Source organism: Streptomyces sp. NPDC002324 (assembly GCF_053593335.1).
The window spans coordinates 1-88,419 of the sequence record NZ_JBSFCF010000038.1 but is presented as its reverse complement, the minus strand read 5'-3'; the positions used below and the strand labels follow the sequence as shown (position 1 = coordinate 88,419).

Here is an 88,419-nt window from a genome sequence, read left to right as displayed (position 1 = left end):
GCGTCCACAACGCGAAGAATGGGAATGACTTCCTCGTCCATGGCGCCATCGTCGCAGACCGCCCAGGGCGAACGTTGCCTGATGCGGCACTAGCACCAGTTTCGGGCAGGGGACCTGCACGCAACGGGGTGCGTGCGCTGGTGACCGGAATCGGGTTCAGGATGCCGAGCCCCCGGGCATCCCTGCTCGCCAGCACCACCACTGACGGAACCTCACAGGAATCCGTCCGACACCGTTCAGCGAGCGATCACGCCATAAGAAACGACCTCTAAGACCGTGTCCAACATGGTCAGTTTGAGAAACCGCTTGTAGCAGCAGAGAGCGGATGCCAGTCCGAGAAAGGCCAGGTAGTTGCCTGGCTTTCGCTCGTAGCCGTGGTTGAGACGGCGGTAGCCCGTCAGCCAGGACATGGTGCGCTCGATGACCCACCTGCGACGGCCGAGCCGCTCGCTGGAGTCGATGCCCTTGCGGGCGATACGGACGCCAATGCCTTTGCCCCACAGCCATCGCCGCAGGTAGGGGATGTCGTACGCCTTGTCTGCATGAAGACGCACGGGCTTGGAGTCGGCCGCGTGGGATTCGTGTCCCATGTGGAAATGGGACAGCATCGGCTTCAGCGCGAGACTGTCGTGGGTGTTGGCCGCGGAGAGCCCGACCCGTAAGGGCAGTCCGTTCGCGTCGGACAGGACATGCATCTTGGAACCTGGCCTACCTCGGTCCACGGGCTCGGACCTGCAAGTTCGCCCCCTTTTTTTAGCCCTCACCTGGGCGGAATCGAGGACCGCACGTGACAGGTCGACCATGTCCTGCTCGTCCAGGAGTTGGAGAACCTTCTGATGCAGTCGGACCCAAACTCCAGCACGCGACCAGATGGCGAAGCGGCGGTGCGCGGTCGACTTCGACGCTCCGAAGCACGGCGGCAACGCCCGCAAGGCGCAGCCGCTGACCAGCACGCAGATGATCGCGGCAAACACGGCCCATCATCAATGCTCCCGACCCCGCCACCCTGCGGACGAACTCGCGCCGCCGACAGCAACGGCCTTGCCAACTCCCACAAGCCGTCCGGAACGATCTATCCCCACCGTCCACTCCCCATGCCCAGCACAACTGCCAACTGACCATGTAGGACACGGTCTAAGGTCTTTCTCCGTTTTCCGTCGAAGCGGCACCCGGTCAGTGGCCTGACACGATCCGGTGTGTGACCCCCTGTTCACGTAACCATCGCCGCAGATGGGCATAGTCGTAGCCTTTGTCGGCATAAAGCTTGGCGGGCTTGTGCCGTCGTCGTCCGGGGCGCGAGCGAGGCCCCTTCTTCAAGGCCCACATGTGGCCCTTGCGGCAGCGCTGCACCGACCGTCGCAGGGATCACGGGGCTGCCGTCAGCCCGCTACGACACCACGTTTTTTGAAGGTCGGTAATTGCCCCTTCATTTTTGTCCTGTTTCAACTACCGGCGGAAGCCAGGGGGGTTGTGGCGCCCGACTCGCAAGGTCAGCCAGGTCGTGTCCATACTTGAAAAAAGGCTGAAGCTGACTACCCACGGGATGGGCGTCAGCCCCCCTGGGTGATGGCGTCGCAATAGGGGAATAGGCCCGCTCTCATGACCGGAACTGGCCGGTAAATGGTGACTGGTCAGCGGCCGCGCTCAGCAAGCGCCCTGCAGACCGTTGACGTCCTCAGGTGCGTTCCTTGTGGGCTCCAGTCCGAGAACGCAACAATTACACGCACCGCTCTACGCCGTGGTTGTACCACGTGCTGTCAGAGCGCCGCGAGCAAGGAGAATCATGACCACTCAAGAGCAACAGCGGGTCAAGGCGTACGATGCGAAGCAGCCGCTGGACCTGTGCAACTATGAGTTCGTGCCGGCGGACGGTGCAACAGGTCCGATCACCACGGAACTGAACCTCGACCTTGAGGTAGCCAAACTCTTCGGCATCAGTGGCACGAAGCCCGAAGCCGTCGTAAGGGCGGTCTCAAAGACCTGGGCGTTCACGGGCAAGATTTCCACAGCCGCCGGCGAGCCCGTCGCCACACTCGAGAACCTGACGATCGCGGCTACCAAGGTGGACGATCCGCTCACGGGCAGACCGTTCATCCACATCGCCCTCGACTACTTTGCCACGTCCCACGGCTGGCGTACCGGGCGGGGAGTCTCCGGGGAGCCCTACGGCATGTCAAACAAGATCTATTTCAAGAACAGTGCGGGTGGGGTCGTCTGGGCGACGGATCTCCCTGTCTTCGTTCTCGGATGCGGCTGGCACAGGGAGCATCAAACCTATTTCGGGATCGACCGTTATAACGTCGGTTGGTTCGACGTCTGCCAGGGCGTGCAGCACGAGGTGCGAGGCGTCATTTTCCGATGCTGAACTGAATGATGCTGCGCGTCCTCTGGAGGGAGAGGGCTTCATCTTGCACAAGTCCTGTCTGTCCACGGGGAAAGAAGCCTTCACCCATTGCACCGTGACGACTTTCATGACCCGTCACGGTGCGATGGGCGCATCCATGGCCCTTACCGTCACCACCGGCATCTCTTTCCGTCAAGTGCAGGGCGGATCTGACCGCCGTAGAGCGGCATGACGGCGATTCGGCTCAGACAAGGGCCGGAACACGCCAGCCGAGCCGTGGTGTGCAGCCTTCGTTCATGTCGTTGCCTTGATGTACAGGAACTCCGGACCGTAGTTCTTTCCGCTGCCGTCGGGCAGCGGGATTCGCATCAGCTCCTGTGCCGGCTCCCGCAATTGGCGCATCTGCCCGACGGATTTCTTCAACAGCTGGGTTGCCACACTCTGCTGCTCTGCCTTCCACGCCTGCTCGAGGAACTCGAGCAGCGAGCTGTAGTGCTGGTTGCAGGTGTCAAGGCGCTTCCTCACCTCGCTGGGGACCGGCACACCGCCCTGCGCCCAGCCGCCCTTGGGTACCGTCCCCATGGGGAGGAGGGACTGTGGCATGGGAATCTCGGGACCCCGGAAGTCGTACGCCTTCGGGTCTTCCGACACGGCGATCAACTTGCGACCGTGGAAGATCTCCCGGAAGGAATAGAAGTGAGCCAGTTCCCCGGGCGGCCCGGGGAACGGGTTCTCCGGGGAAGCAGCCGTACCTTCACCCTGCCCCTTGATGATCTTGATAGCGGACTCGACGTCGCCAAACGTCTTCAGCGCGACGACATCGTTTCCTTTCCCGAACGACGACATGATCCTGATGACCTGTCGGGTACCCGAGATCAGGTGCTGGTGGTTCCGGAAGGCCTCCAGGACGGCCGTGTAGAAGGCTCCGATGGACGTATGGATTTCCCTGTTATCGACGACCGGGTCGTCAGGCCTCTCGATCTGGGAGTACATGTCGAGCGACTGCTTGGTCAAGCCGGTGAGGGATACCGTCAAGTCGGGCCGCACGCCGCCGGGCAGCGCACCCGGATACTTCGGCACCAGGTTCTCGTCAGCGATACGCGGTACGCCCCCAATGGTGGTGAGCATGTTGCACGCCAAGCCCATGTGGGACATCTCATCGAAGACGATTGCTTCGATCGTGGCGGCAACATCGGCGGCGCTATCTGTATCCTCGATGGACCAGAGACCGCACAAATAGGGCGGAAGTGTGGCCAGTTCCAGCATGATGGCCTGCTGTAGCGCGTCTTTCAGCCATTGTTCATCGTGGCCCTCTGCAGGCACCTCCATTAGTTCGACGATCTTGTTGCTTTCATAGTCGAGAGCTGAGGCCACGGCTATTCCTTTCGGCGTGTGAGGGTTCTGGGCCAGCTTGAAGTGAAGCGCTTTTCCAACGTCAGTGCGCACAAGCGCGCTCCCAGAGTCACCCATTCGGTTTAGACCGTGTCCTACGTGGTGAGGCTGTCGCGTTGGTCCGGGTCATGGGGCGGGGTACGTGGAGTTGGATTGTTCCGGGGGGAGAGAGATCGCGAAGCCGCTGATCCCTCCGTCGAGGGTGCGGCCGCAGGGCGGTGGAACACGGGACACGCCTGATGAGACGCTGTTCGCGGCGATCATCTACGTGCTGGTCAGCGGTTGCGTCTGGCGCCAACTGCCGCCCTGTTTCGGGATATCGAAGTCGACGGCTCACCGTAGGTTTCTGATCTGGTCGAGAGCCGGTGTCTGGGGCCGCCTGCACGAGGCGGTGCTGCACCGGCTCGACGACGCCGGCCTCATCGACGTCACCCGCGTCGTCCACGTCAGGGCTAAAAAGGGGTGGACACACAGGTCCGAGCCCCGTGGACCGGGGCAAGCCGGGTCCGAAGATGCACGCCCTGTCGGACGCGAACGGACTTGCCCCTCCTCGTCGGCGTCTCGGCCGGCAACACCCACGACAGCGAAGGGCTGAAGCCCATGATCGAGGGTCACCAAACGAGACACGACCCCCACCGCGGCCGCCACTTCAAACCCCAGCGCCTCCACGCGGACCAAGCCTAAGACCGCGCCGACCTGCGGAAATGGTTACGCGCCAAACGCATGGGCGTGAGGATCGCACGCAGAGGAATCGAGTCCAGCGAACGATTGGGCCGCCACCGCTGGGTGATCGACGCACCATGTCGTGGCTGTCCGGCTACCGCCGACTCATCCCACGCTACGAACGCAATCCCCGCAACTACCTGGCCTTTCTCGGCCTCGCCGCCGCCCTCTGCTGCTACAAACGGCCTGTCCGCCTCACCACGTAGGACACGGTCCAATACTCCAGCCGTAGATCGTGATCTTGCGGGTCCGAGCCGGTCTGGGGGCGAGTGCGGCCACCGTTGATCATCAGTGTGTGAAGACGGAAGATCAGTCGGTGGCCGCAGGTCACAGCATAGATCCTGCCCGTTGGCAGAACATGTTCGAGGCCCTGATGGGCCGTATCGCTGGACGGTTCTGGCGGGTGGAACCGCAGCGCCGGGCACGGGAGTTCGTCCTTGGCCTGTTGTCGGACCTACCGCGCAAGAACTGCTGGACGCTCGCCGAGCATGCCGGGGACGCGACACCGGACGGCTTGCAGCATCTGCTGTCCAGGGCGAAGTGGGACGCCGACGCGGTCCGCGGTTGGTGCGACGCTGGTAGCGCTCCACGACGCCGGGGACCTGCTCGCGGAACGTCTGCCGCGGGCAGCCGAGTACCGGGCAGACCAGGCGCCGGATGCGCACCGACGCCACCACCCGCCGTCCGTCCACCGGCACGTCCGCGACCACCCGACTGTGGAAGCCATGCACCCGCCCCGTCGGCTGCCCGCACAGCCGGGTCCGCGCCGACACCCGGATGGCCTCACCCTCGTCCGTAACGCCCTCGACGACGAGGGCCGACAAGCCCGAAAACACCACACCCACAAGCTCATTGACATCGCGCACACCATGGCAACGACGACCGTCACCCTTCGCTACCACCGATTACGTGACAGAGCCGAACGTTTGACAGACCCGCACGGGCGGCCGGGGACGCCGTGGAGTTGGCTGTCATGGTTGCCGATCCTAGGCTCGGCAACCATGACAGTTCTGATCACGGTGTGGGGAGCATCTCCCGGAGTGGGCAAGTCGACGCTGTGCGCCGGGCTGTCTCGGTGGCTGGCTGATACGGAACTGCGGGTGGACCGCTTCCGCGAGGAGGAGATCTTGACCCGACCGCAGTTCGCGCCGGTGGCTGCGGAGTTCAAGGCGACAGGCACGGTCGAGCCGGGGACACTGATCGCGGCGGCGGCGAGGTTCGTCGATGCGGTTGTGGCGAGCGGCGATGACGTGGTGATCGCGGACGCGCTGATGCCGTTCGTGCCGACGCTGCTGGCCATGGGGCACGGCGAAGAGACGATCGACGCCTTCATGACCGACCTCACCGAGGCTCTCGCACGGGTTCGGCCGGTCATGGTCTTTCTCGACGGGAACGCCGAGTTCGCGTTGTCCCGAGCTGCGACGCGGGAAGGCGAGCAGTGGCTGGACTGGTACGTCGGGAAACTCGCCAGCTACGACGTAAGTCCTCCAGTGGCCGACGTCGCTTCGGCGGTGACGTACCTGCGGCATGAGCGTGCAGTGACACTTGGCGCAGTCCGTCGAAAGGACTGGGGTCTCGTTGTGATCGAACGAGCTGACGAGCGGCACCCGGATGAGGTACTGCGGGTCGCGCAACGGGGCCTGAGGCCATGGCTCGGATGGACTGCCCCACACGGATAGGACGGGCTCGACAATGGGACTCGGCCGACCGACGCCACGACCGTAACGATCTACGGCTGGAGTACTGAGCCAGAGCAGATGCAGGCCGGGCTCGCGGAAACAGAAGGCCGGTGCATCACTGGGGCCGGCAGATGGTGTAGCAGTTCTTTCGGGGCCCTGGTGCAAGATGGCACCAGGGCCCCTCCGCGCGTCCACAGAGAGGTGCGATGACAGCAGACGATTCCTTTGGCCGTTTGATGACGACGACTGTCCCGCCTACACCATGGGCCGGGCCGCGGAGATGCTCGGCACCACCCAGAGCTTCCTGCGCGCCGTCGGCGAAGCCCGCCTCATCAGCCCGCTGCGCTCCGCAGGCGGACACCGCCGCTACTCCCGCTACCAGCTGCGCATCGCCGCCCGCGCCTGCGAACTCGTCGACCAGGGCACCCCCATCGAGGCAGCCTGTCGCATCATCATCCTCGAAGACCAACTCGAAGAGGCCCAGCGCATCAACGCCGAACACCGGCGCGCCGCCGAAGCGTCCGAACCACCCGCAGCCTGAGACAGTGGGGGCCTTGCCCCAGATGGCAGAGCTCACGCCGTGCAGCGCATGCGTCAGCTGTCATGGTGCGGTCGTCCGACCTGCGGTATGCGTGCAGGACGTGTGAGGCGGTGCGTTCGAGATCGCGGAGCCACCATTCCGATGATCTATGTTTTGGGGTCAGGGAGATGGTCGGACTCGACGAGCGCTTGACCGATCAGCTCCTCGGCCGCGACCGGCCGCGACGCGTTGGGGCCGGGTCAGCTCACCGACAGCCGAGAGGATCTGTCGGGTCAAGGCGGTTCCGGCCACCCGTCAGGGCCTGCAGCGTCTCGGCCTTGATGTTGGCGGGTAGCAGATGAGAACGGTGCCCCAGGTTCACTGCGCGCCTGCCGGCTCGCCCGCTCGCCTCACCAGTTGCCCGGATGTGCGGCGAGGGCCAGCGCACGGACCACCGGGGTGGACGCCGGGCAGGAAGTCTCCTCCGGAATACGCGCTCTTTTGAGCGCTCAAGCGTACCGCTGTTCCTGCAACGCTGCGCTTCGGGACGGTCAATATCTATATCCGTGACGTGAGGGTTTTGTGCATGGCGCGGAAAGCGTTTTTGCTGCTACCGGCAGGACGGAGCCGCTTACTGCACCCGGCCCGCCATCTCATGCTACTGTCGATCTCAGTTGCAGTTGTGGTTCCCAAAATCTTCGTCGGCATTTTCCGCCGCTGGCGGCTTTTTCGTATGGCCGGTTGTTCCGGACGGGGCATCATCGCGGCGACCCGGTATCCGTGCATCGCGGGTCCCGGCGTACTGCCCACGAGGAGACAAGACATGGCGTCAGGCACTGTGAAGTGGTTCAACGCGGCCAAGGGATTCGGCTTCATCGAGCAGGACGGTGGAGGGCCCGACGTGTTCGCCCACTTCTCGAACATTGCCGCCCAGGGCTTCCGCGAGCTGCTCGAAGGCCAGACGGTCACTTTCGACATCGCGGCGGGCCAGAAGGGCCCGACGGCCGAGAACATCGTGATCGCCTGACGCCGGCGCGCACTTCGTAGCTGGGGCCCGCATCCCTCGGGGTGCGGGCCCCAGCTACGGACATGTGCCGCAGTGGTGCGACCTGCGGGGCGAGAAGCGTCCGCGGTCCCTCGTCCAGGGACGCGCGCCTGGTCCAAGGTGCGACCGGTAAGTATCCGGGATTTCACGTCCGTATGGTGCCAGAAATTCCGTCGATGCAATACGCCCCAGATCCACCGCACTCCTCATTCTTTTTCGCATTCTATTCGGTCCGTGCTTGTGATTCCCCGCGCTGCTTCTGCTGCGGGAATTCCTTGATACGTGCCGTATCAAGGAAGGGTTCTCGATGAACTCCGCACGTACGAATGTCCGCTCTTCCCGCCGCAGCCGTGGCGACGGCACCGCTTTCGGCGCCGGCGCCGGTTCGAGGCGGGGCGGCCGTTTCGGATCGTCCGCCCCGAGCCGTTCAGGGGGTCCGAGCCGTTCGGGCGGCTACGGCCGGCGGCCGGCAGTGGTCCAGGGCGAGTTCGCCCTGCCGGAGACGATCACTCCCGCGCTCCCCGCGGTCGAAACCTTCGCCGACCTCGACATGCCCAAGCAGCTGCTGGCGGCGCTGACCGCGCAAGGCGTGAGGGTCCCGTTCCCGATCCAGGGCGCGACCCTGCCCAACACCCTCGCGGGCCGCGACGTCCTGGGACGCGGGCGCACCGGCTCCGGCAAGACCCTCGCTTTCGGCCTGGCCTTGCTGGCCCGCACGGCCGGACAGCGCGCCGAGCCCCGCCAGCCGCTGGCCCTGGTCCTCGTGCCCACGCGTGAGCTGGCCCAGCAGGTGACCGACGCGCTCACCCCTTACGCCCGCTCGGTGCAGCTGCGTCTCGCCACGGTCGTGGGAGGAATGTCGATCGGCAGGCAGGCGCATGCGCTGCGCGGTGGAGCCGAGGTCGTCGTCGCGACGCCGGGCCGTCTCAAGGACCTCATCGACCGGGGGGAGTGCCGACTGAACCAGGTCGCGATCACCGTCCTGGACGAGGCGGACCAGATGGCCGACATGGGCTTCATGCCCCAGGTCACCGCGCTCCTGGACCAGGTCCGCCCCGAGGGCCAGCGGATGCTGTTCTCCGCCACCCTCGACCGTAACGTCGACCTCCTGGTCCGCCGCTATCTCGTCGACCCGGTCGTCCACTCCGTCGACCCGTCCGCGGGTGCGGTCAGCACGATGGAGCACCACGTGCTGCACGTCCACGGCGCGGACAAGCACTGGACGACGACGCAGATCGCGGCACGCGAAGGCCGGGTGATCATGTTCCTGGACACCAAGCACGCCGTCGACCGGTTGACGCAGGACCTGCTGAACAGCGGGGTGCGGGCTGCCGCCCTGCACGGCGGCAAGTCACAGCCGCAGCGCACCCGCACCCTGACCCAGTTCAAGACCGGGCACGTCACCGTGCTCGTGGCCACGAACGTCGCAGCCCGAGGCATCCACGTCGACAACCTCGACCTCGTCGTCAACGTCGACCCGCCGACCGACCACAAGGACTACCTGCACCGCGGTGGCCGCACCGCGCGCGCCGGCGAGTCCGGCAGCGTCGTCACCCTGGTCACCCCCAACCAGCGCCGCGACATGACCCGCCTCATGATCGCCGCCGGCATCACGCCCCAGACCACTCAGGTCCGCTCCGGCGAGGAGGCACTCGGCCGGATCACCGGCGCCCGGACACCCTCCGGCATCCCGGTGACGATCACCGCGCCGGTCGCCGAGCGGCGTCAGCGCAGCACGTCTTCCTCACGCGGCCGACGCAGCACAGCCTCGGCCGCCCGGCGCAGGACCCGGCAGTCCTCGTTCGACCCGGCGGCGTGACAACTTCGTGTTCAGGTTCAGGAAACCGGCCCAGCTCTGCAGGAGGCACGTTTTGACGATGGTTCAGATGCAGCTTCGTTCGACGGGCGCCCCCGCCCTCGTGCTCAGGACGGTGGCCGACGCCATGGAAACCGCCGGACCGCAGGTCTGCGACGACATGACCGTCGAGGTAGCACTGTCCGTCATGGCGAGCGCCCGCACCGGGCACCTGCTCGTCTGCGACGACGACGGCGTGTGCACCGGACTCGTCACCCGGGCCCAGCTGGCCTCGGTCCGCGACACCTCCGTGTACACGGACCGGGTCCAGCTGCGGGACGTCCTCGTCGACCCGGGGCCGTTCGCCTCCCCCGTGACCACGATGGCCGAAGCCGAGCACGCGATGCGCTACCGCAGCCTCGATGCCCTGCCCGTGGTCGACGAACACGGCAACGCCCTGGGCATCCTCGCCCTGGCCCGCTGACCGCCTCGACCGCGGCAGAACCATCCCCTCGTCCTTCTCCCTGTGAGGCAAAATGCGCTGTGTCATCGCCCGCTTCCCCTTCGACCTCACCAAGAGCGGCGTCCTGGAATCGATGAAGGGCGTCAAGCCCGAAGAAGTCATCGGGGCGTCCGTGACCATCGGTCGTCGCACCTACCCCGTCAAGCAGGTCGGGCAGGTCGTCACCCGCCAGGACCGCCGCGACTTCAGCGCCGACGAGGTCCTGCGGGCCATGTCCCAGCTCGGCTTCACCTGCCGCGACCTCTCACGACCTGCCGCACCCGAGCGCATTCTCAGCCCGTTGCAAAAGGCCTCCGCCATGCTCGGGGCCCCCTCGGCAGTCTGACCGACGGGCAGGCGTGAGCCGCCGTCGCAATCTGAACTGGCGGCCACCCCGCGCAGGTCGAGTTTTTCAAGTTTGTCGAAATCAGTGATCGATTCCGAAGACCGGGAACAGCAGGCGGCCGTCAGCCGCCTGCTGCTGTACTACCTCAACGCGCCCATCGCTGAGGACTGCCGTCTGCTCGGGGCCCTGCCCGCCCCAGGCGCTGTCCGGATCGCGGTCCATGCCCGGAGACGACGAGGACGGCTCGACCTTCCTGTACGAGATCCCCAGCGACACCGTCGCGCCCTACTACATCCCCGGCATCCTTCGCACCGTCCTGGCCGGCACCCAGCTCTACAGCAGCAGCGACATCAGCGAAGCCATGGGGATGACCGTCATCCGCCTCCGTCCCGCGGAACTCACCCCGGACCCAGAACCCGAACACGGCCAGGCACTCACCGTCCTGCGCGCCCTGTCGAACCCCGATGACGAGGAGACCCCCTTCCTGATCGGGTTTCTGCTCCTGGGCCACAGTCTGTTGCGCCTGTACGTGCAGCGTCCTGATCTCCCCGGCATCATCGGTGTTGACACCCGCCTCACGGGTACGCCCACCGCGCTGATCGCCTCTCTGCCGAGCCTCATCAGAGAAAAGCAGCACCAGTGCCCGTCTCTCGACGACCCGCACTGCGATCTCCTCGTGGACCTGACCGACTGGTAACACATCCAAGCGCGCCTGACCGTTGACGTCTCCTGCCAGGACCAGCCGTGCAGCCACGCACAGTCAGACCATGTGGATGGGCTCGGTGGCCGACGGGGTGAGGGTCGGTGACACTCGCTCGACGCTGCGGCAGTAGGGCAGGCCGTCGAGCGGCCTGCCAGCGAGGAAACGGGTGATCAAGTCCGCGGTCTCCGCGGTCCGCTCCAGGATGAGCATGTGGTCGGCGTCGCGGATCTCGGCGTACCAGCTGTCGGCACACGCCGCTGCCATCTGGCGGCACAGCTCCGGAGTGGTGAACGAGTCGTGTTCGCCGGTCACGGTCAGGACCGGGGCACGAGGCGGCTGGCTGGTGTCGAGGGCCTGGTGGGTGAGCAGGCGCAGGGTGTTGGTGTACATCTGGTGCGCCTCCGCCTCGGAGAGGTTGGCGATGCGGCGCAGCAGCAGTGTTCGGACGCGGGTGCCGTTGGGGATGTCCGCGAGGCGCTCTGGAGTCATGAGGAGGTCGACCGTGGCGTGCGCGTACGTCTCCATGTGTCCGGCGGCCAGGTACTTCAGAGTGCGTCGCATCGACGCCTGCGCGTGGTCGGGGATGGCCGTCATCGTGCCGACCAGGACCATGCGCCCGACCCGGTCGGGGTGACGCCGGGCGATCTCGTAGGCGATGGCGCTTCCGTAGGAGCCGGCCAGCACATTGACCAGCCGGGCGCCGCACTCGTCGAGCATGTGACAGACGGCGTCGGCAAGGAAGTCGACGCCATAGGTCTCGGGCAGCGGGTCGGCGGCTCCCCAGCCGGGCGGGTCGACGGTGAACACGTCCATGCTCTTGAGGAACACGTCCTCGCAGCGTCCCCACGATTCCTTGCGCTGGAACGCCCCACCGATGAGCAGCACGGGCGGGAAGCACGGCGCGGAGGCGCGGACCGTACGTGATTCGCAGGAGAAGCCTTGCCAACGATGTGTCCGCACGAGCGCCTCGCCCGGTGGCGAAGCAGTCTCGGCCGGGTGAGGCGTCTTGAGTGGCGTGCCGGGGTGAATCACGCGAGGTGAACGATCTTCCGGGTCTGGAGTCACGACCCCCGCGATCTGCCCCGATTCAGGCCGGCAAGCGGTGGGTCGTGGAACGAACGCACTCGTGGATGAACAGCTCGGCAGGCTACGACGCTGTACCGAAACCACTGCACACTGCACAGCACCAAACGGCCATCCCCCTGGGACAGAACCCGCGTGTCCGCGCGAGGCGCAATCTCCTGCCCTCCGCAGCAGACCCGTGGCGGCGTGGCACCGCCACACCCGCCCCTTTCGCCGCCGCGCCCTCGCGGTGGTGGCGCCGATGACCGCCGCCCACGCGATCCCCCGCTGAGCCCGGGAGCGCCACGAGCCCTGGGCGCCGTACCCCGTCGTCGGTCGGGGACGGAGCTATGCCGCTCTTCCCTGCCGGTACGGTGAGCCGCGCACACCCGGTACGTGCGGCCGGACGCATCAGGACGAGTACAACGGGGGTTTCATGATTCGGTCGCTCCTACGAGGTCGCCGGGCGGCCTCGGGCCTGCCGGTCCCCGACGCGTGCACGCCCGGCCGGCACGCCCTCGCCACCCGACACCTGCTGTTCTACACCCCGATGACCAAGCTCGACGCGTTGGCGGCCATCGCCGCGGGCGCGGACCCCGCTGCCCAGCGCTGGCAGGGCAACCAGATGGACCAGGTCGTACGGGACGCCGACACCAGACGGGCTCTGCTGCGCATGGGCCCCGGAGCCACCCCCCGTTGGTTCATCCGGTCCAACCCCGAGCTGGCCGAGCCCTTCGAACCCAGCCCCGAGATGCCCGAGTTCATGGTCGGTATACGCCGTGACACAGGGCGCTACGCCGCGTACCTCGAACTCCACCACGACAGGGGTGAGATCGGCGGCATTCTCGCCCCCGACGATCGAGGTCAGGGCCTCGGCGCCGAACTGTTCCTGGCGGGCGCGGGGTTCGCCCATGCCCACGCCGGTCTGGCGACGGTACGGGCGGGCGCGGCGACGGCGAACCTCGCGTGCCGTCGCGCGCTGGAACGCGCCGGCTTCGCCCCGGCCCCCGGTCCTGACCGCCACACTCTGCCGGACGGCCGTGAGCTGGACACCGTCTGGTACCGGCACGACGACGCCGCATCCGCGTGCGCGATGCCTTGATGCAGGACTTGAGGCAGGAGTGGAGCGGCAGAGGAGCGAGTCAGCCGGACGGCGACCCCGTGCTCGCGCCCCGGCGATGGCGAACCAGGTCAACACGATGGAGCGATCCCGGATGCCCAGCCGGTTCTGGGGCACGGCGACCGCGGTGGCGCGAGGTGCTCGGCGAGCAGCGCGGGCGTCGGCCTCCCGGCCCCGGATCTCCTTGGTCATCTCCACCCCCCTCACCTCGGCCTTGAGCACCTGGCGGACGCGGGCGGTCACGGTCTGGTCGAGAACCAGACGGTGGTCGGTGTGGCCGGTGACGACCACACCGCACAGACGGCGGTCGAGGGTTCAGGGCGCAGTGAAGGTGCCTTTTGCATCCACCCGCTGCACGCCCGCCGCGTATCTCCCTGACCTCGTGAAGCGGACGCCTGACCTCGTGAAGCGGACGCCTGACACCGTCGTCGTGCACCACGGCATGAGGTGCACGGCATCGGGTGCGCTCAGGGGCCGGCCGGCCTCCCGGCCGCGGTGCGGTCCGGGCTCCTGCCTCCAGCGTGCCTGCCGGTCGTCCTGACGCACCGCATGCGCTCCACCCGGCATCGTCCTGTCCGCCGCGGAATTCATCGGTGGTGGCGATGCCGGGTGGGTCCTCACGTCGCCCGGATCGCGTCCGCAGGGGCAGCGCGCAGGGCCTGGCGGGTGGGGAGTTCGATCGTGAGGAAGGCCGTCGTCACGATCGTCGCCGCGACGGCGGGGAGCAACCAGGCCGGGCCTGCCGGCCAGGGCCGGTCGAGGAAGCCCTGGCCGAGGAGGGCGAGGGGGAGGGCGGAGAGGAGCAGGCCGGAGACGAGTGCCGCCGCGGCGATCACGGCCGCCTCGCGTCGCATCATCGCCCGGATCTGCCGCGGCGTCGTGCCGACCAGCCTCAGGGCGGCGATCTCGGTCCGGCGCTGGGCCGTGGCCGCGACCAGCTTGTTGGCGATGCTGAGGAGGAGGTAGCCGAGGAGTACGACGATCGTCGCGAGGTTGATCCACACCTCGGGCGGGGTGTCCCGCTTGCCGCCGGAGGCCGTTTCGGACGTGTTCTCCAGGGCCAGGCCCGGGCGTGACGCCGTCAGATCGGCCAGTGCGCGTGTCGCCGTCGCCGTGCCGTCGGTGCGGACGAGGAGGCTCTGGGTGAGGCCGGAAGTGGTGTGACCGGCCATGAGGTCCCCGGAGACGATCAGTGAGCCGAAGCCGAGGCCCCGGTCGTACACGGCCGCCACCCGCGCCTCTGTCCGTGTGCCGTCGCCGAGGACCAGCCGGATCCGCCGGCCGAGTCCGGCGTCCCGCGAACCGGCGACCTCGCTGCTCACGGCGACCGTGGCGCCTCTCAGACCGGCCAGATCACCCTCGCGCACCCCGAGGTCGAGGACCCCGCCCGCGTCCGGTGTGGCGATCAGCGCCGGTACCGACTCCACATCCGGTTCGCCGAACATCTCGTACGGCCAGACGACGGTCGTCGAGCCGACGGGCGCCGCGGACCGCACTCCGGGCAGCTTGCGTACGGCGTCCCGCGTGCTGGCCGGCAGGCCGCCGAGGGCCGGTGCGCTCAGCCGGTACTGGGCGAGCGTGCCGGTGCGGGTGTCCTGCGCGGTCGCCGCGAGGACGGTGGTCTGCGCGAGGGCGTAGGTCAGGACGAACACGACGGCCATCGCCAGCGGGCTGACCACGGCGGCGACCCGCAGTGCGTACGCCCGTACGTTGGCGAGGGCGAGCCAGGTCGGCGCGGGCGCCGTGGGCCGCAGCCGGCGTACGGCGGCCGCCCCGACCGTGCGGACCAGGGCCGGGCCGCACAGAGCCAGGCCGATCGCGGCGACGATCCCGGCGATGGAGGTGGCCGACGCGCCGATCACCGTGCGGGTCAGCAGCGGGGTGACGGACAGCGCGCACGCGGCGGCGATCAGCAGAGCCCCGGTGAGGGTACGGCCCTTGGAGGGCTTGCGCGGTTCGCTGCGGGACTCCGCGACGGCCTCCGTCGCAGGCATGCGGGAGGTGCGCCAGGCCGCGCCCCGGGCGGAGACCTGCACGGTCAGCGCGAGCAGGAGGACGGTGGTGGCGGCGGGCAACGGACCGACCGTCAGCGGAAGTTCGGGGGGCAGGACGCCTCGGTCGGCGAGCATGTCATGGAAGCGGCCCGCCAGGAGGTAGCCGAGGGCCACTCCGGGGGCCAGGGCCACGGCCGCCACCACGGAGGACTGCGCGGCGGCCAGCCGGCGGATCTGCCGCGGGGTCGCCCCGACCGCCCGCATCAGCGCCAGGTCGCGGCGCTGCCCGGCGATCGACACACCCAGCGCGCCCGCCGTGACGAACCCGGTGATCAGCAGCACGATCCCGCCGAGCGAACCGGCGAGCAGGATCAGCAGCGAGCGGGCCGTGCCGACGCCCGGCGCCACACTCTCGCCGATGTCCGCACCGGTGCGGACGGTCAGCCCGGTACCGGCCAGCCGGTCGCGCACCGCGTCGGCGACCCGCTCGCCGGTTCCGGGCACGGTGCGCAGGCCGATCAGGTCGTAGCGGTGCGCGCCGTCGCGGCCGGCGAGGCGTAGGGCCGTGGCGTCGGCGAAGTACACGCCGGCGTCCGGTGCGTCGACCACGGCGGCGACGCGATAGGGCACAGCGGGGCGGCCGCCCGCCACGACCTGGACCCGGTCGCCGGTGCGCAGACCGGTCGCGGCGGGGACGGCGATCTCGTCCGCGCCGGCCGGCGCGCGGCCGGTGACGCGCGGGCGGTCCAGCAGTTGGGTGGAGGACCAGCCGTGTCCGGCCGCCGCGGGGTCGTCGGCGGTCGCTACGACGGCTCCCCCTGCGTCGACCAGCGCGGCCGGGAAGCCGAGGTCGCCGACCACGGCCGTCACCCCGGGCAGGCTTGAGAGCCGGTCGGTCAGCGACGACGGGATGCGGGCGCGCTCGGGCAGGGCGAGCGGCATGTCGCCGTCCGGGTGGTACTCCTGGTCGGCCGCGACGACGATGTCCGCGCCGCCGAGGCGGCCCGGCGGCAGCTGTGAGCGCAGCCCGGACTCGGCCAGCACACCGGTGCCGGTGATCAGGGCGGCCCCGCCGAGTACCGCGCACACCACGGCGAGCAGCGCGGAGATCCGGTGTGCGGCCATACGCAGGGCGATCGGGAAGAGAGGGAGGTTGGAAGGGGTGCGGAAGTGCTCGGACATGGGTCAGCGCTCTCCCAACGCGACGAGCCGCTCGGCCAGTTGCGGCGCGGTGGGGTGGTCGAGGGCCTCGACGACCCGGCCGTCGGCCATCACCAACGCCTGGTGGGCGCGGGCCGCGGCGGCCGGGTCGTGGGTCACCATCACCACCGTCTGGCCCAGTTCGTCGACCAGGGCGCGCAGCAGCTCCAGCACCTCGTGCGCGCTGCGCAGATCGAGCGCTCCGGTCGGCTCGTCGGCGAACACGACGGCCGGACGGGCCGCCAACGCCCGCACCACAGCAACGCGTTGCTGCTGTCCGCCGGAGAGTTCGGCGGGGCGTCGGCCGAGCCGGCCGGCAAGGCCGACGCGCTCCACCAGCGCCGCGATCCACTCCCGGTCGGGGGCTCGGCCGGCGAGCCGCAGCGGCAGCGTGATGTTGTCCTCGATGGTGAGGGACGGGATCAGGTTGTAGGCCTGGAACACGAACCCGACGCGCTCGCGCCGCAGTTCGGTACGGCGGGTCTCGCTCAGACCGGCGATCTCGTGGCCGTCGATGCGGACACTGCCCGAGGTCGGCGAGTCCAGCCCGGCCGCGCAGTGCATCAGAGTGCTCTTGCCGGAACCCGAGGGGCCCATCACGGCCAGGAAGGTGCCGGGCCGGACCGTCAGAGACACCTCGTCGAGGGCCTTCACATCGCCCGGGTAGGTCTTGGTGAGGCGCTCCAGCGCGATGGCGGGGGCGGGGGCGGGCGCGGTGGCCCGTACGGCACTCGTCGCGAGGTTCACCGGCGGCCGCCCTTCAGACGGCGGACGAGAAGGGCGGTGGCCGCGAGGGCGGTGACCGCGCCGCTGGCGAGGTTCACGGCGACACCGACGGCGGCGTAGGAGGCGACCATGTTGGCGACCGCGCTGATCACCAGGACCAGCCACAGCAGGACGCGGGTGACCTCGCCCCGGGTGACGGCCGGGGCGGGGGCATCGTGGTGCGCGTCGTGGACGCTCAGTCGGTAGGGGTCGGTGGTCGCCATCGCGGGCTCCTTCGGCGGGGACGGGGCTGATGTCTCGGCCGGCGTCCCGGCTGATGTCTGCGACGCTACGGACCGCGACCCCCCTCGGCCGATCCCACCAGCCGCCGGATCGGTGGTACAGCCTGCTGTACCTCATGGCGAAGCGGGCCTGCCCCTAAGGTCGTTGGCACACATCAGGAGCGGAGTGAGCATGACGACGACCGACCCCACCGGCACCTCGGACCCCGCGGACACCGCTGACGCCGGCCCCACCGCCGAGCGTCCGCGGGAGATCGTCGTCCAGGCACTGCGGATCTCCGGTGCCGCGCTCGGGCAGCTCGTCGGCGGGCTCGGGACGGCGGCGATGGCGCTGGGCGTGCTGGTGCTGGCGGCCGTCGCCGCGGTGACCGCGCCGGCCGGGGTGGGCCTGCTGCTGGTGCCGGCCGTAGTCCGGGCCCTGCACGCCCTGGCCGACCGGGAACGGGAGCGGCTGGCCCGCTGGGGGCCCGAGATCGTCGCCCCCACTCCGTCGTCGGCCGCGCCACGGGCCGCTCTCGTCGACCCCACCACCCGGCGCGAGCTGCGCTGGGCACTGCGCCACGGCAGCCTCGGGTTCCTGCTGGGGCTGCTCGGGGTGTGGCTGCCGCTGGCCGCGTTCCGGGACACCCTCTACCCTCTGGTGTGGCCGTTCATGCCGCCGGACACCAGCAGCACGTCCTTCGGCTTCGGCGTGGCGCACACCTGGACACAGGCGCTGGCGGTGAGCCTGGTCGGCGTCGGCTGGATCGCCGTCATCCTGGGTCTGACACCCGGTATGGCCCGCCTCCAGGCCCACCCCGCACGGAAGCTGCTGGCGGCCGGCCCGGACACCGACCTGTCCCTGCGGGTGGCCGAACTGACCGCGACCCGGGCCGCCGCGCTCGACGCCCACGCCAGTGAACTCCGCCGCATCGAGCGGTCGTTGCACGACGGGACGCAGAACCGGATCGTCACGGTGACGGTCCTGCTCGGCGCCGCCCGGCGGATGGCCGCCCGGGATCCGGAGCGCGCCGACGAACTCCTCGAACGCGCCCAGAGCGCCGCCGAGCAGGCTCTGGCCGAACTGCGCGCGGTCTCCCGCTCGATCCTCCCGCCGGTGCTGTCCGACCGGGGGCTGGCGGGGGCGCTGTCGGGCCTGGCGGCCGAGTGCGCGGTGCCGTGCCGGACGGATGTGGAGGCACCGCAGCGGTGCGCGGCATCCGTGGAGGCCACGGCGTACTTCGTGGTCGCGGAGGCGCTGACGAACATCGCCAAGCACAGCGGGGCGAGTGGTGCGGCGGTCACCGTGCGGGCGCGGGGCGGGCGGCTGCATCTGCGGATCGAGGACGACGGGCGGGGCGGCGCCGACGAGGAGGGCGGTTCCGGGCTGACCGGCATCCGCCGCAGAGTGGCGGCCCATGACGGTACGCTCCGCGTGACCAGCCCGGCGGGCGGGCCGACGGTACTAGATGTGGACCTGCCCTGTGGCACGTGACGCACCGGAAAACCGCGCGCCGGTCCACCGAACCGCCCTGTACAACAGATGAGTTGATTACCGACATGCGCATAGTGATGGCCGAGGACGACCCGTTGCTGCGCGAGGGGCTCGCCCTGCTGCTGGGTGCCGAGGGTCTCGACGTGGTGGCGAAGACCGGGACGGCCGAAGAGGCCCTGGACGCCATCGAGGAGCACAAGCCCGACGTCGCGATCCTCGACGTACGGATGCCGCCCACGCACACCGACGAGGGCATCCGCGCGGCCGTTCAGGCCCGGCGCCGCCGCCCCGACCTCGCTGTGCTCGTCCTGTCCGCCTACGTCGAGCAGAGCTTCGCCACCGACCTGCTCACCGGCGGGGTGGACGGACTCGGCTACCTGCTCAAAGAACGCGTCGGCCGGGTCGAGGAGTTCCTCGACGCGCTGCACCGGGTGGCGTCAGGCGGTACCGCCATCGACCCCGAAGTCGTCGCCCAGCTGTTCACCCGCTCCCACCAGGACACCCGCCTGGAACGGCTCAGCCCCCGCGAACGGGACGTCCTCGCCCTGATGGCCGAAGGTTTCGGCAACAGCGCGATCGCGGAGCGCCTCGTGGTCACGGACGGCGCGGTCCACAAGCACATCCGCAGCATCTTCGCCAAACTCGACCTGTCCCCGGCCGACCAGGTGGACCGCCGGGTGGCGGCGGTCCTGCACTACCTGCAGGACGCGCGGCGACGGGGGTAGTACGGGGACGGGACGGGATGGGATGGGTACAGCCTGCTGTACCCGGGGTTGGGGTGTGCGCGGCAATGATCGGAGAGCTCGGCGCTGGTGTGCTTGCGGCATCGCAAAGGGCGGCGCTCGAAGGCCGCTCAGCCGCTGCCGAGCCGCCGCTCGGCCTCCCGGGAAGGGACACCCCGGTGACGCTCACCAACCACCCCCAGCAGGCCTCGGCACCACACCACGCGGCCATCCGTCGCCGGCCGCTCACCTGGTTCTTCGCGCTGGCCCTGGGGCTGAGCTGGCTGGCCTGGACGCCGTACATCCTCTCCGAGAACGGTGTCGGCCTGTGGCATTGGACCTTCCCGGGCGGCGCGCTCGGCAGTCAGCTGCTCGGCGTCCTGCCCGGTGCCTACCTCGGCCCGATCGGTTCGGCGCTGCTGGTCACCACCATCACCGAGGGGCGCGCTGGACTGCGGGCGTGGCGGGGCCGGATGACGAAGCTGAGGGTGAGCCGGCGCTGGTTCCTGGTCGTGGCGCTCTCGGTACCGGCCGCGCTGACGCTCACCAGCGCCGCGCTGACCGCCCAGAACCCGGTGATGCCGTCGGCCGCCGTGCTCGCCGCGTACGTTCCCGGCCTGGTCTTGCAGATGATCACCACGGGCCTGGCCGAGGAGCCGGGGTGGCGCGAGTACGCGATGCCGCACATGCAGCGCCGCTTCGGTTCGCTGGTCGCCACCCTGGTCGTGGGTGTGCTGTGGGGCTCCTGGCACCTGCCGCTGTTCCTCACCGAGTGGGGCGGCGGCCCGGACGTCGATCCCTCCCGCCCCCTCGCCTTCATGGGCACGACGCTCGCGTTCAGCTTCGTGATGACCTGGGTGTTCAACCGCTCCCGCGAGAGCATGCCGCTGGTCATGCTGCTGCACACCAGCGTGAACAACTTCTTCTCCGTCGCGTGGTCGGACATGTTCCCGTCGGCGGAGATCGAGACCACGACCTACGCCTTCCTGATCGCGTCGACGCTGGCGGCGGCGGTGATCCTGCTGGCGACCCGGGGACGGCTGGGCCTGCGCTGACCCGACACCACGCCGCCCGACATCCCCAGTCGATCTTGCGGCGGCGGTTAAGGGTCATCGCTGACTCCTCCTTGGCGCGCCGACGCCCGCGCCGAAGCGAGGCGAGTCCGAGTGATCGTGCGTGATCGGACAACTATCTCCGCCTGCGGGGCGTGGGTACCTGCCCCTGTGCCCGGGGGGTCTGGCGTGCGCGGCACCTCGCCCAGCATCATGCACATGCCAATCGTGCCGGTCTTCCCCCGCAGTGAAGACGAGGCTGAACAGGACGAGCACGTCGCGCCTTTGGTGAGCCTCGCCCCGCCACGGCGAGGTCCGCCCGTGCCCTGCACCCGCAGGGCTCGTTTGCAGAGCATGAAGAAGATCATTTCGGCCGCCGCGCTCACCGCCGCCGCCGTCGCCCTGGCCACCCCGGCCGCCCACGCCGCGCCCATCTCCACCCAGAACAGCTTGGTCAGCTCGGCCACTCGCGCCGATGGCCCGGTCGGACCCGGCCTCAGCGAGCTCGTGGCAATCGCGGAAGGCATCCTGAGGAGTTACGGAATCACCGGCTAGGCCGTCTGGCTTCATCGACATCGGCGCCCCGCTGTCGGCATTCGTCGTCGGGGCGTCGAGTGTTGACGCGTCAGGGTCTCGGGCACTCCTGGCGAGCGAGGCGTCACCGAGCCGTACCACGATGGCGGTGCTGTTCTTTGTGGGGTGGCAGGCGGGCATGCCGACTGCGGTTGCAACGCGGGCTGCCGGCGATCGGTGGCGGTGCCAGCCCGAGGGCTGCACGGGCTGCCGGCGGGCGGTGGCGGTGCCGGCCATGCCGATGGCGGCGGGCGGGGGGGCGACGGCTCAGAACCCGGCGGCCGCGGTGTCCGGTGTGTCGTAGCTCAGGAGGCTGTCGATCTGGTCGTGCATCAGCCAACTTCCTCCGGAAGTAGGGCAATCGCTGCCTTCGAGGAGGTGGGCATGCCAAAATCGTGTGCTGCAGGATTGGGGAAGACAGTGGGAGGGGGACCCGCATGTCCTTGCAAAAGGGCGCCAACGTGCCGGTGACCAGTGCCGGGGTCCGGGTGGAGCTGGGTTGGAGTGGAGGTCCCGGAGCCCCCGATGTTGATGTGTCAGCCCTGTTGCTGACGGCGACCGGCAGGGTGCGCTCGGACGACGACTTCGTGTTCTACAACCAGCCTGTGCATCGCAGTGGTGCTGTCCGTCGGGAGGGCAGGCGCCAGGACGGCACGGGTGTGCGCGAGACCATCGGGGTGTCACTGGCCTCGATCGAGCAGGAGATCGCAACCGTGGTAGTCGCGGCTTCCACTGACGGCACGTTCGGTCAGGTGTCCGGCCTGTTCGTGCGCGTACTGGACGCGGCGAGCGGAACCGAGACGGCGCGGTTCGACGCCACGGGTGCCACGTCGGAGACGGCGTTCGTGCTCGGAGAGCTGTATCGGCGCAACGGCGCGTGGAAGTTCCGGGCGGTGGGCCAGGGATACGCCTCCGGCCTGGCGGGGCTTGCCACCGACTTCGGTATCACCGTCGATGAGCCCGCCACGCCTCCGCCTCTGCACCAGCCCTCGCCTGCGCCGCAGCCCCCTGCGCCTGCGCCGGTCCGGCCCGCGCCTCAGGCTCCGCCGGCTGCGCCTGTTCAGCCGGTACGCCTGTCGAAGATCACGCTGACGAAGGCCGCCCCCGCGGTGTCGCTGACCAAGCAGGGTGCCACCTCAGGAGGCATGCGGGTCAATCTCTCCTGGAACGCCCCGAAGCCCCCGCGTGGCTGGATGAACAAGGGGAAGGGCGCCGTCCGGCTGGAGGACGTCGACCTGGACCTCTCCTGTCTTTGGGAGTTGCGGAACGGAGCGAAAGGGATCGTCCACCCCATCAACAACCAGTTCGGCTCGTTCGACCAGCCGCCGTACATCCAACTGGACCAGGACGACAGGACCGGTGGGAGTGAGGACGGCGAAAACCTCATGATCAACCTTGATCACGCAGCCGAGATCAAGCGCATCCTGGTGTTCGTGAGCATCTACTCCGGAGCGTCCAGCTTCGCGGGCCTGCAGGGGGTCGCCACGCTGTATCCGCCCGCAGGTCCGCCGATCGAGATGCGGCTGGACGAGTGCACCGTTCCCTCGCCGGTCGCCGCGATCGCGCTGATCGAGAACGTGGGCGGCGAACTGATCGTCCGGCGAGAGGCGAAGTACCTCCTGGTGCCGCCCGGTTCCGGCAAGCAAGATACGGTGGATGCCGAGTACGGCTGGGGGATGACCTGGCACGCGGCCAGTAAGGACTAGGCCAACCCGATGGGCGGCGGGGCTGGTCCGCTCACGGTGCGGACCGACCAGCAAGCTCCACCTGCTGTCTGACGACCGGGCCCGCCCGTTGACCCGGCAGACCTTGCCCGGACGAACGGGGCGACAGCGCCATGTTCATGCTCGGTAGATGGGCGCCACGTCCTGGACTCGGATCCTGGACGCGGTCCCACTCGGTCCGACCGACGACGCCACCGCAGTGCCCGCCGCCCAGCTACGCGAAGTCATCGAGCGGCTTGTCGCGGCAGGTCAGTGGTCGCCGGGCGAGCCGGACATCGTGATCGTGACCGACGCCGGCTACGACATCACCCGCCTGGCCTGGGTGCTTCGGGACCTGCTCGTCGAACTGGCCGGCCGTGTCCGGACGACCACCCGGTGCGCCGAACAGGCAGCGGGAGACCCCGCTACGACGTGGGCAGGTCAGCCGGACTGCGAACATACGTCCTTCGGGGTCGCGGCGGTCCGGGCGTAGACGTCCACATCGGCGTCCGTGATGACGTCGGACCGGTAGGTCAGGTCGTCGAAGAACCGCGATCACCGGGCAGTTCACCCTGCCCGGCCAGGCTCCGGATCGATGTCTGTACGTCGAGGCGGTCCGTGGACAACCTCACGTCGTGAAGGGGCTCGACGATGTGCTGCCGCCGACGCGGCCGTCCGCTTTCCTCAGCGGGTCGCCTCCACGCGCCCGGGAATCACTCCCTCGGCCGCCCGGGTCGGCTCTACCGGCTTTTCGTCTTCCCCTCGGCGCACACGAGCGCGTCGCGTACCAGCGCGAAGGCGCCGGGGCACGATGCTGGTCCACCATGTCCGTTGATCCACATCGATAGCGGGTAGACGGGGTGGCATGGCTGAAGCGGTAGAGGCTGGGCTGTGGGGGTTGGCGGCGGGTTCGGCGCTGCTGCTCGGTGCTGCGCTGGGGTACGGGTTGCGCGTGCCGCAGAAGGTGATCGCGACCGTGATGGCCTTCGGGGCCGGGGTGCTGATCTCGGCGGTCTCCTTCGAGCTGGTCGGGGAGGCGTACGACCAGGCAGGGCTCGCTCCCGCAGCCGTCGGCACCCTCATCGGCGCCCTGGCCTACACCGCTGGGAACGTGTGGCTGGCCCGCCGGGGCGCCCGGCACCGCAAGCGCTCCGGTCACGAGCATGCAGAAGCGCAGCCCTCGGAGACTCAGCAGGGCGGGTCCGGGATGGCGCTCGCGCTCGGCGCGTTGCTCGACGGCGTGCCGGAGTCGGCGGTCATCGGCGTCAGCCTGCTCGACGGGGGCGCGGTCAGTCTGGTGACCGTGGCCGCGGTGTTCATCAGCAACGTGCCTGAGGGGCTGTCCAGTTCGGCGGGGATGAAGAAAGCCGGCCGTACCAAGGGGTATGTCTTCGGTGTCTGGGCGGCGATCGCCGCCGCGAGTACCGTGTCGGCTGTCCTTGGCTACACGGTGGTCGGTTCCTTCTCCCCGGCCGTCATCGCCGCAGTGACCGCGGTGGCGGCGGGGGCGATCCTCGCCATGATCGCCGACACGATGATCCCCGAGGCATTCGAGGACGCTCACCTGGCCATCGGGCTGATCACCGTGTGCGGTTTCCTGGTCTCCTTCGCCCTCTCTCACACCTGACCGCTCGGCTGCGCTGACCCCCTCGGTGCCGCACCGAGCACGCTGGTCGCAAGGTCGTGCGCCGCGGCGGCAACCGGATCATCGAGCAGTTCGACGCCGCGCTGCTGGGCAAGCTGGTGAAGGACAAAGCCGCTGCGGTGCCGCAAGCTGCCCATCGACCCCACGGTGATCGAGGCCGGCATCGACCACCCCACCCGATGCCCAGGGGGCCACCAAAGAAGCAGGGGTCGGCCCAGGTGCGCGCAGTCCCGCGGCCCATACCGGCACGCCGGGGAGCTGAAGCGGTCGGGGAAGGAAGGAGATGCCGTCGACGGTGATGTGCCGGCCGTGGTGGTGCACCGGCTGGCCGGACCACGCGGCGGTGAGGATCTCCAGTGACTCGTCGAGCATCTGGCCTCGCCCGCCGGTCGTCGGTCTCCTCGCCGGTTGCGCTCAGCTCGCCGGCGAAGCGGTCGCTGCCGAGTCCGACGCCGAGCGTGAGGCGTCCGCCGCTGAGCCGGTCCAATGCCGCGGTGTCCTTGGCGACTTGGCCGGTCGGCGGCGTGCGAGGGGGGTGACCATGGGGCCGAACCGGAGGCGTTCGGTGGCGGTGGCGATCGCAGCCAGCGTGATCCACGGGTCGGCCACCTGCCGTACCGGTGCCCGCCGGCGCAGGTGGTCCCATACGAACACGTCGTCCCACCCGGCCTCCTCCGCCTCGGCGGCCAGCCGGGCGACCGCCATCGAGTCGGCGAGATCGTCGAAGAGCGGCAGCCAGAGGGCGGAACGCGCGCGGGTCATCGTTGCCCCCTTTCCGTGTGCTGGAGCAGTGCCGGGACGAACGTGTCCCACAGCGGCCTCGGCAGGTCGTGTCCGGCCCCTTTCAGGACCAGCAGTTCGGCTCCGGGAATCGCGTCGTGCAGCGCATGTCCGTGGGGGAGGGGACAGACCGGATCGTGGTCGCCGTGTACCACGAGAGTCGGCGCCTTGATGGCGGCGAAGTCGCGGGACGATCCCGCGAAGGACATCGTGTAGTGGTTGACGAGGGTGGCCGCGATGTCGCGGGTGCGAGCCACGTCCTGCTCGACCAGCACGCGCGTGGCGGTTTCGTCGAAGTAGGGCGAGCCGCCCGAGCACGCCTTCGCCGAGGCAACGACGAAGTCCACCACCGCGCCGGAGTCGGTGGGATCCGGGTTGTCGGGGATTGAGCTGGTGAGGTCGTCCGACGACGGTGGCAGTCCGTCCTCGCCCGTGGAGGTGGAGACAAAGGTCAGCGATTCCACCCGGTCGGGGTGGTCCACCCCGATGATGAGCCCGATGCCGCCTGACATGGACCGGCATGCAACGTGCGCGCGTTCGACACGCAGGGCGTCCAGGATGCCGAGCGCGTCCCCGGCCAGGTCGGTGAACGCGTAGCCGGGTCGGCCCGGCGGGTAGCTGGTGGATCTGCCGGTGTCTCGGTTGTCGTAGCGGATCACGAACCGGCCGCCGCGCGCGATTCGCTCGCACAGCTCGGTTTCCCACCACAGCATCGAGGCGCTCGCACCGTCGATCAGCAGGACGGCCGGGTTCGCCGAGTTCCCGAAGGTCTCGACGCACAGTTCGACATCGTTGATCTTGAAGAGCTTTTCGCCGTTCGAAAGGTGATTGGTCATGGGCACCACGCTAGGTTCCACGGCACATCAGGAAAAGTGATGATTATCGATCAACTTGATCGCCTATGGCGATTTGAAACAACACCCGTGAAGGCTGTCGGCCGGTGCCGGTCGACCGGCCGGGCGGACCGAAGCCGGTGCGAATCACCGAATAGACAGTGCGGTCGCGCCCGCACACGGGCAGGATCCGCCGGCGACGAACTGCGCGGCGACTGCGGGCCGTGAAGATCCCAGCGGCGACTGAGGGCCGGTTCGAGGTCGGCAGAGGGCATGGAGGCCTGGCAAAGCGCGTTGGGCGCGATCGTTCGCCCTTGAGCCGACCGGCGGATGGCGGCGGGCGCCGGACCCGGACCTCCGTCCGGGCAAGCGGCCAGCTCCGGGCCGTGACGCGTCGCGGCCGTCGAGTTCGTCCGATGTCACATCTGCCCGACCAGCTCTTGGGCGGCTTCACGGGCGATGTCGATGGCTCGGGCGGCGAGCGGCGACTGGGTGCGTCCGGTCGGCCAATACAGGTGCCACGTACTGGCGGGCGATGGTTGGAGCCGGTGGATACTGAGCCGGTCGTCGGACCAGGCGTCGGATCCGTGGAGGGCGAGTGCGGGCAGCACCGCCGAGCCGATGCCCGCCCGCGCCATGGACACGATGGATTCGTGGCCGGCGGTTCGGAACACGACGCGCGGCCTCGCGCCACCCCTGGCGAGGGTCCGCTCCAGCCATGTCTGGTGAGGGCTGGTCGGCCAGGCGACCATGGGAGCATTGTGGAGCAGCTTCACCGATACGGGCCCATCGGGGAACGTGCCGGCATGGGCCACCAAGAGGTACGGCTCGTCGAGCAACTCGACATGCTCGACGTCGCCTTCGAGCTGACCGTAGTGGAACAACAGGTCACGGTCTCCGATCCGCGGATCCTCAGGTTCCACCTCGGACAGTCTGATGTCGCAGCCAGGGTGCTCGCTGAGCAGCTGACGCACGACGGCCGGCAGGATCGTGTTGGTCGCGCCCTGGAAGGTGCCGATGTCGATCCGACCGTTGCCCGCCCTGAAGCGATCGACGGCGTCTGCCAACTCTCCCGCTTTCGTGAGCAGATCGCGACCGTGTGCCAGGACGACCTGGCCAAGAGGAGTGATCCGTACCCGCCTGGGGCCTCCAGGCCGATCGAAGACCGTGCCGCCGACGGCCTTCTCCAGTGCGGCGATCTGCTGGCTCACAGATGATTGCGTGTAACCGAGCCGCCCCGCCGCTCCCCCGAATGTTCCTTCGTCGGCGATGGCGGCCATGGTCCTCAGGTGGCGCAGCTCCACGTCGGTCATGACGTCGACCATAGCCATTGGCGATTATGCGTGTCGGCTTCAATCGCCCTTTCTTGCGGTTATACAGTCCGGCCGTCGGCCTCCTGGGCTCGGGAGCCTGCGGCAGTGGCCGGCGGGTCGGGACCTTGCCCTGTCCCGACCCGCCTCGCCGCGCTCAGCCGGGTGAGGAGGCGAGGCTTTCGGCGGTCTCCCGGACGGTCGGGTGGCGGTACAGCTCCCGCAGGCGGAGGGACGGCAGACCGCGGGCGCGCAGGGCGGCGCCGATGCGGACGGCGAACAGGGAGTTGCCGCCGAGTTCGAAGAAGTCGTCGTCCAGGCCGACGGGCCTGCCCAGTACGTTGCTCCAGATCTCCCGGAGGTGACCGGTGAGGTCGTCGTCGGTGGAGGACGTGGCGGGTTCTGTGCCCTGTGCCGGGACCTCCAGAGGCGTTGACGTCGGCGCCGGGAGTCGGGTGGTGTCGAGCTTTCCGTTGGCTGTGAGAGGGAGCGACTCCAGGGGGGTGACCGTGGTGGGGAGCATGTGGTCGGGCAGCAGGCCCGAGGCCCGGTTGCGGACCGTGGCCGGGGTGCCGCCCGTGAGGACCACGTACGCGTCGATCCTGGCGGTGGCCGCGTCGGCCGGGTCGTCGCGGTGGATCACTACGGCCGCCGACCGTACGTCGGGGTCCTCCAGCAGGACCGCGCGGATCTCGTCCAGTTCGATCCGGAAGCCGCGGATCTTGACCTGGCTGTCGATCCGCCCGAGGTGTTCGAGGCGTCCGTCGGGGCGCAGGCGTCCGAGGTCGCCGCTGCGGTACATCGTCCCGCCGGTGAACGGGTCCGCCACGAAGCGCCGGGCCGTCAGTCCCTCCTGACCGAGGTAGCCGAGGGCGACACCTGCGCCGCCGACGCAGATCTCCCCGGCCACGCCGGGCGGCAGCAGCCGTCCCGCCTCGTCGGTGACATACAGGTGCCAGCCGGGCAGCGCGGGCCCGACGGAACGGGTGGCGGTGAGGGCCAGGTGCCGGGTGAGGGTCTGGTGGGTGACGTGGACGGTCGTCTCGGTGATGCCGAACATGTTCACCAGCCGGCAGGCCGATTCGGGGTGCCGGTCGAACCAGGGCAGCAGCATGCGCGCGTCGAGCGGCTCGCCGCCGAACACGACCAGCCGTACGCCGACTTGGCTGTGGTCCACGTCCAGCAGCTGTGCGAACGCCGACGGGGTCTGGCTGAGCACGGTGACCTTCTCGGACACCAGCAGATCGCGGAACCTGTCGGGCTCACGGGAGAGGAAGTACGGGACGACGACCAGGCGCCCGCCGGTCAGCAGGCAGCCCCAGATCTCCCAGACGGAGAAGTCGAAGGCGCTGGAGTGGAACCAGGTCCACACGTCCTCGGCCCCGAATCCGTACTCGTCGCGGGTCGCGTCGATCAGGGCGATGACATTGCGGTGCGGCACCTCGACGCCCTTGGGACGGCCGGTGGAGCCGGAGGTGTAGATGACGTAGGCGGCGGCGTCCGGGGCGCCGCCGGGGAGCGGGGCCACGTCGCCGGAACCCGCTGCCCCTGCCGCCGCTGCCGCGTCGAGGAGTCCGTCCGGTGTGAGGGGCGCGCAGCCCGGTACGTCCGGGAAGTCGGGCAGACGCGTGATCACCACGCCCGTGCCCGCGTCCCGTGCGGTGTGGGCGACACGGTCCGCCGGGTAGGCCGGGTCGACGGGCACGTAGGCCGCGCCCGCCTTCAACACGGCGAGCAGGGCGATGACGAGTTCGGCCGTGCGTTCCAGGCAGACACCCACCCGGTCCCCGGGGTCGACGCCGTGCGCCCGCAGGCCGTGGGCCAGGAGGGCGGCCCGGTCGTCCAGTTCGCGATAGGTCAGGGCGGCGGCGCCGTCGGTCACGGCGATACGGTTCGGCGTCGCCTCCGCGATCCGTGCGAACGCCTCGGATACGCCGGTCGGGGTGCTGACCAAGGGGTGGGCCGGACGGCCGAGGGCCGCGACACGCTCGCGTTCTGCCTCGTCCAGCGGATCGATGCCGTCGACCGCTGTCAGGGGCGCGCTCAGGATGTGCTGGTGCGCGCGTACGAGGTGCCGGGTGAACTGCACGGCCATCTCCGTGGAGACATACGCGCCGACGTGGTCGCAGCGCAGCCGCCAGCCGTCGGCGTCCCTGAAGACCGACAGGGTGAGCGGGAACGGCGGTGCCAGGCAGGGCACATACGCGCCGGGCACCTCCGCCTCGTCGAAGAGCAGGCCGGCGAAGGCGGGACGGTCCGCGGGGGAGGGCTTCAGCTCACCGAGGGTGGGCGCCTGCTCGACGGTGAAGGAACCGTGGTCCGTGCCGATGACGGGCGTGCTCTCGGGGTCGTAGCGGCGCAGGGTGACGGCGAGGGCGGCGAGCCAGGTCGCCTCGTCGCCCCCGTCGGTGAGGGAGAAGAGGTGGGGCACGGTGGGGCCGTCGTCCCCCAGTCCCCACGCGGGCGGGGGTGCGACCGTGGGGGCGCCGGAGGGCGCCTCGGCGGTTCCGGATGCGACGGCCTCACCGGCCGCCAGCAGCCCCAGGGCCGTACGGTCCCACCGGTCGCGCGGGGCCACGACGATCAGATCGCAGGGCCCGTCGGCATAGCGCAGCAGGACCTTGCGCGGTGCCTCGGCCGGGCGGGCGAGTTCGGCGTGGCGGCGGCGCTCGGCGAGCGGGTGGGCGGCCGGCACGGGCACGTCCTCGGTCCACAGTCCCGGAGGTTGCGTAGGGCCCGGGGAACGGTCCGAGCGGACGCGCACCGCGTGGCAACGGGCGGCGGCGAGGTGGAGGGAGCCTGACACGGGGGTACTCCTTGTCGTTCTGGGGGTGCGGACGGCGTACGCGTGCTCAGCGGGCGCTGAATCCGCCGTCCACGGTCAGGACCGAGCCGGTGATCTGCCGGGACTCGTCCGAGGCGAGGAAGACCACCGCGGACGCGACGTCCTCGGGTTCGATCAGCGCGTTCATGGGCTGCGCCTCGACGAAGGTCTTCTCGTGCTCGTCCACCGGTACGTCGAGCGCCCTGGCGATCTCGGTGAGCATCCGGCCCTCGGCCCGCGCGTCGTCGCGTACCGAGCCGGGGCAGACCGCGTTCACCCGCACCTTCGTCGGCGCGTAGTCGAGGGCGGCGGCCTTGGTGAGGCCGACGACGGCGTGCTTGGCGGCGACGTACCCGGCGAAGTGGCGGTAGCCGACGAGTCCGGCGGTGGAGGCGACGTTGACGATGCTGCCGGCCCGCCGGGCGCTCATCGCCTTGCCGACCTCGCGGATCACCCGCCAGGCTCCGGAGAGGTCCACGTCGAGCATCAGGGACCACTCCTCCTCGTCGATCTCGTGCACCGGCTTGCCCGAGGGCGCCGCGATGCCCGCGTTGTTGACGGCGACGTCGATCCGGCCGAACCGGTCCTCGGCCCGGTTCACCGCCTCCCGCACGGCACGCAGGTCACGGATGTCGGCCACGGTGGTGAGGACGGCCGCGCCCGCCTCCCGGCACAGCGCGGCGGTGTGCTCCAGCTGCCCCGGTGTGCCCAACGGGTAGGGCACCCCCGGCAGGTCGGCGCAGAGGTCGAGCAGGGTGAGGTCGGCACCCTCGGCGGCACAGGCGAGCGCGATGGCCCTGCCGAGTCCGCGGGCGGCGCCGGTGACGAGAACGGACTTGCCGTGCAGACGCATCGGGAACTCCTCAAAGAAGCGGGCTTGTCGGCGGGACCGGACGGGCGGAGTCACAGCACCGTCGACACGATCAGCCGGACCAGCGCGGGCGCGGCGTCGGTGAGATACATGTGGCCCCCGGGGATCTCCACATGTTCGAAGTCGCGGCCGGCGACCTTGCTCCAGGACTCGGCGTCGTCGTAGCCGACCAGGTCGTCCTCCTCGCCCCGGACGACCGTGAGGGGCGCGTTGAGCGGGAGGGTGGTGGAGGGCTCGTAGCCCTCGTGCATCTCCACGTCGGCGCGCAGCGCGGGCAGGATCATCTCGCGCATCTCCGGGTCGTCCAGCGCGGGATGGTGGTACCCCGCGAACTCACCGACCCGCGTGAGGAAGTCCTCGTCGGACAGGCCCGACGCGCGCTGCTCGCGCCCCCGGGCCGGTTCCGGCGATCCGCTGACGAAGACATGGACCAGCTCGACGCCCGGCACGGAGTCCGGCCCGTCGACCAGCCGGTGGGCGAGTTCGTAGGCGAGCACGGCCCCGAGGCTGTGCCCGAAGATCGCGACCCGGTGGCCGCCACCGTCGCCGAGCCGTTCCCGGAGCTGGGTCACGAGCCCGTCGACGGCCTGGTGCGCGTTCCGGTACGGCTCCTCGTCGATCAGCCGTTCGCGGCCCGGCAGTTGCAGGGCGACGATGTCCAGCGAGTCCCCGGCGAGGGCGGTCCAGGGCCGGTAGAACGAGGCGCCCGCCCCGGCGTACGGGAGGCAGATCAGCTGGGTCGTGTCACGCGTGGTCATGGGCGCGGGTGTCTCCTTGTGAGATGGGTGCCGGTGAGACGGGTGCTCAGGCATGTGCTTGCCGTGTGCCTGGTGGGCGGGTGGCGTCGCAGGCGGTGCCGGGTGCGAGGACCCCTGCGAGTTCCGCCGCCTCCACGGCGATGCGCAGCGCGTCGGCGGCGCGGTCCGGGCCGGGCAGTCCGGGGCCCACCGGCATCAGGTTGAGCGTGGTGGCCCCGGCTTCGGCGAACGCCGTCATCCGTTCGGCGATCCGCTCCCGGGGCCCGAGCAGCGAGGTGGTGTCGAGGAGCGCGAGCGGTACGGCGGCCATGGCGCCCGGGTAGTCGCCGGCGAGGAACCGCTCCTGGACGGCACGGGCCTCGGCGCCGAAGCCCATGCGCTCGGCGAGCCGGGTGTAGTGGTTGTCCTCCCTGCCGCCCATACCGCCGAGGTAGAGCGCGGCGTACCCGCGTACCCGGCGGGCGCACGTCCGCCAGTCGGGGCCGGTGACCAGGGGGACCCCGGGGGCGATGTCGAAGCCGTCGAGGGTGCGGCCCGACTTCGCGAGGCCGGCCCTGAGGGGGCGCAGTTGCTGGGCGGCGTGGTCGGGGGAGAAGAACACCGGGAGCCAGCCGTCGGCGATCTCCCCGGTCAGTTCCAGGTTCTTCGGGCCCAGGGCGGCCAGGTAGACCGGTATCCGCTCGCGCGGGGGCCTGATCGTCAGGGCGAGCGCCTTGCCGGGGCCGTCCGGGAGGGGAAGCGTGAAGTGGCGGCCCTCGTACGCCAGCGGCTCCCGGCACAGCGCGCGGCGCACCAGGTCGACGTATTCGCGGGTGCGGCCCAGCGGTGAGGCGAACCTGACGCCGTGCCAGCCCTCCGAGACCTGGGGGCCGGACACTCCGAGCCCGAGCCTGAGGCGTCCGCCGGAGAGGGTGTCGAGGGTGGCTGCAGTCATCGCCGTCATGGCGGGCGAGCGGGCGGGGATCTGCAGGACCGCGCTGCCGACGTCGATGCGGGAGGTGCGGGCGGCGATCCAGGACATGAGGGTGACGGCGTCGGACCCGTAGGCCTCCGAGACCCACACCGCCGAGTAGCCGAGTTCCTCGGCGAGGGAGGCGAGCGAGAGGTTGGACGCGTCGTTGCCGCCGACCCAGTAGCCGAGATTGAGGCCGAGACGCAGGGTGGGGACGGGCATGAGGGCTCCTGTGGGGGCGTACGGTCCGCGCGTTCGCGGTGGGCGGGTGCCGCCCAGGGACGCGGCGGCCTCGGCGGCGGTCGCGGGGGTGTGGTCACCGGCTCGTGCGGGTGCGGTAGCGCCAGGTCGACAGGGTGACGAAGACGGCGATGAGCAGGACCGAGCAGCCCGCGGTGTAGAGCACGGGATGCTGGGCGGGCCAGTCGTGCCGGACGTGGAAGCCCGGCGGGGGAGTGTTGCCGAAGAGCCGGCGCAGGGCGTTGGCGAGCGAGGTGATCGGGTTCCAGGCGGCCACGGTGGGCAGCGGGCCCGGCAGCGTCGAGCCGGAGACGAACCCGGAGGAGATGAACGTCGCCGGGAACAGCCAGATCAGCCCGAGACTGCCCGCCACCTGGACGTTCGGCGCGATGAGGGCGACGAACACGCCGATCCACGACATCGCGAAGGAGAACAGCAGCACCAGCAGGAGTCCGGCTCCGATCTCGACGGGCCCCGTGTGCGCGCGCCAGCCCATCAGCAGTCCGCAGGCGGTGGTGACGGCGACGCTCGCCAGACAGGTGGTGAGATCGGAGGTGGTACGGCCCAGCAGCAGGGCCACCCGGGAGATCGGCAGGGTGCGGAAGCGGTCCACCATCCCCTGCTCCAGGTCCCTGGAGAGCCCGACCGTGGTGAAGGTGGCGGTGAACGCCACCGTCTGGGCGATCAGACCGCCCATCATGTACGACCGGTAGGCGTGGCCGCCCAGGCTGTTGCCGAAGACGTATCCGATGAGCAGGGCGTACACGACCGGCTCGACGAGGCAGGTGATGAGCAGGCCCGGGGTGCGCCGCAGATGCAGCAGATTGCGCAGGGCGAGGTCCGCGCTCTCCGCGACCACCCGGATCACCGGGTTCCGGCGGGCTGCGGTCGGGTGGAGTGCGAGGCCGGTGGCGGTCGGCCGCGGGCCGTGGCCGACCTGGTCGCAGGGGGGTGCGGCGGCGACCGGGCCACGAACGGGAGCGTTCATCGGGTGACCTCCCGATCGGCGTGGTCCGCCTGGCCCGCGCGGTTGCCGCGGCCCGCGCGCTCGACGTGGTCTGCGCGGTGGGCGTGGCCGGTCAGGCCGAGGAACACGTCGTCGAGGGTGCAGCGGCTGAGGCCGATCTCCAGTACGTCGACGTCCTCGCCCTCCAGCGCGGTGAGGGCGCGGGCGAGCGCGGCCCGGCCGTCGCCCGCCGCCGCTTCCACCCGCCGGGCGCGGCGGTCCACCGTGGGGACCGCGCCGGTCGCCCGCGCGGCGGCGCGGGCGGCTGCGTCGAGCTGGGCGTCCGCGGCGACGCAGACGACGAGCCGGTTGCCGGCGGCGGCCTTGAGGTCGTCGCTGGTGCCCTCGGCCACCACCTGGCCCCGGTCGATGACGGTGATCCGGTCGGCGAGGCGGTCCGCCTCCTCCAGGTACTGGGTCGTCAGCAGGATCGTGGTGCCGCCCGCGACGAGTTCGGTGACCGCCTCCCAGGTGTCCAGCCTGCTCTCGGGGTCGAGTCCGGTGGTGGGTTCGTCCAGGACGACCAGAGGCGGGGACCCGACCAGGGCGGCGGCCAGATCGAGCCGTCGGCGCATCCCGCCGGAGTAGCCGCCGGCCGGTCGTCCCGCCACGTCGGTGAGCCGGAACCGGGACAGCAGATCGTCGGCGACCCGGCGGGCCGTACGGCGGCCCGCGCCACGCAGTTTCGCGAGGAGATACAGATTCTCGAATCCGGTCAACAGTCCGTCGACCGTCGAGTACTGGCCGGCCATGCCGATGGTCGAACGGACTTTCTCCGGTTCCACCGCCACATTCCAGCCGTTCACGAAAGCATATCCGTGATCCGGCCGGAGAAGTGTCGTCAGGATCTTTACCAGAGTGGTCTTACCGGCTCCGTTGGGACCCAGCAGGCCCATGACCTCACCGGTTCTCACCTCCAGGTCGACTCCGCGTAACGCATGGTTCGCCCGATATTGCTTGTGGAGATCGTCGACGACGACGGTCGACCCGCTAGACGCATGCACGGAATCGTTTCTACGCCTGACGCCGCGTCAAGTCGATCATGGAAGTGTCAAGTTTTCTTGCCCGTTCGATGGTCGTGCTTTGGATGTGCTTGAAGCTTTCAGTGCACGTTCGGGAAGCAAGATCACGTACTGTTCCTGTCGTGCGAGAATTACTCACGGAGCTGACGGAACGGGCAGCGCGTAATCCGCGGCAGCCCGCAGTGACCTACGTTTCCGACTTCAGCGATATCAGCGGCACGGTACGCAATCGAGCAGAACTCGATCTGCATTCAAGGCGTATCGCTTCCTGGCTCCAGGAGAGATTCTCCACAGGAGACCGGGCGCTTCTCCTCTATTCCCCCGGGGTCGAATTCACCACCGCGTTCTCCGCCTGCGCGTACGCCGGGATCATCGCGGTGCCGGCCCCGCTGCCGGGCCGCTACCGGCATGAACGCCGCCGCCTCGCCGCCATCGCCAGGGACGCCGGTGTGCGTGTCGTTCTGACGCAGAGCGGCGATCTGCCGGACGTCGAGAAGTGGGTCGCCGAGGAGGGCATCGTCGGCGCGGTCTGCCACACCACCGACACCGGCGAGGGCGACCCGGCCGCCTGGACCGCCCCGGCGGTGTCGCCCGGCACCCTGGCGCTGCTCCAGTACACCTCCGGATCGACCGGAGACCCCAAGGGCGTCATGGTCACCCACGGCAACCTGGTCGCCAACGTCGAACGGATGGTGGACGCCTTCCGCAACGACGGCGACACCCGGTACGGCGGCTGGATCCCCCTCTACCACGACATGGGCCTGATCGGCCTGATGCTGCCCGGCCTCCTCTCCGGCGACGGCTACGTGCAGATGGACCCCATGTCCTTCCTGCGCCGCCCCTACCACTGGCTGCGCATGCTGGACGCCCACGGCGTCGGCTTCACCGCCGCGCCCGACTTCGGCTACGAGATATGCGTCCGCCGCGTCACCGACGAGCAGCTCGCCGCGCTCGACCTGTCCCGGGTCAAGTTCGCCGACGGCTCCGAACCGGTCCGTGCCGACGTCGTCACCGCCTTCACCGAACGGTTCGCCGCCGCCGGACTGCGGTCCGACGCGCTCATCCCGGTGTACGGCCTCGCCGAGGCGACCCTGATGGCGTCGGGCACCACCGGACGGCCACCGCTCAGGACCGCGGTCGACGCCACGGCACTGGAGAACCGTCTCCTCCGGCCGGCCGGCCCCACGCGCCCCTCTCGCGTACTCGTCGGCTGCGGGGCGCCGACCGGGTCGGACGTACTGATCGTCGATCCCGGCACCGGCGAGGCCCTGCCCGAGGGCCGTATCGGCGAGATCTGGCTCGACGGCCCCTGTGTCGCCGCGGGCTACTGGAAGAACGAGCACGTCACCGCCGCGACCTTCCGGGCTCGCACCGACGACGGATGCGGACCGTACCTGCGCACCGGCGACCTCGGAGCCCTGCTCGACGGGGAGCTCTACATCACCGGCCGCAGCAAGGACGTCCTGGTCCTGCACGGACGCAACCTCCACCCCTCCGACATCGAGTACGAACTCCGCTGCCAGCACGAGGAGTTGGAAGGACTGCACGGCGCCGTCTTCCTGGTCGGCGACAACGACGGGACGGACGTCGCCCCGTCGGTCGTCGCCGTCCACGAGATCCGGGCCCACTGGGGTGCGGAGCGCCTCGGGCAGATCGCCGTCGACATGAAGCAGACCATGGCCCGCGAGTTCGGCGTCCCCGTCGCCTCGGTCGCCCTGGTCCGCCCCGGCGGTGTCCGGCGCACCACCAGCGGCAAGGTGCAGCGCGCGGCCATGCGCGCCCTCTACCTCACCGGGGAACTGGACACCCTCCACCTCGGCGAGGACCCGCTGCTCACCGCTGCCCTGGCCCACCGGCGGCGGGTGACCGCGCGATGACCACCGCGGCCGACCTGGAGACCCTGCTCGCCGCCCACGAGGACGACGCCTTCGCACCGGACACGCTCGCCGCGCTCGACCACCGCGAGGAGTTCCCCGCCGGCGCCGTCCAGCTGCTCGACGACGCCGGGCTGCCCGCCCACTACGCGCTGCCCCCGGACGGCGACCTCAGCGAGACGGTGGCGCTGCTGCGCACGGTCGCCCGCCGCGATCTGACCGTGGCCGTCGCCCACGGCAAGACGTTCCTCGGGGCGGCACCGGTCTGGGTGGCCGGCACACGGGACCAGGCCGCCCGGCTCGCCGCACGCGTACGCTCCGGAGAACCGGTCTGCTGGGGACTGACCGAACACCACCACGGCGCCGACCTGCTGGCGGGCGAGTTCGCGGCGGCGGCCGACACCGACACAGGCGCCGACGGCAACGGAGCCGGCTGGCGGCTCACCGGCGAGAAGTGGCTCATCAACAACGCCACCCGCTCCACCCTCGCCTGCGTCCTCGCCCGCACCGACCCGGCGGGCGGCGCACGCGGCTTCAGCCTCTTCCTCGTGGACAAGCGCCGCCTGCCCGAAGGGGCCTGGCGCAACCTGCCGAAGGTCCGTACCCACGGCATCCGAGGCGCCGACATCAGCGGCTTCGCCCTGGACGGCGCACCCGTCCCCGCCGACGCGCTGATCGGGCAGGAGGGCGACGGCATCCCCGTGGTCCTCAAGACCCTCCAGCTCACCCGCGTCACCTGCGCCGCGCTCTCCCTCGGCGCCGCCGACCACGCCCTGCGCCTGGCCCGGGACTTCGTGACCGGACGCGAACTGTACGGCCGCCGCCTCGCCGACGTCCCGCACGTACGCCGCATCCTCGGCCGGGCAGCCGCCGCCGCACTGACGGCGGAGGCGGTGAGCGTCCTCTCCGCCCGCTCGGTGCACACCCTGCCCGGCGAACTGAGCGCCGTCTCCGCGATCACCAAGGCATACGTCCCGACGCTCACCCAGGAGACCCTGGGCGCGCTCGGCGAACTGCTGGGCGTACGCGGCTTCCTCACCTCACCGCCCGGCGGCGGCTTCGCCAAACTGGAGCGCGACCACCGGATCTGCGCGATCTTCGACGGCAGCACGGCCGTCAACCGCGCGGCCCTCCTCAACCAGATGCCGCGCCTGGCACGCCAGTTGAGCCGCCGCCGCACCGACAGCGAGGGCCTGCGCGCCGCCGCCGACCTCACCGCCCCGCTGCCTCCGTTCGCCCCCGACCGGCTGACGCTGCTGTCCGTGACGGGCTGCAGCGCCGTCCAGGCGCTGCCCGACCTGGCCGTCCGGCTGCGGCGGCAGGGGCCCCCGGAGACGGGCCCGCTGCTCGACCTCCTGCTCGCCGAACTGGCCCGCCTGGAAGCGGAGTCGGCGGACTTCGTCCCCGTGGCGGGAGGCCTGCCCAGCACGGCGTTCCGCCTCGCCGAAGCATACGAACGCGCCTACGCCTCGGCCTCCTGTCTGCTGCTGTGGCTGGAGAACCCGCACCTGCGCACGGGAGGGCTCGGCGGGGACGCCCTGTGGCTGCGGGCCTGTCTGACCGTCCTGCTCGGTGTCGACGACAGCGAGGTCCTCGACACCCTGGCCGAAGCCGTACTCCGCACACCCGCACCGGAGTTCACCCTGCTGGGAGGTGCCGCATGACCCCCACCACCGGCCTCGCCCCCAAGCGCGCCGACGAACTGGAGCACCTGCTCGGAAGCCTCTGCGATCCCGCGAACCCCACCGGCGCGCCCGCGATCCTCGCCGCCGACGAGCGGGCGGAGCCGCTCACCGCGGGGGAGTCGCTGCTGCACTCCTACGGACTGAACGCCGAGCTCGTGCCCCCCGAGCTGGGCGGCCGACTGGAGCGGGCGGACCATCTGGCCGAGGTGATGCGCGCCCTGTACCGCCGCGACCCCGCGCTCGGGCTCGGCTACGGCGCCAGCTCGCTCATCGCCGCAGTCACCCTGTGGACCGCGGGCGACGCACGGCAGACCGAACAGGCCGCCCGCCTCCTCCTGGACGGCCGGCGCATCGCCATCGCCTTCCACGAACTGGCGCACGGCAACGACATGGCGGGAACGGAGTTCACCGCCACGGCGGCGGACGACGGCTCACTGCGGCTGAGCGGACGCAAGGAGGTCGTCACCAACATCCGGCGCGCCGACGCCATGGTCGTGCTCGCCCGCACCGATTCTCGGCCCGGTCCGCGCAGCCACTCCCTGGTCCTCGTCGACCGGGCGAGCGCCGACCCCGCACGCCTGACCGACCTGCCGCGCTTCGAGACCGTGGGGATGCGGGGAGTCCAGCTCGGCGGCCTGACCTTCGACGGACTCCCGGTTCCCGCCTCCGCGCTTGTCGGCCCGGTCGGCTCCGGCCTGGAAACCGCCCTGAAGGCCCTCCAGATCACCCGCACGGTCCTGCCCGCGATGGCCAGCGGCATCCTGGACACCGGACTGCGCATCGCCCTGGACCATCTGACGACGCGCCGACTGTACGGCGGGAGCGCGACCGACATCCCCCATGTCCGCTCGGTGCTGGCCGGTGTCTTCGCCGATCTGCTGCGCGCCGAGACCCTCGGCGCGGTCGGCGCCCGCGCGCTGCACCTGGCCCCCGGCGCGGCGAGCGTCTACGCCTCGGCGGTCAAGTTCGAGGTGTCCCGGCTGCTCCTCGACGCCATGGACCGGCTCGCGGAACTCCTGGGCGCCCACTTCTACCTCCGCGAAGGGCCCACCGCGCTCTTCCAGAAGCTGCTGCGCGACCTCGCCCCCGTCGGCTTCGGGCACATCGCGCGCGCCGCCTGCCAGATGAGCCTGTTGCCCCAGCTTCCGCTGCTGGCCCGCCGCACCTGGGCCCGCCCCGACACCGAGCCGCCCGGCGACCTGTTCGCGCTCGCCGAGCCGCTGCCGCCCCTGCGGTACGACCGGCTGGCCCTGCACGCCGCCGGCCGCGACCCCGTCGCCGGATCCCTGCACGCCCTGGCCGACGCGTCCTGGGCACCCGGCCACGCCGAACTGCGTACGGCGGTCCGCGGCGACCGCACCGAACTGGCCGAACTGGCTGCCGAGTGCGGCACGTTGTCGCCGGTGGACCTCGGCGTCGAGGCCCGGCCCCACCACTACGACCTCGTCACCCGGTACGTACGCCTCCTCTCCCGGACCGTCTACGTCCAGGTCTGGCGGCACGCCCACCCGGGCGACTTCCTCGCCGACCCCGCGTGGCTGCGCGCGGCCCTGCACCGATCGGCGCCGGGCCCGTGTGCCACCGGCCCACTGCCCGCACCGGTCGAGGACGTGCTGTTCGCCGAACTCCTCGACCGCCGGGCCACCGGCCGCTCCTTCGGCCTCACCGGAAGACACCTCGCGGTCTGACGACCGCCACCGTCACAGCCGTACGCCTCCACCGTCCGCCCGCACGGGCGCGCGCCGCGCCGTGATGCGCCGCGGCTTCGACCGCCCCTCCGCTCAAGAAAGAGACCCCCTGATGACCGCTGGCAACCGAGACGTGCACACCTGGCTGACCGCGCGGGTGGCGACCTACCTGCGCCGAGCGCCGCAGGACATCGACACGTCCGTGCCGCTGGCCGACTACGGCCTGGACTCGCTGACGGCGCTGGCCATCACCGCCGACATCGAGGACGAGTTCGAGGTGACCGTCGACGACGCGCTGACCTGGGACCACCCCACGGTCGACGCGCTGAGCGCGGCGCTGTCCGAGCTGGTCGGCCAAGAGTCCGAGGCGGCTCGGACGAGCGGGAAGCAGGTCTGACCATGCGGAGTGCCGCCCCGACGCATCAGGGCCTGCCGCTGACGGCGGCCCAGCACGGGGTGTGGGTCGCCCAGCGCCTCACCCCCGACAGCCCGCTCTACACGTGCGGCATCTACTACGACGTTCCCGGGCCCGTGGACCGCGCCCTGCTGACCCGTGCCGTGGAACGGGCCGTGGCCGAGACCGAGGCACTGCGGGTCCGCTTCGAGGACGACGGCGAGACGGTCCGACAGAGCGTGGACCCGTCACTCCAGGGGGAGTTGGAGTATCTCGACCTGAGCGGCGAGGCCGACCCGGCCGGTGCCGCCCGTGCCTGGACCGACGCCGATCTGGCCCGGCCGGTGCCCGTCACCGGCGACCGGCTGTTCCGGCACACCCTGCTGCGGCTCGGCCCCGACCGGCACTGGTTCCACTTCCGGTACCACCACATCCTCCTCGACGGCTACGGACAGGTGCTGCACTGCCGCCGTCTGCTGGAGGTCTACACGGCCCTGGCGGCGGGCGAGCAGCCGCCGGCGAGCGGCTTCGGCACCCTGTCCGAGGTCCTCGCCGAGGAGCGGACCTATCTGGACTCCCCCCGCCGCGAGCGCGACGGCACCTACTGGCGCGACCAGTTCGCCGACCTGCCCGAGTCCACCGAACTCGGCACCATGGTCCTCGGTTCCCCCGCCGACGGCACCGCCGCCCCCTCGGCCCCCTCCTCCCACGCCACCGGTCTCGCCCCCAGCCTCCCCAGCGCCACCGGCCGTCTGACCGAGCCCACCGCCCGGCGCGTCCGCGGACTCGCCGGGTCCCGCTGGTCGCTTCCCGTGATCGCCGCCATGGCCGCGCACACCCACCGGGTCACCGGCGCCCACGACGTGGTCGTCCGTGTGTTCATGGCCGCCCGGCTCAGCCCACGGGCCCTGGCCACACCCGCCATGCTCGTCAACGACGTCCCGCTGCGCATCCGTGTCGACGGTTCCACCACCTTCACCGAACTGCTGGACCGCGTCGCCGCCCGGCTCGCCGAGGCGTCCCGCCACCAGCGCTACCCGCACGACGAACTCCGCCGCGACCTCGCAGCCGCCGCCCACCCGGGCACTCTCAGCGGCCCGTCCGTGAACGTCCTCTCCTTCGCCGCCGCCCGCCTGCCCTTCGGCCCCACTCGGGCGGACGCCCACCAGCTGGCCTCCGGCCCGGTGCGCGACCTCGCCCTGCACGCGTTCGGCGACCCCGAGGCGGGCGACGGCATCCAGCTCACCGTCAACGCCCACCCCGGCCGCTTCACCCCCGGGACGGCAGCCGCCCACCGCGACCGCTACACCCGCCTCCTCACCGCCGCCACCGAGCACCCCGACCGGCCCATCGGCGCCCTCGACCTGCTCGACGACGCGGAGCGGGAGCGCTTCCACGCCCACAACGACACCGGCCACGCCGCCGACCCGCGCTCGCTGGTGGACCTCTTCGAGGCCCAGGACCCGGCCGCCGAGGCCGTCGCCTTCGAGGGCGAGCGGCTGACGTACGGCGAACTCAACGCCCGCGTGAACCGTCTCGCGCACGCCCTGCGCGGCCGGGGCGTGGGCCCGGAGTCGCGGGTCGCGGTGAAGCTGCCGCGCTCGGTCGACCTGATCGTCGCGCTGTGGGCGGTGCTGAAGACCGGCGCCGCGTACGTGCCCGTCGACACCGGCTATCCGGCCGACCGGATCGCGTACCTCGTCGCCGACTCCCGCGCGACCCTCGTCCTCGACGAGGACGGCGCACGCGCCCTCGGTCAGGGGCAGCCCGAGACGAACCCCGGCGTCGTCCTGCGGGGGGACCACGCCGCGTACGTCATCCACACCTCGGGCACGACCGGCCGCCCCAAGGGCACCGTCGTCACCCACGCCGGCATCGGCAACATGCTGGCCTGGATGCAGGACGAGTACCGGCTCACCCGTGCGGACCGGGTCGTGCACAAGACACCCGTCGGGTTCGACGTGTCGGTGTGGGAGGTGTTCTGGACCCTCACCCGGGGCGCCACCCTCGTCGTGGCCCGCCCCGACGGCCACCGGGACCCGGCCTATCTGGCCCGGCTGGTGCGCGACGAGCAGATCACCGTCATCCACTTCGTCCCGGCCATGCTCGGCCCCTTCCTCGACGAGTACGAATACGAGTGCGCGGACGCGCCGAGCGCCTCGCTGCGCATGGTCAGCTGCGGCGGTGAGGCGCTGCCGGCCGGACTCGCCGACCGCTTCCACCGCGTGTGCGGGGCACGGCTGCACAACTCCTACGGCCCCACCGAGTTCTCGGTCACCGCCACCTCCCACGCCTGCGTGCCCGGCGAGCCGGTCACCATCGGCACACCCACCCACAACTCCCGCGCCTACGTCCTCGATCCGGCCCTGCGACCGGTGCCGGACGGGGTCACCGGTGAGCTGTACCTCGCGGGCGTCCAGCTCGCGCGCGGCTACCTCGACCGGCCCGGCGCCACCGCCGAACGGTTCGTGGCCGACCCCCACGGCCCGGCCGGCACCCGGATGTACCGCACCGGCGACCTGGTGCGCCGCCGCGCCGACGGCGGCCTGGACTTCGTCGGACGCGCCGACGACCAGATCAAGATCAACGGACAGCGCGTCGAACCCGCCGAGGTCGAGGCCGTCCTCGCGACCGTGCCCGGCGTCGAACAGGCCGTGGTCCTCGTCCACGACTCCGCCACGAGCGCCCGCCAACTGGTCGGCTACGCCACCGGCACCCCCGAGAGCGACGCCCGCGCGTATCTCGCGCGGCGGCTGCCCGCCCACATGGTGCCGGTCACCGTGTTCGTCCTGCCGTCGATCCCGGTGACCCCCAACGGCAAGGTCGACCGCCGCGCGCTGCCCGTCCCGGCCCGCCAGGTCGGCGGACGCGCCCCCTCGACCGACACCGAGCGGACCCTGCACACCCTCGCCGCCGCCCTGCTCGGCCGTCCCGAACTGGGCGTCGACGACGACCTGTTCGCCCTCGGCGCGGACAGCATCCACGCCATCCAGCTCGTCAGCCGCGCCCGCCGCCAGGGCCTCCACCTCACGCCCCAGGACGTCTTCGACCATCCGACCGTCGCCCGGCTCGCCGCCGTCACCACGACGGCACCGGCGCCCCCGCCCGTCGAGGACGACCCGGTCGGCGAACTCCCCGAGACCCCGATGGCCCGGCGTCTCGCCGAACGGGCCGGCTCCACGGCCGGCTTCGCCCAGTCCCTGCTGCTGGCCACCGGGCCCGGACTGTCGTACGACCGGCTGGCCGCCGCCCTCCAGCAGGTCCTCGACCGCCACGACGCCCTGCGGATGCGCGGCCGGCACATCCGGCCGGTGGGAGCCGTACGGGCCGAGGACTGCCTCACCCACGCCCGGCACGAGGACGCGGCCGGACAGGACGAGGCGGGACGGGACGTGACCGCCCGCGACGCGGACGTGGCCGGACACAAGGAGGCCGCGCGCCGCGCGCTGTCGCCCGACGACGGCGCGATGGTACGGGCGGTGTGGTTCGACCACGGGCCCGCGAACCCCGGCCGGCTGCTGCTCGTCCTGCACCACCTGGTCGTCGACGGCGTGTCCTGGCGCATCCTGCTGACCGACCTCGCCGAGGCGCTCAAGGGCGCCGAACTCTCCCCGCCCGGGACCTCGTTGCGCCGCTGGGCCGGACTCCTCCGGGCCCCCCTCGACGAACTCCCGCTCTGGACCGACCTGCTGTCCACCCCGGAACCGGTGCTCGGCGCCCGCCCCCTGGACCCCGACCGGGACGTCCACGGAACCGCCCGCTCGGTCACCGTCACCGTCCCGCCCGACCTCACCCGGACCCTGCTGGCCACCCTGCCCGCCGCCTACCGGGCCACCCCGGACGACATCCTGCTCGCCGCGCTCTCGGCCGCCGTGCAACGCGGGCGGGGCGAAGGGCCGGTCCTGGTCGACCTGGAGGGCCACGGCCGCGACCACCTCCCGCCCGGGACGGACCTGTCCACCACCGTCGGCTGGTTCACCCGTATCCACCCGGTGCGCCTGGGCGCCGGCACCGAGACCGGCGCCCGTCTCATCAAGCGCACCAAGGAGGAGCTGCGCGCCGTCCCGCACGGCGGTCGCGGCCACGACCTGCTGCGCGACCGGCTCACCGGCCTGCGAGCGCCCCAGATCGCCTTCAACTACCTGGGCCGTCTGGACGCGCACGACCTCGGCGGCTGGCACCTAGCCGACGGCGAGGCCGCCGTCGACCTGCTGGCCGATGACGACCTCGCGCTCACGCACGCCCTCCAGATCGACGCCCACGTCCGTGACGGCGAGCTGACCGCCGAGTGGACCTACCCCCCGGGCGTCCTCACGGAGGCCGACGTACGAGCCCTCGCCGAGACGTGGACCGAGGTCCTGACCGAACTGGCCGCGCACACCCGGGGCGGCCTCACCGTCTCCGACGTACCCCTCGTCCGCATCACCCAGGAGGAACTGGACCGGTTCCGGGGCGCCACCGACGTCCTGCCCCTCTCACCGCTCCAGGAGGGGCTGCTCTTCCTCGCACTGTACGAGCCCGAGGACCCCTACGTCGGCCAGCTCGTCCTGGAGACGGACGGCGGCTTCGACCCCGAGCGGATGCGGGCCGCCGCCACCGCCCTGCTGCACCGCCACCCGAACCTGCGGTCCGCCTTCCGCAGCCGCTCGGCGGGCGCCCCCGTGCAGGTCGTCCCCGCCGACGTGAAGCTCCCCTGGGAGGAGCGCGACGAGGACGACCTCGCGGCCTTTCTCGCCCGCGACCGTGCCCGCGGCTTCAGCGTCGTCCGCCCGCCCCTGTTGCGGTTCACCGCGCTCGGCGACCGCCGCCTCGTGCTGACCCACCACCACCTGCTGCTCGACGGCTGGTCCCTGCCCCTGCTCGTACGCGAACTGTTCACCCTGTACGGCGGCGCCGAACTGCCGCCGACCGCCCCGTACCGCGACTACCTGGCCTGGCTCGACCGGCAGGACCACGAGACCACGGCCGGGGTGTGGCGGGAGCGCCTCGACGGACTGCGGGCCCCCACCCTGCTCGCGCGGGCCGACCGCACCTGCGACGGGCACGACGTGCACGAACTGGTGCTGTCCGAGGCGCTCACCGACGCGCTGGTGTCGACGGCCCGCGCGCACCGCCTCACGCTCAACACCGTGGTGCAGGGCCTGTGGGGGCTGCTGCTGGGCGCCTTCACCGGCCGGGACGACGTCGTGTTCGGCGCGACCGTCTCCGGGCGCCCGCCCGAGCTGCCCGGCGCGGAGTCGATGCTCGGCCTGTTCGTGAACACCCTGCCGGTCCGGGTACGGATCGACCGGGACGAGACACTGGCCGCGCTGCTGACCCGGCTCCAGCGGGAACAGCGGTCCCTCCACGCCCACCAGCACGCCTCGCTGGCGGGACTGACCCGCGCCTCGGGCTTCGACGCACTGTTCGACACCGTCGTCGCCTTCGAGAACTACCCGATGGACGACGGCATCGAGGCCGGCGGTCTGCGCCTGGCCCACGCCGATCTCGTCGAGCGGGCCCACTATCCGGTCACCCTGTCCGTCTTCCCCGGCACACGGCTGCGGCTGAGGTTCTCCTACCTCGCCGGAGCCTTCGACCCCCCGGCCGTCACCCGCCTCGCCGACATCCTGTCCGAACTGTTCGGCCGATTCGGCGACGCGACGGCCGAACTCGACGTTCCAGCACGCGAGTTGATCGAGGTGGACGACGCGGACCGGCTGCTCGTCATGGGCGCCGCACCGGTGGAGACCGGCTCCGCGCCGGTGGCCCCGGCCGGCGGCGGCGAGCCCCGCTCGCCCGAGGAGACGTCCCTGTGCGCCATCGTCGCCGACGTCCTCGGCGTCGAGCGCGTCGGTGTCGACGACGAGTTCTTCGCACTCGGCGGCACCTCGATCCTGATGATCCGTCTGGTGCACCGGGTACGCGACGAGTTCGGCGTCGACCTGTCGCTGCGCGACCTCTTCGCCGCCCCGACCGTCGCCGGTGTCGCCGAACGACTGACCAGCCTGGCCCCCCAGGCCAAACGCATCACCGCCGAGGAACGGCCCGGCCGTGTCCCGCTGTCGTTCGCCCAGGAACGCATGTGGTTCCTGCAACGCCTCCAGGGCTCCTCCGGCACCTACAACATCCCCCTCGCGATCCGGCTGACCGGCACCCTCGACACGGACGCCCTCGCCGGCGCGCTGGCAGAGCTGGTCGCCCGCCACGAGGCGCTCCGCACGGTCTACCCGGAGGACGCCGAGGGCCCCCACCAGGTGGTCCTGCCGCCCGAGACGCCCTACACCACGGAGTACGTCCGCGACGCCGCCCCCGACCTCGCCGCCGACGCGGGCCGCCCCTTCGACCTGACCCGCGACGTGCCCCTGCGGACGACGCTGTACGAGACCGGACCGGACACGTTTGTCCTGCTGCTGGTCGTGCACCACATCGCCGCGGACGGCGCCTCGCTGCGTCCGATGGCCGAGGACATCACCACCGGCTACCGCGCCCGGACCGGCGCCGACACGCCGGGCTTCCCCGAACTGACCGTGCAGTACCCGGACTTCGCGATCTGGCAGCGCGAGACGCTCGCCACCGACCTGCCCCGCCAGATCGAGTACTGGAAGCAGCACCTGGACGGCCTGCCGCCCGAGGTCAGCTTCCCCGGTGACCGGCCGCGACCGGCGGTGGCCACCCACCGCGGCGACCACGTCGAGTTCCCCGTCGCCCCCGAGCTGTACCAGCGGATGCTGGACCTGGCAGGACGCACCCGCACGACCCCGTTCATGGTCCTCCAGGCCGCCGTGTCCCTGCTGCTGACCCGGCTCGGCGCGGGCGAGGACATCCCGCTCGGCGGTGTGATCGCCGACCGGCCCGACTCCGTCCTCGACGACGTGGTCGGCGTCTTCATCAACACCCTCGTCTACCGCATGGACACCTCCGGCGACCCGAGCTTCGAGGAGCTGCTCGTCCGCGTCCGGGAGACGGGCCTCGCCGCCTACGCCCACCAGGGCGTCCCCTTCGAACGCCTGGTGGAGGAGCTGAACCCGGAGCGCTCCCGCTCCCGGCACGCCTTCTTCCAGGTGATGCTGGCCTGGCTCGACCTCACCGAGGCCCGCTTCGACCTGCCCGGCGTCACCGCCGACCCCGGCCCGGTCACCAGCGGCACCGCCAAGTTCGACGTGCACTTCGACTGCCACGTCCACGAGGGCGGCGGCCTGCTCTGCCGCCTGGAGTACGCCACCGACCTCTACGACCGCCGTACGGCCGAGAGCTTCGCGGTCCGGTTCGTCCGCGTCCTGGAGCGCGTCACCGCCGACCCCGGACAGCGGCTCTCCGAGGTCGACGTCCTCGGCGCCGACGACCGCGCCTTGGTGCTCACCGGCTGGAACGACACCACCGTGGCGTTCCACGCCGAGAGTTCGGCGGTCGCCCTGCTGGAGGCGCACGCCCTGCGCACCCCCGACGCGGAGGCGGTCCGCTGCGAGGGCGCGAGCGTCACCTACGGAGAGTTCAACACCCGGGTGAACCGGCTCGCCCACGCCCTGCGCGAGCGGGGCGTGGGACCCGAGTCACGGGTCGCCGTGATGCTGCCGCGCTCGGTCGACCTGATGGTGGCCCTGTGGGCGGTGCTCAAGGCGGGCGCCGCGTACGTGCCGATCGACACCGGCTACCCGGCCGACCGGATCGCCTACATCCTCGCCGACTCCGGCGCCCGGCTGCTGATCGCCGACCGTGACGCGGACGGCTTCGAACGGATCCCACCCGTTGCCGAGGGCCCCGAGGGCAACCCCGGGGTGACGGCCCACGCGGACAACTCCGCGTACGTCATCTACACCTCGGGCTCCACCGGCCGCCCCAAGGGCACCGTCAACACGTACGCGGGCATGGCGAACCGGCTGTGGTGGATGCAGCGCGACCACCGACTCGCCCCGGGCGAGCGGGTGCTGCAGTCCACCCCGGTCAGCTTCGACGTGTCGGTGTGGGAGGTCTTCTGGACCCTGATGTACGGCGGCACCCTCGTCGTCGCCCGGCCCGACGGCCACCGTGACCCGCTCTACCTGGAGCGGCTGATGCGCGAGGAGTCCGTGGCCGTCGTCCACCTCAGCGCCTCCATGCTCGGGGCCTACCTGGCCGAGACCGGGCTGCCGGACTCCGTGCGCCTGGTCGTCTCCGGCGACGAGGCCCTCCCCGCCGAGCTGGTCCGCCGCTTCCACGACGACTCCCGCGCCGTGCTCCTCAACGCCTACGGTCCCACCGAGGCCGCGGTCGACGTCACCGCCTGGGCCGCGCCGGCGGACACCGAGACCGTGCTGATCGGCGGACCCGTCGCCAACACCCGCGCCTACGTGCTCGACACGACGCTGGCCCCGGTCGCCCCCGGCGCGCCCGGTGAACTGTACGTCGAGGGCGTCCAGCTGGCGCGTGGCTACCTCGACCGGCCGGCGCTCACCGCCGAACGGTTCGTCGCGAGCCCGTACGGGCCGCCCGGCGCGCGCATGTACCGCACCGGGGACCTGGCGCGCTGGACGGCGGACGGCGAACTGGAGTACCTCGGACGCGCCGACAACCAGGTGAAGCTGCGCGGCTTCCGCGTGGAACTCGGCGAGATCGAGGACGCGCTCACCGACCACCCGGCCGTCGCCCGCGCCGCCGCGGCCGTGCACGGGCAGTGGCTCGTCGGCTATGTCGTCCCCGCCGCGCAGGGCGTCCCCGTCGACGCGGAGGCGCTGCGGGACCGGCTCGCGGCACGGCTGCCCGAGTACATGGTCCCGGCCCAGATCGTCACCCTGGACGTGCTGCCGCTCACCCCGAACGGCAAGCTCGACCGCCGGGCCCTGCCGGTCTCCGACCTCGCGCACACCGCCGGGCGCGGCCCGCGCACCCCGCAGGAGGAGATCCTGTGCGGCCTGTTCGCCGAGGTGCTGGGCGTCCCCGAGGTCTCCGTCGACGACGACTTCTTCGCGCTCGGCGGACACTCCCTGCTGGTCACCCGGCTGGCGAGCCGAATCCGCGCCGCCCTCGACACCGACCTCGAACTCTCGGTCCTGTTCGAGGCGACCACCGTGGCGAAGCTCGCGTCCCGGCTCGACGGAAGCGGCCCGCGCCGCACCGGCGTCACGGCCCTGCCCCGTCAGGGCCGCCTGCCGCTGTCGTACGCGCAGGAACGGCTGTGGTTCCTGCACCGCTTCGAGGGCCCGTCCCCGACGTACAACCTGCCCGTCGCGCTGCGGCTGACCGGTGACCTCGACGTGGCCGCACTCACCGCCGCCCTGGACGACCTGGCGGAGCGGCACGAGGCGCTGCGCACGGTCTTCGCCGAGGACGAGCGCGGGCCCCACCAGGTGGTCCTGGCGTCCGTGCCGCCGCTGCGCGTGGTGGATGCCGACGAGGAGGGGCTCGCCGCCCGACTGGCCGACGCCGTCCGCACCCCGTTCGACCTCACCGCCCAACCCCCGCTGTGCGCAACCCTGTTCGACATCGGCGCGGGCGAACACGTGCTGTTGCTGGTCCTGCACCACATCGCCGGCGACGGCGCCTCCATGGCCCCGCTCGCCCGCGACCTCGCCGGCGCGTATACGGCCCGTGCCAGGGGAGAGACCCCCGACTGGGCCCGACTCCCCGTCCAGTACGCCGACTTCGCGGTATGGCAGCGGGAGGCACTGGGCGAGGCGGACGACCCGGACAGCGCCCTCTCCCGGCAGCTCGATCACTGGCGCACGGCGCTCGCCGGGCTGCCCGAGCAGCTGGAGCTGCCCTTCGACCGGCCCCGGCCCGCCGTCCCCACCCACCGGGGCGACACCGTGCCCTTCACGGTCGAGCCCGCCGTCCACGAGGCCCTGGTCCGGCTCGCCCGTGAGCACCACACGACCGTCTTCATGGTCGTGCACGCCGCGCTGGCCACCCTGCTGCACCGGCTCGGCGCGGGCGAGGACATCGTGATCGGCTCACCGGTCGCGAACCGCACGGACGAGGCCCTCACCCCCCTGGTCGGCTTCTTCGCCAACAACCTCGTCCTGCGCACCGACCTGACCGGTGACCCCGACTTCACCGAGGTGCTGCGCCGGGTGCGGGCCGCCGACCTGGCCGCCTACGCCCACCAGGACGTACCGTTCGAACGGGTCGTGGAGGCGGTCAACCCGGCACGCTCCACCGCCCGGCACCCGCTGTTCCAGACCGGCCTGAACTTCAACAACGCCGACCAGCAGGCGGCCCTCGACCTCGCCGTCGACCTGCCCGGCCTCACGGCACGGGTGCGGCCGGTCGCGTCGCCCGCCGCCAAGTTCGACCTGTCGTTCTTCCTCACCGAGCGGCCCGAGGGCGGGATCGGCGGACTCCTGGAGTTCGCCACCGACCTCTTCGACCGCGACTCGGCCGTCCGTATCGCCGAGCGCTTCACCCGGCTGCTCACCGACGTCGTCGCCGAACCCGGGCGCCCGGTGGGGGAGTTCGACGTCGTGGACGCCGCCGAGCGACGGCTGCTGCTCACCGAATGGAACAGCAGCGACCACGAGGTGCCCTCCGGGACGCTCACCGACCTGATCGAGGACCGGACCGCCCGCACCCCGGACGCCCCTGCCGTCGTGTTCGGCGCGACCGAGCTGTCCTACGCCGAACTCGACGCCCGGGCCAACCGGTTGGCCCGGCACCTCCTCGACCTCGGCGCCGGTCCCGAGCGGTACGTCGCCGTGCTGATGCCGGTCTCCGAGGACATCCCGGTGACCCTGCTGGGCGCCCTGAAGACCGGCGCCGGCTATCTGCCACTCGACCCGGCCCACCCGGCCGACCGGCTCGCCTTCATGCTGGGGGACATCGCGCCGGTCGCCGTGGTCACCACGGCCGAACTCGTTGCGACCGTCCGCTCGTTGACGGACGCGCCGGTCGTGTCGACATCCGACCCGGCGATCGCCGCACGGCCGTCCGGCCCGCTCACCGCCGTGGACCGGCGGCCCGAGCACGCCGCGTTCGTCATCTTCACCTCGGGCTCCACCGGACGGCCCAAGGCAGTCGTCGTCGAACACCGCTCACTGGTCGCCTACCTGGCGTGGGCGACCCACGAGTACGAGAGCCTGCGCGGACGCGTCCTGGTGCACTCACCGGTCTCCTTCGACCTCACCGCCACCGGTATGTTCGGGCCGCTGATCTCCGGCGGCACCGTGGAACTGGTCCGCTGGAGCGCGAGCGGCCCCGACCCGGACGCGTCCGTCACCCGGCCCGACTTCGTCAAGGCCACCCCCAGCCATCTGCACCTGCTGGGCGTGGTGCCCGACGAATACTCCCCGGAGGGCCAACTCGTCCTCGGCGGCGAGTCGTTGCTCGGCGATGTACTGGACGCCTGGCGCGCCCGGCACCCCGGCGTGACCGTCCTCAACGAGTACGGCCCGACCGAGACCACCATCGGCTGCAGCCTGTTCCGCATCGAACCCGGCGACGCCGTGCCGCCCGGTGTCGTCACCATCGGCACACCCGCCTGGAACACCCGGATGTACGTGCTGGACGCGCTGCTGCGCCCCGCACCCGTGGGCACCGCCGGCGAACTGTACGTCGCGGGCGACCTCGTCACCCGTGGCTACCACGGCCGCCCCGGACTGACCGCCGGCCGCTTCGTCGCCGACCCGTACGGTACGCCCGGCTCCCGGATGTACCGCACGGGCGACCTGGCCCGCTGGACGGCCGCCGGGCGGCTGGAGTTCGTCAGCCGCGTCGACGACCAGGTGAAGATCCGCGGCTTCCGCATCGAACTCGGCGAGGTGGAGGCCGTGCTCACGGCCCGGCCCGGTATCGACTCCGCTGCCGTGGTCGTCCGCGAGGACACCCCCGGCGACAAGCGCCTCGTCGCCTACGTGGTGCCGGAGCCGGATCACCCGGCGGACCCGGCCGCGCTGCGCGCCGCGGCGGCGCGCGCCCTGCCCGACTACATGGTCCCGGCCGCGTTCGTCGTCCTGGAGAAACTGCCGCTCACCGCCAACGGCAAGATCGCCCGCAAAGCGCTGCCCGCACCCGACCGCACCGCCGACGGCACGGGCAGGACACCCGCCGACGGCACGGAACGGCGTGTGGCGGATCTCTTCGCCGCCGTCCTCGGCGTGCCCGACGTGGGCGCCGACGACGACTTCTTCCACCTCGGCGGCCACTCCCTGCTCGTCGCCCGGCTGGTCAACCGGATCCGCGCCGGCCTCCGGGCGGAGCTGTCCATCCGGGAGGTCTTCGAGCACCCGACCGTCGCCCGGCTCGCGGAACTGCTGGCGGGCCGGGCGACACGGGCCGCCAGGCCGCCGCTGGTCCGGCGCGAACGGCCCGAGCGGGTGCCCCTGTCGGCGGCACAGCGCCGGATGTGGTTCCTCGACCGGCTCGACGGCCAGTCCCCCGCGTACACCATCCCCGTGGGCCTGCGGATGACCGGCGCCCTCGACCGGGACGCCCTGCGGGACGCCTTCGGCGACCTGTGCCGACGGCACGACGTGCTGCGCACGGTGATCGCCGACGGGCCCGAGGGACCGCACCAGGTCGTCGTCGAGACGGAACCGCGCTTCACCACCCGTTCGTACGACCCGGCCGACCCCGACCCGGCCGACCCCGACCCGGCCGACCCCGACCCGGCCGGCTTCGACACCGGGATGGCCGAGGCCTCCCGGCTCCCGTTCGCCCTGGACCACCAACCGCCCATCCGCGCCGTGCTGTTCACCGACGGAGAGCGGGAACACGCCCTGCTGCTGCTCCTGCACCACATCGCGGGCGACGGCGCCTCCATGCGGCCCCTCGCCGCCGACCTGTCCACCGCCTACACCGCCCGTCTCGCCGGCCACGCCCCCGACTGGGCCCCGCTGCCCCTGCAGTACGCCGACTACGCGCTGTGGGAACGCGAACTGCCCACCGACCGGCTCGACTTCTGGACGAGGGAACTGGCCGGAATCCCGGACCAGACCGAGCTGCCCACTGACCGGCCCCGGCCCGCCGTCGCCTCCCAGCGCGGTGGCACCGTGCCCTTCACGGTGCCGGCCGTACTGCGCGACCGGGTCGAGACGCTCGGCCGGGAGCGGGGCGCCAGCGCCTTCATGGTGCTGCACGCCACGCTCGTCACCCTGCTCAACCGGCTCGGCGCGGGCGACGACATCGTGATCGGCACGCCCGTGGAAGGCCGCCCGGACACCGCCCTCGAAGACCTCGTCGGGCTGTTCACCAACACCCTGGCGCTGCGCGCCGACACCTCCGGCGACCCCACCTTCGAGGAACTCCTCGACCGGGTGCGTGCGGCGGACGTGGCGGCCTACGACCACACCGACGTGCCGTTCGAGCAGCTGGTCGAGGTCCTCAACCCGGCACGCTCCCGCTCCCGGCACCCGCTGTTCCAGGTCATGCTCACGGTCAATCAGCGAGCGGTCGCGCCCAGGCTGCCCGGCCTGGAGGTGAGCGTCGGGGACGTGCCCGGCGACCGGGCCAAGTTCGACCTGTCCCTGACGCTCGTCGAGACCGGCGCGCGGGGGGAGGGCGGCTGGTCCGGATCGGTCGAGTACGCCTCGGACCTGTTCGACCGCGCCACCGCCGAGGGCATCGCCGACCGCTATCTGCGCCTGCTGGAGGAGGTGACCGCCGACCCGGCGCGTCCCCTGCACGCCCTGCCCCTGCTCACCCCCGCCGAACGCGAGGACGTGCTCGTCCGCCGCAACGACACCGGCCGACCGCTGCCGGGGGCGTCGCTGCCGGACATGTTCGAGGCTCAGGTGAAGCAGACCCCGCACGCGGTGGCCGTCGTCGCGGACGGCGAGGACGCCACCGGCACCACGGAGCTGACGTACGACGAGCTGAACCGTCGCGCCAACCGGCTCGCCCGGCATCTGATCGCCCTCGGCGCGGGCCCGGAGACGGTCGTCGCCGTGGTGCTGCCGCGCCGACCGGACGTGGTCGTGGCGCTGCTGGCGGTTCTGAAGACCGGGGCGGCCTATCTGCCGGTCGACCCGGCCAACCCGCGGGCGCGGATCGACGCGCTGGTCGCCGACGCGGGCGCGCGGATCGTGCTGGACGTGGAGACCTACCCGGCCGCCCCGGACGATCTCCCCGACGGCGACCTGGGTGGGCCCGTCCACCCCCACCAGGCCGCCTACCTGATCCACACCTCCGGATCGACGGGCCGCCCGAAGGGTGTGGTCGTCGAACACGGTTCGCTCGCCGCCTACTTGAGCGAGGCCGCGGCGATGTACCCGGCCGCGTCCGGCGAGTCCCTGGTGCACACCTCCCTCGCCTTCGACATGCCGGTGACCACGCTGTTCACCCCGCTCGTCACGGGCGGACGGGTGCGGTTCGCGGACCTCGACCAGGACACACCGACGCCCGACCTGCTCAAGGTCACCCCGAGCCATCTGCGGCTCCTGGAGTCGCTGCCCGACCGCGTCAGCGACGCCCGGGACCTGGTCATCGGAGGCGAGGCCCTCGACGGCACCGCGCTCCAAGCATGGCGCGACCGTCACCCCGAGGCCGTGGTGATCAACGAGTACGGGCCGACCGAGGCGACCGTCGGCTGTGTCGTCCACCGCCTCGAACCTCACGACCGCCTCGACGCAGGGCCGGTGCCGATCGGCCGACCCCTCGGCAACGCGCGGGTGTACGTGCTCGACGCGCACCTCCAGCCCGTCCCCGACGGGGTGTGGGGCGAGCTGTACCTCGCCGGCACCGGACTCGCCCGCGGCTACGCCGGGCGGCCCGGCCAGAGCGCCGAACGGTTCGTCGCCGACCCGTACGGCCCGCCCGGCACCCGGATGTACCGGGTGGGCGACCGGGCCCGCTGGAACCGCGCCGGAGTGCTGGAGTACGCCGGACGCGTCGACGACCAGGTCAAGATCCGGGGCTACCGGATCGAGCCTGGCGAGATCGAGACCGCCCTGACCGCGCTGGACGGCGTCGCACGGGCCGCGGTGATCGCCCGCGAGGACCGTCCAGGAGACCAGCGCCTGGTGGCATACGTCGTAGGGGGCGCCGAAACACCGCTGGCGGCCGACGAATTGAAGGCCCGGCTCGCCGCCGTCCTCCCCGCCCACCTCGTGCCGTCCGCGTTCGTCGAGGTCGACGCGATCCCGCTGAACGCCAACGGCAAGCTCGACCGCAGGGCACTGCCCGCCCCGCCGGACACCGCCGCCGGTACCGGCCGGGCGCCTCGGACCGAACGGGAGGCCCTGCTGTGCGCCCTGTTCGCCGAGGTGCTGGGGGTGTCCGAGGTCTCCGCCGACGACGACTTCTTCGCGCTGGGCGGTCACTCCCTGCTCGCCGTCCGGCTGGCCGGGAGGATCGGGGAGACGCTGTCGGTCCGGTCCAGCCTGTCGGCGCTCCTCGAAGCACCGACCCCGGCGGGACTGGCCCGCCACCTCACCGAGGGCGGTCGGGACGCAGCGTCCTGGGTGCCGGACTCGGAAGCCGAGCTGAGTCCCGCCCTGCGCTTCACGTCCGGTGCATCCCCGTCCTGCCCACCCGATGCGCGGAATGGCGTCCCGCATGCCGACGGTCCTCGGGAGATCCTGCTGACCGGGGCCACGGGGTTCGTCGGAGCCTTCCTCCTGGCCGAACTGCTGCACCGGACATCGGCGCGTGTGCACTGCCTCGTCCGTGCGCGGACCGACGCCGAGGCCGGCGAGCGGCTGACCGGGGCCATACGACGCTACGGCATCGACCTGGGGTCGGCGCCGGACGATCCGCGGCTGAATGTCGTCCGGGGTGACCTGGCGGCAACGGACCTCTGCCTCGACCCCGCGGACTGGGCGAGGCTGCGCGAGCGGGTCGACACGATCGTGCACAGCGGCGCGCACGTCCATCACCTCTCGCCGTACACCCGGCTGAAACCGACCAACGTGGAGGGCACCCGGACCCTGTTGCGCCTGGCCTGCGAAGGCCGGCCGAAGGCATTCCACCACCTCTCCACCCTCGGTGTGTTCGGGCTCGGCCAGGACTCCCGGCTGGTGACGGAGGATTCACCGATCGCCGGTGAGGAACACCCGTTCGGGAACGGGTACGCGGCGAGCAAATGGGTCGCGGACCGGCTCGTGGAGCGTGCCTTCGAGCGGGGGGCCACCGGCGCCATCCACCGGCTCGGCCGTATCTGGGCGCACACCTCGACCGGTGCCGTCAGCCCGGACGACATGTTCTCCCGGCTGCTCACCAGCTGCGCCGCGCTCGGCTGCCATCCGGTCGGACCGGATCTGGAGGAAGCGCTGCTCCCCGTCGACGTCCTGGCCCGCGCCGTCGTGGGGCTGATCCTGACCGACACGGGAACCGCCCGTGTGCACCATCTCCACCACCCGCGCAGCATCGGAGCCGGTGTCTTCCTGAGCGGCCACGACCGGATGCGCGGGACGGTCTGCGAACCGGTCCCGCTCACCGAGTGGCTGCGGCGCCTGCGGCGCGCGAGCGAACGGGGACAGAACCTGCCGATCCTGCCCTACCAGGCGTATCTCGAAGAGCACGCGAGGAACGCGTCGGACCGGCGGCAGCCGACCCTGGAGTTCGACAACGACAGGACACTCCGGCGGCTGCGGGATCTGACGGTCGCGATCCCGGACATCGACGAAGCCGCGATCTCCCGCTACTGGGACTTCGTCGAACGGTGACGCCAGCCGCACGGACCGGCCTTCCGCCCACGACATCGACCTGACGACCGACCACTCCGCCCGGACCCTCGGGCGGGAACCGTGGCCCAACTCCGCTGCACCCGGGAGGCAAAGCGCCTCCCGGCTCCCGAAAGGAACACCGACCCGCCATGACCAACCCCTTCGAGAACCCCGACGGCACCTACCGGGTCCTGGCCAACGACGAGAACCAGCACTCCCTGTGGCCCGACTTCACCGACGTCCCCGCCGGCTGGACCACCGTCTTCGGCCCGGACAGCCGCACCGCCTGCCTGGAGTACGTCGAGCGCGAATGGACCGACCTGCGCCCCCAGAGCCTCGTCGACGCCATGGGCGCCTGACCGCCGCCCCCGGCCGAATCCACGCGACGGCCGAATCCACGCGACGGCCTCATCCACGCGACGGCCTCATCCACGCGATGTACGGAACGGAAGTGAACACGACGTGATCAGCGTCGAATCGACGACGGCACCCGCGGACCCGGCGCGGACGACCCGCCCCGCCACCGGCGGCGGAACGGTGCGCCTCGGCGCCTTTGACCTCGCCGCACTGGCCCAGGTGACGAGCGGTCTGCTGGACGAGGCGGGGGACCGGGTCGACGACCCGGCCTGGGTGGGCCGTGCCCGTCGCGCCTGGGAGGACGCCCCGGCCGAAGTACGGCGTCCGGTGCGGGAGTTCCGCAGGAACTCCGGCCCCGACGGCGCCCTCGTCCTGCGGCGGCTGTCGATCGGCGCCGCCGACCTGCCCTCCACCCCCATGGTGAAGGGCTCCGTCCAGCACACCCCCTCACTGGCGGCGGCGACACTGCTGCTGTTCGCGGCCGGGCTCGGCGACCCGGCCGCGTTCGCGGCGGAGAAGTCCGGCGCCCTGGTCCAGGACGTGGTCCCGGTGCCCGGTCAGGAAAAGGTCCAGGGCAACGTCGGCTCGGTCGAACTCACCTTCCACACCGAGAACGCCTTCCACCCCCACCGCCCCGACTACGTCATGCTGCTGTGCCTGCGGGCCGACCACGAGGGCGTCGCCGAACTGCGCACCAGCTGCGTACGCCGCGTCCTGCCGCTGCTGACGCCCGACACCCGGGCGGTGCTCAGCGCACCCCGATTCGTCACCGAGGCCCCGCCGTCCTTCGGCCCGGCCGGCGAGGGCACCGCGCACGCCGTCCTCACCGGCGACTCGGACGACCCCGACTGGTGCTTCGACGAGGCGGCCACCCGGGGCGTGACCCCCGAGGCCCGAGCGGCCCTCGCCGAACTGGCCGAGGTGGCCCACCGGACGTACACCGCGGTGCGCCTGCGCCCCGGCGACCTCGCCGTCGTCGACAACCGGGTCACCCTGCACGGCCGTTCGGCGTTCACCCCGCGCTACGACGGCCGTGACCGCTGGCTCCAGCGGACGTTCGCATTCAGCGACCTCCGCCGCTCCCGCGACCACCGCCCCGGCGACGGAACGGTCCTCGTCAAGTGACTTCGTCCGCACATGGGTCACGAGATCGATGAGTTCGAGAATCCAGAAAGGTACGTGCTGAGATGACCGAGACCGACCGGACACCCCTTGCTGTGTTCGAACGTCACGAGTCGAACGTACGCAGCTACTGCCGCGACTTTCCGGTCGTGTTCGAACGCGCCGCCGGGCACCACCTGTGGGACACCTCCGGCCGCCGCTACGTGGACCTGCTGTGCGGGGCCGGATCGCTCAACTACGGCCACAACCCGCCCGCCATCGTCGAACGGGTGATCTCCTACCTCACGGCCGGCGGACCGGTGCAGTCGCTGGACCTGCACACCGCGGCGAAGGCCGACTTCCTGGAGCGGTTCACCAGCCTCGTCCTTCAGCCGCGCGGCCTCGGCGAACACGTCGTCCAGTTCCCCGGCCCGGCCGGCACACTCGCCGTCGAGGCCGCGCTCAAGCTGGCCCGCAAGGTCACCGGCCGCACCGAGGTGATCGCCTTCACCGGCGGCTTCCACGGAGCGTCCCTCGGCGCCCTCGCGGCCACGACCTCCCCGCTGCTGCGCGGGGGAGCGGGGGTGCCCCTGACCGACGTCACGATCCTCCCGTACGGCGACGCGGCCGAGCCCGATCCGTTCGCCGCCCTGGAGCAAGCCCTCGGCCCCGACGCGGCGACGCCCCCGCCCGCCGCGGTCCTGCTGGAGACGGTCCAGGGCGAGGGCGGACTGCACACCGCTCCCCGCGCGTGGCTTGCCCGGATCCGTGAACTCGCCGACACCACCGGCACGTTGGTCATCGTGGACGACATCCAGGCGGGCTGCGGACGCACCGGTACCTTCTTCAGCTTCGAGGACACACCCGAACTACGCCCCGACCTCGTCTGCCTGTCCAAGTCCCTCAGTGGAATGGGGCTACCGATGGCGGCCCTGCTGATCCGGCGTGAGATCGACCGATGGGCACCCGGCGAGCACAACGGCACCTTCCGCGGCCACAACCTCGCCTTCGTGGCGGGCTCCGCGGCCCTGGACCACTGGACCGACCCGCACTTCACCGATCACGCCGCCGACCTGGCCACCGCCATCCGCACCAGCCTGACGAGCATCACCGACACCCTCCCTGCGGGAGCCGTCCAAGTCGTCGGCAAGGGAGCGATGAGCGGACTGAGATTCCCCGCCCCCGAGACGGCTGAGCGGATACGGGAGGCGTTGTTCCGCGCCGGCATCGTCGCCGAGACCTCGGGGTCGGGGCATGTGCTGAAGCTCCTGCCACCCCTCACGATCTCACTCACCGACTGGAAGGAAGTGGCGGACACCTTGGGTGACACCGTCCAGGTATTCGCCACGGCGTAGTCATCCGACTCCCTGTGGACGGGACAAGTCGCGCGACTACGGCCAAATCGCCAGGGCCAGGGATGCGTTCAGCCTTCGAGTCATCGAGCCATCGAGTCCGACCGTCAATATTCTTCAGTGGCGAGTTGACAAGGGCCCAATGCCATCCCTCTGTTGGCGATGCCGGGCGTGGCCATGCGGCTGAGCACAGGGTGCGGAAGCGGGTGGCCCGGCGTCGCGTTCTGGGTTCGATGTCGAGCCGGTCCGCGACGCGGGCGATGTTGCAGGGTTGCAGGCCGGCGTGGCGAGCACGTGCTGGACGCGAAATTCTTCAGGCCGCAGTAGCGAGAAGCGGCGCAGACCCGTGGGCGCGGACGTTCTGAGAGAGGGTGGCTTCGATGCCGACCCGGATCGCGTAGCGGTACTGCCACTCTTCGGTCATCTGGTCAGGTCTGTCGTGCGTCTGGATCTCGAGGAGTTCGCGGGTGGGCAGCAGGGCCTGGCGGCTGTTGTCGGGTACCGCCGGGCCGAGCAGGGTGATGCCGTGCACCCGTGCGGCCCGCTCGATGTGTGCAGGGGTACAGCCGACATCGACGACCTGCTCGCAGGGCAGTAACTCCTGCTGGGCAAGGTCATCATGAATGCAGCCGCGCCGCAGGCCGAGCGCCGCACCTGTCCCGGCGACGGTGGCGGCGACTGCGAACGAAGCGGCTGCGAGCGAAGCGGTTGCGAACGAAGCGGCTGCCACCGCTACCAGGCGAAGGCCTCTGGAGACGGTCCCGGCCCCGGGAAGATCTCGTCCAGCCCGGCCAACAACTCCTCGCTCAGCTGCAACTCGACGGCGCGCAGGGCGGATTCGAGCTGCTCCGCCGTGCGCGGGCCAACGATCGGGCCGGTCACGCCGGGACGGGTGAGCAGCCAGGCCAGGGCGGCCTCACCGGGCTCCAGACCGTGCTTGTCGAGCAGGTCCTCGTACGCCTGGATCTTCGCATGTACCTCAGGGCCGGACATGGCGCCCGCGGCTCGCCCCTCGCTGCGCCGACCGCCCTCGACCTGCTTCTTCAACACGCCGCCGAGCGCACCGCCGTGTAGCGGCGACCACGGGATGACACCGAGGCCGTACTCCTGCGCGGCCGGAATCACCTCCATCTCGGCGCGGCGCTCGTAGAGGTTGTAGAGGCACTGCTCGCTCACGAGGCCGATGGTGCCGCCGCGACGGGCGGCGATCTCGTTCGCCTGGGCGATCTTGTAACCCGGGAAGTTGGAGGACCCGACGTAGAGAATCTTTCCCTGCTGGATCAACACGTCGACGGCCTGCCAGATCTCCTCGAACGGGGTGTCCCGGTCGATGTGGTGGAACTGGTAGACGTCGATGTGGTCGGTCTGGAGCCGCTTGAGCGACGCGTCCACGGCGCGCCGGATGTTCACCGCCGACAGCTTCTCGTGGTTGGGCCACGCTGCGTCGTCCGTGCCCATGTTGCCGTACACCTTGGTGGCAAGAACGACTTTGTCGCGCCTCTGCCCACCCTTGGCGAACCAGTTGCCGATGATGCTTTCGGTACGGCCCTTGTTCTCGCCCCAGCCGTACACGTCCGCCGTGTCGAAGAAGTTGATGCCGGCGTCCAGTGCCGCGTCCATGATCGCGTGGCTGTCGGCCTCATTGGTCTGCGGACCGAAGTTCATGGTGCCGAGGACAAGTCGGCTGACCTTGAGTCCCGTGCGTCCGAGCTGCGTGTACTTCATGCACTGCACGCTAGTCGCGTGGAGTGCACTCTAGGCAAGCGCATACGTTCGGATCCCGCACATCAATGCCACATCCTTGCCAAGCAATAAGCCGCTGATGCCGGTCACCGGCGGTATGGGCCGCTCCGGGTTCGGTGGGGACTCTGAGCTTGACTCTGTAGGTCCCGTCTCTGACTGCGCAGGTCGCTCGGGCGTGCAACCTGGGCGGTACGGCAGCGACAGGCGGACGCGGGCTGCCGCCCTCGGCCCGGGCGATCGTCTCTCCCTACGACACATCGGCTCACTGCGCACGGCACACGCTGCATCGGCGAGAACGACACCCGCCCTGAGGCTAACGTGAACGGGTGAATCAACTCTGGGCGTCGTTGATCGGTGTCGTGCTCGGCGGAGGCATGTCCTACCTGGCCCAGCTCACCACCGCACGCCAGGCCGCCCGCACCGAGGACAAGCGCCAGGCCGCGCAACTGGCCGAGGCCCGCCGAGCCGAACGGCTCGACGTGATAAGGGAGTTCATCCAGCTCACGCAGCAAGGCATACGCCTCGCCGAAGAACGCTACGAGGCACCGGACTGGTCCTCTGGCCGCACACCCGAGTGGCTCGCCGCCGAGCGGGCACTCATCGAACGCCTCTGGATCTGCGAGCGGATGATCCTCGTCCTTGTCGGCCCGAAGCTCTACCAACCCGCCTGGGACTACGCGAGCGCCGTGCATCACGTCCTGTGGAAGGACCTCGGTGAGTCCGAAGCCGCGTGGAACCACCTACGCGGACCCATGAACACCTTCCTCAACGCGGCCCACGAGAAGCTGGGCTGACCCGGCCCCGGAAATCATCCCGGGCACTCAACCATCAGCGGCATGAACTACTCGTCCCCGCATGACACCGGACGCACTACTGGAACGACGGAGCCTTGCCTGGGTTCCTCCCGCGGAGCACTCCTTGGGAGCGAGGAGCGGGCGGAAGTGCCTCAGCTGGCGAGCAAGGCGTGCATCCACTGGTCTTCGCGCTGTTCGATGTATTCGGCGTCGCTTCGCCAGGCGTCGCCGTGACCCGCGGTCCACAGAGTTGCCCAGGGCTGGACACGCAGGGCGGCCTGTTCGCGCAGGAAGTCGTGCATGGAACGCGTACGGCGCCCCAGCAGTGGGACCAGCCGACGGCGTTCGGCTTCATCGAGGCCGTAGGCGTCGGCGAAGACTCGCAGTCGGTCTCCCGCGTCGCCGCGTTGCCAGTCCGGATGCGCGGACAGCGGGATGAAACCGTGCATGGCATACGCGACGTCCCACAGGCGTGAACCGGGGCCGGCGGTGTCCCAGTCGATGAAGGCCCAACGGGACTCGTCTGCGACCACAAGGTTCCATGGGGCAAGATCGTGATGGGCGATGATGTCGCCGCCTTCGGCGGGGATCAACATCTGCCAGTGCGCGTCGGGTGGTGGCGTGAAGTCCTGCACTGCATCGTGGAAGTCCCGGATCAGTCGTGCGACACGACCCAGTTGCCGAGCGGGTTCCAGCAGAGAGAACCGGTCGGGCCAGACCACATGCCCCGGCATGAAGGTCAGGATCTCGCGCCCCTGGTCGTCGATGCCCAAAGGACGAGGCGCCGCACGGAATCCCACCTCGTTCAGGTGGGTGAGCAAGGCGTGCACTGCGGGAGTCCACGGTCCGGCCGGACGACGGACAGTGTCTCCGACCCGAACGACACCATCGCTGACGTTGCCACCGGACAACGGCTGTTCTTCATCATTCTGCACCGAACCAGTGTGTCTGATCAGGTCGCCGTGATCACCCCGTTAAAGGCGAGCACCAAGGAGGTGCAGAGGTTGAAGGACAAGCTCAGGTCCCGGACTGGGGTGTGGATGTTCCCGGGACCGGCTCGACCAGCCATCTCTGTTCCGCCTCTCCGTTGCGGGGACTTGGTACCAGAACGGTGCCGGCCTCGGGCGAGGCGGGGGCGATCACGAGGCTTCTCTCGTCGCGTGCGAGGAGCTCCCCGTTGGGGCCCAACTCGAAGCGGAGGCCGAACGAGACGTCGCCCGAGGAGTCGCAGAACTCCAGATCCAGCACTTCGTCGTCCCCGCCGGCGTCCAGGCACAGATCCGGTTCGGCGAGGTTGCGCAGGAGCCCGTCTTCAAGGTGGGCCCACTGCTGCGTGCTGGCGGCTGAGCAGGCGGACAGGGTGGCCTCCGCGCCACGCTCGGGCTGCGTGCCCCGGACGTCCATGCACAGGTCCGCGGCCGCATTGCGCAGTCGGCCGCTTTCCGGGGCGTCAGGGAGAGCGGTCGCGGTTGTGGGGGAGGAAGGTGACGGAGGGGGCGCCTGTGTCGCCGGAGCCGGTGCGGTGGTGTCGGACGAGGTGCCGGTCACGACAAGTGCTGCCACGACAGCGGCCGAACTGGCGGCGATCCCGGCGACGAAGATCCTCACGCTCTTGCGGGTGGCGCCAGGCCTTCCCTTACCCACCGGCGTCTGCGGGGTGTCGGAGGGATGAGTGTCGGCTCCCTCGGCGGCCGTGGCAACGGACGCTGTCCGGGCAGGGCGTGCCCGGCATGCGGCCAGGTAGGGGTGAGCACTCTCGCCGAGCAGCGCTTCCGCCAGCAGTACGCCCGGTTTCGTGGCGCAGAGCCTGAGCTGTTCGGCGGTGTCTTGGCAGTAGGAGCACTGATCCTGATGCAGTTGCACCTCGGGCAGCGTGGAACCGGCACCGCGTGAGGGTGCGTCGAGGAGGCGGCTGTAGTCCCGGCACTCTCTCCCGGTCGCATTCTCGACATGCGTGCGCAGGAGCGCCGATCGCCACTGTTCCCTCGCCCGGTCCAACTCGGAGGGCGGTATGTTCCCCGCGATACCGAGCAGGGCTGCGAGAACGGCCGACGATTCGGCTTCCACTTCCATATGCCACAGAATGTACTGCGTGGTCCTCGGGAGTCGCAGAAAAGCCACGTGGCTCAGGTGCCGATTCCCGACCGGGTGCGGCGGGGGCCTGTCGCCGCCGGCCGCCCCGGCCTGGTCGTACGACAGCCCCGAAGCGGCGCCGGCCTGTGAGCGCGCACGCGCGATGTCTCGCACGGCGACGAGCAGGCGAGGGCGCAGGGCATCGGTGGACCCGGCTCTTTGGAGGTCCTGCACCACACGGCGGAACGCCGCTGTGGTGAGCGCTCGCGCGAGGGAGGGTGAACCGGAGGCGCAGATCTCCGCATAGTCGGAGACCGATGGCCCGTGTCGCGCGATCAACGCCGCGACTGGCGTCGTGCCCTCGATGGTCCGGGACATCCTCAGCGCGGCGACGAGAGTGTCGTCGGAGATCCCCGGAGCGGTCTCGGGGTCGGGAGCCGGACGTGTGGGAATCGGGTGAGCGAATGACACAGGGACTTTCCTTCTCCCAGGGCGCTCTGGGCAGTCTCGTCCCGGGCCGATGCGGGCAGAGGTCCAGCGCGGACCTGGTGTGGCCGTGCGGAGAGGGGTGTTGAGTTGGTGACCGCCCGGGCGATGCCGCGCGACCGTCTTGTGGGGGAGCGGGCAACGCCACGACCCGTGTGAGCCGATAGGCCGTTTACTCACTGTTTAAGTATGAACCACCCTGTCACACAGGCCAGATGTCCAACAAGGGATGCCAGGACGAAAAGGTTGGGATCGGCTCTCGTCGTCAGAACGGCCGACGGACCGGGCGTAACCGGGACTTGTTCACCTTTCGGATGCGGGCAGTCGGCCTGGAGTCGACTGGTCTTGCAACACCGGCCTCCTGGGCCACAGCGGGTGCTCAGTCGCCAGGGGCTGCGCAGGTCGGCGAAGTGGACTTGCAGCCCGGTGTCGACGCTCAGTTGGGCGTGCTGGGTCAGCTCCTTGCCGCGGCCCCAGGTCAGCGAGCTGCGCGGTCGCTCGGGCAGCGTAGTGATCGTGCCGGTGATCGCGTCGTTACGGCCTCGGTGCCTGGGCTGGCCAGGGCCGGGCCGTTCCTGTCTCGTGGCTCGACACCGTAGCCGTCCATCCGCGGCAGGTGCAGAAGGGGTGAAGCGGGTCGTACGTTCCACGAGGGTGCCGATCGCGGACCGGCCGGTGTCGATGATGAGGTCGGCCTCCCAGCGGCCCGGCACCGCCACCGGCCTGACCACCACGTCGGCGCTCGCGTTCGGCCCCCGGCGACCGACGCGATGCTCGGCGTGTTCCTGCGCTGACCGCACCCCGGTCCGGCGTGACGCCCGCGCGGGGTCGCGCCGGACCGGTGAGGTGCCCATGCTGGTGCTGGTGTCCGTCAGGTGGTGTGGCGCAGGATCTCCCCGGCCGGACGGGCGTCCAGAACCGTGGGCAGGGTGTGCGCCAGCCCCTCGACCAGGACGAGCCGTGCTCCGGGTATCGCGGCGGCGGTGGCCTCCCCGTGGGCGGGCGGGAACATCGGGTCCTCCGTACCGTGCAGCACCAGCGTCGGCGCGGTGACGGAGGCCAGGCCCGCCGTGTCGTCCCCGCCGGCCGCTCCGGCGAGCGTGTGGTGGAAACCGGCCGTCAGATCACGCGCCCGCTCGTACACCCGCCGCTCCATGCGCCGGTACTCCTCCTCGTCGAACGGCAGCACCGAGCCGTGCAGCACCCGCCACAGCGGGAGCCGGAGGGCCAGGTGGCCCTCCAGGCCCCCTTCCGGATCGGGGAGGGCGGCGGCGAGCGCGGTCAGCAACTCCATTCTGGGTGGCGGCAGTTGACCGGGCGCAGGGGGTTCCTCCGCCATCGCCCGGCGCACCGCCCCCGCCGTGTCCGTACCGAGCGGCTGCGACGACAGACTCGTCAGCGTCAGCACCCGCTGCGGATCGGTGACGGCGATCCGCTGCGCGATGATCCCGCCCAGCGACGCCCCGACCAGATGCGCCCGCTCCACCCCGAACGCGTCCAGCACGGCGAGCGCGTCGGAGGCCATGTCGGCGACGGTGTACGGCCGGACGGCGAAGTCGACGACCGAGGACCGCCCCACATCGCGATGGTCGAACCGGATCACCCGACGCCCACCCTCGACCAGCCGCCGCACGATCCCGTCGTTCCACTGGACTCCCTGCGCCTGCGCGCCCATCACGAGCAGCACAACCGGATGCTCGGGCGCGCCGAACTCCTCCGCCCACAGCTCGATGCCGTCGGTGGGGACCATCCGCTCACGGCCGTCGTGAAGGCCGTCGTTCATGGGTTCGTCTTCCTGCGTCAGTTCATTTTCCTGCATGGTCGTTCAAGATAATGGCTCGACAGAGATCACGCACGGGGTTTTCGAGGTGGACGCCCTGCCGCCGCACCCGGCACCCTGATCGCATGGCCGGAGTCAAGGGACAGGTGCAGCAGCGGGGCGTGGAACGCCGTCGCGCGATGGTGGACGCCGCGATCACGCTCTTCTCGCAACAGGGCGTACGAGGGACCGGGGTCGCCGCGATCGCGGAACGGGCCGGCGTGACCCCTTCCGCCCTCATCCACCACTTCGGCAGCAAGGACGGCTTGGTCCGGGCGGTTCTGGAGGAGGCCGACCGCCGCGCCCTGGCCCGCCTGTCGGCGACTGCGGCCTCGAAACCAACGCTCGACGAGGCCTTCGACTGGTTCGTGCGGGACGCAGAGCACACGGCCGTCGCCGAACGCGAACTGACCGCCCTGCACACCACCCTGACGGCGGAGAACCTGGAACCCGGCGCGGCCCTCCACACCTGGTTCCGCGACCGCGGCCGAGCCCTGCGTGCCCACCTGACGGCCCTGTTCACCCGCGCCGCGGCCGACGGCACCGCCCGCCCCGGCCCGAACCCGTCCCTCCTTGCTGTCGAGGTCGCCGCCTTCCTCGAAGGCGTTCACCTCCTGTGGCTGCTGGACCCCAAGGAGGTGGACCTCACGGCCGTGCACCGCGGTTACTTCGAGGGCCTGGCCGCCCGCCTGCGCCCCTGACCGCGAACCCCGTCAGACGCACGAGGTTCCTCGATGAGAAGAGTGGAGTGACGGGAGACTGTCACGCTCCGTTCTGAGGGAGCCCGGGGGTGAGATTCCCCCGGCCCCCCGGCCCCCCGGCCCCCCGGCCCCCCGACCCCCCGAGGCTGTCGCGCTCGATGACGCTCTCGGGTCGCCCGGCCGCTTTCCTGACGTCATAGCGGGTCGTGGGGCGGCGGTTCTTGGAGCCAAGCGGCCTTCCTGGGCCGGGTGTTGAGGGTTTCGGTGCACGGGCCGGGCAGGCGAGGTGCGGGCGGAGGTTGCGAAACCCTCGGCGGACGCGGGCCGGGGTGAGCCGTGCGGGCTCGGCCGGCCTCTCCCAGGGGCGGCGGAGATCCGCCGCGGCTTCGCGGGTGAGCCGGAGCTGGGTGTGGGCAGCGATCACGAGCCACGTCCAGCGGTCTCCGGGTCCGAGGAGCGTCCGCTACGGCCGTGGACGTGGCAGAACAGGCGATCCGCGCTGGTGGGAGGGTCGGGGCGGAGCCAGTTGCTGACGTTGACCGCGAGGACCAGGCGGCCGTCGGCGACCTGAGGCATGGGCCGGCCGGCCAGCACCTGCCGCGGGCGGGGCACGTCGATGTTCCCGCTGTTCAGGGCGTCATACACGGCGCCGTGCCCGCGCCGGTGCTCAGCCACCAACGTCAGGCCCACCGGCGCTCTCACCGGCCCGTCCGCACACAGCAGCGCGTCCAAGAGGTCGAACAGCTCGTCCCCGCGAGCGGGCAGACAGCCGAATAAGTCCTCCCGGAAGCGTGACGCTTTCACGAACGCTTCCCCCGGAACATGATCAGGCAGCAGATTCACCTTCACGGCCTTCGTCGTGGTCACGTGCATCCTCGGTCGGAGCACATGATCAGACGAAGGCCGCCTCAGCGTCCGGCGAACCCCCAGGTGAGCGGCCTGGTTCGAGGAGCATTCCGACTCATCGATAGCCTGCATCACCATGATGCGCGCTTGGATCCTGCCGATGCTGCTTGTGCTCAGCGGCTCAGTCGTCGCGACTGTGCAGATCTTCAAGGGGAGCCCCGGCACAGCCCCGGCACTCCTGCTGGCGTTCCTCGCGCTCGCCGGCGTCAACTCGCCCCTGATCTTCCCAAGGTCGATCGGCGCGCTGGAGGCACAACGCCGTAGCGCGGTCGACGGCCGACCGGTCGTCTTCTGGCGGCCGGGCTGCAAGTACTGCATACGACTGCGCATCCGGCTTGGCCGCAGCGCCCGCCAGTTGCACTGGGTCAACATCTGGCGCGACCCTGCAGGAGCCGCAGTGGTGAGGGCGGCCAACGAAGGCAACGAGACCGTGCCGACTGTCGTCGTGGCGGGCCAGCCACACACCAACCCCGATCCCACATGGGTGCGCGAGCAGCTCTCCCCTTCCGCGTGATCACAAACCGCGCCTCTTGGAGATGCGTCCGTAGACCCAAGCGGACAGAGGTTGAAAGACAAGCTCAGAGGTCGTTTTCATCCGCACTGCTCGTATCTAGGACGGTTCCCGGAGTACGGGATTGTGATGCGGAACGGATAGCGGGTGCGATTGGGGCCTGTGAATCGCATGGTGTGACGGGCGGTGCGGGATGAGGCTTGTTCCTGTCTCATCCCGCACCGCCCGGTTCTTCTGCGTGCTTCCGCCGTCACTGATGTCGCCTGGGCGCACCTGGTCCGCAGCGATACGCCGGAAGCATTCCTGCGCGATGCCCGTATCCGAGTGATCTGACCGATGCCCGCTGGGAGTTGATCGAGCCGGTGCTGTCCGCCTGGCGCTTCGAGCGCCGCGGCAGGGCGCTGGACACGATCGCCCGCTGGAAGGGCGCCAAGCTGACGGTGTGGGACAAGACCCAGCGGGTGGTCGGCACCCAGACCGAACTCTCCACCGTGTTCGATCTGGAGGCCCGACAGCACCGCGGTGGCCGAGGCGGCCACGATCGACATGGGTCCGGGGACCTACACCTCGCAGACTCAGGTCGCCGCGGACGCGCTCGGGCTGACCATGCGCGCGGTGACCTTCCGGCTCGGCGACTCCCTCTACCCGCCGACCCCGCCGCACGGCGACTCGATGACCATGACCGTCGTCGTGCGCGGCGGCCGACTGCACGTGCAGAAGAACCCGGCCCGCGGCGAGACCTACCAGCGGCTGCTGACCCGGAACAGGCTCACGCACCTCGAAGCCGAAGGTGCGAACGCCGGGGCGCCGGAACCCGCGCGCCACGCATACTTCTCCTATGGCGCGGTCTTCACCGAGGTCGGGGTCGACGCCACCCTGGACCTGGTACGAGTGAGGCGGATGCTCGGCGTGTACGACGTAGGCCGCATCGTCAGCCCCGAGCTCGCGGACAGCCAGGCGCTGGGCGGCATGGTCGGGCATCGGCCAGGCCCTGCTTGAGCACGCGGTCACCGATCACCGTGACGGCCGGATCGTCAACGCGAGCCTCGCCGACTACCTCGTCCCCGTCAACGCGGACATCCCGGACCTCAAGGCCATCTACCTGGAGAGTGAGGATCCGCAGGCCAACCCGCTCGGCGTCAAGGGGATCGGCGAGATCGTCCAGGTCGGCGTGGCGGCGGCCATCGCCAACGCGGTCTACAACGCCACCGGCCGCCGCATCCGCGAACTGCCCATCACCGCACAGGCGTTGATCTGAGCCGGGGTGTCCCGGGCCACGGAGGAGAAGCCGCAGTCAGAGACGGGACCTGCTCACCGGAACGGGGACGAAGGGGCAACGGGCACCTCGACAGCTGTATCGGTCGGCGGAACTACCCGAGCATGCCCGTCGATTTTGCTGGTCAGAGACTGGTGTCGTTCAGGGGGAGTTGCCGTGCCCGCGTCTCGGGGGCGTTGGGGCTCAGCGGAGCCGGTCGTAGACGAGGGCCATCGCGCCCAGGTCACCGGTCTCCTGGTGGGTGAGCTTCCACTTCGTCGGGGGGAGGCCGTCGTCGAACAGCCGCATCCCGCCGCCGGCGATCTCCGGGATGACGGTGAGGTACATCCGGTCGAGCAGGTCGGCTGACAGCAACGCCTTGGTGATGCTGGGGCTGGTATTCACGAGGATGTCGCCCTCGCCATCAGCCTTCAGGTCGGCGATGATGTCGGCGACGGGGCCGTTCATGATGCGGGTGCGTTCCCATGGCGCCTCGGTCAGGGTGGTCGACAACACCACCTTCTCGGTGTCGACCAGCCACTTGGCGTATCCGCGGTCGCGGGGATCGGCCTTGTCGTCAGCGGCGACCGGCGGCCAATACCCCATGAATCCCTCGGCGAGGACCCGGCCGAGCAGCGCCGTGGTCGCGTTCTCCCGCATGCGGGTCATCTGGTCGCGCGCGACGTCGGTGGTCGCGTAGGTGGCGAACGCGGCGAAGTCGGCGGGCCCGCCTGCTCCGTGGTAGCGCCCGTCGAGGCTGATGGCCAGGTTGGCGGTCACCTTGCGTCCGGTGGTCTGCGCGGTCATGTCGTGCTCCTTGTGTCGGTGTCGTGCACGGTGCTGCCGGTGGTGCGGGTATCGGTGGCGAGGGTCGTCGCGAGTCTGTCGAGGCTCTGGCCGAAGCCGATCTCGATGCCGGCAGCGAAGTCCGCGGAGTCGACGGTGCTGTCGGTGACCCGGTAGAGGACGTCCAGGTCGGTGCCGTGGGCGGCGGGCCGGAGGTTGAGGTCGAGGTGGCCGACGAAAGCGAAGCTGCCGTCGGAGAGCAGTGGGGAGAGCTGGTAGGTCAGGCGCTCACCAGGGCGAACATCGTCGACGACGCCCTCCGCGTGCCCGACGATCGCCTCGGAGTCGTCGATGTCCTCGGCGTCGCGGTATTCCAAGACGATCCGCCCACCAGGTCGTGCCTCGAACGCAAACTTTGAGACGCGCAGGCCGTCGGGCGCCCACCAGCGGGCAAGCAGAGCCGACTCGGTCAGGTGACGCCACACCAGCTCGGGACTCCCCTTCATCGACCGGTGCAAGCGGAATGAACGACCGTCGGCCCACCCCGGCTCCCGCGCCTCGGACCGCTCGGCGTCGAGGCTGATCCCGTACCGGTCGAAGGTCTCGCGCGGGCCACCGCTCTGGTCCGCGGCGTCGGCGAGCCGGTTGAGAGCGGCCGCCAGACCCCGCAGAGGGCCTGGCTGGAGTGCATAGACGCGACGCTGGCCGGAGCGCTGGGAGGTGACGACGCCCGCGCGCTCCAGGGCTTGCAAGTGCTTGGTCGTCTGCGGCTGGCGGGCTTTGGCGAGCCGTGCCAGGACGCCGACCGAACGAGGCCGCTCGGCCAGCAGTGTCACGAGCCGCCAGCGGGCCGGATCGGCCAGCGCGATGAGGAGTGCGTCCATGAGGAGAAGTATTCTCCATGAAGAATATTCGTGTCAAGGAATATGTGGGGTCGGTCAGAGGCGCACCGGGAGTGCGACACTGGATCTCGCGTGTGCGATGCTTCCGCTTCGACTTCACTCTTGGCCCCGGCAGCATCGCCCGTCCGAGAACGCGCGGGTTCCAGGAAACCTGAGCGGTGAGAGGCCGGAACCTGCATGTCACTTGATGGCTGTGGTGGTCCTGCGCGCGGGTTCGCCGTGGTTTACGGGCTTTGACTTCCCGGGCGTTCGCCGTGCCGCATCCAACTGTCAGCCCGCAGGCCAATGTCGGCTCGGCATGCCGTCATCGCTCATGTGCGCCCGCTGCCAGATCCCTTTCCAGTTGAACGGGGCATCCGGGACGAACCGGTGCCGCTGCCCGCACGGACATGGCGCCAGTACCCACGCGCACCCACGGCACAGCTCCACCCATCCGTGCCCGGTCGAGTTCGACTCCAGCGGTCTCTCGTCCCCGCAGGCGGGGCAGCCGGGAAGATCGGCGCCGTCCAAAATCGCGTTCTGCCGCCGGACGTACTCGGACAGCCGCAGCGACGGATGGCGAAACGGGTCTTCGTACCAGGCGCGGTTCGGGCCCTCCCACCAACTCCGCAGCCACCACGGTCGCGGGTCCACCACAGCCCGCCGCCCGGCCCGCTTCTCTGCCCGGCGTTGCGCGGCGTACTCCTCCGCCCGCGCGAGCCACAGCACCCGCGCCTCAAACAGTTCCTCCACCGCCCGCACCAGCGCGTCCGGATCCGCCTCCAGCCGCCGGGGGATCGCGGCGCTGAGCGTGAGGTGGTGACAGGTCGCCCGGAAGCCGTATGGCGCGAAGAGGGTGATGCAGGTCCGCAGCGCGCTGTGCCGACGGCGGAGGGGGAGGCGGGCGTCGTGCACGCGCGCTCGGTGGGTCAGGAAGCTGGTCATTGTGTGGGCCCCAGGTCCAGGGCCCGGGCCAGGGCGGCGGTGACGGCGGCGGCATGTGCCGGCAGGTGTTGTTCGGCCCAGGTTCCGGCGAGGCTGAGGAAGTCCCGCAAGTCCTGCTGGGCACCGGTGACGAGCGCGCGTACCTGGTCTACTGGCAGCTCGATCCCAGGGCTGTCGTCCTTCGCGTAGGCGTCGAGAGTCAGCCGGACGGTGTCGCCGACGCGCTCGGCCACCGAGGACGGGTCGTGGCCGAAGTACGAGCAGCCGGTGCCGTCGAGCACCTCCAGCCAGTCCCGCCAGCTCTCCAGGCCGCTGCAGCAGCCCGGCTCGACAAAGACGGTGTCGGTAGCGTCGTCAATCACCCGGAACCCGCCGGCGGCGAACAGGTCGGGCATGGTGAGCAGCCCGTGCAGGAACGTGCCGAGCGGATCGGTCGGGCACGGCCCGTGCTCCTCCTCCGGCTCGAAGTCGTTGCAGTCGGCGATCCGCATAACCGCCGTGCCGACCTCCGCCGGAGTCAGCTCCCCGTCCAGAACGAGGTAGCCGTACGACTCGTGCTCGCCGACCGGCCAGAGCGCAAAGTCGTCGGCAGCGAAGACTTCCAGAACGGGGTGCATCACGATCACACGGGGATGATGCCGGACCCCACTGCCGCACCGCCACGGCTTTAGCTGCGGTATCGGGCTCAAGGCGGGGCCTGCTACCTGGGCAGTTTCGCAGTTCGCTCCGGATAGACGGTGCCGACGTAGCGCATGGCGGTCTGTTCGGTGATGCCGAAGAGCCTCATGAGCTTGAGAGGGTCGCCGGTGGCGAAGGCTTTGTTGAGGATGCGGTCCTGGCGCAGGCCCGCACCGCCCCCGGCGCCCCGGCGTGGCTGCGGCTGGTGTCCCCCCGGCCGACAAGGCGTCGGGGAGGTCTCATTGCCACGAGACCCGGCACGACACCGTCGTCGTTCCTGCAGTGAGGGGGCACATGGCCGAGTGCGTTCAACATGACTGAGGGACTTTCACCGAGGACCCACGGCGTCTTCGGCAGGCAGGCTCGGAAGGGCGGGGGGTACGTCGCTGCTGTTCCGGTAGGCCAGAACTCGTTGCCCTCGATATAATCGCCGATCGCTGCCCACGAGGCACTCGCGCACGGTGTCCGGATCAGTGGTCGACGGGCGGTGAACACCGCCTCCAGCGCGGCTGTGCGCCGCCGACCGGGTACCGGCCCGCCCTGGCGCATCTGGCCCCGCTCCAACTCCGCGGCCCGCGCGGGCACATCGCCACGACGGGACCCCGCGCGGTGGAGGAGCGCCTGCACCTGTTCGGCTACGGCGACTGGACCGATCCCGGCTCTGCCCCCTCATCGGCGCGTCTCAGTGTGGGCATGAGGCGGAGCGCGTTGTCGCGGTTGATGCCGCGACGTTGGCGGTTGGTGAAAACGGGGTCGGTCTCGATGGCGGGCACCGTGAAGTCGGTGATGATGTCGGCGGAGGCGGCCGGCCAGTCGGTGCCGAAGAGGATCCGGTCGGCACCGGCGGTGGCCACCAGAGTGCCCGAGGGGGCCAGCGGGCCCGCTGTGTCGTAGTAGAAGCGGTGGAGGTAGTCCTGTACGCGGGCAGCATCGAGGGGTGGGGTGCAGAAGGCGCCGAAGGCCTTCATGCGGGTGGTGATCTGAGGGAGGAATCCGCCGGCGTGGGGCAGGACGACTGACAGATGCGGGTAGCGGTCGAGTGTCCTGGTGCGGATCAGGTTCACGGCGGCGCGCGTGGTGTCCAGCAGGAAATCGCACATGAAGTTCGGGATTCCGGGGACGGTGGGCACGCCGGGTGGTCCGCTCGGGAGGTCAAGTGGGTGGGTGATGAGGACTGCGGCGCGTTCGTCGAGTTCTGCGAGGAAGCGGTCGTACGAGGGATCGCCGAGGTAGATGCCGTTGTAGTTGGCTTTCACGCTGACTCCAACCGCACCGAGCTCGTCGAAGGCGCGTTGGAGAGCCCACGTGGTCACTTCGGGATGGTCCAGCACAGCGGGGCTGAGGACGGCGAAACGGCCCGGGTGCAGGGCCACCAGGTCGGCCAGCGCCTCGAAGACGACGGTGAGGCCTTCCCTGGCCTGCGCCGCGGAGCGGTACCGGTCCTGCATGGTCGGGTTGAGGACCGCGGTTGCGATTCCCACTCGGTCCATCATCGCCAGAGTGGAGTTCAGATCCCAACGCGCCCACCACGGCAGCTCCTGCCGCCGCACCAGGCCCTCACGCTCGGCCCAGTCGACCCATGCCGGAGCGGTGAAATGGTGGTGGATGTCAATCCTCGCCCGACCGGCGTCAGCACCGCTCTCCGAGCCTCGCGGCACAGCTTCCTCCCCGGCCAGAGCACTGGCCCCGCCCGTTGCGGCGACGGCGCTCGCCACCGCCCCACCGGTGATCAGCAGACTGCGCCGACTCATGGCCTGGGTCGATTCCGACATCCGCGTATCCCATCCGTAGCGCCATCCGGCTTGTCGCACCACGATGGCCCGGCGACGGGCTCGCGATCAGCACGGCGTGCCCTGTTCGAGGTCGGTTACCTCGGACGGACGCGGTCCAAGAGGCACGGCCCTCGCCACGTCCCGCCGCCGTCCGGCTTCAGGACGCACGCCCCGTGACGACCGCCGGTGGGGGAGCCCAGGCGTGCCGTACGAGTGCCATGTCTACACAAAACAGCAGGTCACATCCAGTACGCCGCATCCCTTGTGCGGCTTGGGGGTAGGTCAGCGGCACTCGGTGCAGATAGCTTCCTTCAGGTTCTCAGAACCCATGCATCGACCACCCTGAGTGGGTCGAGGCGATCTGGTGGACCGACGGTGACACGCGCTGAACTCCCTGTGACAACAAGGGAGTTCAGCGCCACACCTGTCTCCTCGGTTACGAATCCATGACATTGGGACGTACAACTGGGATCGCCCGGCTCGAGTCGTACCCACTGAACGCGGCCTTCCGCGTACAGACCCGACCGACTCGAAAGGCTCACGTATGTCCCGAGCACACCGCCGAACCCGTACCGCGCTCACCGCACCCCTTGCAGCCGCGGTGCTGCTCGCCGGAGGATTCGGCGCCATGGCTCTCACCGGGGGCCCGGCGCTGGCGGCCACCGGGTCCGCGGACACGCAGGACGACTTCAACGGCGACGGATACGCCGACCTGGTCGTGTCGGCTCCGGACGCCACGATCTCCAGCAAGGCCAAGGCGGGCTACGTGGCCGTCACGTACGGCTCCGCCAACGGGGTCTCCGCCGCCAACAAGAAGCTCATCAGCCGCTCCACCAGCGGCGTTCCCGGCTCCGCCACCGCGAACCAGCGCTTCGGGACCAACTTCACCAAGGGCGACCTGGACGGCGACGGCTTCAGCGACCTGGTGATCTCGGGCGGCAGTCCCGGCTCCGTCATCCTCTGGGGCTCCGCCTCCGGACTCACCGGCGGCACGGCCATACCCGGGTACGGGCAGTCCCCCACGACCGGCGACTTCGACGGCGACGGCAAGACGGACCTCGCCCTGTTCTCCTACCTGTCCGGCGCGGGCGACGACCCGGCGAGCGGCGACGCCACCGTCTGGAAGGGCCCGGTCACCCGCGCCGGACAGCCCACCGCCACCCTGCCGCTGTTGGACAAGGCCGACTGGTGGGGCTACGACGCAGGCGACGCGTCCTGCGCCACCAACGGCGGCTGCCAGGAGGACGGCGACTCGATCAGCGGGCCCATCCGCTCCACCCGGACCGGCGACGTCAACGGCGACGGCAAGGACGACATCGTCGCCTGGAAGTACGCGGGCGACGGCCAGTGGGGCAACCGTCTGTTCCTCGGCGGCGGCAGCACGGGCTTCACCAGCGGCTGGACCCCCTCGGACGGCACGGCGACCGGCACGGGCACCGGCATCGGGGACGTGAACAACGACGGCTTCGACGACGTCGTGGTGGGCAACTACTGGGCTGGCGGCAAGGTCCAGATCGCGTTCGGGTCGGCCTCCGGCCTGTCCGAGGAGCGCGTACAGGTCTTCGACCAGGACCTGCCCGGCTTCCCCGGCGTGGAGGAGGAGGGCGACGGGATCGGCTCCACGGTCTCAGTGGCGGACGTCAACGGTGACGGCTTCGGCGACATCGCGCTCGGCATCTCGGGCGAGGACATCGGCGACATCACCGACGCCGGTTCCGTCGCCCTGGTCCCCGGCAGCGCCACAGGCGTCACGGGCGCCGGCACGCAGACCTTCCACCAGGACACCGCCGGGGTCCCCGGAGTCGCCGAGGAGGACGACCAGTTCGGCGCGAGCAGCGCCCTGCTGGACGTCAACGGTGACGGCCACGCCGACCTCGCGGCCGGTTCCGAGGCCGAGAACGGCTGGAACGGCGCGGTCTGGGTGCTGCGCGGCACGGCGACCGGTCTCACGGCCACGTCGTCCGTCGCGTTCGGCGCCGGCGACCTCTCCGCGCCCGCCACGGGCGCCCGCTTCGGCGCGCTCCTGCGCTGAGCGAGCCGATCGGGCAACGGGGGTTCGGTGGGGCGGCCTGGTGCCGCCCCACCGTCATGTCCGGCAGGCCGGCGACACGACCCGACCCCATCCCCGAAGCGTCGGACCACAGCCAGATCGATGGCGACCAATGGCCAGCGCTCACGTGCAGACAGCTCCCAATTCAGGTTCTCAGTTGCCGAGCGAGGTGGCGCTGCAGGTCAATGTGCCGGAACTGGTAAACCGCCCCGACCTGTCGCAGCACGCCCCGGTGTTCGTGTGCGTCCTGCAGGAACGCCACCAGATGCCGCGGGACTTTGCGGCGCACCGTCAGGTAAGCCCTGGCCTGGCCATCACGAAGTACGTCCATGCAGTGCGTTGCAGTCCGACCGCGAGCCCGGCCACAAGAGTGGCCCCGAGCCCCATCACGGGTGCGAACCCGAGCGTGGGCTCGGGCAATGCCCGGCCAAGAGCCCGGCGCCGAGCCCGAATGAGAGCCCAACCGCGAGCCCAACCGCGATGAAGGTCCGGCGATCTGAGGAGAGCACCATGGCTGGCGCAGTGTTGGTGGTCAGATCAGGTCTCTCACTCCCGAGCCCAGGCCAGAGTCCGCACGCGAGCCCGAGCGCCTACCCGGCTCCGAGACCAGCCACGATTCCGGACGCGAAGCCCAGCTCGACTTCGACACCGACCACGATTCCAGACGCGTACCCGAGCGCGAATCTGCGGGGCGACCAGCGCAGTCGTGTACTCGGGGCACCGCCCTGCGGCCGCACTCTCGACGGACGAGATCTACGGCGCCACCTCCAGCGTCCTGCACGGCGCCCCCTCCAGCCAGGCCCGCGCCCGCTACCGGCAGGTTCTGCGCCTGGCGCGCGAGGTGTTCGTGCCGCTTCCGGACGCGCCGCGGAAGTTCTGGAGCTGACCAGCCGCCCACACCCCACGCCCGAGGACGCCGGACAACTGGCAGGCTGGGCCGACCCGCGCGCGCTGCGCCAGTTCTTCCTCTTCCGCCCGGCCGCTGGGTGGCTGGGCCCGCTCGATGAGGTCTGGCTGCTGCCCGACACCCCCGGCCCGGAATGTCACTGGCCCGCCGCCCCCTACCTCGACCATCTCACCGAAGCCGCTCCCCAGCAGGCACGGGCATGGCTGGCCGAGCACGCCGAACGTGTGGCGGCGGCCGGCCCGGAGGCGACCGGCGCGCTGCTGCGGATGCCCGCCCCGGCATCGGCCTGAACCCGCAGGTGCGCACGGTGTGTCCGCTCTGACCCGCGACGGGCGTGAGAGCGGGGCGGCGGACGGCTGGTTGCTGCGGCTGGCCGCCGACGGGGCCGGCGACATTCCGCGCTGGCGGAGCGTGACGAGGACTGGATCCGCACGGTGGAGATGCTCTGGTCGCCGTCGTGCGCGCCGAGCACGAACCCGATCAGGAGATCGGGGCCGCCGCCGAGGGCGCGTACATGCCCGACCACGAGCACACCGACCCGGCTGACATGCTGGCGCACATGACCACGCCAATGACCGCGAGACAACGACTCGCCGCGCTCCACAGCCATGCGGCCGTGAACGGTGAGGACTACACCGGCCAGAACCTTGCTTCGGCTCGCACGTTGCGGCTGCGGTTCACTCGCTGCTCGTTCATCGGCACCGATCTACGCCACGCCACCCTGGACGGGTGTTGGTTCAAGTTCTGTGACTTCAGCAACGCAGACCTGCGCGGGGCTTCACTGCGCGCCGTCAGCCTGGCCGGATGCGATCTACGGAGTGCTGACCTGCGCGACACCGATCTGACCGACGCCAGGTTCGAAAGAGTAAACACCGGCGTACCCCCGCTCGGGCTGACCAACATCACCGGTGCCCACTTCCAAGGAGCGTCCTTGCGCAACGTTCGAGCGGAAGACGTCATCGGGTGGCCACCCCGGCACGGCACGAACGAGTAGGCCCTGCGTGGCGGCAAGATCACGATCTACAGCAGGGCCCATACGACGAACAGCACCGGCCCGATGGTCCAGCCGAAGTCGGTGACGAACGACAGCTTCTGGGGGCCGACGTCTGGCCCCGCTCGTCCGCGAACCGGATGGCGAGCAGGGCGAACACGGTGCCCACGATCAGCTGACCGGCCATCTTCGCCCCGGCCCGCAGGCCCAGGGACGTCGGGCGGCGGTCTCCCCCTCGGTCGCGCTCTGATACGCGACTGCCGCACCGGTGTCGCTGGTTCTCATGCGCCCACCCCATGCAGCCGCACTGCCGAGAGCGGTCACTGCCGTCGGGATCGGCCTGACCCGGCAATCCGGGCGTGGTCACCACTCCCGCTCTCGTCAGAGAGAACAGGCTCAGCACCCCTGGTGCGGACAACCTCGCCGACGGAGATCACAGTCGGAAAGGGTTTTCGCCCGAGCGGGACGAAAAGTACCTTGTGCTGCTGATCAGCTTGTTCTGCTTGTGTGTGAAAGAGGCTTCACGATGGGGCGTCCCGAACTACCGGTCGACCCGGCGGCCGGTCCCGTGCAGCGGCTCGCCCACGACCTTCGGGAGCTGCGTCGCGCGGCGGGCAATGTGTCGTACCGGGCCATGGCGAAGAAGGCCGGCTTCTCGGTGACGACCCTGGCGAAGGCCGCGAGCGGCGAGCGCCTGCCGTCGTTGGCCGTGCTCCGGGCGTACGTCCAGGCGTGCGGGGAGGAGGACCCCACTGCGTGGGAGATGCGTTGGGCGGAGGCCGAGGCGCTCGCCGGAGAGGAGCGGCAGGAGGATGCCGATGTCGCCCCGCCCTACCGTGGCCTGGCGCGCTTCGAGCCGGACGACCGTGAGCTGTTCTTCGGCCGGGACCGGCTGGCCGACGAGCTGAGCGAGCTGGCGTGCGGGTCCCCGTTCGCGGTGGTGTTCGGGGCGTCCGGCAGCGGCAAGTCGTCCCTGCTGCGGGCCGGGCTGATTCCCCTGCTGCGGAAGAAGATCGCGCAGGAGGGACGTACGGCGGTCCTTCGGATTCTCACCCCCGGGGCCCGGCCCGCCACCACCTACGGACATCTGCTGGCGCCGGAGGCCGACGATCCGGAGTGCTGGGTGGTGGTGGATCAGTTCGAGGAGGTCTTCACCCTCTGCCGCGACCGTGCCGAGCGGGACCGCTTCCTCGGTCTGCTGCTCGCCGCGCGCGACCCGGGAAGCCGACTGCGCGTGCTCATCTCCGTGCGATCCGACTTCTACGCACGGTGCGCCGAGCACCCGCGCCTGGCGGAGGCGCTCCACAGGAACGGGCTCCTGGTCAGGCCCATGACCGCCGATGAGCTGCGCGAGGCGGTGATCGGTCCCGCGCAGGCGGCCGGGCTCATCGTGGAACGGACCCTGACCGCGCGGATCGTCGAGGACGTGCTCGACGAGCCCGGCGGACTGCCGATGCTGTCCCACGCCCTGCTGGAGACCTGGCGGCGGCGCAAGGGACGGATGCTGACCCTGGCCGCGTACGAAGCGGCCGGCGGAGTACGCGGCGCGATCGCGGCCAGCGCCGAGGAGGCGTACGGGGAACTCTCCCCGGCGCAGGCGCACGCCGCCCGGCACCTGCTCCTGCGCATGGTCGAGCCCGGCCAGGGCAACGCCGACACGCGCCGCCCGCTCGGCTGGGAGGAGATGGCCGGGTGGGAGGATCCCGAAGTGCGGGCCGTCGCCGGGCGGCTGACCCGGGCCCGGCTGCTGACCACGGACGACGACGGCGTGCAGCTCGCCCACGAGGCGCTCATCACCTGCTGGCCGCGGCTGCGCGAGTGGATCGACGCGGACCGGGAGCGGCTGCGCCACCACCGGCAGCTCACCGACGCCGCCCGCACCTGGCTGCAGCACGACCGCGACCCGGGCACGCTCTACCGGGGCACCCGCCTGGCGCGGGCCGAGGAGCTGTTCGCGGACGGCGACCGCGGCTACGACGGTCTGACATCCGAGGAGACGGCCTTCCTGGCCGCCGCGGCGGAGCAGCGGGCAGCGGAGGAGCGGGCCGCTGCCCGGGCCCGGCGCCGGAGCCGCACGCTCACCGCCTCGCTCTGCGCCGTGCTGGCGGTGGCCCTGGTCATCGGCCTGACCGCCGTGCGGCTGCGTCAGGACAGCGAGAAGCAGACCACCGACACGGCCGCCCGCCGGGTGGCCGCGGTCGCCGACGCGCTGCGTACCACCGACCCGCGCACCGCGATGCTGCTCGGCGTCGCCGCATGGCGGACCTCTCCGCTGCCGGAGTCCCGCCGAGCCCTGCTGGGCGCGCTGGCCCAGCCCGAGCTGGACAACTTCACCGACCCGGCGCCCGGTGACACCCCGGGGCGGTTCCTCGACGTCTCCGGGCGCACTCTGCTCAGCGTCGGAGACAACACCTGGCGGACGTGGGATGTGGGCACCCACCGCCGTATCGCCTCGGGGCCTGTGCCTCACGGGGGCATACTCGCCGCGGGCCCGGGCGGCCGGGTGCTCGTCATCTCGGCCACTGCCAGGACCCAGCGGCTGTGGGACACCCGAACGAGGCGCTGGATCGGGGGCCTCCTGCCGCTCAGGGACACCGTGAGCTTCGGGGCGAGTGGCCGCCATTACCTGGTGAGGAGCCCGGACGACGACCGGGCTGGGCTCTACTCCGCCACCGACGGCCATCTGGTCTTCCGGACCCCGTCGGCCGGCCGGGGGGAGCTCACCCACGCGGCGGCCGACGACCGGCTGCTGACAGTCTGCCCCCGCGACCGGGCCCCGCAGGTCTGGGACACCTCCGCGCGCAGCGTCCGCTCCGGTGCCTGGACGAGAGCTCGCGGCGTCTGTGGCGACGACACCCTCCTCGGCCTCGCCGGCGGCCGGCTCCTCGCTCTCGCCGAGGACCGGGTGCGTGTATGGGACACCACGTCGGGACGAGAGCTCGCCGACGTCGCCCACCCGGGTGCCTTTGGGGCCGTCCTGAGCGCGGACGGCTCGTTCCTGGCCACCGGCGGCGGCCAGGAGATCAGAGTGTGGCGTCTGCCCAGCGGCGGCACCCCCGTTTTCCGGCACTCCTTGGACAACGAGACGCTCTCCGGTCTCGCCTGGGACTCCTCGCGGCCCCTGCTGCGGTACCTCGAAGGGGGCACGGTCCACACCCTCGACCTCACCACGACGCTCACCCGCGCCTGGCGCACGAGGCCGCTCACCGGGGTCCGGCTCAGCCCCGACGGCAGGACGCTCGCCACCGCCGAACGTATCGGCGACCGCTACGTCTTCCGGCTGCGGAACACGCGCGACGGCCGTCTGCTGCGCACCCTGCCGGACCCGTCACGTCCCGTCTTCCGCACCGGCATACCGACCGTCCCCGCGGACATCATCGAGCCCTTGCTGTCCTTCAGCCCCGAGGGCGGCATGTTCGCGTACGGAGTCTCCGCCCCCGGCTGGGACACGGTGCCTCAGCGTCTGACGGTGTGGGACGTGGCCGCCGGACGGGCGAAGACCACGGTGGACCTGGCGACGGCGTCCGCAATGCCGCCGGACGCGATCGCCCTGGGACCGGGCGGTCGCACGCTCCTCATTGCACGTCTGACCACCGACGGCTTCGTCAACGAGACATGGGACACCACGCGCCGGCGGAGGACGGCGCTCCTCCCCGACCCGGCCGGCCGTCATCTGGCCGTCAGCCGCAACGGCAGGCTCCTCGTGACCGACAACCGCGTCGTCCGAGCGGGCCGGTCCCACGCCCATGACCTCGTCCAGCACGACGACATCGGAGCCGTCGCCTTCGCTCCCGACGGCTCCGGCCTGGCGGCCGGCGACGCGACAGGCCGGGTGTCCCTCTGGGACGCCGACGTCCGGCACCGGGCGGGCATCCTGAGAAACGTCTTCCTGGCGCCCATCGATCCGGCCTCCGACTCGGCCGAGACGATCACGGCTCTCGCGTTCAGCCCGGACGGCAGCACGCTCGCCGTGGGAGGCGACGCGGGCACCGTCCAGCTCTGGGACATCGCGACCCGGCAACCCCTCGGACCTTCTCTGCCCACCCCCGGTGGGAGCGTCGACACGCTCGCCTTCAGCCCGGACAGCACCACGCTGTACGCGGGCGGCGTGCACGTCCCGCTCCAGCGGTACGTCGTGGACCCTGACCGAGCGGTGTCCCTCGTCTGCTCCCGTGCCGGGAACACGGAGCTGACCCGGGCGCAGTGGCGCACCTACGTTCCGGACCAGCCGTATCGGCGTGTCTGCCCCTGACCGTCTCCGTGGATCATGAAAGCGGGACGGGTCGCCACTTCCAGAGGCGGTAGTGGCCGTGCTCGCGCGGGCCGTGGGGGAACCTCGGTGGACCGGACCGGACCGGACCGGACCGGACCGGACCGGACCGGACCGGACCGGACCGGACCGCTCCGGCGACGTCCCGGAGCGTGAGGCGATGACGCACGCCCGGTCGCCCGGGGCGCGGAGCAGTACGCGGACGCCTGGCGAGCACTCCCAGGGGTCGTCCCGGCAGAGGCGGAAGCCTGTGACGACGGCCGGTCCGCAACCGCCCACGGGTTTGTCCGGCCTGGCGAAAGGGACGTGCCAAACAACATTCCGGTTGCGAGCGTCGGTGCGGCAAGGCCGGATCCCGGCACCCTGACCACCGGAGAAGAGCACATGTCTTTCACCGGCGCGATGACGCTCCCCGCGTCGGAAGCACCTCGCCAGCCGCCGCGACGTCGCCCCCGCGAGCGAGCCGATCACACCTGCGGCGGTGCGCCCCGAGGGCATGGCCGAGGACTGCGGGGTGGACGCCGAGGAAGCACACGGCGGCAACGACGTCCGGCCGCCGGCGCCGGCGCCGTTCGCCGACGCGCTGCGGCCGGTCCGCGCCGAGACGGTCAGGGACCAGCACCGCGATCCGGCCGACACCGTGATCCGTATCCACACCGGACGGACCTCCGCGGCCCTTCGCTCCGGCCGTGGCCCCGGCCTCTCACCTGAGGAAGCGCCCGACCGGGCCCGCGCCGGCTGTCGGCCGCCCCGATCGGTCGCCGGCCGTGCCGGGCTCGAACCGACCCGCGCCAACTCTTCGCGGGACGCGGCAGGCAGAACCCGCCCGCAGCTCCGCCGGCTCCGGCCGGCTCGGGTGCGTCGCCGCGGGTGCGGTCGCCTCGCCGAAAGCGAACACAGTGACACCGACCAGCCACATCACAGGGAAACCGGGGGACGCCGCACGTGCGCATCACCTTTCTGCTGCACAACGCCTACGCGATGGGGGGCACCGTACGGACGACCATGACACTCGCCGAAACGCTCGCCGGGCGGCACCAGGTGGAACTCGTGTCGGTCTTCCGGCACCGCGAGAAACCACGACTGGGACGGTCGCCGGAGGTGCCGCTGCGGGCCCTGGTGGACCGGCGCGAGGGATCCGCGGACATGGCGCACACTCTCGCCCGGCAGGCCGGAGAGGTCTACCCGAAGGGGGACAGCCGTTCGCCCCAGTACCACCGGCTCGCCGAGCAGCGGGTCATCGACTGGCTGGGGAGGACGGACGCCGACGTCGTCGTGGGCACCAGGGCCGGACTCAACGCGCTGGTGGCCCGGTTCGGGCCACGCCATGCCGTACGGGTCGGCCAGGAACACCTCACCCACGACAACCACCCGCACCGGCTGCGGACGGAACTCCAGCGCTGGTACGACGGTCTCGACGCACTGGTCACCATGACCGAGGCCGACGCGCGCGACCACCGGCGCGGCATGCGGCTGCCGCGCACCCGGGTGCTGGCCGTCCCCAACAGCGTCCCCGAACCCGGGGTGCCGCCGGCCCACGCGGCGGCCAAGGTCGTCGTCGCGGCGGGCCGGCTGGTCCGTGTCAAGCGGTACGAGATGCTGGTCGACGCGTTCGCCCTGGCCGGTGCGGCCTGCCCCGACTGGTCCCTGCGCATCTACGGGGACGGCGCGGAGCGCGCCCGGATAGCCGACCGGATAACCCATTACGGCCTGGGTGACCGGGTCTTCCTGATGGGTTCGGCCACTCCCCTCGACGCCGAGTGGGTCAAGGGCTCCATCGCCGCGGTGACCTCCGCGCACGAGTCGTTCGGAATGACGATCGTGGAGGCCATGCGCTGCGGCCTGCCCGTGGTGAGCACCGACTGCCCCCACGGGCCCCGCGAGATCATCCGCCACGGTGTGGACGGCTGTCTCGTCCCGCGCGACAGCACCCGGGGCGTGGCCGACGCGCTGCTGGCGCTGATGCGGGACGACGGACGGCGTGCTGAGATGGGCAGGGCCGCCCGTACCGGTGCGGCGAAACGATTCTCCCCGGGTGACGTCGCCGACCGCTACGAGCGCCTGTTCAGCACACTGCTGGAGGAGCGGGCCGGGCGGGCCGGCCCTCCACCGCCCGGCCGGGCCGGCTGGCGCGACCGTGCCACGGTGCTCGCCGCCACGGCAGGCATCCTCGCCCGCGGAGCGGTGCGCCGCGGGCGGCGCGAGCTGGGCCGGGTCGGATGAACGTGAATCGCATGGCCGATCGCACCGCGGGTCGGATGAACCCGGATCGCGTGGCCGATCGCACCGCGGATGCGGTGAAGGCGAACCGCACCGCGGTCTCGGCACAGCGGATGCTGTGGATCGTGGCCGCCGGGTTCTGTCTGCTGTCGGCCGTCCTCGTACCGATCACCCTGCCGCTCGGCTGGGACGAGATCGTGTACGCCAGCCGCTTCGGACCGTACGGTCCGGAGACCCCGTTCAGCGCCCCTCGCACCCGCGGGGTCCCCCTGCTGCTTGCTCCGATCGCCTCGTGGAGCGGCTCGACGCTGCTGCTCAGGGTGTGGCTGCACCTGCTGGCCGGCGGTGCGCTCTGGCTGGGGTTCCGGCCCTGGCTGCGGATCCTGCGCCGCCCGGCGGCGGTGTGGGTGGCGGCCGGGCTGTACGGCAGCCTGTGGATCACTCTGTTCTACGCCGGCTCCGCGATGCCGAACCACTACACGGCGATGGGAGCCACCGCCGCGGTGGGCTGTTTCCTCGCGCCGCGTCCCCGGTACGCGGGTGTCGCGGCAGGTCTGGCGGTGGTGACCCTGATGCGACCCAACGACGGTGTGGCCGTCGCCGTGCCGCTGCTCCTGGCCGCCGTACTGATGCCTGCGTTGCGTGACCACGGCCGTCTCCGGGGGCGTCTGTCGGCCGTGGCCGTCGGACTCGTGGGGGGTGCGCTGCCCTGGGTCGTCGAGGCCGAGGTGCGGTTCGGCGGGGTACGGAACCGGCTCGCGGAGGCCGACGAGGTCCAGGGCGGCCTGCGGGCCGTCTTCTCCCTGCGTGCCCATCTCACCGCGCTGGACGGCCCGCTGCTGTGCCGTCCCTGCACGGGCGACACCGTGCGGCTGCCGGTGACGGAGTGGTGGGTGCTGCTGCCCCTGCTGGTCTGCCTGGGGCTGTGGGCGGAGCGCCGGGCGCGCCGGTCCGCCGCACCACTGCGGATGGCGGTGGCGGTGGCGGTGGCCACGGCGGCGCCGTATCTCTTCCTCGTCCCCTACGCCGCGCCGCGGTTCCTGCTGCCGGCCTACGCCCTGCTGGCGCTCCCTGCCGCTGTCGGGCTCCTCGCCGTCGTCCACCGGGCCCGCGCCCGACGTTCGCTGCCGACGGCCGCCGCGCTCACCCTGGCACTCCTCGGGCACTGGGGCATCCAGGCCGGTCTGGTCCACACTCATGCGGGCATTCAGCAGCGGGCCCGCGGGGACTGGGACCGGATCACCTCCGTGCTGCGCGAGCACGGGGTGCACCCGCCGTGCGTCCTCGCGGGGAATCGTTCGACGATTCCCGTCGCTCATACGGCGGGCTGCGCCGTCACCGAGACGGACCCCTCGGCGCACTCCGGTGCGATGGTCCTCCTCGATCGGGAGCCACCGGGCTGGGCGCGCGGCTGGCAACGTTTTCCGGTGCCGGACACCTACAACCCCGGATGGACCGTCGTCGTGCGTCCATGACGGCCTCACATCGGGACAATCATGATGAAATCGATAGTCCGGAGTTGTCTGCGGCGGCACCAGGGGCCTGCCGGACAACCTCCCGGCTGTGAGCGTCGATCGTTGAATCGCTGCACGTCGAACCACCGGAGCGCACCATGCCCACCAGCGTCCTCATCACGGTCGCCTTGTCCGTCCTTCTCGGGTTTCTGGTGATCCTGCTGAGGCCCCACGACCCCGACACAGCCGCCTCGACGGCGGCGGACCACATGCCGATCGACGTCGATGCCGTCGCCGACGAGAAACACGTCCGCTGCCCACAGGTCCGCTGGAACATCGACCATGGCTCGGACGGCTATCTGGCCATGCTCGACCAGCTGCGGAACCTCTCCCGGACCTCGGCCGACGGTTTCGCCGACATGATGATCAACGACGGCGACCCCGCCCCCACGGTGCATGCGCTCGTACGGCTCGGAGACTTCAGCGTCGTGCGGTTCTCCTCCAGCGACACACCGCACGACTTCGCCATGAACCTCGCCTCCGACGTCCCCCACCAGGGGGACACCACCGACGACGACTTGTTCCTCGACAAGGAGGGCTACGACGCCCTCGCCCGCGTCGCGCACCAGTCGGAGACCGCCGTCAACCTGAGCCGTCGCAGCCTCGAGAACAGCCTCAGGGACCTGACCGTCCGCGGCACCGACCGCACCGCCCAGGCACGCGGCATGCTGCGCTATGTCATCGCCATCACCGAGGCCTCCCGGTTCCGCCCCATCGCCGACCGCATCGCGAACGGCATGGACAACGGGTCCGACGTCTTCGTCACTGCACAGCAGGTCGGCGTGATGCGCGACTAGGGCGTGTGTCGGAAGTGCTCTAGGGCCTGTGTGAGGTCGTGATCATTCTCGGGTTCTGGTCCCGTGCGGGGGTGGGACCTGGTAGGACGCTGGGTGTGACACGTACGCAACTCACCGAC

Annotated in this window: 57 protein-coding genes and 14 pseudogenes; 41 read left to right on the top strand and 30 right to left on the bottom strand. The window is 70.9% G+C overall.

Features of this window, described 5'->3' with window-relative positions; translation table 11 throughout:
- Nucleotides 1-236 precede the first annotated feature (236 nt).
- A protein-coding gene (locus tag ACWCRJ_RS35480) for an IS5 family transposase (RefSeq protein ID WP_450943133.1) occupies nt 237-1,072 on the bottom strand; the annotation gives its coding sequence in 2 pieces (ribosomal slippage) (nt 237-979 and nt 979-1,072; 837 coding nt in all).
- Nucleotides 1,073-1,188: 116 nt separating this feature from the next.
- Nucleotides 1,189-1,302 (bottom strand): annotated as a pseudogene (locus ACWCRJ_RS35475) (IS5/IS1182 family transposase); the annotation flags it as partial.
- Between the two features lie 481 nt (nt 1,303-1,783).
- Between ACWCRJ_RS35475 and ACWCRJ_RS35470 the strand changes: the two are divergent.
- Nucleotides 1,784-2,365 carry a hypothetical protein gene (locus ACWCRJ_RS35470; RefSeq protein WP_450943130.1) on the top strand — a complete coding sequence of 194 codons (582 nt, stop codon included), beginning with the start codon at nt 1,784-1,786 and terminating at the stop codon, nt 2,363-2,365.
- 273 nt (nt 2,366-2,638) lie between these two features.
- Here the strand turns inward: ACWCRJ_RS35470 and ACWCRJ_RS35465 are convergent, their stop codons facing one another.
- A complete protein-coding gene (locus tag ACWCRJ_RS35465; RefSeq protein WP_450943129.1) occupies nt 2,639-3,718 on the bottom strand; it encodes a ferritin-like domain-containing protein in 1,080 nt (359 codons plus the stop codon).
- Nucleotides 3,719-3,864: 146 nt separating this feature from the next.
- Between ACWCRJ_RS35465 and ACWCRJ_RS35460 the strand changes: the two are divergent.
- Both ACWCRJ_RS35460 and ACWCRJ_RS35455 read left to right on the top strand, forming a co-directional pair.
- Nucleotides 3,865-4,665: pseudogene (locus ACWCRJ_RS35460) on the top strand (IS5 family transposase).
- A 167-nt stretch (nt 4,666-4,832) separates the two neighbouring features.
- A pseudogene (locus ACWCRJ_RS35455) lies at nt 4,833-5,021 on the top strand (IS701 family transposase); the annotation flags it as partial.
- On the opposite strand, the pseudogene ACWCRJ_RS35450 reads toward ACWCRJ_RS35455, so the two are convergent.
- A pseudogene (locus ACWCRJ_RS35450) lies at nt 5,020-5,325 on the bottom strand (transposase family protein); the annotation flags it as partial. The pseudogenes ACWCRJ_RS35455 and ACWCRJ_RS35450 sit on opposite strands and share 2 nt — an antisense overlap.
- Nucleotides 5,326-5,460: 135 nt before the next feature.
- Here ACWCRJ_RS35450 and ACWCRJ_RS35445 point away from each other — a divergent pair.
- The 7 genes and pseudogenes from ACWCRJ_RS35445 (at nt 5,461) to ACWCRJ_RS35415 (ending at nt 11,043) form a co-directional block, all read left to right on the top strand.
- Nucleotides 5,461-6,138 (top strand): hypothetical protein, encoded by a 678-nt coding sequence (locus ACWCRJ_RS35445; RefSeq protein ID WP_450943128.1) that lies wholly within the window; start codon nt 5,461-5,463, stop codon nt 6,136-6,138.
- A gap of 206 nt (nt 6,139-6,344) precedes the next feature.
- Nucleotides 6,345-6,679: pseudogene (locus tag ACWCRJ_RS35440) on the top strand (MerR family transcriptional regulator).
- 802 nt (nt 6,680-7,481) lie between these two features.
- Nucleotides 7,482-7,685: a cold-shock protein gene (locus ACWCRJ_RS35435; RefSeq protein ID WP_450943127.1), complete on the top strand. Its 204-nt coding sequence runs from the start codon at nt 7,482-7,484 to the stop codon at nt 7,683-7,685.
- 325 nt (nt 7,686-8,010) lie between these two features.
- Nucleotides 8,011-9,522, top strand: coding sequence for a DEAD/DEAH box helicase (locus ACWCRJ_RS35430; RefSeq protein ID WP_450943126.1), 1,512 nt, complete (start codon nt 8,011-8,013; stop codon nt 9,520-9,522).
- 52 nt (nt 9,523-9,574) lie between these two features.
- Nucleotides 9,575-9,982, top strand: coding sequence for a CBS domain-containing protein (locus ACWCRJ_RS35425; protein ID WP_450943125.1), 408 nt, complete (start codon nt 9,575-9,577; stop codon nt 9,980-9,982).
- 52 nt (nt 9,983-10,034) lie between these two features.
- The gene (locus ACWCRJ_RS35420) at nt 10,035-10,346 is read left to right on the top strand and encodes an SCO5918 family protein (RefSeq protein ID WP_450943124.1); all 312 of its coding nucleotides are present in this window, start codon (nt 10,035-10,037) and stop codon (nt 10,344-10,346) included.
- A gap of 220 nt (nt 10,347-10,566) precedes the next feature.
- Entirely contained in the window at nt 10,567-11,043 is a 477-nt protein-coding gene (locus ACWCRJ_RS35415) for a hypothetical protein (RefSeq protein ID WP_450943123.1), read from the top strand.
- A gap of 63 nt (nt 11,044-11,106) precedes the next feature.
- On the opposite strand, the gene ACWCRJ_RS35410 is transcribed toward ACWCRJ_RS35415, so the two are convergent.
- Nucleotides 11,107-11,934, bottom strand: coding sequence for an alpha/beta fold hydrolase (locus tag ACWCRJ_RS35410; RefSeq protein ID WP_450943122.1), 828 nt, complete (start codon nt 11,932-11,934; stop codon nt 11,107-11,109).
- Between the two features lie 194 nt (nt 11,935-12,128).
- On the opposite strand from ACWCRJ_RS35410, the pseudogene ACWCRJ_RS35405 reads away from it, so the two are divergent.
- A pseudogene (locus tag ACWCRJ_RS35405) lies at nt 12,129-12,214 on the top strand (IS5/IS1182 family transposase); the annotation flags it as partial.
- A 333-nt stretch (nt 12,215-12,547) separates the two neighbouring features.
- Nucleotides 12,548-13,213 (top strand): GNAT family N-acetyltransferase, encoded by a 666-nt coding sequence (locus ACWCRJ_RS35400; protein ID WP_450943121.1) that lies wholly within the window; start codon nt 12,548-12,550, stop codon nt 13,211-13,213.
- Between the two features lie 635 nt (nt 13,214-13,848).
- On the opposite strand, the gene ACWCRJ_RS35395 is transcribed toward ACWCRJ_RS35400, so the two are convergent.
- The 3 genes from ACWCRJ_RS35395 to ACWCRJ_RS35385 are packed head-to-tail and all read right to left on the bottom strand — an operon-like array spanning nt 13,849 to nt 17,414.
- The gene (locus ACWCRJ_RS35395) at nt 13,849-16,407 is read right to left on the bottom strand and encodes an FtsX-like permease family protein (RefSeq protein ID WP_450943120.1); all 2,559 of its coding nucleotides are present in this window, start codon (nt 16,405-16,407) and stop codon (nt 13,849-13,851) included.
- 3 nt (nt 16,408-16,410) lie between these two features.
- Nucleotides 16,411-17,172 carry an ABC transporter ATP-binding protein gene (locus ACWCRJ_RS35390; RefSeq protein WP_450943119.1) on the bottom strand — a complete coding sequence of 254 codons (762 nt, stop codon included), beginning with the start codon at nt 17,170-17,172 and terminating at the stop codon, nt 16,411-16,413.
- Complete coding sequence (locus ACWCRJ_RS35385) at nt 17,169-17,414, bottom strand: hypothetical protein (protein ID WP_450943118.1); 246 nt, start codon at nt 17,412-17,414, stop codon at nt 17,169-17,171. Before ACWCRJ_RS35385 ends, ACWCRJ_RS35390 begins: the two co-directional genes overlap by 4 nt.
- 190 nt (nt 17,415-17,604) lie before the next feature.
- Here ACWCRJ_RS35385 and ACWCRJ_RS35380 point away from each other — a divergent pair, with 190 nt between their 5' ends.
- The 8 genes and pseudogenes from ACWCRJ_RS35380 to ACWCRJ_RS35345 all read left to right on the top strand — a co-directional run.
- Complete coding sequence (locus ACWCRJ_RS35380; RefSeq protein WP_450943117.1) at nt 17,605-18,906, top strand: sensor histidine kinase; 1,302 nt, start codon at nt 17,605-17,607, stop codon at nt 18,904-18,906.
- A 65-nt stretch (nt 18,907-18,971) separates the two neighbouring features.
- Nucleotides 18,972-19,631 (top strand): response regulator, encoded by a 660-nt coding sequence (locus tag ACWCRJ_RS35375; protein ID WP_450943116.1) that lies wholly within the window; start codon nt 18,972-18,974, stop codon nt 19,629-19,631.
- A gap of 176 nt (nt 19,632-19,807) precedes the next feature.
- Complete coding sequence (locus ACWCRJ_RS35370; protein ID WP_450943115.1) at nt 19,808-20,683, top strand: CPBP family intramembrane glutamic endopeptidase; 876 nt, start codon at nt 19,808-19,810, stop codon at nt 20,681-20,683.
- 351 nt (nt 20,684-21,034) lie between these two features.
- Nucleotides 21,035-21,235, top strand: a complete 201-nt coding sequence (locus ACWCRJ_RS35365; RefSeq protein WP_450943114.1) for a hypothetical protein — start codon at nt 21,035-21,037, stop codon at nt 21,233-21,235.
- A gap of 455 nt (nt 21,236-21,690) precedes the next feature.
- Nucleotides 21,691-22,959, top strand: coding sequence for a TerD family protein (locus tag ACWCRJ_RS35360; RefSeq protein WP_450943113.1), 1,269 nt, complete (start codon nt 21,691-21,693; stop codon nt 22,957-22,959).
- 151 nt (nt 22,960-23,110) lie between these two features.
- Nucleotides 23,111-23,449, top strand: a pseudogene (locus tag ACWCRJ_RS35355) (transposase); the annotation flags it as partial.
- A gap of 372 nt (nt 23,450-23,821) precedes the next feature.
- The gene (locus ACWCRJ_RS35350; protein ID WP_450943112.1) at nt 23,822-24,583 is read left to right on the top strand and encodes a ZIP family metal transporter; all 762 of its coding nucleotides are present in this window, start codon (nt 23,822-23,824) and stop codon (nt 24,581-24,583) included.
- A gap of 50 nt (nt 24,584-24,633) precedes the next feature.
- A pseudogene (locus tag ACWCRJ_RS35345) lies at nt 24,634-24,778 on the top strand (ISNCY family transposase); the annotation flags it as partial.
- 57 nt (nt 24,779-24,835) lie between these two features.
- Here the strand turns inward: ACWCRJ_RS35345 and ACWCRJ_RS35340 are convergent.
- The 9 genes and pseudogenes from ACWCRJ_RS35340 to ACWCRJ_RS35300 all read right to left on the bottom strand — a co-directional run.
- Nucleotides 24,836-25,306, bottom strand: a pseudogene (locus ACWCRJ_RS35340) (LLM class flavin-dependent oxidoreductase); the annotation flags it as partial.
- Nucleotides 25,307-25,359: 53 nt separating this feature from the next.
- A complete protein-coding gene (locus tag ACWCRJ_RS35335; RefSeq protein WP_450943111.1) occupies nt 25,360-26,217 on the bottom strand; it encodes an alpha/beta fold hydrolase in 858 nt (285 codons plus the stop codon).
- Between the two features lie 416 nt (nt 26,218-26,633).
- Nucleotides 26,634-27,527: a LysR family transcriptional regulator gene (locus tag ACWCRJ_RS35330; protein ID WP_450943110.1), complete on the bottom strand. Its 894-nt coding sequence runs from the start codon at nt 27,525-27,527 to the stop codon at nt 26,634-26,636.
- A 154-nt stretch (nt 27,528-27,681) separates the two neighbouring features.
- Nucleotides 27,682-30,330, bottom strand: a complete 2,649-nt coding sequence (locus ACWCRJ_RS35325; protein WP_450943109.1) for a non-ribosomal peptide synthetase — start codon at nt 30,328-30,330, stop codon at nt 27,682-27,684.
- A gap of 46 nt (nt 30,331-30,376) precedes the next feature.
- The gene (locus ACWCRJ_RS35320; RefSeq protein ID WP_450943108.1) at nt 30,377-31,201 is read right to left on the bottom strand and encodes an SDR family oxidoreductase; all 825 of its coding nucleotides are present in this window, start codon (nt 31,199-31,201) and stop codon (nt 30,377-30,379) included.
- Nucleotides 31,202-31,251: 50 nt separating this feature from the next.
- On the bottom strand, nt 31,252-31,977 hold the full coding sequence (locus ACWCRJ_RS35315; protein ID WP_450943107.1) for a thioesterase II family protein: 726 nt from the start codon (nt 31,975-31,977) through the stop codon (nt 31,252-31,254).
- A gap of 46 nt (nt 31,978-32,023) precedes the next feature.
- On the bottom strand, nt 32,024-33,151 hold the full coding sequence (locus ACWCRJ_RS35310; RefSeq protein WP_450943106.1) for an LLM class F420-dependent oxidoreductase: 1,128 nt from the start codon (nt 33,149-33,151) through the stop codon (nt 32,024-32,026).
- A 94-nt stretch (nt 33,152-33,245) separates the two neighbouring features.
- Nucleotides 33,246-34,157 (bottom strand): ABC transporter permease, encoded by a 912-nt coding sequence (locus ACWCRJ_RS35305; protein ID WP_450943105.1) that lies wholly within the window; start codon nt 34,155-34,157, stop codon nt 33,246-33,248.
- Nucleotides 34,154-35,179 (bottom strand): ABC transporter ATP-binding protein, encoded by a 1,026-nt coding sequence (locus tag ACWCRJ_RS35300; RefSeq protein ID WP_450943104.1) that lies wholly within the window; start codon nt 35,177-35,179, stop codon nt 34,154-34,156. The genes ACWCRJ_RS35305 and ACWCRJ_RS35300 overlap by 4 nt, the downstream gene beginning before the upstream one ends.
- An 83-nt stretch (nt 35,180-35,262) precedes the next feature.
- Here ACWCRJ_RS35300 and ACWCRJ_RS35295 point away from each other — a divergent pair, with 83 nt between their 5' ends.
- The 8 genes from ACWCRJ_RS35295 (at nt 35,263) to ACWCRJ_RS35260 (ending at nt 60,204) form a co-directional block, all read left to right on the top strand.
- Complete coding sequence (locus tag ACWCRJ_RS35295; protein WP_450943103.1) at nt 35,263-37,074, top strand: fatty acyl-AMP ligase; 1,812 nt, start codon at nt 35,263-35,265, stop codon at nt 37,072-37,074.
- Nucleotides 37,071-38,735 (top strand): acyl-CoA dehydrogenase family protein, encoded by a 1,665-nt coding sequence (locus tag ACWCRJ_RS35290; RefSeq protein WP_450943102.1) that lies wholly within the window; start codon nt 37,071-37,073, stop codon nt 38,733-38,735. The genes ACWCRJ_RS35295 and ACWCRJ_RS35290 overlap by 4 nt, the downstream gene beginning before the upstream one ends.
- Nucleotides 38,732-40,444: an acyl-CoA dehydrogenase gene (locus ACWCRJ_RS35285; RefSeq protein WP_450943101.1), complete on the top strand. Its 1,713-nt coding sequence runs from the start codon at nt 38,732-38,734 to the stop codon at nt 40,442-40,444. The genes ACWCRJ_RS35290 and ACWCRJ_RS35285 overlap by 4 nt, the downstream gene beginning before the upstream one ends.
- Nucleotides 40,445-40,556: 112 nt before the next feature.
- Nucleotides 40,557-40,841, top strand: a complete 285-nt coding sequence (locus ACWCRJ_RS35280; RefSeq protein WP_450943100.1) for an acyl carrier protein — start codon at nt 40,557-40,559, stop codon at nt 40,839-40,841.
- Between the two features lie 2 nt (nt 40,842-40,843).
- A complete protein-coding gene (locus ACWCRJ_RS35275) occupies nt 40,844-57,391 on the top strand; it encodes an amino acid adenylation domain-containing protein (protein ID WP_450943099.1) in 16,548 nt (5,515 codons plus the stop codon).
- Between the two features lie 149 nt (nt 57,392-57,540).
- Entirely contained in the window at nt 57,541-57,750 is a 210-nt protein-coding gene (locus ACWCRJ_RS35270) for an MbtH family protein (RefSeq protein ID WP_450943098.1), read from the top strand.
- Nucleotides 57,751-57,853: 103 nt separating this feature from the next.
- Nucleotides 57,854-58,873: a TauD/TfdA family dioxygenase gene (locus tag ACWCRJ_RS35265; protein ID WP_450943097.1), complete on the top strand. Its 1,020-nt coding sequence runs from the start codon at nt 57,854-57,856 to the stop codon at nt 58,871-58,873.
- Nucleotides 58,874-58,935: 62 nt separating this feature from the next.
- A complete protein-coding gene (locus ACWCRJ_RS35260) occupies nt 58,936-60,204 on the top strand; it encodes a diaminobutyrate--2-oxoglutarate transaminase (RefSeq protein ID WP_450943096.1) in 1,269 nt (422 codons plus the stop codon).
- A 310-nt stretch (nt 60,205-60,514) separates the two neighbouring features.
- Here the strand turns inward: ACWCRJ_RS35260 and ACWCRJ_RS35255 are convergent, their stop codons facing one another.
- Together ACWCRJ_RS35255 and ACWCRJ_RS35250 are read right to left on the bottom strand one after the other, a co-directional pair.
- Entirely contained in the window at nt 60,515-60,931 is a 417-nt protein-coding gene (locus ACWCRJ_RS35255) for a hypothetical protein (RefSeq protein WP_450943095.1), read from the bottom strand.
- 2 nt (nt 60,932-60,933) lie between these two features.
- Complete coding sequence (locus ACWCRJ_RS35250; RefSeq protein WP_450943094.1) at nt 60,934-61,926, bottom strand: aldo/keto reductase; 993 nt, start codon at nt 61,924-61,926, stop codon at nt 60,934-60,936.
- A 344-nt stretch (nt 61,927-62,270) separates the two neighbouring features.
- Between ACWCRJ_RS35250 and ACWCRJ_RS35245 the strand changes: the two genes are divergently transcribed.
- On the top strand, nt 62,271-62,738 hold the full coding sequence (locus ACWCRJ_RS35245) for a hypothetical protein (protein WP_450943093.1): 468 nt from the start codon (nt 62,271-62,273) through the stop codon (nt 62,736-62,738).
- Nucleotides 62,739-62,890: 152 nt separating this feature from the next.
- On the opposite strand, the gene ACWCRJ_RS35240 is transcribed toward ACWCRJ_RS35245, so the two are convergent.
- Entirely contained in the window at nt 62,891-63,673 is a 783-nt protein-coding gene (locus tag ACWCRJ_RS35240; RefSeq protein WP_450943092.1) for a phosphotransferase enzyme family protein, read from the bottom strand.
- An 82-nt stretch (nt 63,674-63,755) separates the two neighbouring features.
- Nucleotides 63,756-64,286: an RICIN domain-containing protein gene (locus tag ACWCRJ_RS35235; RefSeq protein WP_450943132.1), complete on the bottom strand. Its 531-nt coding sequence runs from the start codon at nt 64,284-64,286 to the stop codon at nt 63,756-63,758.
- Between the two features lie 198 nt (nt 64,287-64,484).
- Here ACWCRJ_RS35235 and ACWCRJ_RS35230 point away from each other — a divergent pair, with 198 nt between their 5' ends.
- A complete protein-coding gene (locus ACWCRJ_RS35230) occupies nt 64,485-64,631 on the top strand; it encodes a hypothetical protein (protein ID WP_450943134.1) in 147 nt (48 codons plus the stop codon).
- 1,022 nt (nt 64,632-65,653) lie between these two features.
- Here the strand turns inward: ACWCRJ_RS35230 and ACWCRJ_RS35225 are convergent.
- Nucleotides 65,654-66,013 (bottom strand): annotated as a pseudogene (locus ACWCRJ_RS35225) (transposase); the annotation flags it as partial.
- A gap of 155 nt (nt 66,014-66,168) precedes the next feature.
- Nucleotides 66,169-67,080, bottom strand: coding sequence for an alpha/beta fold hydrolase (locus ACWCRJ_RS35220; RefSeq protein WP_450943091.1), 912 nt, complete (start codon nt 67,078-67,080; stop codon nt 66,169-66,171).
- 122 nt (nt 67,081-67,202) lie between these two features.
- On the opposite strand from ACWCRJ_RS35220, the gene ACWCRJ_RS35215 reads away from it, so the two are divergent.
- Nucleotides 67,203-67,817 (top strand): TetR/AcrR family transcriptional regulator, encoded by a 615-nt coding sequence (locus ACWCRJ_RS35215; protein ID WP_450943090.1) that lies wholly within the window; start codon nt 67,203-67,205, stop codon nt 67,815-67,817.
- 61 nt (nt 67,818-67,878) lie between these two features.
- Here the strand turns inward: ACWCRJ_RS35215 and ACWCRJ_RS35210 are convergent.
- Nucleotides 67,879-68,690: pseudogene (locus tag ACWCRJ_RS35210) on the bottom strand (transposase).
- Nucleotides 68,691-68,799: 109 nt separating this feature from the next.
- Between ACWCRJ_RS35210 and ACWCRJ_RS35205 the strand changes: the two are divergent.
- The 3 genes and pseudogenes from ACWCRJ_RS35205 to ACWCRJ_RS35195 form a co-directional block, all read left to right on the top strand.
- On the top strand, nt 68,800-69,237 hold the full coding sequence (locus ACWCRJ_RS35205; RefSeq protein WP_450943089.1) for a glutaredoxin domain-containing protein: 438 nt from the start codon (nt 68,800-68,802) through the stop codon (nt 69,235-69,237).
- A 296-nt stretch (nt 69,238-69,533) separates the two neighbouring features.
- Nucleotides 69,534-69,632, top strand: a pseudogene (locus ACWCRJ_RS35200) (IS5 family transposase); the annotation flags it as partial.
- A 112-nt stretch (nt 69,633-69,744) separates the two neighbouring features.
- Nucleotides 69,745-70,492, top strand: a pseudogene (locus tag ACWCRJ_RS35195) (xanthine dehydrogenase family protein molybdopterin-binding subunit); the annotation flags it as partial.
- Nucleotides 70,493-70,693: 201 nt separating this feature from the next.
- On the opposite strand, the gene ACWCRJ_RS35190 reads toward ACWCRJ_RS35195, so the two are convergent.
- From ACWCRJ_RS35190 to ACWCRJ_RS35170, 5 genes are all read right to left on the bottom strand, one after another.
- The gene (locus ACWCRJ_RS35190; protein ID WP_450943088.1) at nt 70,694-71,296 is read right to left on the bottom strand and encodes a dihydrofolate reductase family protein; all 603 of its coding nucleotides are present in this window, start codon (nt 71,294-71,296) and stop codon (nt 70,694-70,696) included.
- On the bottom strand, nt 71,293-72,159 hold the full coding sequence (locus ACWCRJ_RS35185) for a metalloregulator ArsR/SmtB family transcription factor (protein ID WP_450943087.1): 867 nt from the start codon (nt 72,157-72,159) through the stop codon (nt 71,293-71,295). The genes ACWCRJ_RS35190 and ACWCRJ_RS35185 overlap by 4 nt, the downstream gene beginning before the upstream one ends.
- A 288-nt stretch (nt 72,160-72,447) precedes the next feature.
- Nucleotides 72,448-73,101: a hypothetical protein gene (locus ACWCRJ_RS35180; protein ID WP_450943086.1), complete on the bottom strand. Its 654-nt coding sequence runs from the start codon at nt 73,099-73,101 to the stop codon at nt 72,448-72,450.
- Entirely contained in the window at nt 73,098-73,718 is a 621-nt protein-coding gene (locus ACWCRJ_RS35175; protein ID WP_450943131.1) for a hypothetical protein, read from the bottom strand. The genes ACWCRJ_RS35180 and ACWCRJ_RS35175 overlap by 4 nt, the downstream gene beginning before the upstream one ends.
- Nucleotides 73,719-74,414: 696 nt before the next feature.
- Nucleotides 74,415-75,551, bottom strand: a complete 1,137-nt coding sequence (locus ACWCRJ_RS35170) for an amidohydrolase family protein (protein WP_450943085.1) — start codon at nt 75,549-75,551, stop codon at nt 74,415-74,417.
- 544 nt (nt 75,552-76,095) lie between these two features.
- Here ACWCRJ_RS35170 and ACWCRJ_RS35165 point away from each other — a divergent pair.
- The 3 genes from ACWCRJ_RS35165 (at nt 76,096) to ACWCRJ_RS35155 (ending at nt 79,502) form a co-directional block, all read left to right on the top strand.
- Complete coding sequence (locus ACWCRJ_RS35165) at nt 76,096-77,583, top strand: FG-GAP and VCBS repeat-containing protein (RefSeq protein WP_450943084.1); 1,488 nt, start codon at nt 76,096-76,098, stop codon at nt 77,581-77,583.
- 724 nt (nt 77,584-78,307) lie between these two features.
- On the top strand, nt 78,308-78,487 hold the full coding sequence (locus tag ACWCRJ_RS35160) for a hypothetical protein (protein ID WP_450943083.1): 180 nt from the start codon (nt 78,308-78,310) through the stop codon (nt 78,485-78,487).
- A gap of 478 nt (nt 78,488-78,965) precedes the next feature.
- A complete protein-coding gene (locus ACWCRJ_RS35155; RefSeq protein ID WP_450943082.1) occupies nt 78,966-79,502 on the top strand; it encodes a pentapeptide repeat-containing protein in 537 nt (178 codons plus the stop codon).
- A 32-nt stretch (nt 79,503-79,534) separates the two neighbouring features.
- Here ACWCRJ_RS35155 and ACWCRJ_RS35150 read toward each other — a convergent pair.
- Nucleotides 79,535-79,713, bottom strand: a pseudogene (locus ACWCRJ_RS35150) (phospho-N-acetylmuramoyl-pentapeptide-transferase); the annotation flags it as partial.
- A gap of 312 nt (nt 79,714-80,025) precedes the next feature.
- On the opposite strand from ACWCRJ_RS35150, the gene ACWCRJ_RS35145 reads away from it, so the two are divergent.
- The 4 genes from ACWCRJ_RS35145 (at nt 80,026) to ACWCRJ_RS35130 (ending at nt 88,300) form a co-directional block, all read left to right on the top strand.
- Nucleotides 80,026-83,751, top strand: coding sequence for an nSTAND1 domain-containing NTPase (locus tag ACWCRJ_RS35145; RefSeq protein ID WP_450943081.1), 3,726 nt, complete (start codon nt 80,026-80,028; stop codon nt 83,749-83,751).
- A gap of 963 nt (nt 83,752-84,714) precedes the next feature.
- Entirely contained in the window at nt 84,715-85,992 is a 1,278-nt protein-coding gene (locus tag ACWCRJ_RS35140; protein WP_450943080.1) for a glycosyltransferase, read from the top strand.
- A gap of 50 nt (nt 85,993-86,042) precedes the next feature.
- Nucleotides 86,043-87,464 carry a hypothetical protein gene (locus tag ACWCRJ_RS35135; RefSeq protein WP_450943079.1) on the top strand — a complete coding sequence of 474 codons (1,422 nt, stop codon included), beginning with the start codon at nt 86,043-86,045 and terminating at the stop codon, nt 87,462-87,464.
- A 137-nt stretch (nt 87,465-87,601) separates the two neighbouring features.
- A complete protein-coding gene (locus ACWCRJ_RS35130; protein WP_450943078.1) occupies nt 87,602-88,300 on the top strand; it encodes a ribosome-inactivating family protein in 699 nt (232 codons plus the stop codon).
- Nucleotides 88,301-88,419: the final 119 nt, after the last annotated feature.

Excerpts from the sequence above, each read along its gene's own strand:
- ACWCRJ_RS35470 (WP_450943130.1), top strand. The coding sequence starts at position 1,784 with ATGACCACTCAAGAGCAACAGCGGGTCAAGGCGTACGATGCGAAGCAG.
- ACWCRJ_RS35445 (WP_450943128.1), top strand. The coding sequence starts at position 5,461 with ATGACAGTTCTGATCACGGTGTGGGGAGCATCTCCCGGAGTGGGCAAG.
- ACWCRJ_RS35435 (WP_450943127.1), top strand. The coding sequence starts at position 7,482 with ATGGCGTCAGGCACTGTGAAGTGGTTCAACGCGGCCAAGGGATTCGGC.
- ACWCRJ_RS35430 (WP_450943126.1), top strand. The coding sequence starts at position 8,011 with ATGAACTCCGCACGTACGAATGTCCGCTCTTCCCGCCGCAGCCGTGGC.
- ACWCRJ_RS35420 (WP_450943124.1), top strand. The coding sequence starts at position 10,035 with ATGCGCTGTGTCATCGCCCGCTTCCCCTTCGACCTCACCAAGAGCGGC.
- ACWCRJ_RS35415 (WP_450943123.1), top strand. The coding sequence starts at position 10,567 with ATGCCCGGAGACGACGAGGACGGCTCGACCTTCCTGTACGAGATCCCC.
- ACWCRJ_RS35400 (WP_450943121.1), top strand. The coding sequence starts at position 12,548 with ATGATTCGGTCGCTCCTACGAGGTCGCCGGGCGGCCTCGGGCCTGCCG.
- ACWCRJ_RS35395 (WP_450943120.1), bottom strand. The coding sequence starts at position 16,407 with ATGTCCGAGCACTTCCGCACCCCTTCCAACCTCCCTCTCTTCCCGATC.
- ACWCRJ_RS35385 (WP_450943118.1), bottom strand. The coding sequence starts at position 17,414 with ATGGCGACCACCGACCCCTACCGACTGAGCGTCCACGACGCGCACCAC.
- ACWCRJ_RS35380 (WP_450943117.1), top strand. The coding sequence starts at position 17,605 with ATGACGACGACCGACCCCACCGGCACCTCGGACCCCGCGGACACCGCT.
- ACWCRJ_RS35375 (WP_450943116.1), top strand. The coding sequence starts at position 18,972 with ATGCGCATAGTGATGGCCGAGGACGACCCGTTGCTGCGCGAGGGGCTC.
- ACWCRJ_RS35365 (WP_450943114.1), top strand. The coding sequence starts at position 21,035 with ATGAAGAAGATCATTTCGGCCGCCGCGCTCACCGCCGCCGCCGTCGCC.
- ACWCRJ_RS35360 (WP_450943113.1), top strand. The coding sequence starts at position 21,691 with ATGTCCTTGCAAAAGGGCGCCAACGTGCCGGTGACCAGTGCCGGGGTC.
- ACWCRJ_RS35350 (WP_450943112.1), top strand. The coding sequence starts at position 23,822 with ATGGCTGAAGCGGTAGAGGCTGGGCTGTGGGGGTTGGCGGCGGGTTCG.
- ACWCRJ_RS35335 (WP_450943111.1), bottom strand. The coding sequence starts at position 26,217 with ATGACCAATCACCTTTCGAACGGCGAAAAGCTCTTCAAGATCAACGAT.
- ACWCRJ_RS35330 (WP_450943110.1), bottom strand. The coding sequence starts at position 27,527 with ATGACCGACGTGGAGCTGCGCCACCTGAGGACCATGGCCGCCATCGCC.
- ACWCRJ_RS35320 (WP_450943108.1), bottom strand. The coding sequence starts at position 31,201 with ATGCGTCTGCACGGCAAGTCCGTTCTCGTCACCGGCGCCGCCCGCGGA.
- ACWCRJ_RS35315 (WP_450943107.1), bottom strand. The coding sequence starts at position 31,977 with ATGACCACGCGTGACACGACCCAGCTGATCTGCCTCCCGTACGCCGGG.
- ACWCRJ_RS35310 (WP_450943106.1), bottom strand. The coding sequence starts at position 33,151 with ATGCCCGTCCCCACCCTGCGTCTCGGCCTCAATCTCGGCTACTGGGTC.
- ACWCRJ_RS35305 (WP_450943105.1), bottom strand. The coding sequence starts at position 34,157 with ATGAACGCTCCCGTTCGTGGCCCGGTCGCCGCCGCACCCCCCTGCGAC.
- ACWCRJ_RS35295 (WP_450943103.1), top strand. The coding sequence starts at position 35,263 with ATGTGCTTGAAGCTTTCAGTGCACGTTCGGGAAGCAAGATCACGTACT.
- ACWCRJ_RS35290 (WP_450943102.1), top strand. The coding sequence starts at position 37,071 with ATGACCACCGCGGCCGACCTGGAGACCCTGCTCGCCGCCCACGAGGAC.
- ACWCRJ_RS35285 (WP_450943101.1), top strand. The coding sequence starts at position 38,732 with ATGACCCCCACCACCGGCCTCGCCCCCAAGCGCGCCGACGAACTGGAG.
- ACWCRJ_RS35280 (WP_450943100.1), top strand. The coding sequence starts at position 40,557 with ATGACCGCTGGCAACCGAGACGTGCACACCTGGCTGACCGCGCGGGTG.
- ACWCRJ_RS35275 (WP_450943099.1), top strand. The coding sequence starts at position 40,844 with ATGCGGAGTGCCGCCCCGACGCATCAGGGCCTGCCGCTGACGGCGGCC.
- ACWCRJ_RS35270 (WP_450943098.1), top strand. The coding sequence starts at position 57,541 with ATGACCAACCCCTTCGAGAACCCCGACGGCACCTACCGGGTCCTGGCC.
- ACWCRJ_RS35260 (WP_450943096.1), top strand. The coding sequence starts at position 58,936 with ATGACCGAGACCGACCGGACACCCCTTGCTGTGTTCGAACGTCACGAG.
- ACWCRJ_RS35250 (WP_450943094.1), bottom strand. The coding sequence starts at position 61,926 with ATGAAGTACACGCAGCTCGGACGCACGGGACTCAAGGTCAGCCGACTT.
- ACWCRJ_RS35220 (WP_450943091.1), bottom strand. The coding sequence starts at position 67,080 with ATGAACGACGGCCTTCACGACGGCCGTGAGCGGATGGTCCCCACCGAC.
- ACWCRJ_RS35215 (WP_450943090.1), top strand. The coding sequence starts at position 67,203 with ATGGCCGGAGTCAAGGGACAGGTGCAGCAGCGGGGCGTGGAACGCCGT.
- ACWCRJ_RS35205 (WP_450943089.1), top strand. The coding sequence starts at position 68,800 with ATGATGCGCGCTTGGATCCTGCCGATGCTGCTTGTGCTCAGCGGCTCA.
- ACWCRJ_RS35190 (WP_450943088.1), bottom strand. The coding sequence starts at position 71,296 with ATGACCGCGCAGACCACCGGACGCAAGGTGACCGCCAACCTGGCCATC.
- ACWCRJ_RS35185 (WP_450943087.1), bottom strand. The coding sequence starts at position 72,159 with ATGGACGCACTCCTCATCGCGCTGGCCGATCCGGCCCGCTGGCGGCTC.
- ACWCRJ_RS35180 (WP_450943086.1), bottom strand. The coding sequence starts at position 73,101 with ATGACCAGCTTCCTGACCCACCGAGCGCGCGTGCACGACGCCCGCCTC.
- ACWCRJ_RS35175 (WP_450943131.1), bottom strand. The coding sequence starts at position 73,718 with ATGCACCCCGTTCTGGAAGTCTTCGCTGCCGACGACTTTGCGCTCTGG.
- ACWCRJ_RS35170 (WP_450943085.1), bottom strand. The coding sequence starts at position 75,551 with ATGTCGGAATCGACCCAGGCCATGAGTCGGCGCAGTCTGCTGATCACC.
- ACWCRJ_RS35165 (WP_450943084.1), top strand. The coding sequence starts at position 76,096 with ATGTCCCGAGCACACCGCCGAACCCGTACCGCGCTCACCGCACCCCTT.
- ACWCRJ_RS35145 (WP_450943081.1), top strand. The coding sequence starts at position 80,026 with ATGGGGCGTCCCGAACTACCGGTCGACCCGGCGGCCGGTCCCGTGCAG.
- ACWCRJ_RS35130 (WP_450943078.1), top strand. The coding sequence starts at position 87,602 with ATGCCCACCAGCGTCCTCATCACGGTCGCCTTGTCCGTCCTTCTCGGG.